Genomic DNA, 111,939 nt, shown 5'->3' on the forward strand with positions numbered 1-111,939 from the left:
CCCTGATCCACCTGGGCGATGGCGGACCTGTGTTCTACCGCCAGCGTCGCTCCGGCCTGATGGGCAAAGCCATTGAGGTGATCAAGCTGCGCTCGATGGTGCGACAGGCGGAACTGGGCGGGGCCAGGTGGTCGGAGCCCAATGATCAACGCATCACCCCGGTGGGAGTGTGGCTGCGGCGCACCCGCCTCGATGAACTGCCCCAGCTGCTGAACGTGCTGCGCGGCGAGATGAGCCTGATCGGCCCACGGCCGGAGCGGCCGGAGCTGGAAGGGGAGCTGGAGCAGCGCATCCCCCACTACCGGCTGCGGCACTGGATCCGCCCGGGCCTGAGCGGCTGGGCCCAGGTGAACATGCCCTACAGCTCCAGCGTGGAAGATGCGCAGCTGAAGCTCAGCTACGACCTCTACTACCTGCGCAACGGCAGCATCTGGCTGGATCTGCTGATCCTCGCCAAAACGATCAAAACCGTGCTGAAGGCCTCCGGGCGTTGACCAGCTGATCGCAGCAGGGCTCAGTGATGACCCACCAGTTTCTGACGCAACTGCTTGATGCGATCGCGCAGGTTGGCCGCTTCTTCGAAGTCGAGGTTCTTGGCGGCCGTTTTCATCTTTTCCTCCAGCTGGGTGATCAGCTCCGGAAGCGCTTCGAGCGGGGCTTCGTTGTGAACAGCCAGCTCCACGGCCTGCTCCAGCTGATCGTCGTTGAGGCGGCGGGACACCTCCAGGTAGGCCAGGATCGAGTTGCCGGCCCGCTTGCCGGCGGGGGTGGGGGTGATGCCGTGCTCTTCGTTGTAGGCATGCTGGATGGCACGCCGCCGCTCGGTTTCGGAAATAGCCTTCGCCATCGAATCCGTGAGGTTGTCGCCATAGAGCAACGCCACCCCACTCACATGGCGGGCGGCGCGGCCGATCGTCTGGATCAAGGAGCGTTCTGCCCGCAGGAAGCCTTCCTTATCGGCATCGAGAATCGCCACCAGCGACACTTCCGGTAGATCGAGCCCTTCGCGCAGCAGGTTCACGCCCACCAGAGCATCGAACGCGCCATTGCGCAGATCCTGGATGATCTCGATGCGTTCGATCGAGTGGATCTCGGAGTGGAGATAGCGCACCCGCACCCCATTCTCAGCCAGGTAATCGGTGAGATCCTCCGCCATGCGCTTGGTTAGGGTGGTGATCAGGCTGCGCTCCGAGCGCTCCGCCCGCACCCGGATTTCAGCCAGCAGATCATCCACCTGCCCCTCGGTGGGGCGCACCTCCACGATCGGATCCAGCACGCCGGTGGGGCGAATCACCTGCTGGGCGATGTGGCCCTCGCTCTGCTGCATCTCCCATTGCCCCGGAGTGGCGGACACGAAGATGGTCTGGCGGGCCTTTTCCCAGAACTCCTCCGCCTTGAGCGGGCGGTTGTCAGCGGCGCTGGGCAGGCGAAAGCCGTGGTCGATCAACACCTGCTTGCGTGCCTGGTCGCCGTTGTACATGGCATGCAGCTGGGAGCAGGTGACGTGGCTTTCATCCACCACCAGCAGCCAGTCGTCGGGGAAGTAATCGATCAGGCATTCGGGCGGAGTGCCGGCCTGGCGGCCCGCGAGGTGGCGGGCGTAGTTCTCCACACCGTTGCAGTAGCCCACTTCCTTGAGCATTTCCAGGTCGTAGGTGGTGCGCTGCTCGAGGCGCTGGGCCTCCAGCAGCTTGCCCTGCGCATGCAGCACCTCGAGACGATCGCGTAGCTCCGTGCGGATCGCGTCGATCGCCACTTCGAGCCGATCTTTGGGGGTCACGAAGTGTTTGGCGGGGTAGATGTTCACCGCCTCCAGGCTCTGCAATATCTCACCGGTGGTGGGGTCCACGTAGCGGATCGCCTCCACCTCATCCCCGAACAGCTCAATGCGCACGAGCCTGTCTTCATAGGCGGGGCCGATCTCCAGCACATCGCCCTTCACCCGGAAGCGGCCGCGGCCCGCCTCCAGGTCATTGCGGGAATACTGGTTGTTCACCAGCTCCCGCAGCGAGCCGCGCAGATTGAGCGTCTCCCCCACCTGGAACTTCACCGCCGCCTTGAGGTATTCCGAGGGGATACCAAGGCCATAGATGCAGCTGATCGAGGCCACCACGATCACATCGCGGCGCTCGAACAGCGAACGGGTGGCGGAGTGCCGCAGCATGTCGATCTCTTCGTTGATCGAGGCCGTCTTGGCGATGTAGGTATCAGAAACAGGGACGTAGGCTTCGGGCTGGTAGTAGTCGTAATAGGAGATGAAATACTCAACGGCGTTCTCTGGAAAGAACTCGCGCAGTTCGTTGCACAGCTGCGCCGCCAATGTCTTGTTATGGGCCAGCACCAGGGCGGGTCTGCCGGTGCGGGCGATCACATTCGCGATCGAGAAGGTCTTGCCCGTTCCGGTGGCGCCCAGCAGGGTCTGAAAGCGCTGCCCCTGCTCCACGCCGCGGGTGAGGGTCTCGATGGCGGTCGGTTGATCCCCCTTGGGTTCATAAGGGGCTGTGAGCTGATAACGGGGCATGCCGCTCGGATGCCAGGCCAGGCCTGCCGGTAGCACCTGATCCTAAGGAAGCCGCAAGGGGTGAAGCGGCGGAGAGCCGCCCACAGCCCGCCAGTTTTCAGCTGAGGCCGGCCCCGGCCAGCAGACCTGCACGGGTGAAGCTCACATTGAGGCCCAGCAGGCCGAGAATCAAGGTGCTGAGGATGCTGTAGGCCAGGGCGCCGAAGATCGCGCTCACCGCTCCACCGCGCAGCCGGAAGCCCTGGATCAGCCACGCCGCCAAGGCGAACAGGATGATCGTGATCAGCCAGTTGAACAGGAAGGTCACCGGGGCAATCAATCCACCCAGGCTGGTGACCGCCCAGGGGAGAGCGAGCAGCAGTTTCAGCGGCCACACCAGCAGGGTGCCCAGCAGGCCGATCACCACAGCAGAGAGCATGGCCGTCCCGAAGCTGGACATCTCCACCCCCAGAGGGAGAGCCGCCACGATCAGCAGGATGCCGGCGCGGATGGGCCACTGCAGCAGCCAGACAAAGGCTCCCATGCGTCAAAGATGCGGACACTGAACCCTATCCACCTCACCAGGGGGTGGATAGGGCGCTGGGCACATTCCTTCATGGCCCAGGAGACAGGCGAAGCAACCGCGGCGGCACCCAGCTTTGGCCAAGCAGCCAATCGGATCAATGAACGGCTGCCGGAACGCCGTTGAGCGCCTCGCGCAGGCTGCGCACCACCGCAACCATCGCCAGGTCGTCGTGGAGGCGGTTGATGGCCGAGCCCACGCCCACGCCGCTGGCGCCGGCGGCGATCGCCAGCGGCAGGCTGACGGCCGAGAGGCCGGAGGCGCACAGCACCGGCAGGGGGACGGCGCGGCTGATCGTGTGGGCCGCCGCCAGGGTGGGTGCCGCCTTCTCGATCAGGCCGAGGATGCCGGCGCTGTGGGGGAGGGCACTGGTGCCGCCTTCGGTCTGGATGATGTCAGCGCCTTCGGCGGCCAGGGCCACTGCCAGCTGCTCCTGCTGGTCCAGCGGCAGGATGTGCGGCACGGTGACAGACAGCACCACGTCGGGAAGTAACTGCCGGGTGCGGCGGGTGAGGGCGATCACCTCCTCGGCACCGAAGCGGCGGCCCAGCGGATAGAAGGCATCGAAATTGCCGATCTCCACCATGGCGGCGCCGGCGGCGACCACCGCGGGGAACAGCTCGGGGTCGACCGCCGAAGCGCAGATCGGGAGACCGGAGGCCGCCGTCGCCAGCCGGACCAGCTCGGGGTCACAGGCCACGTCGATCAGGTCGGCGCCGCCAGCGCCCGCCGCCCGGCTCACCGCCGCCACCGAGGCCGTGTCGCGATTGGTGAGGCCCGCGATCACCTTCAGCATCCGCCGCGAGGCCAGCGAAGCTTGCAGAGCAGCGGGCAGACTGGCAAGACGGGACATCGGCGGGGGCAGCGGATGACTGGCATTGTCCCACCCGCCATGCACGGGGAGCCGCCAGCTGCCGCCTCTCCGTGGAGCCCTCTTCACCTGCGCCTGCACCGCACCCTGCTGCTGCAGCCCGAGCTGCTGCCACCGGGGGAGCGGCTGCTGCTGGCGGTTTCCGGCGGGCAGGATTCGATGGCGATGACCGGGCTGCTGCTCGACCTGCGCCGCCTGCACCACTGGCAACTCCATCTCTGGCACGGCGATCACGGCTGGCGCCCCGAAGCCAGCAGCCAGGCCCGGGAGCTTGCCGCCTGGGCCAGGCAGCAGCAGTTGCCGCTGGAGCTGGCCACCCCTGACCGAGCGCTGGCCTCGGAAGCGGAGGCACGGGAATGGCGTTACCACTGCCTGCAGCACCAGGCGCTGCGGCTGGGTTGCCGCCGGGTGGCCACGGGCCACACCGCCAGCGACCGCGCCGAAACCATGCTTCTGCACCTGGCCCGCGGCACCCATCTGCGGGGCCTGGCGAGCCTGAGACGCCTGCGTCCCAGCAGCGGCACTGTTCAGATCGCCCGGCCGCTGCTGGGGCTGATGCGTCAAGAAACGGAGCGGTTCTGCGCAGACCGTGGCCTGCCCGTGTGGCCCGACTCCAGCAACACGGATCCTCGCTTCAGCCGCAACCGCATCCGCCATCAGGTGCTGCCGGTGCTGGAGGAGCTGCATCCCGGGGCCAGCCGGCGCATGAACGCCCTGGCCGAACGGCTGGAGCACGGCCAGGCGCTGCAGAGCGAGCTGCTGGCCCTCAGCATCGCAGCGCTCAGCGAGCCGGACAGCCCCCGCACGCTCAGGCGTGCCGCCCTTGCCGGTCTGTCGGCGGCCACTCAGCGGGCGGTGCTGCACCACTGGATCGAGCGGGAAACGGGCTCCGGGCCGCTGAGCTCCCAGCTGGAGCGTCTGAGGCAGCGGTTGCCGCCGGAGCGCGGGGCTGGCAGCCTGGATCTTGCCGAGGGCTGGCGGCTGGTGTGGGGGCGCGCAACGCTCACACTGGAGCGGTCAGTCAGCCGCACCGATCCAGCATCGGCTTCGACCCTCCACGCCACCCCCCACTGATGTCCGAAGTGTTCGATCAGGCCAGCTTCGATCGCAACTACGGCGTGGTGGAGCTGGCCTACAGCCAGGGTCGCTACGACGAAGCCCTGTCCGGCGCCGAAGCGTTGATGAAGGAAGTGGAAGGCACGGGGAACCGTCCTCAGGTGCTCCGCCTCAAGCTGCTGCTCGGCCACATCAATTTCTATGGGCTGCAGCAGCCGCTGCGCGCCGGGCAGCTGTACCACAACGTGCTCGACAACGCCCTCGACCCCATCTACCGCGACCTGGCGGCGCAGGGGGTGGAGCTCACCGAGAAGGCGTTGCAACAACAGGCCAGTGAGTCCGAGCCGGGGCATGTTCCTGATCGACCGACCAAGCCAAAGATCGGCGGCAACGCCGCCATGCCCTGGCTGAGCGGGAACGGGGACGACGAGGAGGCGGAGCTGCTCGACCTCGAGGCAAGCGCGTACAGCTCGCTGCCGTTCATGCCCACGACCCCGAAGGGCGGCTCTGCCCAGGGTGCGGCCTCCGGCAGCAGCAGACTGGCGATCGAGACGGTGTTGCCGGTCCCGCCCCCCATCGAAACCGTGAACGTGCGGGTGGTGGAAGACACCACGCCGGCAACCCGCTGGACCGCCGATGCGGGGCTCACGTCCCTGCCTCCGCTGGAAATCAGCCCCGAAGACGAAGCGGAGCTGATGAAAGGACTGCTGCGGGTGGTGCTGGACTGAGGCCCAGCACCACCCGTCAGCGGCGTCAGCCCGCGGCGGTGGAACGGCGGCGGCGCACCCGGTTGGCGGGCATTTCAGGTTCCTCACGGCGCTCAGCCTGAGGCTCCTCCTTGACAACGGCGGCCGCTGGTACGGCCACGGCAAGTTGACGAGCTGGCGTGGCGGCAGCCGTCGGGGCCGTGCGCACCGCACCATCCCGCACCACCTCGCGGCTCTGGTGCCGCACCGTGCGGGGAGCCGGCCGGGTGTCGGGCTCGGCATCGGCGCGGCCCTTGTAGGCGGGCGTGCCACCAGGAGCAGGCTGGACCAGACAGATGATCAGCGGCTCCACCTGCAGCTCGCGGCGCAGCCGGCGCTGCAGCCCCACTTCGATCTCGCGCTGCACGCCCACCCAATCCACATCGGGTGCCTTGCCGCCGCTGTTGCGGGAGAGCTGATTCCAGCGGTTCTCCAGCACCCAGGTGATCTCACGCTCGGCCCAGACCGAGAGCTTGCGGGCATCGGCTGTGGTGACCACGCCGCGCAGGTTCACCCGCGGCGGGGCCGCCATCACGCCATCGGTGCTGATCACGGTGAGCAGGGTGATCACCCCGTCTTCAGCGAGTTGCTGGCGCTCCTTGAGCACGCGAGCGTCGACGATGCCGTTGCGGGAGGCATCGAGCAGCTCAATGCCGGCCTTCACCGGTTCCCCTTTGTGGATGCGGTCGGGGGTGAGTTCCACCACATCGCCGTTGTCGATGATGAGGATGTTGTCGGCGGGGACCCCCATCGACTGGGCCGTCCTGGAGTGGCATACGAGCATGCGGTGCTCACCGTGCACGGGCACGAAGAACTTCGGCCGGGTAAGCGCCAGCATCAACTTGTGATCCTCCTGGCAACCGTGTCCGGACACGTGGATGCCCTCGCCTTTGCCGTACACAACCTTCGCCCCCATCATCATCAGCCGGTCGATGGTGTTCACCACTGAGATGGTGTTGCCGGGGATCGGGCTGGCCGAGAAGATGATCGTGTCGGTGGATTTCACCTGCACCTGCGGGTGCTCACCACGGGAGATGCGGCTCAGGGCAGCGAGGGGTTCACCCTGGCTGCCGGTCATCAGCAGCAGGGTTTCACGGTCGGGCAGATCACGGATCTGCTTGATCGGTACGAACAGCTCATCGGGGCAGCGGATATAGCCCAGCTCGCGCGCCTTGGCGATCACGTTGAGCATGGAGCGGCCCAGCAGGCCCACCTTGCGGCCGTGCTTCATGGCCAGCTCCAGAATCATCGACACCCGATGCACCGAGCTGGCGAAGGTGGTGACGATCACCCGCCCTTCGGCATTGGCGAAGTGTCGATCCAGATTCGGGAACACAGCCCGCTCGGGCGGGGTGAAGCCGGGAATCTCGGCATTGGTGGAGTCGCTGAACAGGCAGAGCACGCCCTGCTCGCCGTAATGGGCCATGCGCTGGATGTCGAAGTATTCGCCATCCACCGGGGTGTGGTCGAACTTGAAATCGCCGGTGAACACCACCACGCCCACGGGGGTTGTGATCGCAAGGCTGAAGCTGTCAGCGATCGAGTGGGTGTTGCGGATGAACTCCACCTTGAAATGCTGCCCCACCTTCACCACATCGCGGGGGCTCACGGTTTGGATGACGGTGCGATCGGTGACCGCTGCCTCCTCCATTTTCCCCTGCAGCATGGACATCGCCAGCCGCGGCCCGTAGATCACGGGGATGTTGAAGTTCTTGAGGTGATGCGGAATGCCACCGATGTGATCTTCGTGACCGTGGGTCACGATCATGCCGCGGATGCGCTTCTGGTTTTCGCGCAGATAGCTGGTGTCGGGCAGCACCACGTTCACGCCGTGCATGCCGTCGCTGGGGAAGGCCAGGCCGGCATCCACCAGCATCAGGTCATCGCCGTACTCGAACACGCAGGTGTTCTTGCCGATCTCGTGCAGGCCGCCGAGGGGAATGACTCGGAGACAGGGTTGTTTGCCGTTGGTGCTTGAGGTCATCAGGGGTGTCTCCGGATCAGATCCGGAACGAAGGGGAATGGAGGTGTGGAGCAGATGTTGTGGTCTGGTGCGGTGAAGCTGAAGCAGGAGTTCCGGGCGAGGCCATGCCGGAGGGGAGCCTTGGCGTCACGTGGGACGCAGGGCGGCCAGGGCCGTGGTCAATCGTTCACGCACATCGCTGTCGGCAGAAACAAGAGGAAGTCGGGGGGCGCCCACGGGCCAGCCTTCGAGCTGCAGGGCGGCCTTGACCGGGATCGGATTGGTACTGGAGAACAGCGCCCGGCACAGCGGCATCATCTGCTCGTGCAGCGCCTGGGCGGTGGCATGGTCGCCGGCATGGAAGGCGGTGATCATCTGCCGGATCCGGGGGCCCACCAGATGGCTGGCCACGCTCACCACACCCACAGCCCCGAGCGCCAGCATCGGCAGGGTGAGGGCATCGTCGCCGCTGTAGATCGCCAGGGCTGATCCGCAGCGGACCCGCAGCTGGGTGACTTCGTCGGTGCTGCCACTGGCGGCCTTGTAGCTCACCACGTTGGGCAGATCCATCAGCCGCTCGGTGGTCTCCGGGGCCAGGCTGCAGGAAGTGCGGCCGGGGATGTTGTAGAGCATGATCGGCAGCTCCGGCACGGCGCTGGCGACGGCCCGGAAGTGGGCCTCGAGCCCCTCCTGGGGCGGTTTGTTGTAGTAAGGCACCACCACCAGGGCACCGTCGGCACCGAGCGCGGCCGCCTGGGAGATCGCCTCCACGGCCTCGGCCGTGCAGTTGCTGCCGGTGCCGGCGAGCACCTTGGCGCCGGGTCCCACCGCCTCCTTCACAGCCTGGAACAGCTGATGCTGCTCATCCCAGCTGAGCGTGGGGGATTCGCCGGTGGTGCCGCACACCACCAGACCGTCGGAGCCATGGGCGACCAGGTGCACCGCCAGGCGGGCAGCCAGATCGAGATCAAGGGAGCCATCGGCCGCGAACGGCGTGACCATGGCGGTGAGCACCCGGCCGAAAGGCGCGGCAACCAGTGTCAACCGGCACCTCCTGCAAGGGACTGCGCGCGGGATGGTGTTGCCGCGGAGGGCTCGGTCCTGCCACCTGGGGGCTGGCGGGACGGGTCGAACAGCAGCTCGGCGATCTGGATGGCGTTGAGCGCGGCCCCCTTGCGGATCTGATCGCCACAGAGCCAGAGCTCCAGCGCATGTGGATCGCTGATGTCCTGGCGCAACCGACCGATCGCCACAGGATCCCTGCCGGTCACATCGGTGGGCATGGGGAAACGGTTGGCATCGAAATCCTCGATCAGCTCCACACCGGGTGCCGCCGCCAGCAGGGCACGGGCCTCCTCGGGGGGGAAGGGCTCTTCGAACTCGATGTTCACCGCCTCCGAATGGGCCCTGAGCACGGGCACGCGCACGCAGGTGGCGGTGAGGCGCAGCTGCGGCAGCTGCATGATCTTGCGGGTTTCATTGACCATCTTCAGCTCCTCCTCGCAGTAACCGTTGCCCTGCAGCGGCGAGTTGTGCAGGAAGAGGTTGAAGGCGAGCGAGTGGGGCAGCACCGTGCTCACGGGCTGGCCACCATCGAGCACGGTGCGGCTGAGCGCGCGCAGCTCCTCCATCGCCCGGGCTCCCGCGCCGCTGGCCGATTGGTAGGTGCTCACCACGACACGCCGGATCGGACGCCGGGCCTGAAGAGGAGCCAGGGCCAGGGTGAGCAGGATCGTGGTGCAGTTGGGGTTGGCCACGATGCCCCGGTGGGCGAACGCCGCCGCCGGATTCACTTCGGGCACCACCAGCGGCACATCCTCATCCAGGCGGAACGCGCTGGAGTTGTCGATCACCACGGCGCCGGCCGCCACCGCCACTGGCGCCCACTGCCGGGAGATGGAGCCGCCCGCAGAGGCCAGGACCAGGTCCACCCCTTCGAAGGCGTCCGGGGCGACCGGCTGGACGGTGAGCGACTCGCCCCGCCAGGTGAGGCTGCGGCCAGCGGAACGGGGGGAGGCCAGCAGGCGCAGCTCGGCCACCGGGAACTGGCGTTCCTCCAGCAGCTCAAGCAGTTCACAGCCCACCGCACCGGTGGCGCCGAGTACGGCGACGGTGAGCGGCTGGCGGTTCAGAAAGGAGGCGGATGGTGCGGTGGACAACGTGGCGGGGGAGAACGGAGCAGCAGACGAAAATGGATTCAGACGGGGTGGAGCCGAAACGGATCAGGAGGCAGCGGCCGGGCCTTGCAACGAGCGCTTGGAAAGAGAACGGAGTGGGCCGACCGACGAAGCGAGGGAAATGAAGACAGACGAAAAGGGAACGGTGAGGGGAGCGGGGGGTGTGAAAACTCTGTGCAGCAAGCGCGGCGATTCAGACGGGGTGGAAACGGCCTGGACTCGGGCTTTACGAGAAGAGCGTTTCCAGCCGGCGTCGAACCGGATGGGGATATGGATCTGTTTGTCGTCCCGATCACCTTACCCGGACCCCATCGCTTTGGCGAACAAGGATGGGCCTGCCTGGGGCGGCCTCTGCACGGTCCATAGGGGGGGGAGAGGCGAGTTTCTAGTATCGGGAGCTGCCCTGCCCTGCCGGTCCAGCCGGTTCGTCCATGAGCTCTGCTTTGAAGGTCAAGACCAGCCCCCTCCCCGGCAGCCGGTTGGCCCTGGAAGTGGAGATCCCTGGCGGCCGTTCCCAGGCCAGCTACGAAGCGGCGTTCAACAAGCTGAGCCGCAGCGTGCGCCTGCCGGGGTTCCGGCCCGGCAAGGTGCCGCGGCCAGTGCTGCTGCAGCAGATCGGTCCGCTGCGGATCCGCGCCACCGCCCTCGAAGACCTGGTCGACAGCGTCTGGCGCGATGCGCTCGCTCAGGAAAAGATCGAGGCGCTCAGCAGCCCTGAACTGAGCGAAGGCTTCGAGGCGCTGCTGGAGCGCTTCAACCCCGGTGATGCCCTGGTGCTCACCCTGGAACTTGATGTGCAGCCCACCCCCAGCCTGAAGGCCACCACCGGCCTGACGGCCGAAGCGGAAGCGGTCAGTTTCGACCCGGCCCGCATCGATGAACTGATCGAGCAATCCCGCCGCCAGCGGGCCACCCTGGTGCCGGTGGAAGGCCGGCCCGCCGCCAACGGCGATGTGGCGGTGGTGAGCTTCAGCGGCAGCTACGCCGACACCGGTGAGCCGATCGTGGGCGGTACCGCCGAAGCCCTGGAGGTGGAGCTCGACGATGGCCGCATGATTCCCGGATTCGTGGAAGGCATCCTCGGCATGACCATCGGCGAGGAGCGCCAGGTCAGCTGCCAGTTCCCCGACGACTACCCCCAGGAAGACGCGCGCGGCCGGGCCGCCAGCTTCGCGATCACGCTCAGCGACCTCAAGACCCGCGAACTGCCCGCCCTCGACGACGCCTTCGCCCAGGAAGCCAGTGACAAGGCCACCGTGGCCGAGATGCGGGCCGACCTGGAGACCAGGCTGCGCGATGACGCCGAACGGCGCGCCCGCAACGGCCGCCAGGAAGCCCTGCTCAATGCACTGGTGGAGCAGCTGGAGGTGGAGCTGCCCGAAAGTCTGATCCAGCAGGAAGTGCGCTCCTTGATCGAGCAGACGGCCAGCCAGATCGCTCAGCAGGGCATGGACGTCAAGAAGCTGTTCACCCAGGAGCTGGTGCGCAGCCTGATGGACACCTCCCGTCCTGAGGCGGTGCAGCGGCTGAAGCGCACCTTCGCCCTGCAGGCTCTGGCCGAGGCCGAAGCGATCGCGGTGGAGCCGGCCGTCATTGACGCCAAGGTGAAGGAGGTGAGCAAGGGCTTCAGCGACACCAGCAAGATCGACCCCGAGCGGCTGCGGCTGGCCGTGGCCGACGATCTGCTGCGCGAGAAGCTGCTGGAGTGGCTGGAGGCGAACAGCACCGTCACCGAGAAGGCGCCGGAGCCGGCCTCACAAGCCAGCGAGGGAGCTGACAAAGCCGCCACCGAACCTCCTGCCGCAGCGGGCTGAAGCGCAGCGGCCATAGATTGACTCCATCTCCCCTTGCATCCCCACGGCCGCGTGATCGACGCCTTCCGCCCCCATCCGATCCAGAACCGCTGGCAGGGTCAACCACCCATGGCCCTCAGCGGCGCGGGGCCCCAGGCCGCTCCGGGGGTGCTCCCCACGGTGGTGGAGCAATCCGGCAGGGGCGAGCGGGCGTTTGACATCTACTCGCGTCTGCTGCGCGAGCGGATCATCTTCCTCGGCACCGGCATCGACGACGCCGTGGCCGATTCGCTGGTGGCCCAGTTGCTCTTCCTGGAGGCGGAAGATCCCGACAAGGACATCCAGATCTACGTCAACTCGCCCGGCGGTTCGGTCACCGCAGGTCTGGCCATCTACGACACCATGCAGCAGGTGGCCCCCGATGTGGTCACCATCTGCTACGGACTGGCCGCGAGCATGGGGGCCTTCCTGCTCTCCGGTGGCACCAAGGGCAAGCGCATGGCGCTGCCAAGCGCCCGGATCATGATTCACCAACCGTTGGGCGGAGCCCAGGGCCAGGCGGTCGACATCGAAATCCAGGCGAAGGAGATCCTTTTCCTCAAAGACACCCTGAACGGACTGATGGCCGAACACACCGGCCAGCCCTTGGCAAAGATTGCCGAAGACACCGACCGCGACTACTTTTTGTCTCCACACGAAGCCGTGACCTACGGGCTGATCGACCGTGTCGTCACTGACACCATGCCGGCCTGAGCCGCGCCAGTGCGGCCTCCTTCGTCTGACCCCGTCATTCCGGCCCCATCTGGAGTTCCGGCCTCCAGCGTTCCTCCTCCGCTCCCGGATCCCACGCGATGGCAAAGTTCGACGCCCATCTGAAGTGCTCGTTCTGCGGAAAATCGCAGGAACAGGTGCGGAAGCTGATCGCCGGACCAGGCGTTTACATCTGCGACGAATGCATCGATCTCTGCAACGAGATTCTCGATGAAGAGCTGGTGGACACGGCCGGAAGCCCCCGCACCCACCACGACAGCGGCCGCAAGCCTGCGCCCAGGAAGGGCACCAAACCGGCCCCCACCCTTGCCACCGTCCCCAAGCCGCGGGAGATCAAGGCCTACCTCGACCGGCAGGTGGTGGGGCAGGACGAAGCCAAGAAAGTGCTGTCGGTGGCGGTCTACAACCACTACAAGCGCCTCGCCTGGCAGGGCGATGGGCAGGGCGAAACCGACCATCTCGCCACCCGGCTGCACAAATCCAACATCCTGCTGATCGGCCCCACCGGCTCCGGCAAGACCCTCCTGGCCCAGACGCTCGCCGAGCTGCTTGATGTGCCCTTCGCGGTGGCCGACGCCACCACGCTCACCGAAGCCGGCTACGTGGGCGAAGACGTGGAGAACATCCTGCTGCGGCTGCTGCAGAAGGCCGACCTGGATGTGGAGCAGGCCCAGCGAGGCATCATCTATATCGACGAGATCGACAAGATCGCCCGCAAGAGCGAGAACCCCTCGATCACGCGGGACGTCTCGGGCGAAGGGGTGCAGCAGGCCCTGCTCAAGATGCTGGAGGGAACGGTGGCCAACGTTCCGCCGCAGGGCGGCCGCAAGCACCCCTACCAAGACTGCATCCAGATCGACACCAGCCAGATCCTGTTCGTCTGCGGCGGCGCCTTCACCGGCCTCGAGGATGTGGTGCAGCGGCGGCTGGGTCGCAATTCGATCGGCTTTCTGCCCAGCGACGGCCGCGGCCGCAGCCGCGTCCAGAAGGAGCATCAGGCGGCCCACGTGCTGCGCCACCTCGAACCCGACGACCTGGTGCGCTACGGCCTGATCCCCGAATTCATCGGCCGGCTGCCGGTGAGCGCCGTGCTCGAACCGCTCGACATCCGCTCCCTCGAAGCCATCCTCACCGAGCCGCGCGACGCGCTGGTTAAGCAGTTCCAGACCCTGATGAGCATGGACAACGTGCGGCTGGAGTTCGAGGCCGGCGCCATCGAGGCGATCGCCCAGGAGGCCCACCGCCGCCGCACCGGCGCCCGGGCGCTGCGGGGCATCGTCGAGGAACTGATGCTCGATGTGATGTACGACATCCCCTCCAACGACGCGATCACCACCTTCACGATCACCCGTGAGCTGGTGGAGCAGCGCTCGCGCGCCAAGATTCTTCCCTACCCCGGCCTGGTCGACAAACAGGAATCCGCTTGAGGCACAGCCGCCATGGCAACGGCTGACCATCTGCAGGTGCCGCGCCAGCACGGCCTGTTCGACCACCACGGCATCGATCTGGGCGACGGTACGGTGGCCCACTACCTGGAGGGCCGCCAGATCCTGCGCAGCCCGCTCGCCGACTTCTCCCGTGGCGAAGCGGTCAGCGTGGTGAGCTACCCGGAAGGGGAGGTGTCGCCGGTGGGCGTGACCCTGCGGCGCGCCATGGGCCGCTTGGGCGAGCAGCGCTACAACCTGGTGTTCAACAACTGCGAGCATTTCGCCAGCTGGTGCAAGACCGGGCGGCACCGCAGCTCCCAGGTGGAGGGATGGCTGGGCACCGGCAGTCTCGGCGCCCTGGCCCTGGGTCAGTTCATCCCCGCCGCCCTGCTGGTGGCCGTGCGCCTGCTGCTGCGCCAGGGTCTGACCATCGACGGCACCCAGCTGGAGCGCGGCCGCGAGCTGGCCCGCCGCAGCCTGGAGCAGCTCGATGCCCTGCGGCTGAAGCTGCAGCAGCGGCTGGAGCTGGAGCTGGAGCAGGCCGAAGCCCGCTGGAATGGCGGCAGCAGCGACCAGTTCGACCGCCTCCGGCTGCAGGCCCAGAACCTGGCCGATCAGCTGGAAGCGGTGGAGGAACTGGAAGGCCGGCTGGAGCGTCTGCTGGGCACCGGGAGCCCCCAGTAACCTCGCTGATCAGGCCGTCGGGGACCCCGCCATGACCCAGGCCAGCGCCTACCAGCCGCTCCATCACAAGTACCGTCCCCAGCGCTTCGACCAGCTGGTGGGGCAGCAGGCGATCGTGGCCACCCTCAGCAACGCCCTGCGGCAGGGGCGGATCGCTCCCGCCTATCTGTTCAGCGGTCCACGCGGCACCGGCAAGACCTCCAGCGCGCGGATCCTGGCCCGCTCGCTCAACTGCATCGCCGCCGACGGCCCCACCCCCGAACCCTGCGGCGTCTGCGAGCTGTGCCGTTCAATCACGGCGGGCAATGCCCTTGATGTGATCGAGATCGATGCGGCCTCCAACACCGGGGTCGACAACATCCGGGAACTGATCGAACGCTCGCGCTTCGCGCCGGTGCAGGCCCGCTGGAAGGTCTACGTGATCGACGAGTGCCACATGCTCTCGACCGCCGCCTTCAATGCGCTGCTCAAGACCCTGGAGGAGCCACCGCCGCGGGTGGTGTTCGTGCTGGCCACCACCGATCCGCAGCGGGTGCTGCCCACAATCCTGTCCCGTTGCCAGCGCTTCGATTTCCGCCGCATTCCGCTGGAAGCGATCGAAACCCACTTGGGCGAGATCGCCCGGCTCGAAGCGATCAGCATCACGCCCGAGGCCCTGCATGTGGTGGCCCAGCGGGCCCAGGGCGGCCTGCGCGATGCCGAAAGCCTGCTCGACCAGCTCAGCCTCCTGCCTGCCCCGGTGGAGGCTGGAGCCGTCTGGGAGCTGCTCGGGGCGGTGCCAGAACAGGAGTTGCTCTCCCTGGCCGCGGCTCTCGCCGGCGCTCAGCCATTGGCCGTGGTGGAAACCTGCCGCGAGCTGCTGGAGCGGGGCCGCGACCCGGGGGCGGTGCTGCAGGGGTTGGCCTCGTTGTTGCGCGACCTCACGGTGGCCGCAGCCGCGCCCGGGCGCCTGGAGTTGAGCAGCCTTTCCCCCCAGTTCCGGCCCCAGCTGCCGGAGCTGGCGGCCCGCATCTCCACCCCCCGGCTGCTGAGCTGGCAGGCCGGCCTCAAGGGCAGCGAACAGCAGCTGCGCCAGAGCGTGCAGCCACGCCTGTGGCTGGAGGTGCTGCTGCTGGGCCTGCTGGCCGAAGCGTCGACGGGCAGCGCCGCCGCGCCGGTTTCTGTTTCGCCGGGAGCTGCTGCGCCCGCCCAGGCCCCAGCCGTTCCCAGCGCGCCAGCTGCGCATGCGCATGGCCCTGCAGCCGCGCATGCCCCGGTCCCTGCAGCCGCAGGGCCCGGCGTGCCGGGGCCCGGGGCCCCGCTGCCCACAGCCCCTAGGCCCGCAGCCCAGGTTCCTCCAGCCCCGGTGCCCTCCAGCCCAGGGGGCGGCAGCGACCTCACCGAGCTGTGGCAACAGATCCTGGCCAGCCTGGAGCTTCCCTCCACCCGCATGCTCCTGTCCCAGCAGGCGGCACTGGTGCGCCTCGACGGCCAGCGGGCGGTGGTGCGGGTCAGCGGCAACTGGGTGGCGATGGTGCAGAGCCGTCTGCCGCTGCTGGAGAAGGCCCTGCAAAGTGCGCTGGGCTCCGCCCGCCAGCTCGTGCTGGAGAGCGCCGACGCCCCAGGTCCACCGCGTGCCACCGCTAACGCTTCAGGGGCACCCGCTGGGGCCGTGCCGGGCGGAGGGGCGCCAACGCCAGCACCAGCGGCACCGGGACTGGGCCATGGACCGGACCAGGCACAGCGACCGGAAGCCGCCACGGCGATGCCGTTGCGAACGGTCTCCCCGCCAGCTGCTGTGCCACCGCCTGTACCGGGGCTGCAGCCGGCTCAGGCGCCCTCCGCCGCCGGTTCAGGGCCTGGGGCTGCCACTGCCATGGCTGTCGTTGCTGCAACTGGCCTTCCAGCACCCGCGGTGGCCGCAGGCCTCACCACGGCCACACCTCCCGGTCCACCTGTACCTCCCGTGCCGCTCGACGACAAGGCGCGGCGCCTGGCGGACTTCTTCAACGGCGAGGTGGTTGCGTTCGACGGGCCGGTGCCAGGGCAGCAGGAAGGGGCGAACCCGCCCTAGGAGACCTGGGTGGTGAGGTCAGCCTCACCGGTGAGATCGTCCGTGTCCTCGTGGCTTGCCTCGCCGGATGCCTCCCCCACGTGAAGCGTCTTGGCCCAGACGAGACGTTTCGGCAGCAGGGCCATGCGCAGCGCCACCCAGGGAATCACCACGAACCAGTGAGCCAGATAGGCGATGCCCAGGGCGGCGGTGAAGGGATTGATGTTGGGCAGGGGTGGGCCTTCGCTGCTGCGCCGGCAACCCGCCACGATCGCCGCCCCGGAGAGGCCGAAGGCCACGATCGACAGCGGCCAGATCGATGGCAGCGTGCGGGTGGCCAGGGCTGTGAGCAGATCGGCGATCGACACCACCGGCAGGGCGTACTGGAGCAGAAAGAACGCCGCCAGATCGAGCTTGCGGGAAGGGGCCAGCGGACCTGCCACGAGGCTGGGCCAGTAGTCGAAGAAGCGTTGCAGGCCCCCCTCGGCCCACCGCTGCCGCTGCCGCCAGAGAGCAGGCAGGGTGCGCACCGCCTCCTCCTCCACCGGCGGATCCCAGAGCACGCCAATGCCGCAATCGCCCAGCAGCAGGCGGAAGCTCAGGTCGAGATCGTCAGTGACGGTGGCTTCGTTGAAGCCGCCACAGGCTTCCAGGGCATCACGCCGCAGCAACTGGCCATTGCCACGCAGTTCGGGAACGCCGCCGGAGGCCAGCCGTCCCTGCTGGATCACGGTGTCGAGGGCCATCTCCATCGCCTGGGCCTGGGTGAGCAGGTTGCGATCGGCTTCCACGACCGCCTTGCGCAGCTGCACCGCCGCCCAGCGGCCCGCTTCTGCATAGGGAATCAGCCGCTGCAGCAGATCACGCGGCATGCCGGCATCGGCATCCAGCACCAGCATCCAGCGGCCGCGCAGCTGGGGCAGCACGGCATTGAGCGCCCCCGACTTGCCGCCACCGGCATCGCGCGGACGGCGCAGCACCGTGAGCAGGGAGTGGCGGCTGCCGATCTCCTCCAGCAGCGTGGCTGTGCGGTCTTCGCTGCCGTCGTCCACCACCCAGAGACGCAGCTGGCCTTCGGGGTAGCTCAGCTGCGCCACCCGCTCCACCAGGCGCCCGATCACCGCCTCCTCGTCCCGCGCCGCCACCACCACATCAACGTCGGGCCAGTGGTCCAAGGCCTCGGGGAGGGCCACCGGCGGCTGGGGTTTCCAGAGCCGAAACAGCACGGTGCGGATCACATAGGCGCCCAGCAGCAAGGTGAGGCTGATCGCCGGCAGCAGGTTGCGGGGCGGCTCCACCCAGTGGGGCGCCGCGCCGGCACAACCGCACAGGAGCACAAACAGCGCCGCTTTGCCACGCCGAGGACGAGAGGCGGTCTTCGCAGCGGTCAGGCCTGGCATGAATGAACGCTCTCCGTGATGCCACGCCGCACGCGACAGGGTCCCGGTCGTGGCAGGGCTCGAACTGGGCCGAACTCTAAAGGCCCTGACCGAGCACCTCCAGCGGCTGGAGCTGGGTCCCCGGGTAGTACCGACTCAGCAGCTGTGGCAGGGTCCAGCCACGACCGGCCAGATCGATCGCACCCGCCTGAGAGAGGCCGGCGCCATGGCCGAAGCCGCCGCCGTTGAAGCGCCAGCGGCCAGCTCCCTCCGCTCTCAGCTCAAACAGGGTGCTGGGCAGCTGCCGGAAGGTGCGGCGGATGGCATCGCGGCGCAGCACCTGGCGACCTTCGCTCCCCTCGATGGCCAGCGCCATCACGCGGCCGCTCGGCCCCCGCTCCAGCACGCTGAGCTTCAAGGGGGTGCCCACCGGCAACCGGGCCGTGGTGAGGGCCTGCTGCACCTGAGCGGTCGTCAGCAGGCGCTGCCAGCGGAAGCGCGGGTGGTAGGCGCCATAGGCGGAACCGCCGTTGGCCAGCAGCGCCGGCAGCGACGACGCCGCCAGGGGCACGGCAAACCGCGCGTTGAAAGCGGGTGGGCCATCCGGCGCCGCCTGCAGATAGGGCAGCGGCGAGCCGCTCCACACCTCCTCAAAGCCGGCGGCCATTCCCCCGTTGGTGGCGTGATAGACGGCATGGATGGGCTCTCCCTGCCAGGTGAGCACCTGGCCCCGGGTGGCCTGGATCGCAGACCGGACCGCCGCCCCCGCCTGCCGCGGATCGGCGTAGACCTGGCACTGGGTGTCAGCGCAGAGGTGGTAGCCATCGGTGGCATAGCGGTGCTTGTTGCGCAGCGACCAGGTGCGGGCCAGCACCGCCTGGGCGGCAAGGGCGGCCGGCGGCGATCCGGCGCCGATCTCATGGGGCACCACTCCCAGCAGGTAGCGCTCCAGCGGCACCTCCTCGATCAGAGTCCAACCGCCGTAGGCGTTGCTCGCCAGGCGGAACGGCCCCTGGAACACACCGCCCTCCCAGCGCAGCCCTCCCGGCGCCGTGATCCGCAGCGGACCTTTCAATGCCGCACCGGCAGCTCCCGGCTCCCCGGACGTCAGCACCAGCCGCTGGCTGAACCGCTGCTCCACCTGGCGTGCCTGCAGGCCGGCCGGAGCCTGGGTGGCGACAGGCGCCCATACCTCCCATTCGGCGGGATGGGCGATCACCGGAGTCACGCCGAGCTCCCGCCAGGCCGTCGCCGCCTGTTCCGCACTCTCGAAGCTGGCGAACGGGCCCAGCACGGTGCGGGCGAGCTGGAACGGCTCCGCCAGGGGCTCCTCCTGCCAGCGCAGGCGAACGCTGGACCCCGAGAGCCGCTGGCCGTCGGCGTCGGTGACCACCAGCTCACCCGCCGCCGCCTGGAGCACCAGTGGAGCGGCCTTGGCCACCCCGCCAGGAGCAGGGCCCAGGCGTGGGCCGAGCGACACCCACAACACAGGCTGGGCGGGCTGCACCGGCGGCGGCGCACTGGTGGGCCAGTGCAGGGGCAGAGGGGCCGGGAGGGGGTCGAGAGCGGGGACAGCACGGCAGCCGGGTGCCGCCAGCAGGGTGAGCGCCAGCCCGAGGGCCACCGGTGCCAGGGCAGACCCGGGCTGCAGGGAGAGGGGGGCGGAAGGACGCAACAGCTGGCGGAGCATGGGCAAAGCGGACGGGGGGAGTTGGCAGCCGGCACTACCAAGTCGTAGTTTGGTTGTTTGTGAAGTCGCGCAGGACATGCCGAAGCTCAAGACCCGCAAAGCTGCCGCGAAGCGGTTCAAGCTGACCGGCAGCGGAAAATTCATGCGCCGGCATGCGTTCCGCAACCACCTGCTCGATCACAAGAGCCCCAAGCGCAAGCGTTTTCTGGGCACGATGGCGGTGGTCGACGAACGCGACGCCGACAACGTCAGCCGCATGCTTCCTTACGCCGGCTGACCTCTCGCCAGGTCGCCCACTCCTTTTCCTTTCCATTTCGCCCTGAGAACTCACCATGGCCCGCGTCAAGAGGGGCAACGTCGCCCGTAAACGCCGTAACAAGATCCTCCGCCTGGCCCGTGGCTTCCAGGGCAGCAACGGCAGCCTGTTCCGCACCGCCAACCAGCGGGTGATGAAGGCGCTGTGCAACGCCTACCGCGACCGTCGCCGCCGGAAGCGCGATTTCCGCCGTCTCTGGATCGCCCGCATCAACGCCGCCGCCCGCATGAACGGGCTGAGCTACAGCCGGCTGATGGGCGGCATGAAAAAAGCCGACATGCTGCTGAACCGCAAGATGCTGGCCCAGCTCGCCGTGGCTGATCCCGCCAGTTTCACCAGCGTGGTTTCGGCCGCTACGCGCTGATCACCACCGCACTGCGGGGAGGCCCGATGGACATTCTCCTGCCTCAGGCCTATCTGATCGGCCTGATCCTTCTGCTCGGCGGTGCAGCCGTGGTCATCGCCCTGCAGGTGATGCGGGTCCGCCGCGATGAAGCGGCGCTGGCCCGGCTTGAGGGGCAAGCCAAGGGAGGGGACGGCAAGGACCCTGCCGTTCTCTACGAACTCGGCTCTGTGCAGCTGCGCAAGCGCCTCTACGCCCAGGCGGTGGACACCCTTCGCCTGGCCCAGAAGAAGAGTGGCGGTGAGCCCCCCGAGGCGCAGGCGCTGATTCAGAACGCGCTTGGCTTTTCCCTGGCGGCCCAGAGCAACTACGCCAGTGCGATCCGCCACTACAAGGCAGCTCTTCAGGCCAAACCCGATTACCCGGTAGCACTCAACAACCTGGGCTACGCCTTCGAGCGACAGGGCAAACCGGATGAGGCGCGGGACACCTATGCCAAGGCCCTGAGCCTCGATCCCACCAACAAAACAACCCTCAAGCGCCTGAAGCTGCTCGATCGTCGCTTTCCAGCTGAACTGAAAGCCCCGGCGACCAGCGGCCAGGGGATGGCTGCGGGCACTGGCGAGCCAGGCTCATCATCAGCTGGGTCCAGCAGCACAGGCAGCAAATCGTCCCCAAAACCCTCGCCCACCAACACACCGGTCTGACCACAGGGCGTCAGGCTCCAGGCTGATCCGCTGAAAGCGACAGCGGGAACCGAACACATGGCCTGGAGAGGGCCAGCCGCCCCTGAGGTTCGCTGCCTCAGGGGAGCTCGCTTGTCGTCACCACAGCCCGCGGACCGGCGCCACCTGGCCGGCTGGCCGGGAAGCGGGTGGGCTGAAACTCACGGGATCAAGCACCAGCCGACCGCCGGGATTGGTGAGCCGCGGTGCATTCCAGCCCATCAGCGAGAAGCCCTGCAGGCCGAGAAAATCACCGCCTGGTTCGAGGCCCAAGGTGAGGGTGTCGATCAGGGGGATGAGCTCCAACTGATCAGACTTGGCATTGAGGTTGCCCTGCACCGGCGAGGAGGTGCCGCCCACCGTGAGCGTGCCGCGCAGATCGATCATCTGACCCATGGCCGTCACGGTGTCGAGACGCAGCTCCACAGGGGTGGGGACGCCGCCGCCAAAGGCCTGGTAACTGCCGCGCCACTGCCGCGGCAACTGGGCGGCAAGCAGCACGGCCCGGCCTACCGGATCGAAGGTTTCCACCGGACCGGTCTCACTGAAGGAGGTGTCCAGCGGCGAGGCGGGCGGCAGGGTGAACGGGACAAAACTGCCCACCGGCACCGCACTGGCGGCGAGCAGCAGGGGGAGAACCGGTGTCATGGAACCAAGCGGGCTTGCGCGAAGGTTAGGAGGCGTGCGCTGTAACTTCTCCCCATGGTGCAGATTCCGGCTTCGGATCCGTCCGCCCTCGCCGACGACACGCTGGTGATCGGCGGTCGCCGCTTCCGCAGCCGCCTGATGACCGGCACGGGCAAATACCCCTCGCTAGCGGCGATGCAGGCCAGCCTGGCGGCCAGCCGCTGCGACATCGTCACCGTGGCGGTGCGGCGGGTGCAGGCGGCGGCGGCAGGCCATCAGGGCCTGATTGAGGCGATCGACTGGAGCACGATCTGGATGCTGCCCAACACCGCCGGCTGCGCCACCGCAGATGAGGCCGTGCGGGTGGCGCGGCTGGGCCGCGAGCTGGCCAAGCTCGCCGGCCAGGAAGACAACACCTTCGTGAAGCTGGAGGTGATCCCCGACGGCCGCCATCTGCTGCCCGATCCATTCGGCACCCTCGAGGCGGCCGAGCGGCTCGTGAAGGAGGGTTTCACCGTGTTGCCCTATATCAACGCCGATCCGCTGCTCGCCCGTCGACTCGAGGAGGTGGGCTGCGCCACCGTGATGCCGCTGGGCTCTCCGATCGGCTCCGGCCAGGGCATTCGCAACGCCGCCAACATCGCCTTGATCATCGAGTCGGCGGGGGTGCCGGTGGTGGTGGATGCGGGGTTGGGCGTGCCCAGCGAAGCGGCCCAGGCCATGGAGATGGGGGCTGACGCCCTGCTGATCAACAGCGCCATCGCCATGGCAGGCGATCCACCGGCCATGGCCTGGGCGATGGCTCAGGCCACGGAGGCGGGCCGGTGCGCCTGGAAGGCCGGGCGCCTGCCGCAGCGACAGGACGCCCAGGCCAGCTCACCCCAGTGGGGACGGGTTGGCAACACCGAGGCTCCGCGCCTGTGACATTCCCTTTCGGCCTCGATGCCGGCGCCGAAGGACATCGTTAAGGTTCGTTTTCTGAATCGGGCCACCCCACCATGTCGGTCACCAAGGAGGACGGGGGCAGGCTCAACGCCTTTGCCAGAGAACCGCGGATGCAGGTGGTCGAAGCCGGCGGTGAACGCAGCCGCAGCACCACCGTCCTGCTGATCGCAGGTGGGCTGCTGGTGCTGGCCATGGTGGGCGTGGCGGTCGGCATCAGCTGACGCCACTGCTGCACGAGGGGGGCGGAATGCCTGTAGTAGCTTGCCCCAAGAGAGCAATCGCTCGTTCAGCAGGAGTTCAGACGTGAAGGTTCTCGTTCTCGGCGGCGACGGCTTCTGCGGCTGGCCCTGCGCTGTGAACCTGGCCGACGCCGGTCACGACGTCGTGATCGTCGACAACCTGAGCCGCCGCAAGATCGACATCGACCTTGGGGTTGAATCGCTCACTCCGATCGCCACGATCAACGACCGCCTGCGTGCCTGGGAGGAAACCGGAGGCAGGCCCATCCGTTTCGTGGCACTCGACATCGCCCAGCACTACGACCTGCTGCTGGGGCTGCTGCGCAGTGAGCGCCCCAGTGCCGTGGTGCACTTCGCCGAACAACGGGCCGCCCCTTATTCGATGAAGTCGAGCGCCACCAAGCGCTACACGGTCGATAACAACGTGAATGGCACGCACAATCTTCTTTGTGCAATTGTTGAAAGCGGTCTCGACATTCATATCGTTCACCTCGGAACCATGGGGGTGTACGGCTATGGATCCCACCGTGGCGCCACCATCCCCGAGGGCTATCTCACGGTGGAAGTTCCCCAGCCCGATGGCACCCGCTTCCAGGAGAAAATCCTTCACCCCACCGATCCAGGCAGCGTTTACCACATGACGAAGACGCTGGATCAGCTGTTGTTCTTCTACTACAACAAGAACGACGGCATCCGCGTCACCGACCTGCACCAAGGCATCGTCTGGGGCACCAACACCGACCTCACTGACAGGGATCCGCGCCTGGTCAACCGTTTCGACTACGACGGTGATTACGGCACCGTGCTCAATCGCTTCCTGATGCAGGCGGCGATCGGCTATCCGCTCACGGTGCATGGCACCGGTGGCCAGACCCGCGCCTTCATCCATATCCGCGATTCGGTGAAATGCGTGGAGCTGGCGATCGACAATCCCCCCGCCTCAGGGGAGAAGGTGCGCATCTACAACCAGATGACCGAAAGCCACAAGGTCAAGGATCTGGCCGAAAAGGTGGCGGCCGTCACCGGGGCCAAGCTCAACCACCTCCCCAACCCCCGCAAGGAGGCCATCGAAAACGACCTGATCGTCGACAACCGCTGCCTGATCGAGCTGGGGCTCAAGCCCACCACCCTCGACGACGGCCTACTGGGCGAAGTTGTGGATGTGGCACGCCGCTGGGCCGATCGCTGCGATCGCTCCCGCATTCCCTGCGTGTCCACATGGACCCACAGCCAGGCGGCCGCGCTCCAACCGGTGGTTTGAACGGACCGTCCGCAGGCACGCCGTCCACGTGAAGATCGCACTGTTCACCGAAACCTTCCTTCCCAAGGTCGACGGCATCGTCACGCGGCTCACCAAAACGGTGACCCACCTGGTGGATGCGGGCGACGAGGTGCTGCTGTTCTGCCCCGAAGGAGCCCCGGACACCTTCATGGGCGCACGGGTGATCGGCGTGCCGGCCCTGCCCCTGCCGCTCTACCCCGAGCTCAAGCTGGCGCTGCCGCGGCCCTTGGTGGCCGAGGCGCTTGACGCCTTCAAACCCGACCTGGTGCACGTGGTGAACCCGGCGGTGCTCGGCCTGGGCGGGATCTGGCTGGCGCGTACCCGGGGCGTGCCCCTGGTGGCCAGCTATCACACCCACCTGCCCAAGTACCTTGAGCACTACGGCATGGGCATGTTCGAACCGCTGCTGTGGGAGCTGCTAAAGGCGGCCCACAACCAGGCGGCCCTCAACCTCTGCACCTCCACGGCGATGGTGGAGGAACTCAGCCAGCACGGCATCCAGCACACCGCCTTGTGGCAGCGGGGAGTCGACACCGATCTGTTCCGACCGGAATGGCGCAATCAGACCATGCGCAGCAAACTCACCGGCGTGCACGGCGACAGCGACAGCCTGCTTCTCTACGTGGGCAGGCTCTCGGCGGAGAAGCAGATCGAGCGAATCCGGCCGGTGCTTGATGCCCTGCCCCAGGCCAGGCTGGCGCTGGTGGGTGATGGCCCACACCGCCAGCAGCTTGAGAAGGTGTTCGCCGGCAGCGCCACCACGTTCGTGGGCTACCTGGGCGGCGAGGATCTGGCCAGCGCCTATGCCAGCGCCGATGCCTTCCTGTTCCCCTCCTCCACCGAAACGCTTGGGCTGGTGCTGCTGGAGGCGATGGCGGCCGGTTGCCCGGTGGTGGGCGCCAACCGCGGCGGCATCCCCGACATCGTCACCGACGGAGTGAACGGCTGCCTCTACGATCCCGACAGCCCGGCCAGCCTCACCGCCGCCACCGAAAGGCTGCTGGCCAGCACCGAACGGCGCCAGGCCCTGCGGCTGGCGGCACGAGCAGAAGCAGAGCGCTGGGGCTGGGCGGGCGCCACCCAGCAACTGCGGCGCTTCTACAGCGAGGTGGTGCGCCCCCCTCTGCAACTGGTGGCCTGAAGCCCCCCGTAGCAGCTTGAAGCCATCCGATGTCACCTGCGGGCGGCTTCAGTTGCGCAGCTGGGGCAGGGTGTCACGGAACCAGGTGGTGAGCAGGGCCTTCACCATCGGTGCGGCAACGGTGCCGCCGTAGCCGCCACTGTTCTCGCCGAAGGCAATGATCACCAGGTTGGGCTTGCCCGCCGGCGCATAGCCGCCGAACCAGGCATGGTCTGGCCGGGGGGGATCCTCGGCGGTGCCTGTCTTGCCAGCCACGGCGGGCAGCGAAGGGTCGTTCAGCAGGGTGGCCGTGCCGCTGGTGACCGCATCGCGCAGGCCCTCCCGCAACACTTTCAAGGTGCTGGGTTTGAGGCCGATCCAACGGCGCTCCACCGGCCGCTCCGCCAGGTGGGGCGTCACCAGCCAGCCGCCGTTGGCGATTGCCGCATACAGACGGGCCATCTGCAGCGGCGTCACGGTGACGGCCCCCTGGCCGATCGAGGAGGTGATCGTGTCCACCGAGGTCCACGGCTCATCGAGCACCTGGCGCTTCCAGGCGGGATCGCCCAGCAAGCCGGGGCTCTCCTCCCCCTTGAGTTCGACACCGGTGAGACTGCCGTAGCCCAGGCGGCGGGCCGCTCTGAACAGTTCATCGGGGCCGGTCTTGAGGCCCAGCCGGTAGAAGAAGCTGTTGCTGCTCACCGCCATGGCCAGGCGGAAACCGATGCTGCCGAAGCTGCCGTGATCCGCGTAGCACTGGCCGTCGTAGCAGAAGGAGCCTGAGGTGAGGATGGTGGAGGCGGGATTGAACAAGCCCGATTCCAGCCCCGCGATCGCGGTGATCACCTTGAAGGTGCTGGCGGGCGGGAACCCGCGCAGCGCCCGGTTGAGCATGGGGGCTTCCGGGCGGTTGAGCTCGTTCCACTGCGCTGTGGTGGGGCCCTCCGAGAAGATGTTGGGATCGAAGTTCGGGCGGCTGGCCATGGCCCGGATCGCGCCGGTCTGGGGATCCATCGCCACGATCGCCCCCTTGCTCACCCCGCTGAGGGCCTTCTCGGCCGCCTTCTGCAGCTCCAGATCGAGGGTGAGGCGCAGATCGTTGCCGGCCCGCGACGGCTTGTCGCCCAGCACCCGCTGCACCTGCCCATCGGCGTTCACTTCCAGCTGCTGTCCCCCCCACTCGCCGCGCAGGTGGTTCTCGTAGACGCGCTCCAGGCCGGTGCGACCGATACGGTCCTGCAGGCGGTAGCCCGTTTCAGACAGCTCCTTGTATTCCTCCTCCGTGATGCTGCTCGTGTAGCCGAGCACGTGGGCGCCGAGCCGTCCGTGCGGGTAGGCGCGCAGCACGTCGACATCCACATCAGCCCCTTTGAGCGACTCGGCCTGCTCGCGAAAACGCAACACCTGCTCGGTGCTGAGGGGGCCCGCCAGTTCAATGCGGAAGCCGTCCACGGCTCTGCCGTCCTTGCGTTTGGCATCAAGCTGCGCCGGGTCGAGCGCCAGCAGCGCAGCCAACTGCACCCGCAGCGACGGCCAGGCTGCGTCATCGACAAGCCGGGGCTGGATGTAGAGGTTGTAGGTGAGGCGGCTGCTGGCCAGCACCTGGCCGTTGCGATCAAGCAGACGGCCGCGCATCGGATGGCGCGGCAGCAGGCGAATGCGGTTCTGATCCGCCAGCAGCTTGTTCTCTGCCCCCTGCGCGAGCTGCAGCCACACGAGCCGGGCGCCCATCGCCCCCAGCACCAGCACGATCAGCCCGAGCAGCCAGGCCGGCTGGTGCCGCATGCCCGCGTGGCGGGCCTGTCCATGCAGATGCCCAGCGGCCATGGGCGTCAGGCCTCCAGGCGGTGCTGGAGCAGCGCCAGGCGCTCGGAGATCCGGGCCAGGGTGGTCTGCAGCGCCTCCCGCTCCCGCTGCGGGTCTGCGGCCTCTGTGAATCCGGTGGCGGCCGGATCGCCCGCCTGCGGCGACCAGGGCGGTGGCGGGGCCACATCGTGCACCTCCACCTTCATCACGGGATTGCCCAGACCGGGCTGGATCTGATCAAGGCTCTGGCGCACGGCCCGCGCCGCTGGATCGCCTTCCTGCTTCAGCTGGGCGAGCGGGTCGGGCGAAGCGGTGAACGCTTCCACCACCTCGCGCGGGCCCCCCTTGCGCGCCCGCTCGACCACCGCCATACCTACCGGCAATACCTCCTGCATCAGCGCGAGCCGAAGGGAATCGAGAGGATCAGCCATGCCGAAGCAACCGAGGCAGCACCACCCGCGCAGGCGAGCGGCTTTGCCCCCAGTTTGACGCCCTCCGGAGGTGGCAGGGACTCAGGGCAGCCGCTGCACGCCGGGATCGACGATCATCTGGCGGCAGAACTCGCGCGAGCCCACCATCCAACCGGCCCCCACTGCCAGCACCAGCACCGCGGTGAACGGCAGCACGGCCTGTCGGGTGACGTCCAGCCCTGCCCACTCTCCCCAGCTGCGCAGCAGCCGCTCCCGATCGAAGCGGCGGCGCTCCTGCCGCTCCAACGTCTGCCGGCGGCGCAATGACTTCTCCACCCAGCGCTCGAAGGAGCGTTTCTTGGTCACGGCCATCTTGCGCTCCACCTCCAGCAGGTGGCCGGCGCTGAGCTCGGGGTTGAAGGTGCTGATCAGTTCCAGGGTCTTGAGGAACATCTCCACGGCGCCATCCTTGATCTGCGCCTCCTGCTCGGGGATCTCCTCCCACAGCACCTCGGGGTAGAAGCGGCCCCGGTTGGCGAGAATCTGCTCCTCCTGCAGCTGACCGGGTTCGCGCAACCAGCGGTCGGTGTTGGCATCGAAGCGCCGCCAATACAGAAAGGGATTGAGGTAGATCACCTTTCCGGCCAGCTGGATGCTGTCCTGCTGGAGGCGGCGCTGCAGCTGCGGGTCCTGCTCGAGGGCGACAGTCAAGAGAGGAAGGCCGGGCCCCGATGGTATCGAAGCTGTCCCGGGCGGGCCAGACCAGACCCAGACCAGACAAAAGAACGCCGCCGGAGGCGCCTTCAGCCGGCTGTCACTCCCACTCGATCGTGCCGGGAGGCTTGCTGGTGATGTCGTACACCACCCGGTTCACGCCCCGCACCTCATTGACGATGCGGTTGGAGATCTTCTCCAGCAGGTCGTAGGGCAAGCGCGACCAATCGGCCGTCATGCCGTCTTCGCTGGACACGCAACGGAGCACGATCGGATAGGCGTAGGTGCGCTTGTCGCCCATCACACCAACGCTGCGCACCGGCAGCAGCACCGCAAACGCCTGCCAGATGTCGTGGTAGAGCCCTGCATCCCGCACCTCCTCGCGCACCACCAGATCGGCATCGCGCAGGATGTTGAGGTTCTCGGCCGTGACCTCGCCCAGGATGCGGATCGCCAGGCCAGGCCCCGGGAAGGGATGGCGGCGCACGATCTCTTCGGGCAGGCCGAGGCTGCGGCCCACCTTGCGCACCTCATCTTTGAACAGACGCCGAAGAGGCTCCACCAGCTTGAACTGCAGATCCTTGGGTAGGCCACCCACGTTGTGGTGGCTCTTGATTTTCACAGCCACCCGTTCGCCGGTCTTGGGATCCACGCCGGTGCCGGCCGATTCGATCACATCGGGATAGAGGGTGCCCTGGGCGAGGTAATCGAAGGGGCCGAGTCGCTTGCTCTCCTCCTCAAACACACGGATGAACTCGGCACCAATGATTTTGCGCTTCTCTTCCGGATCGGTGATGCCCTTGAGCTTGGCGATGAAACGATCACGGGCATTGATATATTCCACGCGAATATGAAACTGGCGATCGAAGAACTCCATCAGGAATTCAGGCTCCCCTTTGCGCATGAAGCCCTGGTCGATGAACATGCAGGTGAGCTGGTCCCCGATCGCCCTGTGCAGCAGAAAGGCGAGGCTGGAGGAATCCACGCCACCGGAGAGGGCGAGCAGTACCCGTTTGCTGCCGACACGGGCCTGAACATCGGCCACGGCTTCTTCAATGAAGGCGCTGGTGGTCCAATCTGGCTCGCAGCCGCAGATGTGATAAACGAAGTTCCGGATCATCACCATGCCACCGGTGGAGTGCACCACTTCGGGATGGAACTGCACGCCATAAAGATGGCGCCGATGATCCGCCACTGCCGCTTCCGGCGTGTTCCTGGTATGGGCCAGCCGCGCGAATCCAGGCGGCAGAGTCTCCACCGAATCGCCATGGCTCATCCACATCGTGGAGCCGTTTTCCACGTTGGTGAGCAGATCGGTGGGATCGTCCACCTGAAGCGGTGCCTTGCCGTATTCTCCGCGCCCCGCCGCCACCACGTTGCCGCCCAGCTGCTGCACCATCAGCTGCATGCCGTAGCAGACCCCGAGCACCGGAATGCCCAGATCCCAGAGGCCCGGATCGCACACAGGCGCCCCTTCGGCATACACCGAGCTGGGGCCACCGCTGAGGATGATGCCTTTGGGGGCCAGCTCGCGCAGCTCATCGGCGCTGGTGGCGTAGCCCATCACAAGGGAATACACCTCGGTTTCCCGCACACGGCGCGCGATCAGCTCCGAATACTGGGATCCGAAATCGAGGATCACGATCGCCGGGTGGCGCTGGCTCTCCGGCTGTTCCAGCGACTGTGAAGCTTGAGACATACGACCGGAACGCTTCTTGATCGGCGGCTGGCCGGATGCGTTGCCCCCGGAGCAAGGCCCCGCATGGGCCGCCAGGCCTGAGGGACTCACCCTAGAGGGTGCCGGAATGCCTCCAGCAACTCCTGGCCTTGAGGTCCGCACACACGCAGCTGGCGCCGGCGGTCGAACAGCGCGGCCCCCACGCACATGGGGAAACTGCCGTAGCGGGCCAGATAGGCCATGCTGCGTTGCTCAATGGCCGCGGCGATGCGCCGCTCCAGCCGCTGGGCCAGGGCAGGGTCCACCGCCACCAGTTCGCTCAGCGCTGCCTCCACGGTGGCGGCACCATGCAGGCGGCCGAGGGCCTCACCGCTGAGACCTTCAAGGGCCGCCAGGGCGGTCAGCACCTCGGCGCGGCCATCGGCGAGATGGTGATGGGTGTGGAAGATCCCACCGGCCAGCTTGATCAACTTGCCGTGGTAGCCGAACAGCAGCAGGCGGCGCACTCCCGCTTCCGCCGCCGCCACCAGCACTGGCCCCAGCCAGTTGCCGGCCTTGAGCAGCAGCCCGGCGGGGAGCCCCAGGCTGGGCGCCAGATCGAGGCCGTTTTCGCCGATCACAAGCACGAGATCACCGTTGAAGCCGGCCGTGGCGGTGCGCGCCGCCAGGGCCGCCAGGCAGGCCTGCAGTTGATCGGGAGCGGCGCTGTGCTGCACCTCCGCCTGGGTGCCGATCAGCGCCAGTCCGTCGACCACGCCGAAGGCCGCGTTGCTGGTGCGCAGCGCCAGGGCCCGGCCCTCAGGAAGCACGAGCCGCAGGCACACCGCCCGGCCGGCACCGACCAAGGGCCGCAGGTTCGTCTCCAGCAGGGCACGGGCATAGGCGGAGGCACACAGGTCGCCCGTCGCGCCATGCACCCCCACCCCTTCGCCGGCCTCCAGCACGAAGCACGAGCCGCCGGCCGGCGGCGGCTGGATCCAGCAGGCCACCACCCACACCGCCAGGCCACGGGTGAGATCCAGGCCGGCGCCGGGGTCGCAGCGACTGATGCCGAGAGCTCGGCCTGGCCCGATCGGAGCCGCCGCTTCCACCGGCACCGGCCGCAGCCCGGGCGGCTCGAGCAACTCCAGTGTCTGCAGGCCCTCGAAGGCAGCCGCAGGGCCAGCTTCCGCCCGTTGGAGCGCCTGCACGGCGGCACACGCCGCCGCCGTCACCCACACCGGCAGGGTGTAGCCGGGTGAAGCGTTCACCATCCGTTTTTTAAGGTGGTTGATTGTGCCGCTGCGCCCCCGCGTTTCCACTCCCCATGCAGGACAAGCTCACCCTGATGATTCCCGGTCCCACGCCGGTGCCGGAGACCGTCCTGCTGGCGATGAGCCGCCACCCGATCGGCCATCGCAGCGCCGATTTCCAGGCGATCGTGAAGCGCACCACCGCGCAGCTCAAGTGGCTGCATCAGACCAGCAGCGATGTGCTGGTGCTCGCCGGCAGCGGCACGGCGGCGATGGAGGCGGGGATCATCAACATCCTCAGCCGCGGCGACAAGGTGATCTGCGGCGACAACGGCAAGTTCGGTGAGCGCTGGGTCAAGGTGGCGAAGGCCTACGGGCTGGATGTGCAGGTGATCAAGGCCGAATGGGGCCAGCCTCTGGATCCGGACGCCTTCCGTGTGGCGCTGGAGGCGGATACAGACAAAGCGATCCGTGCGGTGATCCTCACCCACTCGGAAACCTCGACGGGCGTGATCAACGACCTGGAAACGATCGCCCGGCACGTGCATGCCCACGGCCAGGCCTTGATTGTGGCCGACTGTGTCACCAGCCTGGGGGCCTGCAACGTGCCCATGGACGCCTGGGGCCTCGACGTGGTGGGCTCGGGCTCCCAGAAGGGCTACATGATGCCGCCCGGTCTGGGCTTCGTGGGCATGAGCGAGCGGGCCTGGCAGGCACAGCAGCGCTCCGACCTGCCCAAGTTCTATCTGAACCTCGGCGCCTATCGAAAAGCGGCCGCCCAGGACAGCAATCCGTTCACCCCTCCGGTGAACCTCTACTTCGCGCTCGAGGCCGCCCTCGACATGATGCAGAGCGAAGGCCTGGAAGCGATCTTCACCCGGCATGAACGCCACCGGCGCGCGGTGAGCGCGGCCATGAAGGCGATCGGCCTGCCGCTGTACGCGGCGGAGGGCCATGGCAGCCCCTCGATCACCGCCGTGGCACCCAGCGGCATCGACGCGGAAGTGCTGCGCAAGAAAGTGAAGGCCCGCTACGACATCCTGCTGGCCGGCGGCCAGGACCACCTGAAGGGCTCGGTGTTCCGCATCGGCCACCTCGGCTTCGTCTGCGACCGGGATGTGCTCACGGCGGTGGCGGCGATCGAAGCCACCCTGCAGGAGATGGGCATGGCCACAGCCACCGTGGGAGCCGGCATGGCAGCCGCTGCCACCGAGCTGGCCCGCTGAGGCGCAGCGTGCGGGGCGGCCTTCCAGGAGGCCGCCTTCCGGCACCTTGCTACATTGCAGGAATGCGGGTGTAATTCAGTGGTAGAATGTCAGCTTCCCAAGCTGAACGTCGCCGGTTCGAATCCGGTCACCCGCTTGAAAGATTTTCAATTTGAATTGATTTTAGCTTTTTTAGCACTTAACTGCTGAAGCTGCTTCAGCTCCAAGCATATCGCCCAATGATGGGGCATTGAAGTGAAGCGTGTGCAGCGAATGAATCGCACCCCTGGCTGATCGGAAGCCACCCAACCGCCTGGCAGCACTTGGATTGAGGCTCTCAAGCACTCTCCGCCTTCCCCCTAACGACCTGCAGGGTGCCCGTCTGCGGATCAGGACTGGTTCCTCACATCTGCCGGTCCTATCCAGCATCGCCGGAACCCTTGTGGCATTTGCCGGATCTGATAACGCTGCGCAGGGGCGGTGCGGCATTGACCCTTGCGCGGCAGACCGTGAGGCCGTCACACCAGGCAGGCAGCGCCAGGGCGTTGGCTCAACACCTGCCTGGGGAAGGCCAGGCCGGATGAGGCCGTGATCGGCAGGGTGCCCGCTGACCCAGGCGGGGGTGCAGGCTCAGGCGCGGGGTTTGATCAGTTGCAACACCTGGGGGCCAAGGCCACCCACACGACGCTCGCAGTCGAGGAGCAGCAGAATGCAGCGCGCAGATTCAGCCAGATCACCCTCTTGCGCTGCCGCTTTGGCAGCAGACTCATGGCGGCTGATCTCTTGAAGGAGGGCAGAACGCTGCTCATGCGAAACTGCTTTCACCGCCATGCTTTTAGCGACGACTGTCAAAACCGGAGATCATGAATAGCGCAAGTGTATGGGGTTTCGAGCAGAGCTGCCTGAGTTCTTGCCGCAGCGAAAAGTAACAGCTTTGCCGACCGCCATACGGCTGGGCCTGCCGCCAAACGCTCATGTTCCAGGCTCTTCTCCCTCGTCGACAAGATCGGCAATCTGCGATCTCAGGGCTTCCACGCGAGACTGATCACCCCGGCTCACCGCCACAGCAAGGGCGAATTCAAGCTTTTCGCGTTGGTGACCCCGCTCCACATAAGCGGAAGGGGGTGTGCAGGAAGGGAACGTGCGGGAGGCGGAGGTTCCGGTGGCGTTCAGCCCAGCCGACCCGAGGGGCCGTGGCAGGGGGCAAGCGGGATAGGTGAAAGCCATGTTCGCTTTCTTTTCATTCTGCCACCCCTGGCCAGTGCATCGAGAGAAGGTGAGCTATGCGGCGTCCCGGTAGCTCTGCGGCTCGGGTGCCGATGACAGGAACACTTCGGCCACCGGCTCCGCCTGGGGACCTGGCTCATCAAGCAGCTGCCGGCAGTCCTGAAGCAGCGCTTCCACGTGGTCGAGGGCATCGAGCTGAGCCTGGTCCGGCGACTCAGGCCGCTGGATCGCCGTTTCAAGGGCGCCAAGCCGCTGTTCCAGCTTCACCAGCCGATGGGAAAGGGCGGCCACCGTCTGGGCAAGATCCTCGGCGGTTCGCGTGATCCGGAAAGACACCGATTCGGTCGTCATCGCAGGCAAAGTCGGTAACGCCGATGACAACACACATCCCCGGCGGGCTCAAGTCGTCTTTCAGACTGAGGGATCCCACCAGCGGATCTTCTTCATGGCTGCACCAGCGACTTTGGTGCTCTATCTGCTGTGCGGGACGGCCGGGGGCCTACTGGCTCTGCGTACCGGAATTCCTGCTGCCCCTTTGGCCGGCGCGCTGCTTGGAGCGGCCGTGGCGAGCATGAGCGGGCGCCTCGAAGTGGCCCAATGGCCCACCGGAACCCGCACCCTTCTGGAGATCGGCATCGGCACGGTGATCGGCACTGGGCTCACGAGTGCCGCGCTGGCGGAGCTGCGTGTGTTGTGGCGGCCGGCGATCCTGATCACCGTGGCCCTGGTGGCCACCGGCCTGGTGGTGGGGTTGTGGTCGAGCCGTTTGCTGGGCGTGGATCCGGTCATCACCCTGCTGGGCGCAGCACCGGGGGGCATCAGCGGCATGAGCCTGGTGGGAGCGCAGTTCGGTGTAGGGGCGGCCGTGGCGGCCCTGCATGCCGTGCGGTTGATCACTGTGCTGCTGGTGCTGCCTGTGATCGTGCGCCTGGTGCTCGGCAGCACGGGCGGTTCGTCATCGGGCTGAGCCCGGCCCTGGCCATAACCGCCACAGAGGCCCCTCGACAGCCGAAGCACGGCCGATACGTTGGGCCCAGCAGCCTCGGGCCCGCCTCCACCCTTCCATGCAGCACCCCACTGTTCGCCGCGCCACTGTTCACCAAGACACTGTTCGCCAAGACATTGTTCGGGCCGGCACTCTGCAAGCCAGCGCCACCGAGTCCGGCCTTGCTCCAGCCGGTGCTCTGCGAGCCAGCTCCTTTCGCCGCATCCGCACCGCCCTCACAGCAGGTCTGTTCACGCTGGCTGGTTCCCTGCTGACGGCCGGGGCGATCCCACCGCCCGCCTTGAGCCAGGCCACCACAGCGCTGCCTGCCGATCAAGGCAGCAAGGGCGCGCAGGTGTACTGCTTCATGCGCAAGGCGGGCAACAACCACGAGGTGAGCTGGACGGCGGCCTATGCCCTGATCCGGCGGCAATCCGCGAGCCTGTTCAAGACATCTCCGCAGCACGGCGCCGTGATGATCACCGAGGCGGTGGTCAACAACCCGGACGCCTTCCCCGATTGCGGCCAGTACCTGGGGGCGCTGTTCGGCAGCGAGAACCCTGCCCCTGCGGCTCCTGCCGTCACCTCCAGCGGGCCGGTGCCGATCCAGGGGGGCATGACCCGCGAGGAGCGCTACAACAATTGAAGGTGTTGCACTGCACTTGAGCAGGAACCGGCTGCAGGGGATCCGCCTGCTCACCACGGTCGCCCTGGCCGGCTTGGGGTTGATCGGCTGTGCGGCGGCGCCGCCGCCGGAGCTGGGCGACGCGCCAGCCAACGACGACTGCCTGCGTGAGGTGAAACTGGCGGAATTGCCGGCGGCGCTGCAGCGCTGTGACGCATCGGTGCAGGCCTTCCCCACCGATCCCCGCCCCTTGAGCGAGCGCTCCGTGCTGCACAGCCTGGGGGGCGATCATGAGGCCGCCTGCCGGGACATCGAACGGGCCGCCCAGCTGCTGCGGCAACAGGGCAACCAAGCGGAGGACTCCCAGCTGGCCATCGACATCCGCATCCGGCTGGAGGGCTGCCAGGAGAAGGCACCGCTGCCTGGCACCTGATCAGGGCGGTGCTGACCCGCCCCACGCTGACCAATCACGGTCGTTGGGCACGGCTCGCGGGGCACGGGTCAGCCATCACTGGAAACCGAGGACTGCGCCATGATCACCAGCGCTCGATCAGCTGCCGCACCATCGCCGGCAGCGCCTGGCGCCGCAGAGCCGTCTGACGGCCTTCCAGCAGCAGCGTGATGCGCTCGGCCTTGCTGGCGATGATCCCGTCCACGAGCTGATCGGCCACGCCCAGCTGCAGCCAATGGCTGGTGAGCGGTCCGGCCATGCCGATGCGGTGGCAGCGGTCCTCCGCCTGCTCCGCGTCCCCCGGCGTCCAGGGGCGCTCCAACAGCACCACATGGGCGGCCCTGTGCAGCGTGAAGCCCAAGCCACCAGCCCCGAAAGTGGCCACCAGGCAGGGCGTCGCCCCGGCCTGGAAGCGATCCACCTGTGCCTGGCGCTCCAACGCCTTGAGCCGACCCGTGAGCAGCGCCCCACCCAGGCGGGCCTGCAGCTGTTCGGCACTGGCCACGAAGGCGGTGAACAGCACCACGGCCTCCCCCTGGCGCAGAAGGGCCTCCACCAGCTGGATGGCGGCAGGCAGCTTGTGCTGGGCACCGATCCGGCGCAGGGCGGTGAGCATGGCGAGGGGCTCGGCATCGCGGCGCACCTCACCCCTGGCGGCCCGGCAGCGATAGTCGTCCAGCCTGGCGGCCAGTTCCTGCTCGAACGCCATCGCCTGGGACTCCCCGAGCGCCACCGGGAGCATGCGGCGGCACTTTGGAGGCAGATCGCGGCAATCCTGCTTGCGGCGGTGGAGCACGAGCGGCCTTGTCAGCCGCTGGAGTTCATCGAGCCGCTCGGCTCCGACCGCCTGCCACTGGCGCCGTCCACCCCGTTCGCTCCAGTGCCCCTGACAGAACCGCTCCTCGTAGGCGTGCCGGTCTTGGGCGAGGGGATGGCCGATTGCCGCCAGCAGCGGAAACAGCTGAACCGGTCGGCCGTTCTTCATCGGGGTGCCGGTGAGCAACCAGATCGCCCGCAGCCGCGGATGTCTGGCCAGCCGCAGCAGGGCCTGGGTGCGCGCCGCCTGGATGTTCTGAGCGAAATGGGCCTCATCCACGATCAACACCGTGGCGGCCGGCGGCAACGAGCGCGGCAGGGCCGCCCAGCTGATCAGCTCCAGATCAAGGGCGAGGGAGAGGCCCTCCTGCCGCCAGTGGGGATGGAGGGCGGTTGGAGCCACCACGGCGATGCGGCAATCCGCCGCCCGGACCATGGCCCGGGCCGCCACCAACGCCGTGAGCGTCTTGCCCAGGCCCATGGCGTGGGCCAGCAGGGCACCGCGACGAGCCAGCAGCCAACGCGCCGCCAGCCGCTGATGGGCGAACAGACGGCGCCCATCGGCCAGAGGCTGATCCAGGGCGGCCTGGGCCACGAGAGTGCGGTGAGGCGGCAGGGGCGGCAGGGGCTGCTCCAGCCATTCCATCCACTGCGCCAGCTCCGGATCGATCCGGAAGCGCTGGCCAAGCAGCTGGCGCAAGGCCAGCGAGGCCTCGAGCGGAAAGGCCCAGCAACCACGCCGCGCCTGCCACTGGCCCCGGGGCCGCACGGCGCGCAACTGGGCCTGAGTGACGGGATCAAAGGGGGAGACCACCTCGATCTGTCCCGATGGGCCGAGACGCAGCAGACAGGTGGCGGCGGAAACCGTGCGGGGTCCGAGGGAGCGGCTGACCGAGGGAGAGCTGCTGACGGCGGGAGAGCGGCTGGCGACGGGGGCGCTGCAAGCGGGCCGAAGACAAATTTAGTCGAATCGGGGCGACGGGCAACCGTTGGCGCTGAAGGCCGAAAAAAGCAATCCTCGACACATTGACATCTCTTGAGGTGGGGGCAAACTCTCCGCAACTGAGCCATCAGGATGCACGCGAGAGATGCGGTGTTCCTTGAAGATCTCTGCCCCAAACTTCGCGTCAGGCGCTGGCGTCAATCTCTCCACAAACACACTGACAATCGTTGTATTTACTGCGGCAATCGCTCCGAATCCATTGATCATCTGATGCCCCGCTGCCGTGGTGGCCTGAGCGTGACAGCGAACTGCGTGCCGGCCTGCCTGGCCTGCAACGGCCACAAAAGCGATGCCGATCCCTTCGATTGGTACCGGCGTCAGCGCTTCTACGACCCGCGGCGGGCCATGGCGATCCGTGCCTGGATGGATGGGGATCTACGCCTGGCGGTGCGGCTGCTCCAGTGGGCCAACCCGGAGCCCAGCTCCAGCCCTCCGCTCCATGCCGGAGCCACTCCAGCGGGGACGGACTGGGCCTTTCAGGCGGCCTGAGCGCGCCTCGCCGGTTCACCAGACCCGGCAGGCCACCGGGCCGTTGTGGCGGACGCAGATCCCCTCTTCCCGCTCCGGGGCTTCCGGGGCGAGCACGGAGACGACCAGCACCAGGCTGAGGGCGAGCACGGCCGGAGCCCAGGCCAGAGCGGTGTTCCAGGTGGCCGTGCGGGCAGAGGGAAGCGCGGCGCGGCGCTGACTCCGGGCCACGAAGGGGCCGGCGGGCACCCTGCGGGAGCTAGAGAGAGAGGAGGCGGTCATCAACGAAAGCCATGAATGTGATACAGGTGTACTCATGACGGTCGGTGATGTCAATGGCCGGCCGGCCAGCGTGCTGGTGCTGGGCGGTGGCTACAGCGGACTGCGGTTCGCCCAGGCCCTCACCGAACACGCGCTGCCGGTAGCGGTCACCTCCCGCCGCCAGCCGGCCCAGCCGGAGGCGCTCACCCCCTGGGGATCCGCTGGCAGCGCGCTGCCGCTGCGCTGGCTGAGTTTTGACCCCGACAACGGCGCGTTGCCCGATGCCGAGGCGCTCGACGGCATCACCCATGTGCTGGTGACGATCCCGCCCGACGGGCAGGGAAAGGATCCGGTGCTCGAACATCTGGCCCCGCTGCTGGCCCAGCTGCCGCTGCAGTGGATCGGCTACCTCTCCACCACCGGCGTCTACGGCGACCATGGCGGTCGCTGGGTGGACGAGACCACTCCTCCCGCGCCAGGGGCGTCGCGCAGTCGCGCCCGGCTGGCCTGTGAGCAGGCGTGGGATTGCAGTGGCCTGCCGGTGCAGATCTTTCGCCTGCCGGCGATCTACGGGCCCGGTCGCTGCCCCTTCCAGAACCTGCTGCAGGGCACCAGCAGGCTCGTGCACAAGCCGGGCCAGGTGTTCAGCCGCGTCCATGTCGATGACATCGTGGGAGCGCTGATCCACTGCATCGGCCTGCCGCCCCAGCGGCGCCCGCGGATCGTCAACCTCTCCGACGACCGCCCCTGCCCCTCAACGGAAAGCCTGGGCTACGCCGCCCATCTGCTCGACTGCAAACTGCCGACCGTGGAGCGGTTTGAGGACATCTGCGGTGGCATGAGCCCGATGGCACTCAGCTTCTGGGTGGAAAATCGCCGCGCCAGCAACCATCGGCTCTGCCATGACCTGGGCTACACCCTGCGCTACCCCAGCTACCGCGAGGGTTTTCGCGAGGCCCTCGCCGAAGAGCGCCGGACGGCCGCGCGCGGCAACGGCGATCAGGCCGCATGAGCCCACGTCTCCGGCCGACTCCGCCGGGCCCGTTCAGCGGCGGGTGAACACCCGTTCGATGCTTTGGCTGTCGGCGGGGGAGGCGTCAGCGCCGGGCTCGGGGCAGACTCCGGCCGCATCCGGTTGAAGGCTCTTGAGGGTGGGGAGCTTCGTGTCCTGCATGAAGCGGCAGCCATCCACGGTGACCCAGCCCCGCTCCAGACCGACGGCTGTTCCGACCACCGCCAATCCGATCAGAAACCACCGAAACATGTCGTCACTCTCCCATCAGCGCGAGACTAAGCCCGCTGCCATTGCCGTCTCCCTCGGTGACCCGGCTGGCATCGGCGCGGAAGTGGCTCTCAAGGCTCTGGCCCTGCTCGGCGATCGGCAAGCGGAGGTGGTGCTGGTGGGTTGCCGCCGCTGGCTGGAAGACACCCACCGGCGCCTGGAGCCGCTGAGCAGCGTTCCCCTGGCCGACCCCGGCGGCCTGGAGGTGCTGGACCTGCCGCTGGAGGTAGCGCCACAGCCCGGCCAGGGTTCAGCGGCCAGTGGTGCCGCCAGCTTCGCCTGGCTCACCGCCGCCACAGCGCTGGTGACGAGCGGCCGCTGCCGCGCCATCACCACAGCGCCGATCGCGAAGCACGCCTGGCATGCAGCGGGCCATCACTACCCCGGCCAGACCGAACGGCTGGCGGAACTGGCCGGCGGCGTGGAGGCCTCGATGCTGTTCACAGCCCGCTCCCCCCTGACCGCCTGGCGTCTGAACACGCTGCTGGCCACCACGCACATCCCGCTGGCGGCCATGCCGCGCTGTCTCGATGGGGCGCTGGTGGAGCGCAAGCTCGACGTTCTGCTGGCTTTCTGCCAGCGGTTCAAGCCCTATCCGCGGCTGTCAGTGGCGGGCCTGAACCCCCATGCCGGCGAAGCAGGCCAGCTCGGGAAGGAGGAGGTCGAGTGGCTGGTGCCGGCACTGGACCGCTGGCGGCGACGCCATCCGGACGTGGAGCTGGTGGGGCCGGTGCCGCCCGACACCTGCTGGCTGGGTGCCGCCGCCGCCTGGCGTGGTGACGGTGAGGGATCGGACGGCTATCTGGCTCTGTATCACGATCAGGGCCTGATTCCGGTGAAGCTGCTCGCCTTCGATGCGGCCGTGAATGTGACCCTGGGGCTGCCCTTCCTACGCACCTCCCCCGATCACGGCACCGCCTTCGACATCGCCGGACTTGGCATCGCCCGCGCCGACAGCATGGTGGCGGCGCTCACCGCCGCCTGGGACCTGGGCTGATCGGCAGCCGCGCGGGTACGGAGCGGGGCTGCTGGACACCAGCGCGGATCAGCCGGGCTTGACGCGCATCAGCACCTGGCCGAACTCCACCGGGGTGCCGTTCTCCACCAGGATTTCCACCACCTGGCCGGTCATTTCCGCCTCCAGCTCATTCATCAGCTTCATCGCTTCGAGGATGCAGACGGTCTGGCCGACCGAAATGACACTGCCGAGCTCCACGAAGGGGGGATCTCCCGGTGAAGCCGCCCGGTAGAAGGTGCCCACCATCGGTGCGGTGACCTCCACCAGATCGGCCCGCACGGCAGCGGCTGCCGGCGGGGCGCTGGAGGGCTGGGGGGCGACTGGGGCTGGCGCAGCCTGTGCGGGGGCTGCCATCGCCACCGGGGCGTAGGCGGCAGGCGCAGGAACGGGGTTGGGGGCCGGCAGGTTGCGGCGCACCTCAAGACGAAAATCCTCCCCCTCCAGCTTCAACTCCTGGATGTCGCTGCCTTCAAGGAAGGTGAGCAGGGCGTGGAGCTGGTTGTTGTCGAGTTGCATGGCGCTTCAGGACTCCCGACCCAGGTAGCTGTCGGTGCGGGTATCAATCTTGATCTTTTCACCGATCGAGATGAACAGCGGCACCATCACCTGGGCGCCCGTTTCCACGATCGCCGGCTTGGTGCCGCCGGTAGCGGTGTCACCCTTGACGCCGGGGTCGGTCTGGGTGACTTCCAGCACCACGGAGTTGGGCAGCTCCACCTCAAGTGGGGACCCATTCCACGACACCACATTGACCTCCATGCCCTCCTTGAGGTACTTGCGCCCATCGCCGATCTGGTTGGCGGTAAGGCGGGTTTCCTCGTAGCTGCCCATGTCCATAAACACGTAGTCGTCGCCTTCCATGTAGGTGTGCTGAAGGGTGGACTTCTCCAGCAGGGCCTGGGGAACGGTTTCGCCGGCGCGGAAGGTTTTCTCCACCACGCTGCCGCTCTGCACACCTTTGAGCTTGGTGCGCACGAACGCGGAACCCTTACCGGGCTTTACATGCAGAAACTCGACGACCCTCCAGACCTGACCATCCAGCTCGATCGTGGTGCCTGTACGAAAGTCGTTGCTGGAGATCATTCCGAGGGAACGGGTCAGCGGGATTGTACGGCTGCCCTTCGGCCCCTCCCCGCCGTGCGGCTGCAGCGACAGCGCCGGATGGAACGGGACCGGCCGGCTGTGCCAAAGTCCGGAAAACGGCAGACGGACAGATGCGGAGGACCCGGGTCGGTGGTTTGTGGGCCCTGCTCCTGGCCGTGGTGCTTTGCGCAGCGACGGGGCTGACGGCGCCCCGACCTGTCGCTGCAGCCCTACCCCCAGGCAATGCCGTCACCGATCCCGCTGCCCTGCTGCGGGATGCGCTGCCGATCGAAGCCACCGATCTGCAGGATCTCCAGCACCGGCTCGAAAGCACCAGCGACGACCTGCGCGCCAAGCGCTGGAGCGCCCTGACCAATGTGGTGCGCCGCTCCCAGTCGCTGCTGGGTACCCGTCGTGTGGGTCTGCTCGACAGCTTCGACCCGGCGGACCGCGACAAGGCGGAAGCCCTGCTCGAACAGTTGCAAGGATCCCTCCAGGACATGGCGACAGCAGCTGAGCGCCAGGACCGGGAGGCCTTCCTGGATGCCCGCCGCGAGGCACTCAGCCGGATCGGCGCCGCCGAGGCCGAGCTGGTGGGTCCGTTCCCATTCACCATTCCTGCCGCCTTCGACGACCTGCCGCGGCTGCTGGGCCGGGCCACCGTGAGACTCACCACCACCAAGGGCGATCTCACTGCCGTGGTGGATGGCTACAACGCGCCGATCACTGCGGGGGCCTTCGTGGATCTTGTGCAGCGGGGCTTCTATGACGCTCTGCCCTTCATCCGGGCCGAAGACTTCTATGTGCTCCAGACCGGCGATCCCGCCGGTCCCGCCGACGGCTTCGTGGATCCCAGGACACAGCACAACCGCCCGGTGCCCCTGGAGATCAAGGTACCCGGCGAAGCGGCCCCCTTCTACAACCAGACCTTCGAGGACCTGGGCCTGTTCAAGGCCACCCCGACCCTGCCCTTCGCCACCAAGGGCACCCTGGGCTGGGCCCATTCCGATGAAGCCCTCGACGACGGCTCCTCCCAGTTCTTCCTCTTCCTGTTCGAAGCCGAGCTGACCCCCGCTGGGCTGAACCTGATCGATGGGCGCTATGCCGCCTTCGGCTACGTCACCGACGGCTTTGATGTGCTCGAAGAACTCACCGCCGATGACGGCATCGTCAAGGCCACGGTGCTGGAGGGGGCCGAGAACCTGCGGCCCCATGCCTGAGCCACCGGCCGCCTGCGGCGAGGGCTCCACGCCCACGCTCGGCGATCTGGGCGAATGGCGACTGCTCGAGCGTCTGCGGGCCTTCGCGCCGCCGGGCCAGTTCGATGACGATGCCGCCCTGATCGAGGAGCGCGCTGGCGGGGTGCTGGTGGTCAATACCGATGTGCTGGTGGAGGGGGTGCACTTCAACGACGCCACCATGGGCCCTGGCGATCTGGGCTGGCGTGCCGCCGCCGCCAACCTGTCGGATCTGGCCGCCATGGGCTGCCGTGAGGTGGTGGGGCTCACCGTGGGCCTGGTGGCCCCACCCCGCACCCCCTGGGCCTGGGTGGAAGGGGTGTACGGCGGCCTGACCGCGGCGCTGGCCACCACCGGCGCGCCGCTGCTCGGGGGCGACTGCAGCAGCGGCAGCGAGCGCCTGCTGGCGGTGACGGCCCTGGGCCGGCTGGGCCCGCAGGGGCCGATCCGGCGGCAGGACGGCCGTGCCGGTGACGTGCTGGTGTGCAGTGGTCTCCACGGGCTCAGCCGCCTGGGCCTGGCGCTGCTGCTGGAGCAGCCGCTGCACGGGCTCATCACCGGCAGCATCGCCGCCACCGACCTGCCTGAAGACCTGCGGCAGCGGGCGATCGCAGCACACCGGCGCCCTCAGGCGCGTCTTGATGTGGTGGCGGCTCTGGAGCAAAGCCAGCCCCCCGGGGATCCCTGGCGGGTGGGCGGCACCGATAGCAGCGATGGGCTTGCGGCGGCACTCACTGCCATCGCCCGCACCAGCGGCTGCGATGCGCTGCTGGATCGCTCAGCCCTGCCGATCGATCCGGCCATGGCGCCGTTGCGGGAGGCCACCGACTGGTGCCTCGGCGGCGGAGAAGATTTCGAGCTGGTGCTGGCCCTGCCGGAGCGGTGGGCCCAGCGCCTGCAGGGCTGCCTGCCGGGGGTGCACTGCCTCGGCCGGCTGGTGGCCGGCACAGGACGGCTGCTCTGGCAGGGAACAGAGGAGCCACTGCAGGGCCCAGCCGGGTTCCGGCACTTCGGCTGAAGCGTGCCGGAGCACGTGGCCGGGCAAACCAGCGTGGCGGCGGCCCCACAAAAAAGGGGCTCCCTGCGAACCCCCCCTCAGGAGAGGCCGTGCAGGAAGACCCGATTCAGTTGGCAATACGGCCCGATTCGGAAGAAGGGCGATCCGGGCGAATGAGGAACGGGAGGATCAGACCCAGTTGCGGGCCACCACTTCGGCCAGATCAACAACGCGTTGGCTGTAGCCCCACTCGTTGTCGTACCAGGAGATCACCTTCACCATGTTGTCGCCCATCACCAGGGTGAGGTCAGCGTCCACGATCGTGGATTCATCAGTGCCGGCATGGTCAGAGGACACCAGCGGCAGATCGGAATACTTGATGATTCCCTTCATGCCGTTCCGTGACGATTCCTCAAGCACCGCATTCACTTCTTCGCGGGTTGTTCCGCGGCTCACCTCCAGCACCAGGTCGACCACCGACACGTTCGGGGTGGGCACCCGCAGGGCGATGCCGTTGAGCTTTCCTTTCATCGGGGGATACACCAGAGCCACAGCCTTGGCAGCGCCAGTGGAGGTAGGAACGATGTTGATGGCAGCAGCGCGGGCCCGGCGCAGATCACGGTGGCTGGCATCGAGGATGCGCTGGTCACCGGTGTAGCTGTGGGTGGTGGTCATCGTGCCTTTGACGATGCCGAAGGCCTGATCGAGCACCTTGACGATCGGAGCCATGCAGTTGGTGGTGCAACTGGCATTGCTGATGATGTCGAAGCCGTCATGGGTGTATTGATCGGCGTTCACACCCACCACGAAGGTGCCGATGCCATCACCTTTCCCGGGAGCGGTGATCAGCACTTTGCGGGCACCGGCCTGAATGTGCTTTCCTGCCCCTTCCTTGTCGATGAACACGCCGGTGGCTTCGATCACCAGATCCACACCCCATTCCTTCCAAGGAAGGTTCAGGGGGTTGCGGTCGGAGAAGCACTTGATGGTGCGTCCATTGACGATCAGGGCGTCATCGGTGTGGCTCACCTTGGCGTCCCGGATCTTGCCGAGCATGGAGTCGTACTGAAGCAGGTGTGCGTTAGTGCGCGGATCGGAGGTGTCGTTGAGGCCGACAATTTCGATGCCGGTGTTCTCGCCGCGGCTCAGCCAGCAACGCATGAAGTTGCGACCAATCCGGCCAAATCCATTGATCGCAACACGCAAAGCCATGGCAACAGCGGGCAAACCCGCTAACAAGGGAGGTTTTGGCTGCCGATCATACAGAAATGGCGCCCCTGCCCCCACGGGAGCCATGCCGGGTGCCACAAGGTGTCTCAGCAGGGACAAGCGGGGATCCTGCCGCTTAAGTTTCGGTTCATCCTGGAGACGCCGTTGGGACTGCTGGTCGATCGCGGGCAGCCTTTGCACTTCATCGGTGTCGGCGGGATCGGCATGTCCGCCCTGGCTGAGATCCTGGTGGAGCGGGGCTTTTCCGTCAGCGGCTCCGACCCCCGCGACAACAGCGTGCTGCAGGCCCTGCGCCGCCGGGGTGTGCGGGTGTTTCAGGAGCAGAGCGCCGCCACCATCGAGGCGATCCGCACCACAGCCGCGGCCGATCCGCAGATCGTGGTGAGCTCCGCCGTTCCCCAGAGCAATCCCGAGCTGGTCGAAGCCCGCCGCGTGGGTCTGTCAGTGGTGCACCGCTCCGATGTGCTGGCGGCCCTGATCAACAGCCAGGACGCGATCGCGATCGCCGGCAGCCACGGCAAGACCACCACCAGCACCATGGTCGCCACCCTGCTGGCCGCCACCGCGAACGACCCCACGGCCGTGATCGGCGGCATCGTTCCAGGCTTCGGCAGCAACGCCCGGGTGGGCAACGGCAGGCTGCTGGTGGCGGAAGCCGACGAATCCGACGGTTCGCTCGTCAAGTTTCGGCCCAGCCTGGGGGTGATCACCAACCTCGAACTCGACCACACCGACCACTACGCCGACCTGGAGGCCCTGATCGGCACCCTGCAGCAATTCGCCTCCGGCTGCGGCCGGCTGCTGACCAACCGGGACTGCCCGGTGCTGCACCAGCATTTCCAGCCCAGCGCCTGCTGGTCGATCGAGAGCGCGGACGGAGCCGACTTCGCCTCCATCGCTGTGGCGGAAGAGGGGGACGGCACCCTGGCCGCGTTCTACGAGCAGGGCACAGAGGTGGGGCAGTTCCGGCTGCCGCTGCCCGGGCGTCACAACCTCAGCAACGCCACCGGCGCCCTGGCCGCCTGCCGGCTGGAAGGGGTGCCGTTCGAAGCGCTCAGCCAGGCCATTCCCTCCCTGAGCGCTCCCGGCCGCCGCTTCGATTTCCGCGGCAGCTGGCAGGGGCGTCTGGTGGTCGACGACTACGCCCACCATCCCAGCGAAGTGAATGCCACCCTGACCATGGCGCGGCTGATGGTGAGCACCGGCCGCAGCCCGCTGCCGGCGGTGCCGCGGCGGGTGGTGGCGGTGTTCCAGCCCCATCGCTACAGCCGCACGGCGGAATTCGGCGAAGCGTTTGCCCAGGCCCTCGGCCAGGCCGATGCTGTGCTGCTGGCGCCCTTGTATGCCGCCGGCGAAGCGCCACTCCCTGGGGTGTCGAGCGGATCGCTGGCGGAGCGCATCGCCGCGCTGCACCCTGCCCTTGAGGTGCGTGTGGCAGCCGACATGCAGCACCTTGCCCAGGACGTGGCGACGCTGAGCCAGGACGGTGATCTGGTGCTGGCGATGGGGGCCGGGGACGTCAACGGGCTGTGGGACCGGCTCAAGGCCCTGCCCGGCGCCGCTGTCGTCACACCCCTGGCTGCCTGAGGGATGGCGGGCGGCGAACCACCGGCCAACCTGAGCGCCCAGCTGCCGCTCGCCGCTCACACCACCTGGAAGGTGGGCGGCCCCGCCGAATGGTTCGGGGAACCCTCCAGTGAGGAAGAACTGCAGGCCATGGCCCGCTGGGCCTGGGAGCGCGGTCTGCCCTGGCGCCTCATCGGCGCGGGCTCCAATCTGCTGATCAGCGACAGCGGCCTGGCGGGCCTGACCCTCTGCTCACGCCGCCTCCAGGGCAGCCAGCTGGACGCCAGCACGGGCCTGGTGGAAGCCAGAGCGGGAGAGCCGATTCCCACCCTGGCGCGCCGGGCGGCCCGGGCGGGCCTGAGCGGGCTGGAATGGGCCGTGGGCATCCCGGGCACCGTGGGGGGTGCTGTGGCGATGAACGCCGGTGCACAGGGAGGCTGCACGGCAGAAGTGCTGCGCGACATCACCGTGGTGGCGCCGGATCCGGGCAGCGTTCCCTTCATCCTGCCGGCGTCGAGCCTGGAGTTCGCCTACCGCCACAGCCGCCTGCAGGAGGAGCCGCTGCTGGTGCTCTCGGCCCGGTTCCAGCTGAGCGCCGGCCATGATCCGCGTGCGATCGACCGGCGCACCAGCGCCAATCTGCAGAGCCGCACCGGAACGCAGCCTTACCACCTGCCCAGCTGCGGAAGCGTGTTCCGCAACCCGGAACCGCTCAAGGCGGGCCGGCTGATCGAGGAACTCGGCCTCAAGGGATGCACGGTGGGCGGCGCCATGGTGTCGCCCATGCACGCCAACTTCATCGTCAACACGGGGGAGGCCACCGCCGCTCAGATCAACCGCCTGATCGAACGGGTGCAGGAGCGGGTGCGTCAGGCCCATGGCCTGGAGCTCCACCCGGAAGTGAAGCGCCTGGGCAGCTTCGATCCGGCAACGATGTCCGATTGAACAGGGTGTCGGCGGGAGGAAAGCCGTTCCAGAGGTGCTGCTGAACGACCGTGGCGGCCCACGTACGCTGTGGCCCCACGACATCGTCCCCATGGCAGGCTTCGGTCTTCCCAACTTCGGCCAGCTCACCGAAGCGTTCCGCAAGGCGCAGCAGATCCAGCAGGACGCCCAGAAACTGCAGGACGAACTGGATGCCATGGAGTTGGAGGGCACCAGTGAGGACGGCCGCGCCAGCGTGTGGCTCTCGGGCAATCAACAGCCCCTGCGGGTCAGGCTGGCTCCCGAACTTGTGGCCTGCGGCGCCGAAGCCACCGAAGCCGCCGCCCTCGAAGCGCTGCGGGCCGCCTACGAAAAATCCACCGCGACCATGAAGGAGCGGATGGAAGAGCTCACCGGTGGGCTCAATCTGACGGGGATGGGGGGCTGAGCCCTTCCTGCTGGCTCTGCCGCAGCCGGCGGCGAGAAGGCTGGCGCTGCCGGCGATCCAGCCGCACCTCGGTCCGCTGTGCCTGAACATCCGGCTCCTGCGTACGGCGCGCTGGCCCTGAGCCACCGGCCGCCAACAACTCCTCCAGGGCCTGCAGGTAGTGGGGGTAACGGTCCCAGTCAGTGCCGACGCAGCAACCGGGATCGCCGCGGTGCAAGCAGTTGCGGTACCGGCACGCACCCAAGCGCAGCGCCTCTCGCATTTCAGGAAACAACGCGGCCAGCCGGGTGGGATCGAGCGGCAGATCCGGCCGGTTGAATCCCGGCGTATCGGCGAGCAGGGCCTCGGATCCCAGCGCGAACAGCTCCACGTGCCGCGTTGTATGGCGGCCACGCTGCAACCGCCCGGACACTGCAGCCACCCGCAGCTGAAGCGCTGGAATCAGGGCGTTCAGCAGGCTGCTCTTGCCCACGCCGGAAGGGCCGCACAGCACGGTGATACCCGGTTTCACCAGCCGCTGCCTCAACAGCTCGAGCCCCTCACCTGTGGCCACGCTCAGGCCGATCGGGTCATACCCCCAGCCCTTCAGGCGAACCAGCCACGCCTCCAGGACGGGGCGGGGCACCAGGTCAACCTTGCTGAGCACAAGCTCCACCTGCAGGTCGGTGGCCTCTGCCGCCAGGAGAAAGCGGGTGATCTGGACGGGATCCGGCTCGGGCTGCGCCAGCGCCACCACCACCAGCAACCGGCTGCAGTTGGCCACGGCGGGCCGCTCCAGCCGGCTGCCGCGAGGAAACAGGCGGCTCACCGCAGCGCGACCGGCGGCCCAGTCGATTCCATCGAGGCTCACCTGATCGCCGACATGGACCTGCTGGCCGCTCTTGCCCAGCCGGGTGCGCCGCACGCACAGCAGTTCGAGCTGATGGTCAGGGCCGGCCCGATCGAGCCAAACCCTGCAGAAATTGGCCTGCAGAGCCACGACCCGGCCGGTGACCGGCTCCTGCTCCACGCTCAGGCCCCGTCGCGGCAGATCAGCAGACGCGCCCCGGCGCCATCGGTGGGCTTCATGCGCAGCACCTCATGCCCCTCTTCGCGGATGCCCTCGCTCACCAGTAACTCAGGGGCGCCTGCGTCAAGATCGACCTGAAGCCAGGCACCGGGCGGCAGCTTTTCAAGCGCCAGCCTCGTGCGCACGAAATTGACGGGGCAAGGTGTGCCGCGCAGGTCAAGGCACTGGGCCGGCGCGGGAGCAGTGGAGGCATCAGCGGGCTTCATGGTGATGGGCAGGCGGCGGCCCTCACCCGAACAGTCCCCCGAAAAGACCGCTCTTGTGCGGGTGTTCCTTGCCGGAATGGTGACCGGCGAGCTGATCGAGCAACTCCCGCTCGTGGCTGGAGAGCTTGGTGGGAATATGCACCTTCACGGTGACGTGATGGTTCCCCCTGGCCACGGGATTCCCCAGCCGCGGCACCCCTTTGTTGTTGAGCGTGAGCGTGGCACCGGGCTGGGTGCCAGCAGGAATCTCCAGGGTTTCCGGACCATCAACGGTGTCGACTTCGATCTTGTCGCCGAGGATCGCCTGGAGATAGCTGATCGTGACATCCGATTGGATGTGGATGCCTTCACGGCGCAGGTGGTCGTGGGCCTGAACGAACAGGTAGACGTAAAGGTCACCGGCCGGACCGCCCCGCTGGCCCGCGTTGCCCTCGCCCGTCACCCGTAGCCGGGTGCCTGAATCGACGCCGGCTGGAATGGTGATGCGCAGCTTCTTCCGCACCTGCTGCACCCCCTGGCCGCCGCAATCGCCGCAGGGATCGGCGATCACCTGGCCGGTGCCTTCGCAGGTGGGGCATGGCGCCACCTGCGTGAAACTGCCGAATGGGGTGCGGGTGGCACGGCGCACCTGGCCGGATCCGGAGCAGGTGCCGCAGGTGGTGGGCCCGCTGCCCCGCTTGGCGCCGCTGCCCTCGCAGGTGGCGCAGGTTTCCAGGTGGCGGATCTGGACATCGCGCTCCTGCCCGAACACGGCCTCGCTGAAACCGATCGTGAGATCAAGGCGCAGGTCATCGCCTTGGCGCGGGCCACGGCGGCGTGGGCCACTGGCACCGCCGGCCCCTCCGAAACCGCTGAAGAAGGTCTCGAACAGGTCGGCGAAGCCGCCCATATCCGTCATGTCGGGGCCGCCGCTGGCGCCGGACACACCCGCTTCACCAAACTGGTCGTAGCGAGCGCGGGTCTGGGGGTCGCTCAGAACCTCATAGGCGCGCCCGATCTCCTTGAAGCGCTCCTCGGCGCCGGGATCCTTGTTGATGTCCGGGTGGAACTGCCTCGCCAGCCGGCGGTAGGAACGTTTGAGGGTGTCGGCGTCGGCATCACGGCTGACACCCAGAAGGTCGTAGTAATCGGCCATCAACTCGGATCCGCGCCGGCCATGGGTTCAGTGTCCCCGTGCGGGGCGTTGGCGGCGTTGGGCCCACCGGCAGGACCGGGGCCCATCGACACCTTCACGAGAGCATGACGGATCACCCGGCCTTCCAGCTGGTAACCGCGCTGCAGTTCGGCGATCACCACGTCCTCCATCACCTCGTCGCTGGGCTCCCGCAGCACGGCTTCGTGCAGGTTGGGGTCGAACGGCTCTCCCTCCACGCGCATCGGCGAGACGCCCAGATTCTTGAACACATCGACCAGCTGTTTGTAGAGCCCCTGGTAGCTGCGATGCACGTCCTGGGCTTCGGGGTTCTGGGGGTCCAGCTGCTGGCGCGCCCGGTCGAAATTGTCGACCACCGGCAGGATCTCCGCGAGCGTGGAGCAGGTGATCTTCAGGCGCAGCTCGTCCTGATCGCGGCTCTGGCGCTTGCGGAAGTTATCGAAGTCGGCGGCGATGCGCATGTATTGGCTGCGCACGCCCTCGTGCTCGGCCTGGAGGCTGCTGAGCGTCGCCTCCAGTTCCTGAATCCGCTGCTCGGGACCACCGGCCTCCGAACCGATGGCATCGGCCTGGGGGGAGGCGTCGGCCGAGGCCGCGGAGGCTTCGAGCTGCGTGATCAATTCATTCGCCTCGCTGGCAAGACCCTCGACATTGGCCTCCGTGGAGGCCGCTTGAGGTGCCTCCGCAGGGGCCTCAGAATCCTGGGAGAAGGAAGAGGCTTCGCCACTCATGCCGGCTGGATCGCAGATCTGACACCAACATGTTGGAGGGTGACGCGTGCCTCCCACAAGCGGCGGAAGCCCGCACCTCGGCATCCGTCACTCACCAGGTGCGCCATGATCGCGGCAAACAAGCAGCCCTTCAGCGTGGATCTGGTCTAGAAAGGGGCCTTGGGTGCGGGAAATCTCAGCCCCACATAGGCATTTCCCCCTAGAGCCGCTTCCTGCCATGACCCTTTCGGCAACCCGTCCGGTGCCGGATGCCATCACCCCCACCCAGCAGCGCTTGGAGGTGGAGTTGTTGCTTGGGGAACGTGTGCTCCGTCCGCAGGAGCTGGAGCAGGCGGATCCAAAAGCGTTTGAGGCCTGCCCTTCGATCGGCAGTGAGAGGTGGCGCGGCTTGGCGAGCTTGCCGATTCGGCGCATCGGGAACCGGCTCGTGTTGGCCGTGCCCACCTTCTGGGGATCGGACCAGCGTCACGAGCTGATGGAGACGATCGCTGGCGACGGATTGGAACCCGATTTGCGTCTTGCTCTAAAGGGCGAAATCGAGGTTGTGCTCAAGGCGAGGCTTGAGGAGCTAGATGCTGCTGTCGCTCGTGATGGTGACGGCTCAGGTGATTCCTTGCCGAACCCCGAAGAGACGCAGCAGGAGGCCCGTGTGGAGCGGGTCTCTTTGCTGGAGAACTTGAGCCTCGAACGGCAGCTCGACGAAGCGCCAGCCGAAGACGATGCCTATATGAATCTTGATGAGGGCATTGCCGCCTCGAGTGCTTCGCCGGTGGTGAGTCTTGTGAATCGGATTCTGATCAAGGCGATCGACAGTGACTCCAGCGATGTGCACGTTGAACCTCAGGAAGAGGGCCTGCAGATCCGCTTCCGCCAGGACGGCGTGCTGCAACCTCTGGAACTCCTGCCAAGAAGCCTCATCCCTGCCATCACCTCACGGCTGAAGATCATGGCCGATCTGGACATCTCCGAACGGAGGATGCCGCAGGACGGCCGCATTCGACGGGTTTATAACGGGCGGACAATTGAACTGAGAGTAAGCACCCTGCCCAGCCGCTGGGGTGAAAAGGTGGTGATGCGGCTGCTGGACAGCTCCGCCACAAAGCTTGGTCTTGACAAGCTGATCAGCTCTCCAGCCATCCTCAATCTGGTGCGCACGCTGGGGTCACGCCCCTTCGGGATGATCCTGGTGACCGGACCAACCGGATCCGGCAAATCCACCACGCTTTACTCCCTGCTGTCGGAGCGTAACGTCCCGGGCATCAACATCTCCACAGTTGAAGACCCGATTGAGTACATGCTCAAGGGCATCACCCAGACCCAGGTGAACCGCGACAAGGGCTACGACTTCAGCAATGCCCTGCGGGCCTTCATGCGGCAGGACCCCGACGTTCTGCTGGTAGGTGAAACCCGCGACGGAGAAACGGCCAAGACTGCGATTGAGGCCGCCTTGACCGGACACCTCGTGCTCACCACCCTCCATTGCAACGATGCCCCCAGTGCGATCGCCCGCCTCAACGAAATGGGCGTGGAGCCCTTTCTGATCAGTGCCTCCCTGTTGGGAATCGTGTCGCAGCGTTTGCTGCGGCACGTTTGCACGAAGTGCCGGGTGGGCTATCACCCCGGCCCTGAAGAGCTCGGCCACTTTGGCCTCCTATCCAGCCCTGATACAAAGGTCACTTTCTACAAAGCCTTTCGGCCTGAACCTGATGCCACCCACGTCTGCAGCACCTGCCAGGGAAGGGGCTACAAAGGCCGCATCGGCGTTTACGAGGTGCTCCAGTTCAACGAAACCATCGCTTCAGCTGTGGCACAGGGGGCGAGCACCGATGTGATCCGCAAGCTGGCCCTGGAAGCCGGGATGAAAACCCTGCTCGGCTACGGCCTGGATCTGGTGCGGGAGGGGCAGACCACACTGGAGGAGGTGGAGCGCATGCTGCTCACCGACACGGAGCTTGAATCGGAACGCCGTGCCAGAGCCCTCACCACCTTGAGCTGCAGCGGCTGCGGGGCCGGGCTCAAGGATGAATGGCTGGAATGCCCCTACTGCCTGACAGAGAGGGCCTGACCCTTGATGCTCTCCCTCAAGCCGTGCAGAATTGCGCAACGTCACGAAGCTTGCTCAACGCCGCGAAGCCCATGGAACTCGTGATTGAAGATTTCATGCGCGAGCTGGTGGAAGCACGCGGCAGTGACTTGCACCTGGCCGCCGGACAACGTCCCTATGGACGGTTCAACGGCGAACTGCGACCGATGCATGAAGAAATTCTCACGGAAGAAACGTGCAACCGGCTGATCTTCTCGATCCTGAACAATGCCCAGAGGAAACATCTGGAGCAAACCTGGGAACTTGATTGCTCCTATGCGCTACGAGGTCTGGCCCGTTTTCGTGTGAATGTCTACAGCCAACGTGGCACCTACGCGGCCTGCCTACGAGCACTCAGCAGCAAGATACCCACCCCTGAGGACCTCCGCCTGCCCGAGGTGGTTGTGGACATTACGGACAGGCCCTCAGGGCTCGTGCTTGTGACGGGACCTACCGGATCCGGCAAAAGCACCACCCTGGCCAGCCTCCTGGATCACATCAATCGCACCAAGGCCTTGCATGTGATCACGATTGAAGATCCAATTGAGTTTACCTATCGAAACAATCTCAGCCTGGTGCATCAGCGCCAGCTGAACGACGACACCAAGAGCTTCAGCAACGCCCTACGTGCCGCTCTGCGAGAAGACCCTGATGTGATTCTGGTTGGTGAGATGCGCGACCTGGAAACGATCCAGCTGGCGATCACGGCCGCAGAAACCGGCCATCTGGTTTTTGCCACCCTGCATACGAGCTCCGCCGCTCAAACAGTCGATCGGATGGTGGATGTGTTTCCCGCCAACCAGCAGACTCAGGTCCGCGCGCAGCTCAGCGGCAGTCTTGCTGCCATCTTTGCTCAGACTCTGTGCAAGCGATTGAATCCTGACCAGCACTCCTGGGGCCGAGTGATGGCGCAAGAAATCATGATCAACACCCCAGCCATCGCCAATCTGATTCGGGAGGGAAAAACGGCGCAGGTTTACTCCCAGATTCAGACCGGGGCTCAACTGAGCATGCAGACCATGGAAAAAGCACTCAGCGAGCTTGTCATGCACGGAGAGATCAGCCTAGAAGAAGCCCGCTCAAAATCCGTCAAACCAGAGGAGCTCAACCGCCTGCTCAGCACCCTTTCCTAATCGTTCCCGAATGGCCTCGTTTCTCGCCACTTACACCACCAGCCGAGGGAACACCAAGGAGCTTCGCGTCAGCGCAGTGGATCTGGCAACCGCACGGCGTGACCTGAGGAAGCGCGGCATCCTCCCGACCACCCTCCAGGCTGTGGGCAGCTCCAGCCCATCTCCGCTCGCAAAGGCAAAGACTCGATCAACACCAACAGTCCAGTTCATCGCCACCTATAGCGGTAGAGATGGCAAGCCCAAGAAACTAAAACTGGCCGCAGTCGATATGACAGCAGCGCGCAGTGAGTTGAGGCGTCGCGGGATCACAGCAACCAAGCTTGTCCAGGATTTCGCAAGAGCGGCTAGCCAGGGAGGCGAGAAACAGCAGGACGGCAGCTTGCTGAACAAGGAAATCAACCTAGGGCCGCTGTTTGAACAGTCACCCGGAGTCAAGGACAAGGCCCTGTTCGCTAGCAAGCTCGCGGCCTTGGTGGATTCCGGCGTTCCGATTGTGCGCAGCCTGACTCTGCTCGCTGCTCAGCAGAAGAATCCAATCTTCAAGCGCGCTCTACAGGCCATCAGTGTCGAAGTCAGTCAGGGTGAAACCCTGGGCAGCTCCATGCGCAAATGGCCAAAGGTGTTCGATCGTTTGAGCATTGCCTTGATCGAAGCGGGTGAGGTCGGGGGTGTGCTTGATGAATCACTGAAGCGATTGTCACTCTTGCTTGAGCAGACCTCCAGACTCCAGAACCAGGTGAAGGGGGCCCTGGGATACCCAGTTGCGGTGCTGGTGATCGCTATAGCTGTTTTTCTGGGGATGACTATCTTCTTAATCCCAACATTTGCGGGCATCTTCGATCAGCTGGGTGCCGATTTACCGCCATTCACCCAATTCATGGTGGACCTCAGCGCTTTACTGCGCTCGCCTTTCTCGATTTACTTGACGGGAATCATCATTCTTGCTGTCATCCTTTTTAGCAAATACTACACAACTCCGCTAGGTAGACGGCAAGTAGATGCAGCCATTCTGAAGATTCCCCTGTTTGGTGATCTCATCCAAAAAACGTCAACGGCGCAATTTTGCCGCACCTTCAGCTCCCTCAGCCGTGCCGGAGTTCCCATCCTCCAGTCACTTGAAATCGTGCGCGACACCGTGGGGAACAGCATTCTCTCTGACGCTATTGACAATTGCCGCGGGGAGCTTCAGAACGGCGTCCTGCTGAGTACCGCCCTCTCCCGCAAGCGCGTCTTCCCCGAAATGGCGTTGAGCATGCTGGTGGTCGGAGAAGAAACTGGTGAGATGGATTCCATGCTCGCCAAAGTAGCTGACTTCTATGAAGATGAGGTTTCAGCTGCCGTCAAAGCGCTCACCTCACTACTAGAGCCCGCCATGATCGTGCTCGTTGGCATCATCGTGGCTTCGATTCTGCTGGCCATGTATCTGCCAATGTTCTCCATTTTTGAAAAGATCAGATAGATCATTACAAGAGGAATATCAGTCATTTGCCATAGGAGTGGGCAAGCTGATTGCAGGCTCTCTCAATGTTTCTCATTCAGAAGAAGCGGCCCTAGCCAGGAACGCTGGATGATCAACGCCTAGTTCGCAGCTGTCGCAAGCTTCGCCTGCTGGGCGATCGCCTGTCCCGCCAGCCAACCGGATGTCCAGCAGTGCTGGAAGTTGAAACCGCCGGTCACCCCATCCACATCCAGCAGTTCGCCGGCAAGGAACAGGCCTGGCTGCTTACGGCTCTCCATCGTGGCCAGGTTCACCTCGCCCAGGGCCACTCCGCCTGCGGTGACGAACTCTTCACCGAACGGGCCCCGGCCACTGACCGCATACCGACTGGCCCGCAGCCCCTCCAGCAGCCGGCGCTGGTCGGCCTTGCCGAAATCGGCCCAGCGCTTCTGCCCGTCCACCCCATGCCGCTCAAGCAGATGCAGCCACAGGCGCCGGCTCAACTCCGGCCAGGGTCTGCAGGCCGCCAGCTGCCGGCGGGGCTGGTCCCGGCGGCAGGCCGCCAGCAGCGCCTCCACATCCGCGGCGGAGCGGCCTCCGCACCAGTTCACCGTCAAGCGGGCCTGATAGCGATGGTCCTTGAGGGCACGGGCCGCAAAGGCGGTGAGGCGCAGTGTGGCAGGGCCGCTGAGCCCCCAGTGGGTGAGCAGCACGATGCCGCTCTGGCGAAAGCGTTCCCCTCCCGGCACGTCCAGCTCCAGTTCCACCGGATCCATCACCACGCCACTGAGCGCCGCCAGGGGATTGGCCTCCAGCGCGAGGGTGAACAGCGAGGGCACCGGGGGCACCAATTGATGGCCAAGCCCGGCGGCCAGCTGGCGTCCGCTGGGGTGGCCGCCGGTGGCCAGCAGCAACCTCTGGCAGCGCAAGGGCTGCTCGCGGTGGCGCACCTGCAGGGCGAAGCCGCCCGCCGCTGAGGCCTCAGCCCCCCGCAGCGCGGCGCCACGCCAGACCGTGACACCGGCCGCCGCCGCCGCCGTTTCCAAGGTTCTGACCACGGAGCTGGAGCGGTTACTGCGGGGAAACAGCCGCCCATCGGGCTCCTCCACCAGCTCAAGGCCATGGTCTGCGAACCAGCGCAGCGTGTCACCGGTGGCGAAGCGGCTGAAGGGCCCCAGCAGCGCCCGCGCCCCGCGGGGGTAGTGACCCACCAGGGCGCGCGGATCCCAGCAGGCATGGGTGACATTGCAGCGGCCGCCGCCGCTGATCAGCACCTTGCCGAGGGGTTGATCGGTGGCCTCCAGCAGCAGCACCCCCGCCAGTCCGGCCTCCGCGGCCGTGATTGCGGCCATGTAGCCGGCCGGGCCACCACCGGCCACCACCAGGGGGCACTCAGAAGGCAGCATGGGGAGATGGCAGAGGGTGAGTTGCAGGTGGGGCGGAAGCTGCCCGCGCACCGGTTCAGTGTGGCGCCGATGATGGACTGCACCGACCGGCACTTCCGGGTGCTGATGCGGCAGATCACCCGCCGCAGCCTGCTCTACACCGAGATGGTGGTGGCCCAGGCGCTCCACCATGGCCGGCGGGAACGGCTGCTGGACTTCGACCCCAGCGAAAAGCCGCTGGCCCTGCAGGTGGGCGGGGATGACCCCACGCTGCTGGCGGAGGCCGCCGGCCTGGCCGCCGCCTGGGGCTACGACGAGATCAATCTGAATGTGGGCTGCCCCAGCGAGAAGGTGCAGAAAGGCCGCTTCGGGGCCTGTCTGATGGCGGACCCTGAGCAGGTGGCCCGTTGTGTGGAGGCGATGGCCGCGGCCAGCCCCTTGCCCGTCACGGTGAAGCACCGGATCGGCATCGATGAGCGCGACAGCTACGCGGAGCTGCTGGCCTTTGTGGAGCAGCTGGCCGGGGCCGGCGCCGCCCGGTTTTCCGTGCATGCCCGCAAGGCCTGGCTGACGGGGCTCGACCCCAAGCAGAACCGCACCGTGCCGCCCCTGCGCTACGACCGGGTGCACCAGCTCAAGCAGGAACGGCCCGACCTGACGATCGAGCTCAATGGAGGGCTGCAGGATCTGGAGGCATGCCGGCCCCACCTCCAGCACCTCGACGGCGTGATGGTGGGGCGGGCGGCCTATGAGCATCCGCTGCGCTGGACCAGGGTCGACGCGGACCTGTTTAGCGACGGCACAGCGCCGATCGCCACGTCCTCAAGCGTGGTGCGCGGTCTGGTTCCCTACGCAGAGCGGTGGTGCACCGGCGGTGGCCGCCTGTGGCCGATCGCCCGGCACCTGGTGCACCTGGTGGAGGGCGTTCCAGGGGCCAGACACTGGCGCCGGCGGCTGGGGGAAGCCGCCGGCCGGGCCACTGCCGGGGCCGAGGTGCTGGAGCAGGCCTGCCGTGAACTGGAGGATCAGGGGCTCTGAGGGCTCCTGTCTCCCCGACGGTCCGGCGTGAGGCGTTGCAGTTCCAGGGGCTGAGGCTCCAGGCGCTGCGCTATCGCGCGCTGGGGTTCAGGCAGGGCACGGGCGCTTATTGAAAGCGGCTGCGATCTTCCCAGCCACGGCTGCCACGCTCTGAAGCGCCACGGTCGGAGCTGCCGCGGTCGGAGGAACCCCGGTCAGAGCCGCCCCGATCGCCGTAGCCCCCCCCTCCATAGCCGCCACCGCCATATCCACCACCACCACCGCCACCGGCATAGCCGCCGCTGCGACGCGGCCCGCCGCTGCCGCGGGGCTCGGCCTTGTTGATGCGCAACGGGCGGCCCATGAGCTCCACGTTCTGCAGGCCGTCGATGGCCTTGCTTTCCGTGGCCTCATCGGCCATCTCCACAAAGGCAAAGCCGCGTTTACGTCCTGTGTCCCGCTCGAGGGGGAGAGAACAGCTCACGACTTCGCCGAAAGGCGCAAACAATTCAGCCACATCTTCCTGCTCAGCGCGGAAGGGGAGGTTGCCGACGAAAATGCTCACTGACCGTAGAAACCGATTGGACCGAGAACAGGGGCCTTGATGGCATCAACCTCGACGGCCTCGGAAAGAACCCATCGGAGGTGACAGCCCAACCCTAGGACCGCCATTCTCTGCTTCAAGGGTTTTCCGCTGGAATCGGATCGAGCCGCTGGCGCATCAGGGCGAGTTGTTCACGCACCCGATCGAAGCCCGTGCCCCCTTCGCTGCGACGTGCGCGCACCACCTGCCGCGGCTCGATCGCGGCATACACATCCGCCTCAAAGGCGGGATGCAACGCCTGCCAGCGCTCCAGCGGCAGCTCTCGCAGCAGCAGACCTTCCGCAAGGCAGCGCTTCACCAACCCGCCCACCAGCTGGTAAGCCTCGCGGAAGGGAACATCGCGAGCCACCAGATAGTCGGCCACATCGGTGGCGTTGGAAAAATCAGCGGCCACTGCCTGCTCCAGGCGCTCCGGACGAAACCGGATGCCTTCCTCCAGCAGGATCGCCATCGCCTCGAGGCAGTCTTCGGTGGTGCGCACCACATCGAAGAGCGCTTCCTTGTCTTCCTGAAAGTCTTTGTTGTAGGCCAGGGGCAATCCTTTGATCATCGTGAGCAGGGCCTGAAGATGGCCGAACACGCGGCCCGCCTTGCCCCGCACCAGTTCCGGTACATCCGGATTCTTCTTCTGAGGCATGAGGCTGCTGCCGGTGGCACAGCGGTCGGTGAGGGCCACGAAGCCGAATTCCTCGCTGGCCCAGAGAATCACCTCCTCCGCCAGGCGGCTGAGGTGGGCCAGGATCAGGCTGGCTGCCGCACTGAATTCCACGGCGAAGTCGCGGTCGCTGACGGCATCGAGGCTGTTGGCATAGATCGCCTCAAAGCCCAGCTCTGCGGCCGTCTGGCGGCGATCGATCGGCACGGGGGTACCCGCCAGGGCCGCCGCCCCCAGCGGGCAGATGTTCACCCGACGCCGCACATCTCCCAGGCGTTGCCGGTCACGCGCCGCCATCTCCACGTAGGCGAGCAGATGGTGAGCGAGGGAGAGCGGCTGGGCCCGCTGCAGGTGGGTGTAGCCGGGGATGAGCGTGTCAACGTGCTGCTCTGCCTGGGCCAGCAGCGCATGCTGGAACCGCAGCAGAGCCCGATCGAGCCCGTCGATCTTCTGCCGCAACCAGAGCCGCAGATCGGTGCCCACTTGATCGTTGCGGCTGCGGCCGGTGTGCAGCTTCTTGCCGAGCGGACCGATCAGGGCGATCAGCCGGCGCTCGACGGCGAAGTGGACATCCTCTGCCTCCAGGCCGGGATTGAAGCCGCCCGCGGCCGCTTCCGCCCGCACCAGTTCCAACCCCTCGATCAGCCGCTCTGCCTCCGCCGTGGTGATCACGCCGCAGCGGCCGAGCATGCGGGCATGGGCCACCGAACCGTCCAGATCCTGCGGCAGCAGCGCGATATCAAAGCCGATCGAGGCGTTGAAGCGCTCGATCGACGGGTGCAGGCCCTCCTCGAAACGGTCGCTCCAGCTGCCGTCGGCACCGCCGGACACCCCCCGACCGCGCGCTGAAGGGGAAGACTCTGTGGCCATGTCCGCCGAGGCTTGTCGTCAGGCAAAGCTTTGCACCCGGCGGCCGGGGGCTTCAGCCCGGCAGTGCCGGCAGCATCACCTCATCGCGCACCTTCAGCACCACCATCGAGGCGTCGTCCTGGAGCTGACGATCGGAGCCCACAAAACGATCCAGACGGGTGAACAGCTGATCGAGAATCCCCTGCGCTCCCAACCCGGAGCGGCAGGAGCGATCGAAGGCCCGCATCAGCCGGGTTTCGTCGAAACGTTCATTGCCGACTCCCGCCGCCTCGGTAACGCCATCGGTGTAATACAGGAGCACGTCGCCCGGCTCCAGCACCAGGCGCTCGCAGCCGTATTCGGCCTCGGGCTGCAGGCCGATCAGCAGGCCAGGGGCATCGAGGCGTTCGAGCGTGTGGCCCTGGCGGCGCCAGATCAGCGGCGGGTTGTGCGCCGCATTGGCGTAGCGCAGCACGTGGGTGCGGGGGTCGTAGTCGGAATAGAAGAGCGTCACGAACCGGTGCGAATGGGCCAGGTCTTCCTGCGCCAGCTGGTTGAGATCCCGCAGGATCCGGTCCGGCGCGTGGCCGCTCAGCACCTCCGACCGCAGCATGCCCCTCAGCAGGGTCATCAGCAGGCCGGCCGGGATCCCCTTGCCCATCACATCGCCCATCACCAGCGCCCAGCGCTCGGTTTCACGGCGCCGTCCCACCAGCTCGGGGCGGGTAGGGATGAAGTCGTAGTAGTCGCCGCCGACGCGGAAGGCCGGCCGGCAGCGGGCTGCCAGGTCCACCCCTTCGATCACGGGGCACTGATCGGGCAGCAGCTGGGACTGGATCTCGGCGCCGGTGCTGAGCTGGCGATCAAGGCGCTCATGCAGGCGCATGTCCTCCTGCAGCACCTCGTTTTCAATCGCGACGCCGGTGAGATCGGCCACCAGCTGCACATGGCGCCGGTGCACATCGCTCCAGCTGGGCCCATCGCCCTGAGTGGAGCCGAACACATAAAGCCGGCCGCGCTGATGGTTGCGGGCCACCACCGAAGTGCCGAACATCGGCACCTGGCCCAGCAGGCGGCGCATCTCCAGATCCAGCTGGGCCACCACCGCGTCATCGCCGGCGCCGGCGGCCAGATCCTGATCGCTGAGCCCGGCCAGATGGCTCACCAGATGCCGGCAGCGCTCCGGTGGCGAGGCATGCAGTTGCTCGCGCCAGAGGCGGCCATCGGAGTGAAACACCACCAACAGGCTGCCCTCCGCCTCCACCAGCCGGGAGCAGACCAGGGGCACCAGCTCCAGAAAGCGGTTGAAATTGGTAAAACTGCGCAGGGCAAAAGCCAGCGACGCCAGCAGCTCCTGGTTGCGCCGCTGCTCCCGGCTGAGGCTGTCGAGCAGCTGCCTCAGCGAAGCGGATGCCGACAGGGTGCCATGGGCCCGCGGAGGGGGCGGAGGCACACGGGAGGGCGGCGTACTGCTCACGGGAGCGGCCGGGGGAACGAAGAGTAGCAGTGGTGCGCGTTAATCGCTGAGCGCTCGTGATGCGTCTAACCGGGTGGCTGGCATCACCGGTTGAACCGCAGAGAAGCCGCCCCCGAGCGGAGGGGCAGTCACCGCCACCTCCGGCTCAGACAGCCAGCAGCGCCTCGACGAACTCGAAGCTGTTGAACGGCCTGAGGTCGCGGATGCCCTCGCCCGCACCCACGAAGCGGATCGGCAAGCCGGCCTCGGAGGCCACCGCCAGGGCCACGCCCCCGCGGGAACTGCCGTCGAGCTTGGTGAGCACCACGCCGGTGAGGCCGGCGGCGCTGGCGAAGGCCATGGCCTGCCGCAGGCCGTTCTGGCCCTGGCTGGCATCGAGCACCAGCAGCGATTCCACGCTGGCCTGGGGCGCCAGGCGATCGACGATGCGGCGCACCTTGCTGAGTTCCTCCATGAGGTTGTGCTTGGTCTGCAGGCGACCGGCGGTGTCGACCAGCACCAGTTCGGTGCCCTTGGCACTGGCGGCACCGATGGCATCGAAGACCACGGCTGCCGGATCGGCGTTGGCGCTCGGGTTGGCGATCACTGGAACCCCGCTGCGTTCCCCCCACACCGTGACCTGCTGCACGGCAGCGGCCCGGAAGGTGTCGGCCGCGGCGATCAGGCAGCTGTAGCCACTGCGCACCGCCAGGTTGGCCAGCTTGCCGAGGGTGGTGGTCTTGCCGACGCCGTTGACTCCCACCAGCAGCCACACGTTCAGGCGATCGCGCTGCGGGGCCAGCAACGCCGTGCCGCTGGCCTGGATCGGTGCCTCCAGCACCCCCCGCAGCTGTTCCTTGAGAAAGCGCAGCCCCTCGCCCGGATCCACCACCTCCTGGTTGAGACGCTGCCGCAGGGCCTCGAGCACCTGATCGGTGGCCTTCACCCCCACATCGGCACGCAGCAGCAGGGTTTCGAGCTGCTCAAGCACCTCCGGGGTGAGCGGATCATCCCCGAGGGTTTCCAGCATCTGGCTGACAAAGCCCTGGCGGGTCTTCTCCAGACCGCGCCGCAGCCGGCCCAGCCAGTCGATCTCCTCGAGCGACACCTGATCGGCGCGCACGCCCTGGGCCGCCAGCACCTCCACCGACCAGGTGAAGGCTTCATCGAACGCTCCCAGCTGGGGAGCGGCGGTGTCGGCAGCCGGGGCAGCAGCAGCGCTGGCAACCCTGGCGCCGGTGGAGTCGGCGGTGGCACTCTCCGGCTCCGGCCGTTCCAGCAACTCCTGCTGGCGCTCGCGGCGCTGGGCCGCAGCCTGCTCAAGCAGCGACAGTGCGGGCGCCGGTTGTGGCGGCGCGGCAGCGGCTGCGGGCGGGGCCGGGGCCGGGAGCCTGGCCTCAGGTTGAGGCTCAGGGGGCACCGCTTCAGGAGCGGGCGCGGGTTCCTCCTGCGCAGGCGGGGCAGCGGAGGGTAGAGCCCCAGACCCTTGCTCGGCCGCAACCGCCTGCAGCTCGGCGGGGGGCTCCTTTTGCCTGGCCGCATCCTGCTGGGCCTTCAGCCGGGCATAGGCCTCGCGCGCCCAGGCAAGAGCGTCCTGATCGACGGCGGGTGCTGCAGGGGCGCCGGTTTGGGCCGGGGCAGAAGGGGCAGGGGCTGGAGCAGCAGAAGCGGAGCCAGCCTCAGCAACTTCAGATGCTGAGGCGCTGCTCTCCTGGCTGGCGGATGACCCGCGCTCGGAAGGCTCAGGGGTGGAGGAATCTGAGGTGGAGGGATCACCGGCGGGTCGTTCGTCCTGAGCGGGAGCGGCCGTCGTCGGTGCAGCAGATTCAGCTTCAGCCGCAGACGGGGCAGGAGCCGCCACGGGCTGGGGGGCGGATTGGCGCCGGAACCAGTCGAAAACCATGCCTGCCTCAGGGGGCCGCGGTGGTGAACCGCCGCAGAACGCCGTTGATCATCCGCCGTCCCTGCTCGTCGCTGTAGCGGTTGGCCAGATCGACGGCCTCATTGCAGGCCACGGCCGCCGGCGTGCCGAAGGTGTCGAGGTCGACGGCGGCCAGTCGCAGGATGTCGCGGTCGATGCGCGGCAGGCGCTTCAGCCGCCAGCCCTCCATCACCTCATCGAGGCGGCGATCGAGGTCTTCGCGGTGATCGAGCACAGCCCGCGCCCGCTCCACCGCGCCGCGGCGCACATCTTCCTGGTCGGCCAGCATCAGCAGGCGCGGCAGTTCAAGGCCCGCTGACAGGCGGTTGATCGCCTGCTCGGCGTGAGCCAGACCGCGCTGCAGGTGACCGCGCACGCGCACCACCTGATCGGCGGCATCGACCAGTTCGCTGTCGAGCAGTTGCTGCTGCGCCTGCTCCAGGTCGAGCGCGGCATTGTCGAGGGCTTCCCGCACGCACTGGCTGAGGCTGGCGAGGGCCTGGTGCAACAGCCCTTCAAGCGAAAGGTCGGCGGCGGGAACGCGATCGCTCACCTGGCCCAGCATCAACAAAGCCAGTTCTCTGGAAACGGAGCGACTCTGCATCGGATCGTCAGAAGGGGTGAACCCCCTCAGGCCTTGGTGGAGGAGGGGGCGGTGAACACAGGGGCCCGCAGTTGGGCCAGCAGGCTGGAGAAGCTGCGGTTGCCCTGACCACCGCGCTCATCATCGGGGCTGACGATCCCCGCCGAAATGATCGTGCGGAAGGCATCTTCCACCGAGAGGTCGAGGTCGCGGACGGATTGCTCGGGCACCACGGCATACCAACCGGTGGTGGGGTTGGGCGCCGTGGGGATGAACACGCTCAGCATCGGTTGATCGGACGTGCTCTGCATGGCGGCTCCGAGTACACCGGTGACGAAACCGACGGCGAAAAGGCCCTTACTGGGGTACTCGACCAGCACCACCCGGCGAAAGCGGGTGGAGTTGCTGCGGAACACGGTTTCCAGCAGCTGCTTGAGCGTTTTGTAGACCGAACCCGCCAAGGGGATGCGCTGCAGGGTGCCTTCGCCGAAATCGAGCAACCAGCGGCCCACGATGTTGCGGGCCATCAGGCCGATCAGCAGGATGCCGAGCAACGGCACCAACAGACCCACGCCGAGATTGATCAACTCCTGCAGGAGCGGACTCAGCGTATTGAAGGGATTGAATTGCTTCGGGATCGTGGTGAGAAAGGCGAGCACGAAGCGGCTCACCGTGGTGGCCAGCCAGATCGTGGTGGCGAGTGGAATCACCACCAGCAGACCGGCGATCAGGTCGTTCTTGAGGTCCTGGCGAAGACGGTTCCCCAGGGGTTCATCAGTGCGGGGATTCGATTGCACCAAGAGCGGGCCGGAACGACCGGACATCAAAAAGCAGACTTCAACCTAGCCAGCCACCAGGGACGCCGTTAAGCGGCGGCCCATCTCGCCACAGAACTTCCGAGGCTCAGAGCACCGCGGCGAGTGCCACCAACGTGAACGCCACGGCCAGCACCACCGCTGAAGCGGTGCCGTTGAAACGGCGCTGGTTGAGGGCCAGCACGCTGGAGCGTTCCTCCTGCTTCAGCTGGTCCTGCATCTGCTGCAACTGGCGGTCGATGAAGCCGCGCGCCGCCTGCTGCTTCTGCTCAGGCGTGGCCTGGGGCGGCACCTGGCCCGCCTGCTCGGCCTGACGCACCAGTTGCTCAATCACCTGGGGATTGGTGCTCTGCTGCTTGGCCATCTCCAGCTGGCCACGCTTGGTGGCCAGGCTCTGCTCAGTCTGGGCGGTGATCGAGCCATCGGCGCTCACCGTGACCGGCACTGCCACAGCCAGGCCGATCGCCAGCACCGCTGCCACGACGGTGACCACCCAGCGCAGGGGTGTGCGGCCCTCGTGGGACACATCAAGGCGGCAGCCCAGCAGGATCAGCAGCAGACCCACCAGCGCCATCGGTGCCTGGCTGATCAGCCGTTCCACCAGCAGCTGCTGGAAGGTGGGATCCTCCCAGCTGCCGATCAGGATCACGGAGGTGAGCTGCAGGGCCAGCAGCACCACCAGGGTGAGACCGAGCCAGCGCAGCAGCACGCCGAAACGTCCGGAAGAGGCGGAGATCACAGCAGAATGACGGTGATGCGCAACTGTACGGGTGGGATCTAAGCCCGACCAGGAACGCCTGTCTCCCGCAGCCCTGGCGGCAGCCCTCAAACAGCAGGCCCAACTGCTGGGATTCGCCCCCGTGGGGCTGGGCGTCGCCGAGCCGGATGAACGGATGCAGCTGCGCACGGCGGCCCTGCAGCGCTGGCTGGCCGCAGGCCACCACGCCTCGATGAACTGGATGGCCGATCCGCGCCGGGCGGAAATCCAGCGGCTGCTGCCTGGGGTTCGCAGCCTGCTGGCGGTGGGGCTCAACTACAACGTGGCCGCGATCCGCACCCCCGGCCGGCCGGCGATCGCCCGCTACGGCTGGGGTCGCGACTACCACCGGGTGATCGACAGCCGCCTGCGCCAGCTGGGCCGCTGGCTGGAGCAACAGGCTCCGGAGGTGCGCTGGCGGGCCTGTGTCGACAGCGCTCCCCTGCTGGACAAGGCCTGGGCCGAGCAGGCCGGCCTGGGTTGGATCGGCAAACACGCCAACCTGATCCACCCCCGCCGGGGCTCCTGGTTCCTGATCGGCCATCTGCTCAGCACGCTGGAGCTGCCTGCGGATGCTCCGGCCGAGCCACTATGCGGGCGCTGCAGCCGTTGCATCGACGCCTGCCCCACCGGCGCCATCACCGAGCCGTTCGTGGTGGACGCGCGGCGCTGCATCGCCTTCCACACGATCGAAAGCCGCGAGCCGCAGCTGCCGCCGGCGATCAGCGCCGCCATGGCTCCCTGGGTGGCCGGCTGCGACATCTGCCAGGACGTCTGCCCCTGGAACGACCAGGACCTGCCCGTGTCCAGCGATCCCGACCTGCAGCCGCGCGCCTGGATGCTCAACCTGCAGCCGGAGGAGGCGCTGCAGTGGAGTGACGACGACTGGGATGAGCGGCTGCGGGCCTCGGCCCTGCGCCGCATCAAGCCGTGGATGTGGCGGCGCAACCTGCGGGCGATGCTGAGGCTGGGCACGCCCGGCCCTGCCAGCTGACAGTGCCCGCCTGAAAAAGAGAGGCCATTCGCCTGCAGAAGTCAAGAACCGCCGCTCTAGGGTGAGTTCTGGAATGGAACGCCCGGCATGGCCCCGCGCTGGTTGGCGAGTCTTACGGCAGCACCGTTCACGTTTTCCGTTCTGGCAGGGTCGGTGCCGCCGGCCTTCGCGCTGGTCCCTTACGCCTATGTGCCGCAGACCGCGGAGTTGGAAGCGGCAGGGCTGGGCATCGCCCAGGCGGCCAGCCGCCTGCTGCGCCTGGGCCAAGCGGAGGATGCGGCCCGTCTGGCGGCCCTCACCGTGCAGCTGCTGCCTGGCGATCCGCGCGGTTGGGTGCTGCTGGCGGAAGCCCAGCTGCGCAGCAACCAGAGCAAGCAGGCATCGGCTTCGTTGGCGCGGGCCAAGCAGCTCGATCCACGCAACCCCGGCATCTGGTTCGCCGAAGGCTCCCTGGCCCTGCGCGATGGTCAGCCGCAGCAGGCGGTGGGGCTGCTGGAGCAGGGCCTGCGCCTGGATGGGCGCAACGCTGGCGCCCACTTCGATCTCGGCAACGCCCAGCTGCTGCTCAACAACCCCCAGGGGGCCCTGCTGGCCTTTGAGCGTGCCTCCGGGCTGCGCAAGGGCTTCTGGGAGGCGATCAACAACCAGGGGCTGGTGCTCTATGAGCTGGGCCGCCGCGGCGAGGCGATCGAACGCTGGCGCCAGGCCCTGCAGATCAACGCCAAGGCGGCGGAACCGATGCTGGCGCTGGCAGCCGGCCTCTCCGCCGCCCCGGACGGACAGAGCGAAGCGCGGAGGCTCGCCAGCGAGGCCCTGGCGATCGAACCCAACTACGTGCTTGACGCCTATCAGAAAGAACAACTCTGGGGGCCCCGCCTGCGTGCCAGCACCAAGACCCTGCTCAGCCATCCCGACCTGAAGGCCGCTGTGGACAGGGCCAATGCCAATGCCTCAGGCACCATGGAGACGGAAGAAGAACCCTCCACCTGAGCAGCCACCAGCAGCTGGGCCCGCCAGGCAGCATCTGTAGGCTGAGCCCCTTCCGCCCCCAGACCCCCGAACCGGATGGCAGAGGAGCGCGTCCAACCGATCTCCCTGCATCAGGAGATGCAGCGGTCGTACCTCGAATACGCGATGAGCGTGATCGTGGGCCGGGCCCTGCCGGATGTGCGCGATGGCCTCAAGCCCGTGCAGCGGCGCATCCTGTTCGCCATGCACGAGCTGGGTCTCACCCCGGACCGGCCCTACCGAAAATGCGCCCGGGTGGTGGGTGATGTGCTTGGTAAGTACCACCCGCATGGCGACCAGGCCGTGTACGACGCGCTGGTACGCCTCGTGCAGACCTTCGCCAGCCGCCATCCGCTGCTCGATGGCCACGGCAACTTCGGCTCGGTCGACGACGACCCGCCAGCGGCGATGCGCTACACGGAAACGCGCCTGGCACCGATCGCCAATCAGGGGTTGCTCGATGAAATCGGCAACGACACGGTTGATTTCGCCCCCAACTTCGATTCCTCCCAGCAGGAACCGACCGTGCTGCCCGCGCAGCTGCCCTTCCTGCTGCTGAACGGCTGCTCGGGCATCGCCGTGGGCATGGCCACCAGCATTCCGCCCCACAACCTGGGCGAAGTGGTGGACGCCCTGATCGCCCTGATCCGCAAGCCCGATCTCAGCGACGACAAACTGCTCGAACTGGTCCCCGGCCCCGACTTTCCGACCGGCGGCGAAGTGCTCACCGGCAGCGGCGTGCGCGACACCTACCTGAACGGCCGCGGCAGCATCCCGATGCGGGGGGTGGCCCACATCGAGGAGGTGCAGCCCGGCAAGGGGCGCCACCGCCGCGGCGCCGTGGTGATCACCGAACTCCCCTACCAGCTGAGCAAGGCGGGCTGGATCGAGAAGCTGGCGGAGCAGGTCAACGACGGCAAGATCGGTGGCATCGCCGACATCCGCGACGAGAGCGACCGCGATGGCATGCGGGTGGTGGTGGAGGTGCGCCGCGACGGGGAGCCCGCCAAGGTGCTGGCCGAACTGCAACGCCGCACGGCCCTGCAGAGCAATTTCGGGGCGATCATGCTGGCGCTCGTCCACGGCCAGCCGCTGCAGCTGAGCCTGCGGCAGATCCTTAACCATTTCCTGGAGTACCGGGAACACACCCTGATCCGGCGCACCAACCACGCCCTGCGCCGCACCGAAGACCGGCTGGAGGTGGTGGAGGGTCTGATCCGGGCGCTCGATGCCCTGCAGGAGGTGATTGCCCGGATCCAGGCGGCCAAGGATGCCGCCACGGCCAAGGCGAGCCTGCAGGTCCACTTTGATCTGAGCGAACGGCAGGCCGAGGCGGTGCTGGCCATGCCGCTGCGGCGCCTCACCAGCCTGGAGCAGGACGGCCTGCGGCAGGAGGCCGCTGAGCTGGCACAGGAACGGGAGCGGCTGCGGCACCTGCTCGACGACCGCCAGGCCCTGCTCGACGCCATGGTGACTGAGCTGAAAAGCCTGAAGAAGCGCTATGCCACGCCCCGGCGCACGCGTCTGGTGGCCGGCGGCGATGCCCTGGTGGCACAGCGTGCCGCTGCCACCCGACCCACCACCGAGCTGCAGCGGCAGCAGGCGCTCGACGCCCTGCCCGGCGATGGTCGCCTGCTGATCCAGGCCGATGGCCAGGTGCGGATCGTGGGCCCCCAGCTGCTCGGCCGCCTGCATCTGGAGGAGGCCGCCCCGCTGGGTGAGCACCCGTCCCCGGCGCGGCTGATCCTGGCGGTGAGCGATAAACCGGCCGTGCTGGCCTTCAGCGCCGGTGGGCGGGTGGCCCTGCTGCGCTGGGAGTATGCCGGACAGCAGCAGGGGGGCCTGGAGAAGTTCCTGCCCGAGAGCCTGCTCGATGACCCGATCATTCAGGTATTGCCACTCCCGGCACAACCCGAGGGCAGCCTGGGCCTGCTGAGCAGCGACGGCCGTTTCAAGCGGCTGCCGATCGACGCGTTTCTCGAGCTGTCCGGCCGTGCCGCCACCGTGCTCAAGCTGAAGGACGGCGTGGTACTGCGCCGTGTGGTGCCCTGCAGCGACGACCAGGACCTGGTGGTGGGCAGCAGCTCCGGGCGCCTGCTGCGCCTGCAGCTGACCGACGCCGACGTGCCGTTGATGGGGCGGGCGGCCCAGGGCCCCCTGCTGCTGCGGCTGCTGCCCGGCGAGACGATTGCCGGTGCCTGCGCCCCCCGCTCGGATCAGGACGTGGTGCTGGCCAGCCGCCTGGGACGGATCAAGCGCCTGCGGCTGGAGAGTCTGAGGCGGTGCCAGCGGGGCGAGCTGGGCCAGATCGGCCTGCGCTTCCTCGATCGCAGCGACGCCCTGGTGGACCTGCAGGTGTGCGGAACGTCCACCCTGGGGGTTGTGCTGAGCCCGACCCGCAGCTTCCGCCTCGATCCAGCCACGCTTTCGGCCCAGAACCCCGACGAACCCGGCGAACTGCCGCAGCCACTGGCGGCCGGCGACAGCGTGCAGGCCCTGGTACCACTGATCAACTGATTTCCGAGGGCTGAGCTGACCTGCTGATCCTCAGGGCCCCGGCAGCAAGGCTCAGGGCTTGGTGGCCGCCAGGCCTGAGGGCTCCAGCATCAGCTTGCTGGAGCGGACGGCGTCGTCCATGGGAATCGGGTAGTTGCCATCGAAGCAGGCGGTGCAGAAATGGGAGGAATGGTCGTGGGCGGCCTCCAGCATTCCCTCCTGGCTGAGATAGGCGAGCGAATCGACGCCGAGGTGGGCAGTGATCTCTTCAAGGGTGAGCCGGGCAGCGATCAGCTGCTCCTGGTTGTCGGTGTCGATGCCGTAGAAGCAGGGATGGGTGACCGGCGGCGAACTGATGCGCATGTGCACTTCGGTGGCGCCCGCATCCCGCAGCGCCATCACCAGCTTGCGGCTGGTGGTGCCGCGCACGATTGAGTCGTCGATCACGATCACCCGCTTGCCGGAGAGCACATCCGGCAGGGGATTGAGCTTGACGCGGATGCCCGCCTCCCGCATCGCCTGGGTGGGCTGGATGAAGGTGCGGCCCACATAGCGGTTCTTGATCAGCCCATCGGCGAAGGGGATGCCACTGCCCTTGGAGAAACCGATGGCAGCAGGGATGCCGGAATCGGGCACGCCGATCACAATGTCCGCCTCCACGGCGGATTCGCGCGCCAGCATCTCACCGATGCGATGGCGGTAGCTATACAGGGATTCGCCGAAGAAGCGGCTGTCGGGCCGGGCGAAGTAGATCATCTCGAAGACGCACAGCTTCGCCGGCTCCTCGATCCAGCGCACCCGCTCGGGCACCGGCTCGCCCGCCCGGAAGTGAATCAGTTCGCCTGGGCCCACATCGCCGTCGTAGGAGGCGCCGATGATGTCGAGGCCGCAGGTTTCGCTGCTGAGCACCCATTGCCCCTGGTGCTTGTCGCCCATGTGGCCGAACACCAGCGGGCGCACCCCATAGCCATCGCGCAGGGCGAACAGACCGTCCGGGGTGCCGATCGCCAGGCTGAAGGCGCCGCGGCAGCGGCCGGCGGCCTGACGGATCGCGGCGCTCCAGCCCAGACCTCCATCCACGGCCTCCTGAAGCGCGAAGGCGATCAGCTCCGAATCGGTGGTGGAGGTGAATTCACCGGCGAGATGGTCGAGGGCCTCGCGCAACTCGTTGGCGTTGACCAGATTGCCGTTGTGCGCCAGGCCGAAGGGCCCGAGGCGGGTCATCAGCACCACCGGCTGGGCGTTGCAGACCCGGCTGCTGCCGGTGGTGGAATAGCGGTTGTGGCCGATCGCCAGGTCGCCTGGCATGCGCTCCAGCACGTCCTGATCGAACACCTGGCTGACCAGGCCCATGTCTTTGTGGAGCCGGATCTTGGCGCCGTTGAACACGGCGATCCCAGCCGACTCCTGCCCCCGGTGCTGCAGCGCGTAGAGGCCGAAGTAGGTGAGGTTCGCCACCGGCTGGCCGGTGGCATAGACGGCGAACACGCCGCAGGCCTCCTCCATGCGATCGGGACGCTCTGCCTCCGCTGCTGCAGCGGGTTCAGCAGCCACGGCAGGAGCGGTCATGGCTTGTGCGTGTTTGGACCCGTCACCCAGCGCAGGCGAGCTGGCGCCATGGGGGCCGGATGGTGACGGGGAGGGGTGCTGCCTGGGGTGCGCGCGAACCACAGGCCTGACCACTGACCGACTGCGTTGACAGTCTGCCTCAGGCCCCGCCGGCCAAGCGGCGGGGAATCCCCTGCTCGTAAGCCAGCCCCAACACATCGAGCGGCTGCGCCAGCAACGTCGTGCCGCCCCGCTCGATGCTCAGCAGCGCCTCAGCCTGCACCTGGCCCAACCGCTGGCAGGCTGGCGGCGAGCCGGCGGCACCGCTCAGCGGCGCCTGCTCCACCAACGCCTGCCAGGCCTGGGCCTGGGCAGGCGGCACGCTCACCAGCACCCTGGCGCCGCCCTCGGCGAACAGCAGCCGGTCGGCCCGGGCCGTGCCCGCCGGCAACTCCAGCTGCGCGCCCAGACCCGAGGCGAGACAGCATTCGGCCGCCGCCACCGCCAGGCCGCCGTCGCTGAGATCGTGGGCGGCAGTCACCACCCCCTGGGCGATCGCCTGCCGCAACAGAGCCTGCACCGCCAGCTCCAGCGCCAGGTCAGTGCGCGGCGGCCGGCCGGTGCTGAGCCCGTGGATCCACTCCAGGTAGCCGCTGGCCGCCAGCCCGAACCGCTCGTCGGCGTCATCGTCGCCCGCCAGCGGCACACCGAGCAGCCAGATGGCATCACCGGCCGCGCGCCAGGCCTGGCCGGTGACACGGGCAAGATCGGGCACCAGACCCACCATCCCCACCACGGGGGTGGGATGGATCGGCTGCAGGCGCCCGTCGGGCAGGCGGGTCTCGTTGTAGAGGGAGACGTTGCCGCCGGTGACCGGTGTACCGAGCGCGGCGCAGGCCTCCGACAGGCCGCGGCAGGCCATCGCCAGCTGCCAGTAGCCGGTGGGGTGGTCGGGGGAAGGGAAATTGAGGTTGTCGGTCACGGCCAACGGCTCGGCCCCCACGCAGCTGAGGTTGCGGGCCGCTTCGGCCACCGCCGCCATCGCGCCCCGCTGCGGATCGAGGGCCACCCAGCGGTTGGGGCAATCCACCACCGCCGCCACGCCGCGCTGGGCCGGCAGCAACGAGCCAGGCCCCTGCTGAGGCCGGAGCCGCACCACGGCCGCGTCGGCGCCGCCGGGGGGCATCACGGTATTGCCCTGCACCTGGTGGTCGTACTGGCGGTACACCCAGCGCTTGCTCGCGATCGTGGGCGTGTCGAGCAGGGCCAGCAGCACCTGGTTCCAGCTGAGCGGTGACTGGCCCGCCGGGGTAATCCCGGCGGTGTCGGCGGGCGGCAGCTGGGCCTCGCTCCACTGCCAGTGGGCCTGGATCTCGGCGGGCGGGGCAGCGAGCAGCTCGTGGTGGTTGATCGGGGTGTCGTCGGCCAGGGCATTGGCCGGCACTTCGGCGGCCACCGCGCCGTGCTGCAGCACCCGTACCACGTTCTCGGCCACCACGCGGCCCACCACCGCGGCCTGCAGGCCCCAGCGGCGGAAGCGCTCCATCAGCGGCTGCTCGCGGCCCTGACGCACCACGAACAACATGCGCTCCTGCGATTCCGACAGCAGGAACTCGTAGGCAGTCATGCCGTCTTCGCGGGCCGGCACGCGGTCGAGATCGAGCTCCACACCCACGCCCCCCTTGGCAGCCATCTCCGAGCAGCTGCAGGTGAGGCCGGCGGCGCCCATGTCCTGGGCGGCCACCACATCGCCGCTCTGGAAGGCTTCCAGGCAGGCCTCGATCAGCCCCTTCTCCAGGAAGGGATCCCCCACCTGCACGGCCGGGCGGTCATCGAGGGAGGCTTCGGTGAGCTCGGCGGAGGCAAAACTGGCCCCGCCCATGCCATCCCGGCCGGTGGTGCTACCCACGTAGACCACCGGATTGCCCACGCCCGCCGCACCCGAACGCACAATCTCCTCGGTTTCCATCAGCCCCAGGGCCATGGCGTTGACCAGCGGGTTGCCGCTGTAGCTGGGATCGAAGGCCACCTCCCCTCCCACCGTCGGCACACCGACGCAGTTGCCGTAATGGGCGATGCCGGCCACCACGCCTTCCATCAGCCCCACATTGCGGGGATCCTCCAGCGGACCGAAGCGCAGGGCATTGAGCAGCGCGATCGGGCGCGCGCCCATGGTGAAGATGTCGCGCAGGATGCCGCCCACACCGGTGGCCGCGCCCTGGAAGGGCTCCACGGCCGAAGGGTGGTTATGGCTTTCGATCTTGAAGGCCAGATGCTGACCCTCGCCCAGGTCGACGACGCCGGCGTTCTCACCGGGCCCCACCAGGATGCGCGGCCCGGTGGTGGGGAACTGGCCGAGCAGGGGGCGGGAGTTGCGGTAACAGCAGTGCTCCGACCACATCACCCCGAACATGCCCAGCTCGGCGCGGTTCGGTGCCCGGCCCAGCCGCCGCACGATCTCGTCGTAGTCCGCCTGGCTGAGGCCCTCCTTGCGCAGAGCTTCGGCAAGCGGAAAGGAGGGGGAGGACACCAGGCGGCCGCAGGCAGGAAAGCGCAGTCTGGCCGAGCGAGCGCCCACGGCCGCCGGGGGATCGGCAGGTTCAGACCCAGGGATCCGTGTCGCTGTCGTAGCGGCTGCCCCGCCGGGACGGTCCCTCGCTGACAGGCTGGGTCCGACGGTAGCGGTCCGTGTCCGGTTCGAGCTCCGGATCGTCCTCAGGCGAGTCCCAGGCCCTGGGCCCGTAGTCGCGATCCTCCAGACGATCGTCGTCGTCCCAGTCGTCCAGCGGGTCGCCGTCCGGTTGACGGCGGCCGGAATCGGCGTCCTGCCAGGGCGGACCGTCCCGCTGCGGCTCCTGCCAGGGGGGTTCCTCCAGCCAGCCTTCCAGCCGTTCCTCGAAGCGTCCGCCCACCTCCTGGAACTGATCCCTGATCCGGGTGGTCTCCTGACCCACCTGATCCCGCCAGCGGCGTGAGCGGCGCAGAAACTCCTGCCGCACACTGGCCTTGGCCAGCGGCAGGTCGTCGAGGCCGCCGAGGCCGGTGAGCACCTGGCCGGGCTGCTGATCGACGATCCGATCGGGAGTGAGGCGCCAGCGGCTGGTGCCCGGCAGACGCGGATCGCTGCGCGACACCAGGTAGTGCAGGATGCGCCCACTGCGCAGCTCCACGGCCGCATCCGCCACCGTGCCCAGCACGGAACCCCCAGCGCCGGTCAAGGCGGCATCGAACAGCGTGGGCAGGCGTTCGAGCGTGGCCGGATCGGTGACGGCCGGTTCGCCCAGCACCAATGCCTCCAGTTCACCGAGGCCGCGCAGCTGGTCGAGGCGCCAGACCAGCCGGCGGGTGCCGAAGGCGGAGGGTTTGCTGGCCCAGCCGAGCAGGCGGTGCACCGGCGGGTGCATCCAGCCCATCAGTCCGGGGCCGTGGTCGAGGCCCTGATCGCAGCGCACCCGCAGGCGCAGCAGGTCGGAGAGCAGCAGCTGAGCGGGAAGGCTCACGGCATCAGCTGCGGATCTGCACGGGCATCACCAGGTAGGTGAAGCTCGGATCCTCCAGCGGCGCCAGCACGGCGGGCGTGGTGGGGGCATTGCAGCGCAGCTCGACCCGGTCGGCGGTCATCGCTTTGAGGCCATCGAGCACGTAGCGCACATTGAAAGCGATCTCGATCGCGTCCCCTTTCACCAGCGCCGGCAAGGATTCCGAGCCGCTGCCCACATCCTGGGCGTCGGCACTGATGCGCAGGATGTCGGCGGATGGGTCGCTGCTCAGCTTCACCACGTTGTTGTGCTGATCGGCCACCACGGCCACCCGCTCCAGGGCGTTGACGAAGGCGCGGCGGTCGAGCTCGAGCGTGCGGCTGAAGGAGGCGGGAATCAGCTGGCCGTAGTTGGGATAGGTGCCGTCGAGGCTGCGGCTGGTGAGCACCTGATCCGCCCAGACGAACACCACCTGCCCGCGTTCGCTGAACAGGCTCACCGGCTCCTGCGACTGGCGGGAGGACAGCAGGCGCTCCAGTTCGCGCAGGGAGCGGGCCGGCACCGTGACCGCAAAGCTCGGCGCCTCTTCCGCATCCGTTGCGCCGTTACCGGGGCCCGCACCGGCAGCAGCGGCCGCCGCATTGTCGAGACGCAGCACCGAGAGGCGGTGGCCGTCGGTGGCGGCGCATTCGAGACCGTCGTGCTCCAGGCCGAGATGCACGCCGGTGAGCAACTGCTTGGCCTCATCCGGGCTGCTGGCGAACAGGGTGGCGCGCAGGCCCTTGATCAGCGCGTCCGCTTCCAGCCGGATCGGAGCGCCGGTCTGCACCAGTGGGAGGTCGGGAAAATCCTCCGCCGACAGCCCGCGCATCTGGTAGCTGCCGGAGAAGCTGGTGAGCTCCACCTGCTCCTGGCCTTCGGGGCACTCCAGGGTGATCGGACTGTCGGCGGAGAGCCGGGAAACGATCTCGCCGAACAGGCGGGACGGCAGCGTGATCGCGCCGCTGGTTTCCACCGCCGCAGGCAGGCTCGTCTGGATGCCGAGATTGAGATCGAAGCCGGTAAGGCTCAACCGGCCGGTGCCGGCATCGGCGGTGAGCAGCACGTTGGCCAGCACCGGATGGGTCGGCCGGGCCGCCACTGCGCGGCTGACCAACTGAAGGCTGGCGCTCAGTTCCGCCTGGGAGCAGACCAGCTTCATCGTTTCGAGACTCCGGGTGGGATGCCCTTTTCGGGCCCCACCACGCTTCCACAAGCCGGGGCGATCCGCAACGGCGGACGACCGTCAGCGCCCTTTTCCACGCCCGTTTTCCGCGATCCTTCTACGGAAGTTCTCTCTTTCAGAAAAAGGAGAAAAACAGCCGTAGTCGTAGGGGGTGTGGAAATCGGGGAGAAACTCAGAAAGCTAGTTGCAGCAGGGGATCTGGCTCAACAGGCATGGGGAGAACCGCTGACGGAAACCGCACGTTTTCCCCTTTTCCACGATTTCCCTGCCTGAGGAAAACCGACGCTCTGTTCGGGGCCCAGATTCAGCCGCACTTTTCCACCGCTGGCCCCCCGTTTTTCCCTGGGACGGTCTGTTCACCGGCCGACATCAAAACGCCACGCTTCCGGCCGCTTCAGGGCTCTCCAGCGGCGCTGTCCGTGCCCGAACGCCAAAAGCCCCCGTCCACGAAAGGCCGTGGGCGGGGGCTCCTGGTTGTTCAGGTGGACTTAAGCCCTGGTCTCAGAAGCCCATCACCTTGGCGACCACGTCCACCTCCGGCGCCAGGCCGGCATGGAAGGCGCCGTCGCTGTGATCGATCGCGGTGCCGGGATCCTTCAAGCCGTTGCCGGTGAGCACACAGACCACCGTGGCCCCTGCCGGCACCTCCGCTGCCCGCTGCAGCAGGCCGGCCACCGAAGCGGCGCTGGCGGGTTCGCAGAACACCCCTTCCTCCCGGCCCAGCAGCTTGTAGGCCTCCAGGATCTCCTGATCGGTGACCGCATGGAAGGCCCCGTTGCTCTGCTCACGCACCGCCAGGGCCTTCTCGCGGTTGGCCGGGTTGCCGATGCGGATCGCCGTGGCGATGGTGTCCGGTTGCTCCACCGTGTGGCCCAGCACCAGGGGGGCGGAGCCGCTGGCCTGGAAGCCCATCATCCGGGGCAGCCGCTGGCTGTGCCCGGCCTGCCGGTACTCCTGGAAGCCCATCCAGTAGGCGCTGATGTTGCCGGCATTGCCCATCGGGATGCACAGCCAGTCGGGGGCATCGCCAAGCGCATCGACCACCTCGAAGGCGGCCGTCTTCTGGCCCTGCAGCCGGAAGGGGTTGAGGGAATTGACCAGGGTGACGGGGTAGCTGTCGGCCACCTCGCGCACGATCGCCAGCGCCCGGTCGAAGTTGCCCTTCACCGCCAGCACCTCGGCGCCGTACATCAGCGCCTGGGCCAGCTTTCCCTGGGCCACGTAGCCATCGGGGATGAGCACGAAGGCGCGCATGCCACCGCGCTTGGCATAGGCCGCGGCCGCGGCGGAGGTGTTGCCGGTGCTCGCGCAGATCACCGCTTCAGCGCCGGCTTCGCGCGCCTTGCTCACCGCCATCGTCATCCCCCGGTCCTTGAAGCTGCCGGTGGGGTTGAGGCCGTCGTACTTGAGGAACACCTTCACGCCGCGGCCCACGCGCGCCGCAATCGCCGGGGCGGGGATCAGCGGGGTGGCGCCTTCGCGCAGCGTGATCACCGGCGTGCGGTCGCTGACCGGCAGCCAGGGGCGGTAGGCCTCGATCAGCCCCGGCCAGTCCTGCAGCGTGGGCTTCGCGCCCAGGCGCCTGAGGGCAGAGAGCAGCGGCACGGGCGCGACGGAGCAGGCTGTGGCGAATCTACGCGGCGGTTAAGAAGCGCCGAGAGGGCTTCACGCCCTGAGAGCTGGCCTTGGGGCCTGGAGCGATTCAGGACCCCTTGGCATCGGGTGCGCTGGCGGGCGTTTGGCCGGGTGCGCTGGCTGGAGGGCTGGTGGACGGTGCCGGGGGGCCGGAGGGCCGTTCATTGCCCTCCCGCAGGCCGTCAAGCGGGGATTCGGAGAAGAACCGCACCAGATCGGTGATCGAATTGGTTTTGCCCACCAGGCTGAGCAGGGCCGGGATGTTGATCGCCAGCTCGTTGGCGGGGTAAGCCCTCAGAAAGCCGGTGGGGGTGAGGGTGCCGTTGCCGTTGCTGATGCCGATGATCAGGGCGGAGCGGAGCGCCGGAACGCCGGTGCCCGGTGCCCGCAACGGCGCGAAGATGCCCGCCAGACGCTGCAGGATCGCCTCGCCGATGCGGGTGGACAGCAGGCGGCTGGTGAGCACCAGCGGCAGAGTGATCTTCTGGTTCAGCAGCCGTGCCACATCTTCCGGGTTCTGGCGGCCGATCTTGAGCACGTCGGCCAGCAGGCCGCGGGCCTGGCCGGTGGCGGCCAGATGGTCGAGATCAGCGACCGGGATCGAGCGCCGGAAGGCGCCGCTGACGAAAACCAGTTGCTCGGCCGCCTGAAGACTCGGAGCGGCCGTGCTCAGCGAGAGCCCGAGCAGGACCCCCAGGACGTTGGGGCGGATGCGCAACTGAAACTCCCTGGCTGGACGCTGATCCTAGAAGCTGCCGACCGGTGCCATTCCAGCGGCTCGACGGGTTTCCGGCGCCACCAGCACGTCGCGCAGCAGGCGCACCACCCCCCGCTCCGCCAACCCCTGGGCCAGCTGCAGCCCCATGCGGCGCAGGTCGGGTTCCGCCAGCAACCGTGGCAGCCGGCGCAGCAGCAGACGGGGTTCGAAGCCCGGCACATCGCGCAGCACCACCAGGAGTTGCTGCACGGGTTCAAGATCCAGCAACTGGGCGTCGATCACACTCATCCGCTCCATGCCCCGCAGGCCCGGTGGCTGCAGCCGTTTCGGCAGCCGCCGCCCCATCGCCTGCACGGCCCGCCAGCCAAGCGCATCGAGCCGGTCGACCATCGCATCGACCAGCTGCTGGCGCAGCATGCCTCCCTTGGGCGAGAAGAGGAAATCGAGCACCTGATCCAGCAGACCCTCTACATCCAGCTGATCCTGGAGGGAGGCGCTGCTGATCAGATTTTCCAGCCGCTGCCAACGGAACTCCTCACCATCGAAGAGCATCTCGCGCAGGCTGCGGCGCAGATCCGGATCCGGATCCTCCATCAGCCGGCGGGCGAAGTAAGGGTAGGCCGCACCGAGAATCTTGAACTCCGGATCCACGCTCAGAGCAATGCCTTCGAGCGTGACCAGCGAGCGGATGATCAGGGCGTAGTAAGGCGGCACCTGAAAGGGGAAGCGGTACATCACCCCGGAGAGATCGTCGGTGACCGCCTTGAAATCCATCCGGCTCACTCCCATCTCCAGGGCCTGGCCGAACACCGATTCGAACGCCGGCACAATCGGCTCCAGATTCACCTCTTCGCCCAGAAAACCGAGCTGCACGAAATCGGTGGAGAGGGCTGAGAAGTTGCGGTTCACCAGGTGCACCACCGCCTGGATCAGCCCGGTGCGCGATTCGCGGCTCACCTCGCTCATCATGCCGAAATCCAGGTAAGCCAGGCGGCCATCCGGCAGGGCCAGCAGATTGCCGGGGTGGGGATCGGCGTGGAAAAAGCCGTGCTCCAGCAGTTGCTGCAGGCTGCAGTTCACGCCGATCTGCACCATGTGGTCGGGGTCGATGCCGAGCGAGCGCACCGCCTCCAGATTGGTGAGTTTCACCCCATCGATCCACTCCATCGTGAGCACGCGGCGGCTGGTGGCCTCGTGATAGATGGCCGGTACGGCGATGTTCGGGTTGTGCTGGTGGAGCCTGGCGAAGGTTTCGGCGTTCCTGGCTTCGTTGAGATAATCCATCTCCTCGAATACCCGCTTGCCCAGTTCATCGATCAGGGCCACCAGATCGCTGCGCACCAGGCCTACATTCCGGTTGATCCAGGAGGCGATGTTGCGCACGATGTAGAGATCGAGCGTGATCTGCTCGCGCAGACCAGGGCGCTGCACCTTCACCGCCACCGCCTGGCCGTCCTTGAGCGTGCCCCTATGCACCTGGCCGAGTGAAGCGGCGGAGATCGGCTCGCGATCGAGCTGGGCGTAGATCTCGGAGACGGGCGCACCCAGATCTTCTTCGATGCAGGCCATGGCCAGTGCACCGTCGAAGCCGGGCAATTGATCCTGCAGCTGGGCCAGCTCCTCCAGCAGCACCGGCGGCACGATGTCGGGCCGGGTGGAGAGGGCCTGGCCGGCCTTGATGAAGGCGGGACCGAGCGCCACCAGCAGCTGGGCGCATTCGCGCGCCCGCTCCCGGGCCCGGTCGGGGTTGCTGAGCAGACCGGTGAAGCGATCGACGGCCACACCCACCAGGAACAGACTGATGGGCATCAGGGTCTGCCAGAGCCGCAGCAGCAGACGCCGGGGGTGACCGGCGTAGAGGCGGGTGATCGCCGCCGGGTCGTAGCTGAGCAGGCCGGCGGCTTCGATGAAGTCGCTGAGCTCCGCAGGGGTGCTCACATGGTCGGAGCGAACCATCACGGGGCAGATCGATCAACCCCTTCTAAACGAATCTCAGCGTCGCTACGGTCGGGCAGACGGCTGAGGCACCGGGTGCTCACGGGACTGCGCCTCGAGAACATCGCGCTGGTGGAGAGCCTGGAGCTGGAGTTCTCCACGGGCTTCACCGTGCTCACCGGTGAAACCGGTGCCGGCAAGTCATTGCTGCTCGATGCCCTCGATGCCCTGCTGGGCGGCGGCTCCGGCGTGCGCCTGCTGCGCAAGGGCACCGAGCGGAGCCTGATCGAAGCCCAGTTCACCACCACCGCGCCTGTGCAGGCCTGGCTGCAGCAGCAGCAGCTGGATCAGCAGCTTGTCGGTGCCGAATCCGATGGCCTCGATCAGAACGGAGACGAACCTGCTGAACCACCGGTGGACCTGGTGCTCAGCCGCGAATGGCGCAGCAACGTCGAGCGTATCCAGAGCCGCAGTCGCATCAACGGCGTGGTGGTGAACCGCCAGCAGCTGCTGGAGCTGCGGCCCCTGCTGCTGGACCTCACCGTGCAGGGTCAGACCCAGGAACTGGCCCGTCCCGGCCAGCAGCGTCAGTGGCTGGACCGCTGCGGTGGTGACGCGCTGGCCACCTGTCTGGGGCCGGTGCGGCAGGCGGTGCGCAGCTGGCGCCAGGCTGCCGCTCGGCTGGAGCAGGCGCGGGCGGACCGCGACCGGCTGGAGCGGGAACGGCAGGAGGCCTGCCAGCAGCTTGAGGCCCTGGAGGCTGCCGCCCTCGACGACCCCAACGAACGCCTGCGGCTGCAGCAGGACCAGGACCGCCTCGCCCATGCGGTGCGGCTGCAGGAAGGGGTGATGCTGCTGCTGGGCCGGCTGGTGGAAGGGGCTGAAGAGGCCCCGGCAGCGCTCGATCATCTGGCCGCCTGCGAACAGGTGCTGCAACAGCTGGCCGGCTTCGACGCCAGCCTTGGGCCTCTGGTGGAGCGCTGTGGCGAAGCACTGCAGCACGTGCAGGACCTGGCCCGCGACCTGGAGCGCTATGGCGGTGCCCTCGACAGCGATCCCTCCAGCCTGGAAGCGGTGCAGGAGCGGCTGGCCCTGCTCAAGGGATTGGAGCGCCGCCACGGCCGCGATCTGGCGGGGCTGATCGAGCAACGCGACCAGCTACGCATGCGCCTCAGCGGTGGGGCTGCCGCCGCCCTCGAAGCTCTTGAGGCCGAGGAGCAGCAGGCCCGCCTGCTGCGGGATCAGGCCTGCAGCCAGCTCAGCGCCCAGCGGCAGCGGGCGGCGCGGCAGCTGGAGGAGCAGCTGACGGCCTCGCTGCGGCCGATGGGCCTGGCCGATGTGCGCTTTTCGGTGGCGATCGAGCCGACGCCCCCGGCGGAGGAGGGGGCCGATGCGGTCACCTTTCTGTTCTCCGCCAACCCTGGCCAGCCGCTGGCTCCCCTGCGGGAAGTGGCCTCCGGTGGCGAGATGAGCCGCTTCCTGCTGGCGCTGAAAACCTGCCTGGCGGCGGCGGATCCGGGCGTCACCCTGCTGTTCGATGAAATCGACAGCGGCGTGAGCGGCCGCGTGAGTGGCGCCATCGCCGCGCTGCTGCGCCAGCTGGCTGCCCAGCGCCAGGTGTTCTGTGTGACCCATCAGCCGCTGGTGGCCGCCGCTGCCGATCACCATTTCCAGGTGAGCAAGGCGGTGGAGGCGGGCCGCACCCTCACCCGGGTGCGCCCGCTGCGGGACACCCAGGCACGTCAGCAGGAGCTGGCGGAACTGGCAGGGGGCGACTTCGGTGAGGCCCATCGCTACGCGGCCGGGCTGCTGGAGCGAAGCTGAGCGGAGCGCCGTTTCCGTTGCCGTCGAGGGGCGGCACCCTGCCCATCAGGAGACACCCGTAGACTCAGACGCTCTAGACGAGGCCGGATGCCCCGCGCGAGCATCGTTTCTGGGCCCAAGGGCACATCGTCTGAGCCTGACGCCACGTCGACCACAGCCAGCACCACGGTCCCGGCCCTTGACAAGGAAGAGGCGGCGAAGCTGCGCTCCCTCAACGGCGGCGCCCTCGAGGACGTGATCCGTGTGCGTGGCGCCCGCCAGCACAACCTCAAGGACGTGGATCTCACCATCCCGCGCAACCGGCTGGTGGTGTTCACCGGTGTGAGCGGCAGCGGCAAGAGCTCGCTGGCCTTCGACACGATCTTCGCCGAAGGGCAGCGCCGCTACGTCGAGAGCCTTTCCGCCTACGCGCGCCAGTTCCTCGGTCAGGTGGACAAGCCCGATGTGGATGCGATCGAGGGGCTTTCCCCGGCGATCTCGATCGACCAGAAGTCCACCAGCCACAACCCTCGCTCCACCGTCGGCACGGTCACGGAGATTCAGGACTATCTCCGCCTGCTGTTCGGGCGCGCCGGCGAACCCCACTGCCCTCAGTGCGACCGCTCGATCCGGCCCGAGAGCATCGACGAGATGGTCGACCGGATCTCCTCCCTGCCGGAGGGCACCCGCTACCAGCTGCTGGCGCCTGTGGTGCGGGGCAAGAAGGGCACCCACACCAAGCTGCTCAGCGGCCTGGTGGCCGAAGGCTTCGCCCGTGTGCGTATCAACGGCGAGGTGCGCGAACTCTCCGACAACATCGAGCTCGACAAGAACCACGCTCACAACATCGAGGTGGTCGTCGACCGACTGGTGGCGCGTGAGGGCATCAACGAACGGCTCACCGACTCCCTGCGCACCTGCCTCAAGCGCGGCGACGGCCTGGCGCTGGTGGAGGTGGTCCCCAAGACCGGCGAGCAGCTGCCGGAAGGGGTGGAGCGTGAGCGGCTCTATTCCGAGAACTTCGCCTGCCCCGTGCACGGCGCTGTGATCGAAGAGCTCTCCCCCCGGCTGTTCTCGTTCAACAGCCCCTACGGCGCCTGCCCCGATTGCCATGGCCTCGGCCATCTGCGCAAGTTCACCGAGGAACGGGTGGTGCCCGATCCCGCCCTGCCGGTGTATGCGGCGGTGGCGCCTTGGAGTGAAAAGGACAACAGCTACTACTTTTCCTTGCTGTTCAGCGTGGGGGAAGCCTTCGGTTTCGAGATCAAGCAGCCCTGGAACCAGCTCACCAAAGACCAGCAGCAACTGCTGCTGCACGGCAGCCCTGAGCCGATCGCCATCAAGACCGACAGCCGCTACACCAAGAGCCAGGGCTACCTGCGCCCGTTCGAAGGCATCCTGCCGATCCTGGAGCGGCAGCTGCGCGACGCCAGCGGCGAGGCGATCCGCCAGAAGCTGGAGAAGTATCTGGATCTGGTTCCCTGCGGCACCTGCCATGGCCTGCGGCTGCGTCCTGAGGCGCTGGCGGTGAAGGTGGGGCCGTATGCGATCACCGATCTCACCAATGTGAGCGTCGCCGACACGCTGCAGCGGATCGAGTCATTGATGGGGGTCGGGGAGGCGGAAGGGGCGGACCCCCTGCTCAATCCCCGCCAGATCCAGATCGGCGATCTGGTGCTGCGTGAGATCCGCATGCGCCTGCGCTTCCTGCTGGATGTGGGCCTCGATTACCTCAGCCTCGACCGCCCGGCCATGACCCTCTCCGGCGGAGAGGCCCAGCGCATCCGCCTCGCCACCCAGATCGGCGCCGGGCTCACCGGCGTGCTCTACGTGCTGGATGAACCCAGCATTGGCCTGCACCAGCGCGACAACGACCGCCTGCTCAACACCCTCTTCCGGCTCCGTGACCTGGGCAACACCTTGATCGTGGTGGAACACGACGAGGACACGATCCGCGCTGCCGACCACCTGGTGGACATCGGCCCGGGCGCGGGCGTGCACGGCGGCCGCATCGTGGCCGAGGGCACGCTCGAGAACCTGCTGGCGGAGGAGGACTCACTCACGGGGGCCTACCTGAGTGGGCGGCGCTCGATTCCGACCCCGCCCGAGCGGCGCACCAGCAGCAGCCGCAAGCTCTCGCTGCTCAATTGCTCTCGCAACAACCTGCAGGGGCTCGATGTCGACATTCCGCTCGGCCGCCTGGTGGCGATCACCGGGGTGAGCGGCAGCGGCAAGAGCACCTTGATCAACGAACTGCTCCACCCGGCGCTCGAGCACAAGCTGGGCCTGAAGGTGCCGTTCCCGTCCGGTCTCGATGAATTGCGAGGCATTCAGTCGATCGACAAGGTGATCGTGATCGATCAGAGCCCGATCGGCCGCACGCCCCGTTCCAACCCCGCCACCTACACGGGTGCCTTCGATCCGATCCGCCAGGTGTTCGCCGCCACGGTGGAGGCCAAGGCCCGCGGCTATCAGGTGGGCCAGTTCAGCTTCAACGTGAAAGGCGGGCGCTGCGAGGCCTGCAGTGGCCAGGGCGTGAATGTGATCGAGATGAATTTCCTGCCCGATGTGTATGTGCAGTGCGATGTCTGCAAGGGGGCGCGTTACAACCGTGAAACGCTTCAGGTGACCTACAAAGGCCACACGATCGCCGACGTTCTGCAGATGACGGTGGAACAGGCAGCCGACGTGTTCAGCGCCATTCCCCAGGCGGCCGACCGGCTGCGCACCCTGGTGGATGTGGGGCTGGGCTACATCAAGCTGGGCCAACCCGCTCCCACCCTCTCCGGCGGTGAAGCCCAACGGGTGAAGCTGGCCACCGAACTCTCCAAGCGGGCCACCGGCAAAACCCTCTACCTGATCGATGAACCGACCACCGGCCTGAGCTTCTACGACGTCCACAAGCTGATGGATGTGATGCAGCGGCTGGTGGACAAGGGCAACTCGATCGTGGTGATCGAGCACAACCTCGATGTGATCCGTTGTGCCGACTGGCTGGTCGATCTGGGCCCCGAAGGCGGCAACAAGGGCGGGCAGATCGTGGTGGCCGGCACGCCGGAGCAGGTGGCGGAGCATCCCACCAGCCACACGGGTCGCTACCTCCAGCAGGTGCTGGCTCAGCATCCACCGGAGGCCCTTTCGGCCTGAAGCCATCACCACCAACCGAGCAACGGCCAGCGGGAGGGGATCATGGAGGCATCACCGCTCCAACGTCGTGGCCCAGCGTCGATTCAAGCCGGCGGCAACCGCCCTGCTGACCGTTGCCGGGCTGGTGGGGGGCCTCGCCCTGGCGCCTTCCCGCGCCCAGGCGCTGGAGCGGGTGCAGATGCGGCTGCCGCTGCTGGAAACCGACTTCACGGTGGAGCTCAGCGAGCTCAGCAGCCCTGCCAGCCTGTTGGCCGGCAACAGCGACCTGGCCGAGCTGGACCGGGCCACCGATGGAGCGGTGGGCCGCAAGTTCGTTGACCTCTTCAATGCCCCGCTGCCGCTGCAGGTGACGGCCGTGGTCGATACCTCCGCGACCTCGCCCCTGCTGAACCAGGCCCTGCTGCTGGTGTCAGCGCTCGGCGGCATCGACGGGCTGCCGGAGCCGTTCACCGGCGAAGACCTCTCCAGGGTGCTCGACCAGGCGGCGGCCAAGGGTCCGCTCACCATGCTCACCGTGCTGCGGGCCCTGCCCGGGAAAACGGCCACGCTCGATCTGAGCCGCGCTCTGTTCGCCGTGCAGCGGCTGGCGCGGCAGCAGCAGCCGGCCGATATCCTGCTGGCCGCGCAGCCGGCGGCGGCGGAAGATCCGGCCCTGCGCTCAGCGGGTCCACTGGCCACGCAACGCGCTGAGCTGACGATCCCCGTGGCCTACCGGCCCCAGCCGTTGTCCGTGGTGGTGGTCCGCCCGACCACAGGCGCCAACAACCGCCTGGTGGTGATCTCCCACGGTCTGTGGGACAGCCCGGAAAGCTTTGAGGGCTGGGGGCGCCATCTCGCCAGCCATGGCTACACCGTGCTCCTGCCCCGCCACCCCGGCAGCGACCGGCAGCAGCAGAGCGCCATGCTCTCCGGCAAGGTGCCGCCTCCGGGCCCGGAGGAGCTGCGGATGCGGCCCCTGGATGTGAGCGCCGTGATCGATGCCGTCGCCGCCGGTGGCCTGGGCCTGCCGCCCGGCATCCGCACCGACTCCGTGGTGGCCATGGGCCAGTCGTGGGGCGCCACAACCGTGCTGCAGCTGGCCGGTGCCAGGCCCAGCGACACCCGCCTGACCGAGTTCTGCAACGACCCCTTCGATCCCTCCAGAAATCTCAGCTGGATCCTGCAGTGCAGCTTCCTCACCTCCGCCAACACCGCCGCGCTGGCGGATCCCCGCATCAAGGCGGTGGTCGCGGTCAGTCCGCCCATGTCGCTGCTGTTCGCCTCCGGTGCGGCCCAGTCCATCTCCAGCCGCGTGCTGCTGGTGAGCGGCAGCCGTGACTGGGTCGTGCCCGCCGGGCCTGAGGCGATCACGCCCATGTCCCTGGAGGCGCGCAATGCCGGCGGTGGGCACAGCCTCGTGCTGGCCAAAGGCGGCGATCACTTCAATCTCGGTTCCACCTACGAGGTGGGTGGTGGGGTGCTGCGCGGCTTGCTCCTGGCCTGGACCAACGCTGCCTATGCGGCCGGGCCTGCGGTCGCCCCGCGCTCGGGTGCCCCGCAACTGCTGCCAGCCAATGGTTGGGGCGACACCACCATTCCCCTGGTGGACGTGACCGGCGCCCTGCGTGAGCGCACCCCCTGAGGCTGAACTGGAGCGGGCCGGCAGCCGGTCTGCTCAGAAAGCCGGCGGTTCTTCGCTGTCGCTGCTGGCCGGATGGTCGGTGTTGGCGTCCGGCATCCAGTAACTCAGGTCGTCCTGCCAGAAGAGCCGCCCCGGCAGGCGGTTGGTGCTGAGCTTGGTGGAGCCCATGGTGGAGAGCAGGGCGCCCAGCTCCATCGGCGTGAGATCGGTTTTTACGTTCTCGCCGGCCAGCTTGATCAGCGCCGGATACTGGGCCACCGTGCCGGGCTGGGCCAGCTTGCGGAACACTTCCCGCAGCACCATCTGCTGACGCTCCATGCGGCCGAGATCGCCCAGTTCATCGTTGCGGTAGCGCAGGAAGCCTTCAAGGGCTTCACCCTTGAGCAGCTGCACGCCCGGGTAGAGGTCGATGTAAAGGTCCTGGCGGCTGTCGGTGTAATACATGCGCTTGGGCACATCCACCTCCACACCGCCCAGGGCATCGGCCAGCTTCTGCACGGCATCGAGGTTGACCAGCACGTAGCGGTCCACCGGAGTGCCCAGCAAGCTGGTGAGCTGTGCCTTCACTTCCTCCACACCACCCATGGCATAGAGGGCATTGGCCTTCAGCACGCCGTGCTGGTCGGATTCGATGAAGGTGTCCCGCGGCACCTGGGTCAGCCGGGTGATGCCGTCCTGCACCTCCACGGTGAACATCACATCGGTATTGGCGGCCACGTGATCGGTGCCCAGCACCACGATGCGGTGCTGGTCGAGGCCGAGGGGCGCCACCAGGCTGCTGACCGAGGGGGCCGCTCTCATCAGCCCGGCCATCAAGGAGCCCAGCAGCTGGGGAAGGGGCCCGGTGACGAGCAGGCTCAGGCCCACTCCACAGGCCAGACCCAGCAGCGCAGAGGGGCGATGCAGACGGCGACGGGGGCTCTTGCCACCATTGCCCCGGCGCTGTGCACCTTCCGCCGGCGCGCCATCCTGAAGGCCAGCGGCAGGGTCAGCCGTCGACCCAAGGTCTTGCACCCGGGCCGTGACGGAGAGAGGGCTACGACGCGACTGGGCCTTGGGCATTGAGGTTTCCGATGGCCGCACCATAAAACCCATTCCCCTGGCTGGCCAGGTCAGGGACCTGCCACCACCTCCACCCGGGCGGCGGCGCGATCGGCCCGCTCCCGTGCTTCAGCCAGATCGGTGCCGCGCGCCAGGGCCACACCCATGCGCCGGTGGGGCCGTGCTTCCGGCTTGCCGAACAGCAGCACGGTGGTGTCGGGTTCGGCCAGGGCTGCCGCCACGCCGGTGTAGGCCACGCTGCTGAGCTGCTCGCCGGCCAGGATCACCCGGCTGGCGGCGGGACCAGTGGATTGGATGGCGGGGATCGGCAGCCCCAGCACGGCGCGCAGGTGCAGCTCGAACTCGCTGAGGTTCTGGCCGGCCAGCGTCACCAGGCCCGTGTCGTGCGGCCGGGGCGAGAGTTCCGAGAACACCACCGCACCGGGGTCTGTGGAGCCGGCAGCACCGGTGAGGAAGAACTCCACGCCGAACAGTCCAGCTCCGCCCAGGTGATCGGTGACCTTCAAGGCCATGGCCTGGGCTGCCTCCAGCTGAGCCGGTGCGAGGCAGGCGGGCTGCCAGCTGCATTGGTAGTCGCCCCGTTCCTGCACGTGGCCGATCGGCGGGCAGAACAGCGTGGGGCCGTTCCACTGCCGCACTGTGAGCAGGGTGATCTCCTGCTCGAACTGCAGGAACTCCTCCACGATCACCCGCGCGCCGGCCCCGCGCGCGCCCGCCAGCGCCGCATCCCAGGCCGCCGCGATGCCTTCGGGGCCTCGTACCACGCTCTGCCCCTTGCCCGAGGAGCTCATCACCGGCTTCACCACCACGGGCCAACCGAGCGGCGCGGCGGCGGCGGCCAGTTCCTCGGCGCTGCTGGCATAGGCGAAGCGGGCGGTGCGCAGGCCCAGGGTGCCGGCGGCCAGATCCCGGATGCGATCACGGTTCATGGTCACGGCTGTGGCCTGTGCCGTGGGAATCACGGTGACGCCTTCCGCCTCCAGTTCAGCCAGGGCATCCACGGCCAGGGCCTCGATCTCCGGGATCACCAGATCCGGCCGGTGGCGCCGCACCACGGCCAGCAGCGCCGCCGCATCGGTCATCGGGATCACCTCCGCCGCATCGGCCACCTGCATGGCGGGCGCACCGGCATAGCGGTCGACGGCGATCACGCGGCAACCGAGGCGCTGGGCGGCGATGGCCACTTCTTTGCCCAGCTCGCCGCTGCCCAGCAGCATCAGGGTGCGAGGGAAGGTGGGCGCCGTCATCACGGGGGGGCAGGTGCCCTTGATCCTGCTCCCCCGCTTGGCCCTGCTAGAAGAGCAGCGTGTCGGCCCCGCCTGCCTTGATCGCTTCGCCCGCCGTTCTGGCCTTCGCGTCCACCGGTGACGGCGTCGATGGGCTGCCGTTCGGATGGACCATCGACGGCCTGCAGAATGGTGTGCTGATCTATCTCGGCCTCTCTTCGCTGGCGTTCGTGATCGTGTGGCTGGTGGGCTTCCTGCGTCGCTCCTGAGCGCCGCGACCTCCCCGCCGCGACCCACCGCTTCAGCCAGCAGGCCCCCAACAGAACGCCCCGATCAAAACGCCGCCATCAGCCCGGCCCGGTCAGGAATCGGCGATCAGGTCGAGCTGGCGCACCGGCGGCTCCTCGCTCACGAAGCCATAGGCCTCGAACACCTGTGCATCCGCGTGGGTGATGTGCTGGCCGTCGCTGTGGCGCTCCAGTTGGAAGCCCTCCTGCGCCATGCGCCGCATCAGTCCGGCGGCCTCCTCAAAGCGGGCTGCCATCGCCTCGAGGCTGGCGCAATCGGCCGTCAGGCCCGTTTCCTTCCAGGTGAAGTAAGCCAAGGCGACGCTCGCAGTGCGGGAAATGGACGCGGGGGTGGGAGCCACCCTCTCGATTCTGCTCAGCTCCGCCCTGCGCCGCAGCGCTCGAGGCTCAGGGCAGCAGCAGGAGGCCGAGCAGCACCAAGGCCACGCTCGCGAGCCAGAACCCCACCACGACCCGCTGTTCCGGGTTGCCCGCCAGCTCGAAATGGTGGTGCAGCGGCGCCATGCGGAACAGCCGCCGGCCCTGCCCATCGGGCCCCTTGGTGGCTTTGAACACCCACACCTGCAGGATCACCGACAGGGACTCGGCCACGAACACCCCGCCCATCACCAGCAGGGGCCAGAGGCTGTCGGTGAGCAGGGCCACCGCCGTGAGCGCCGCCCCCATCGCCAGCGAGCCGGTGTCGCCCATGAACACCCGGGCGGGGTGGCGGTTGTGGCCCAGGAAGCCCAGCCAGGCGCCCGCCATCGCCGCGCAGAAGCCGGCCATGGCGGGGTCGCCGCTGTGGCCACGCAGCATCAGCTCCAGGGCGAGGCCGGTGAACACCACGGCGCCGCAGCCTGCCGCCAGGCCGTCGAGGCCATCGGTGAGGTTGGTGGCGTTGCTTTCGGCCAGGAACACGAACAGACCCAGCGGCAGCAGCAGCAGGCCCAGCGGCAGCACCCAGCCGAACGGCAGGCCCACATCGCCGCCGAACCAGCCACGCCAGCTGCCCCAGGCCAGGAACAGCAGCGCCGCCAGCGCCTGCAGCACCAGCTTCCCCTTCGGGGTCAGGCCGGTGTTGGTGCGGCGGGTGAGGCTGCGCCAGTCGTCGAAGCCGCCGATCGCCAGGAAGGCGAGGGTGATGGCGGCCACCGCCAGCAGGCGCTCATCGGTCGGAGCAATCAGCCCGCCCACGATCACCCCCACCGGCACCACCAGCAGACCGCCCATCGTGGGGGTGCCGGCCTTGCTGAGGTGGCCCTGGGGCCCGTCTTCCCGGATCACCTGGCCCACTTTCAGGGCCCGCAGCCGCGGCACCCCCCACACACACAGCGTCCAGCTCACCAGCGCCGCCAGCAGCAGCGGCAGCGTGAGCTGGGACACCCGGAACCAGAGATCGCAGCCCAAGGCCGCCGCCACGAGCAGCAGGGTGAGGGCGCTGGCGGGAGAACGCAGCCGGCCGGGAGCGGTGAGCGGGGAGGTGGAGGCCAAGGATCAGGGGCGATGGCGGCCGTTCAGGCCCGTTCCTCGTAACCGGACGGATGGGAGGGGAAGGGTCAGTCTTCCCAGCTTTCGTCGCTCGCTTCGTCGGCGGGGCTGTAATCCTCTTTCTCGCCCATCAGGGCGGAAAGCTCCTCCTCTTCCACCGTGCTCACGTCAGGAGCGGCGGTTTCCTCATCCACCACCAGCCGGCCGCTGGTTTCCAGCCAGCTCAGCAGGTCCGGTTCGTCCCGCAGGGGGAGCACCGGTGCCGGCTCTTCCCGCCCGTAGCGGGTGAGGGAGGGATTGACGCTGTCGAGGGTGCTCATGAATGCAGATCAGCGGGGATGTTCAGGCTGGGAAAGCCAACGCTGCGCCCGGTTCGCCGATCCACCACCATAGATCAGGCCTCTGCCCCGTTTTCTTGTCGGCATCCAAGGCGGTCGGGATTCTGCGGGTATGGGCCGTTGCCCTGCTGCTCAGTGGCCTGCTGGTGGCCGCCGGCCGCCGCTGGCCGGTGGCGCTGACGCCCACGCCGGCGATCGTCTGGGCTCTGCTGCTGTTGCCCCCGCTGCTGATGGGGTTCTGGATCGCCCGCCGCTGGGGGAGAATCCAGCAACCGGATCCGAGCGAGGCACTGAGCGAATGACACAGGAGGAACGGACGTCCCGGGCGAAACGGGTGGTGCTCGCCTACTCCGGCGGGGTGGATACGAGCGTCTGCATTCCTTATCTGCTGAACGAATTCGGCGTGGAGGAGGTGATCACCTTCGCGGCCGATCTCGGCCAGGGTGATGAGCTTGAGCCGATCCGCCGCAAGGCGCTCGACTCCGGCGCCAGCCAGTCGATCGTGGGTGATCTGATCGAGCCGTTCATCACCGACTTCGCCTTTCCCGCCATCCGCGCCAACGCCCTCTACGAAGGCCGCTATCCCCTCTCCACCGCCCTGGCCCGCCCGCTGATCGCCCGTCGCCTGGTGGAGGTGGCCCGTGAGGTGGGCGCCGATGCCGTGGCCCATGGCTGCACTGGCAAGGGCAACGACCAGGTGCGTTTCGACGTGGCGATCGGGGCCCTGGCGCCCGAGCTCAAGGTGCTCGCTCCGGCGCGCGAGTGGGGCATGAGCCGCGAAGAAACGATCGCCTATGGGGAGCGTTGCGGCATCCCGGTGTCGGTGAGCAAGGCCTCACCTTTTTCGATCGACTTGAACCTGCTGGGCCGCAGCATCGAGGCCGGCCCGCTGGAGGATCCCTGGGTTGAGCCCCCCGAAGAGATTTACGCCATGACCTGCTCGGTGAGCGCAGCGCCGGAGCAGCCCGAGGTGGTGGAGATCAGCTTCGAGCAGGGCAATCCGGTGGCGATCAACGGCGAACGGCTTGATCCGGTGGCGCTGGTGCGCCGCGCCAACGCCCTTGCCGGCAGCCATGGCTTCGGCCGTCTCGACATGATCGAGAACCGGGTGGTGGGGATCAAGTCGCGGGAGATCTATGAAACCCCCGGCCTGCTGCTGCTGATCAAGGCCCACCAGGAACTCGAAAGCCTCACCCTGGCCGCCGATGTGCTGCGCTACAAGCGCCAGATCGAAACCAGCTGGTCTGATCTTGTGTACCAGGGCCTCTGGTTCGGCCCGCTCAAGGAGGCGCTCGACGGCTTCCTCGACCGCACCCAGCTGACCGTCAGCGGCACGGTGCGGATCCGGCTCCACAAGGGGAATGCCACCGTGATCGGCCGCTCCTCCAGCGAAAGCCTCTACATGCCCGACATGGCCACCTACGGTGCCGACGATCGCTTCGATCACCGGGCGGCTGAGGGGTTCATCTACATGTGGGGCCTGCCCACGCGCCTGTGGGCCGCCGCGAGGCGGCGTTAGTTCAGGGGCTGGGAGTCGCGATGGCCGGAGACGTGGTGGGGGTTGCTTCGGCGTCAGGCCCGGAGCCACGGCCGCTGGCTCCAGGCTGGATGGTGACCCAGGCGACGTCACTGATGCGCCCCAGCAGGCGGGCTGGGCCATCAGCGCGTCGAATCGTGAGCAGGTCGGGACGGCCGGCGAACACCTGCAGCCCCTCACTGAGTGCAAATCGCTTCTCCCCTTTCAGCAAGCCCGCGAATAGGTAGGTGCCGGCGCCGTTGCGCACCTCCACCCAGTTGTCCTCGTTGCTGCGCAGGGCCACTTCGTTGGGCCCGACAGCGTCGGGAGTGGGGGTGGCGGCACTGGTGCCATTGCCGCTCTTGGCCTGCCCTTGCGCTTCCGCCACTGACGCAGTGGTGTTCACCGAGGGAGCGGAAGCGGGGGATTGCCGCAGTTGATGCCATCCGAGGGTGCCTCCGAGCGAGAGCAGGCCCACCGCTCCGGCGATCAGCAGCAGTTGGTGCCGGGTTTGCGGCAGACGGGGTGCGGCGCTCAGGGAGCTCTTCAACCAGTGCAGCGGCTGCAGCGGCGTGCGCGGCTGGGTGGGCCGCTCCCTGGACGGTGGTGTGGGTGGTGGTGGCGGACCCGGTGCGGCGGCAGGCGCGGGAGCGGGCATCAAGATGCGTTGCTGGGGGTTGAGGCCAGGCAGCGCGTGCTGGAGCGTTTGCCGCAACGACTGGTTCTCCTCCGTCAGCAACCTCTGGCGCTCCAGGATCGGCTCGCAGCGTTCCTTGAACTTGCGCTCGAAGATCTCAGGCAACTCGGAAACCAGAGATTCCAGTTCCGCTTGGTGACGGCGCGCCTGCTCCAGCTCCTGCTGGGTACGGCTCAGACGCAGGTGGGCCGACTGGAGCTGCATCTGGCTGGACTGCAACTCAAGCCGCGTGGCTTGAAGATCAACCTCAAGGGTTGCCGGATCACTGCCGTTGGCCTGAGGGGCAGTCGGGTCGTCAGACCCGAACCGGTCGGAGGGGACGTGTTCGGGCAACGTCCAGAACGGGGGACAAGATGGGACTCAGGCTATCCGGGACCGCCGCGACTGCAGCAGTCGTTGCGACCCCGGTGTTGTGTCCCCGGATCTGGAGCAGCCGGTGAAGGCCCAGGGTCAGGAGGCGACAGCGATGGCAGCCTCGGCTTCGGCGGGCGCCGCTGCGCCACCGGCGCGGGGGGCTGGCATCGGGCCGTCCTGCTTGACGGTGAGGTAACGGATCACGTCTTCGCTGAGACGCATCGCCCGCTCCAGCAGGGCCACCTGCTGGCCATCGCCGTTGTGGTTGAGCTGCACGTAGATGCCTTCGCGATGCTTGGCGATCGTGTAGGCCAGACGCCGCTTGCCGCGCATCTGGGTGTCGAGCACTTCGGCACCGGCTTCGGTGACGATGTCACGGTATTTGTTGACATGCGTCTCCACCTCTTCCTCCGGGATGTCCGGACGAAGGATGTACATCGTTTCGTAGTAAGGCTTCTGCGACATGGCGGGAGTGAAAGCTCCGTGACGGGCTCGGATGAGGCCGGCAGCCTGTTGGCGACCAGCGACGGACTCACCACCCTACCCGCCGGGCTGTCCGGGGCTTCAGCGGCGCCTCAGTAGAGCTGGATGCGCACCGCCTCGGACACGGTGGGGATCTCGGGTTCCTTGCCGCGGACGCACTGGATCACGGAGAACAGCACCAGCAGCAGCGTGCCGAGGAAGACCGTGTTGCTGAGGGTGCGCACGGCGAAGCTGCCCGCCAGGGGGCTCAGCAGGATCAGGAAGGTGAGCGAGACCAGGATCAGCACGATGTCGATCAGGATCGCCTGCAGCACGTTGAAGCGGATGAAGTAGGGAACCCGCGGGTTGCGCACCACCGCTAGAAACAGCACCAGGAAGATCACGAACCCGCCGAAGGGAACGAGTTGCTGGAGGGTGGCCAGCGGCAGCGCCGGAACGGCCAGCCACTGCAGCAGTGGAAAGAGGCCGAACAGGTCCCTGCCGAAGGGAAGGGCGTCGCTCCAGGGCAGCAGGTAGGCCAGAACGGCCAGAAAACGTTGCCAGATGGGGATGTCCATCAGCCGGGGCCGGGTCCGCCCACGGTAGGTGCCGCCAGCCACGCTGTGGCCGCTTCGCGCATGGCGTCGACGGGCACCGGCAGCGCCTGGCCGGCCGCCTGGAGCCAGAGCTGCAGGGCGGCAGCCCCCTGCTGCACGAGCATCTCCAGGCCGTCCTGGGTGTGGCAGCCCCGGGCGGCGGCGTCCTGCAGCAGCGGGGTGGGGCGAGGCGTGTAGATGAGGTCGTAGACGAGTGTGCCGGGGCGCAGTGCCTCCAGCTCGGCTGCCGTCAGGGGGGAACGGGTGGCGGCCATGGCTGCCGAAGCACTGGCGGGCGCGCCCATGCCCACCGGCGTGCTGTTCACCACCAGATCCGCCTCGTTGAGGCGTTGCGCCAGGCTGGGGCCAGCAGCGGCGGCGTTGCCGTCCCCACGGCCAGCGGGTGCGCTCCAGAGCCAGCTGTCCAGGGCCGGCGCCCAGTCACCGCAGCTCGCCTGGAAGGCCGCCAGGCGGCCGTGGTCGCGGGCGGCCACGGTGATGCGCCCCAGACCCAGCTCGGTGAGACCGGCCACCACGGCGCGGGCACTGCCGCCGCAACCCAGCAATACGGCGCGCCGCCCGCTCCAGCCGCCGGCCCCGCCGCCCGCCGCCGCCTGTCGCAGGGGTGCCAGAAAGCCGTCCACATCGGTGTTCGTGCCCAGCCAGCCGCCCGCCTCGCGGCGCACCAGGGTGTTGACGGCCCCGACCCGGCGGGCCAGGGGGCTGAGTTCCGCCGCCAGGGCGGCCACGGCCTGCTTGTGGGGCAGGGTGACGTTGAGGCCGCGGCAGTCGACGGCTTCCAGGCCGCGTACCACCGTGGCCAGGTCGGCGGCAGCCACCGGCAGGGCCAGATAGATCCAGTCGAGGCCGAGTGCCCGCAGGGCGGCGTTGTGCATCACCGGCGAGAGCGAATGGCGCACCGGATCGCCGAGCACGCCCAGCAGGGCGGTCTGGCCGGTGATGGTGTGGGTCATGGGGGGGGGCTTGCGGCGGTGCCACCAGCGGCAGCGGAGGCCTCCGGGGCCTCTGCGGCATCATCGGTGGCCCAGCGGCGGCGCCATGGGAAGCACCATCAGCTGCGCCCTCCCCACGGGCCCGGCTGCACCACAGAAGAGCCAGTGGTACGGCTGCAGTTCGGAAACCACCCCTCGCCTCGCCAGGCCCCTGTTGCTGAGGATGCAGCGGTAAGAACACGATCCGATCAGAGGAGGTGGGACACCATGGGCAAGGTTGTTGGGATTGATCTGGGCACGACGAACAGCTGCGTGGCGGTCATGGAGGGCGGCAAGCCCACGGTGATTGCCAACGCCGAAGGCTTCCGCACCACGCCTTCGGTGGTGGCGTACACGAAGAACCAGGACCAGCTGGTGGGGCAGATCGCCAAGCGCCAGGCGGTGATGAACCCTGAAAACACCTTCTATTCGGTCAAGCGCTTCATCGGCCGCCGGGTCGAGGAAGTGAACGAAGAATCGAAGGAAGTGAGCTATGGCGTCGAAAAGGTGGGCGCCAATGTGAAGGTCAAGTGCCCGGTGCTGAACAAGCAGTTCGCCCCGGAGGAAGTGTCGGCCCAGGTGCTGCGCAAGCTGGCGGAAGACGCCGGCAAGTACCTCGGTGAAACCGTCACCCAGGCGGTGATCACGGTGCCCGCCTACTTCAACGACTCCCAGCGCCAGGCCACCAAGGACGCCGGCAAGATCGCCGGCCTCGAAGTGCTGCGCATCATCAACGAGCCCACCGCGGCGGCCCTGGCCTATGGCCTGGATCGCAAGAGCAACGAGCGCATCCTGGTGTTCGACCTCGGCGGCGGCACCTTCGACGTGTCCGTGCTCGAAGTGGGCGATGGCGTGTTCGAGGTGCTCTCCACCAGTGGCGACACCCACCTGGGTGGCGACGACTTCGACAAGGTGATCGTCGACTTCCTGGCGGATTCCTTCAAGGCCAACGAAGGCATCGACCTGCGCCAGGACAAGCAGGCCCTGCAGCGCCTCACCGAAGCGGCCGAGAAGGCCAAGATCGAGCTCTCCAGCGCCACCCAGAGCGAGATCAATCTGCCGTTCATCACAGCCACGCCGGAAGGCCCCAAGCACCTGGATGTCACCCTCACCCGGGCGAAGTTCGAGGAGCTGGCCAGCAAGCTGATCGATCGCTGCCGGGTGCCGGTGGAGCAGGCCCTCAAGGACGCCAAACTCGCCAGCAGCGAGCTGGATGAGGTGGTGATGGTGGGGGGGTCCACCCGCATCCCCGCGGTGCTGGAACTGGTCAAGCGGGTCACCGGCAAGGACCCCAACCAGACGGTGAACCCCGACGAAGTGGTGGCCGTGGGCGCCGCCATTCAGGGCGGTGTGCTGGCCGGTGAGGTGAAGGACATCCTTCTGCTCGACGTCACCCCGCTGTCGCTGGGTGTGGAAACCCTGGGCGGCGTGATGACCAAGATGATCACCCGCAACACCACCATCCCCACCAAGAAGTCGGAGGTGTATTCCACCGCGGTGGATGGCCAGACCAACGTGGAGATCCACGTGCTGCAGGGTGAGCGCGAGCTCGCGTCTGACAACAAGAGCCTGGGAACCTTCCGTCTCGACGGCATTCCTCCGGCCCCCCGCGGCGTGCCCCAGATCGAAGTCACCTTCGACATCGACGCCAACGGCATCCTCAGCGTGACCGCCAAGGACAAGGGCAGCGGCAAGGAGCAGAGCATCTCCATCACCGGCGCCTCCACCCTCAGCGACAACGAGGTGGAGAAGATGGTGAAGGACGCCGAGCTGAATGCCACGGCCGACAAGGAGAAGCGCGAGCGCATCGACCTGAAGAACCAGGCCGAAACCCTCGTGTATCAGGCCGAGAAGCAGCTCGGCGAACTGGGCGACAAGGTGGCCGCCGACGCCAAGGACAAGGTGGAAGCCAAGCGGGTGCAGCTCAAGGAAGCGGTCGAGAAGGAAGACTTCACCGCCATGAAGAGCCTGCTCGAAGAGCTGCAACAGGAGCTCTATGCCCTGGGCGCCTCTGTGTATCAGCAGGCCGGTGCCGCTGAAGCGGCGGCGGCCAACGGAGCGGCCGGCAATGGTGCCTCTGCCTCCGGTGCTGCCGCCGACGACGTGATCGACGCCGAGTTCACTGAGAGCAAGTGAGCGGTGGGCGGGCCTTCGGGCCTGCCACCGGCCCTCACGTCTCAGCAGAAAAGCCCTCCGCAGGGAGGGCTTTTTTTGCTCTTCAGGGGCAGGAATCCGGGTATGGCAGGTAGCCGGGCTGGGAAGCCGTTGGCGCAGGCCGGGGCCTGAAGCCGGCTGTGGACGGTGTGCCGGGGATTACTTGCCGATGCTGTCGACAGCGGCTTTGGCCTTGGTGATCACCTCAGCCGGCAGGCTCACGTAGCCCAGCGTGGGGGCCTTGCTCTGGAACTCTTCCGACAAGGTGGTGTTGAAGACCTTCTTGAGCATCTCGGCCTTCTCGTCGTTGCCGGTTTTGTAGAGCAGGATCCAGGTGAAGGTGACGATCGGGTAGCCGGCCGAGGGGTTGGGATCGCTGCCGATCAGGTCGGGCCCGAGATCGATGGCGGCCAGCGCCTTGCTGGCGTTTTCGCTGTCGGGCTTGGCGAAGTCGCTGCTCTTGTTCTGAACGGCGGCCGCCTGCAGATCGCCCTTCACAAAGGAGGTTTCCACGTAGCCGATGCTGCCGCGGTTCTGGCCCAGGTTGGCGGCCACGCCCTCGTTGCCCTTGGCGCCGACGCCCACCGGCCAGGCCACCGCTTTGCCGGCTCCGGGGCCGCTCTTCCAGGCCTCGCTGAAGGCCGCCAGGCTGTTGGTGAAGTTGTAGGTGGTGCCGGAGCCGTCCGAGCGATACACCACGTTGATCTGCTGATCAGCGCAGCCCAGCTCCTTGAAGTTCTTGATCTTGCCGAGGAACACTTCCGCCACCTGGGACTGGGTGAGCTTGAGCTCGCAGCCGGGCAGGTTGTAGGCCACGGCGATGGCGCCGGCCGTCATCGGCACCTGCACGGTGCCGCGGCTCACCTTGGCGAGGTCCTCAGCGTCCATCGGCGCATCGCTGGCGCCGAAATCCACGGTGCCGGCGATGAACTGGCGCACTCCGGCGCCGGAGCCCACCGACTGGTAGTTCACCTTCAAGCCGGTGGAGGCCAGCTGCTGGAACCAGCTCTGATAGATGGAGGAGGGAAAGGAGGCGCCGGCGCCGTTGAGGGTGCCGGTGAGCTGGCCGCCCCCGCCGCCCCCGCTACCGCCACCGCAGGCCGTGAGCGCCATCGCCGCGCCCAGGCCGAGCGGCAGCGCCAGACGGGCGAACGGACGGCGGTGCAATCGGGTGGGGGAGGCCATGGGACGACGGGCGAGCGGAATGCTTCCCCCGGAAGCTATCCAAGGGCACGGCTGCCAACGTTAACGACAGGTAAGGCTCCTGTTCCCGGTAGCGATCACGTCAGCAGCCCAGGCGGCACTGGCTGGCGCCAGCAGCACGCCATTGCGGTAGTGACCGGACAGCAGCAGCAGCCCCGGCTCCAGCTGCTCGAGCAACGGTGCCGGCCGCCCGGCCGGCCGCGCCCGCAGACCCTGCCAGTGGCGCTGCACGCGCGCTTGCGCCAGCCACTCCGGTGCTGCGCCTTCCAGCTGGCGCAGGGCGCTCCAGCGGGCTGGATCGGCGCTCAGGCCGGGCTCCAGGGTGGCGCCCAGCCATAGCCGCCGCTGCGGGCGTGGCACCAGGTTGATGCCCCGCCACACCACGCTCGCCGGCCAGGCAGCGGCGAGCTCAGGGCCGATCTCCAGCTCGGCGGCCTGGCCCAGCACCGGCTCCAGCGGCCGCTCATGGCCGAGCGGCGCCAGCAGCGCCGGGCTGGCCAGGCCGGCGGCGACCAACACCCAGGGGGCCTCCAGCCCGCCGCCACCCCGCAGCGACACCTGCCAGCGGTCGTTGCGGCGCTCCAGGGCCTCCACCCGATCCGCCCGCAGCTCCAGGCCGCGCGTCTGTCCGTCGTGACGGAAGGCGGCCATGGCGGCAAGGGGATCGAGCTGCCCGTCGCGGGGGGAGAACAGCCCCGCCAGGGCACCGTGCGGCAGGGCGGGGCGAAGGGCTTCCAGCGCCGGCTGCCGCCACAGCTCCATCGCCAGGCCCAGGGCCTGGCGGCTCAGGGCAAGGGCTTCGAGGCGCGCCAGCTCCTGAGCGTCGGCGGCCAGCAATAGCAGGCCCGGCCGGTGGGGCACCGGCTGACCGGCCAGGTCCAGCTCGGCGCGCCACTGCTCCCACAGCCGCAACGATTGCTGCCGCAGCCGCCAGGCCCGGCCGCTGCTGCGGTGGAACACCTCCCCCATCAGCACTCCGAGCGCGGCGCTGCTGCCGCTGCCTTCGGGCTGGGGGCCGTGGGGGGCTGGATCCACCAACACCACCGCATGGCCGAGGCGTTGGAGCCACCAGGCAGCAGCCAGGCCGATGATGCCGGCGCCGATCACCACCACCCGGGACGCGGGCGTGGAGGGTGGCGGGAGATGGGGCGGAGGAGCCGTCAGAGGGGCTGTTGGCTCAGCCGAGCGGATCGGCGGGGATCACGTCGCTGTAGGCGCCGAAACCGCTGGCCACCCTGATGTAGCCCTTGCGCAGCCGCTCGCCGTCCTGGAGTTTGGCGGCTTCATCGAGTTCGGCCAGGGCGGCCTTCAGCTGGTTGGCGAGCTTGGTGGCGGCTGGACGATCGGCGGGAAGAAGCCGCTGGTTGATGTAGAGCATCTCGCGACCCACTTCCTGCATCGGACCGTGGATCAGGTTGCGGGTGAACACCCAGTTGCGTTCGTTGATCAGCTCCGCCAGTTCCGGCAGCCGGTCTTTGGCGGCCTGGAAGCCTGCGGCCTGGCGCTGGATCACGGCCATGTCCGCCGGGCTGATTGAGGGAGGCTTGCGGGCCTGATTCCCATCGCAGGCGGCCAGCCCCAGGCAGAGCACCACGGAAAGGCTGAGCACGGCGAAGCGCTTCAGGGCGGAACGAAGCGCGAAAACCAGCTGAGCGACCATGACGACGGGAACAGGCGAGCGGACTTTACGTCCGTTCATGCAGCGCTGTGGCTCTGATCAACACCACCCGCCCAGGTTGTGGGACCGGCCCTCCAGGGCGGGCGGCACAATGACCCTGGCAATCCTGGCGGTGATGACCCTTCCAACGGCGATCCTTCAGGTGATCTGCCCCGACCGTCCTGGGCTGGTGAGCACCCTTTCGGGCTGGGTGGCTGCCAATGGCGGCAACATCCGCCATGCCGATCACCACACCGATGCCGGTGCCGGCCTGTTCCTCAGCCGTCTGGAGTGGGAGGTGGAGGGCTTCGGCCTGCCGCGGGAGGCGATCGGCCCGGCCGCGCTTGCTCTTGCCGAGCGGCTGGGGGGGGAAGGCACGCTGCGCTTCTCCGACGGCCACCCGCGCGTGGCGATCTTCGTGGGGCGGCAGGACCATTGCCTGGTGGATCTGCTCTGGCGCACGCGGGCCGGAGAGCTGCCGATGCAGGTGCCGCTGGTGGTGTCCAACCATCCGGATCTTGAGCTGCTTGCCGCCGATTTCGGTGCCCGCTTCGTGCATCTGCCGATCAGCGCCGGCAGCCGCGAGCAGGTGGAGCAAGCCCAGCGGCAACTGCTGAGCGAGCTGGACATCGACCTGGTGGTGCTGGCCAAGTACATGCAGGTGCTGAGCCCAGCCTTCCTGCTGGGGGCGCCGCCGGTGATCAACATCCACCATTCGTTTCTGCCCGCTTTTCAGGGGGCCCAGCCCTACCACCGCGCCTGGGAGCGGGGGGTCAAGTTGATCGGAGCCACCGCCCACTACGTGACCGAGGAGCTCGATGGCGGCCCGATCATCGAGCAGGCCACGATCACCGTCAGTCACCGCGACGACGTGGACGATCTGATCCGTAAAGGCCGCGACACTGAACGGCTGGCGCTGGCCCGGGCGTTACGCCTGCACCTGCGTGGCCAGGTGATGGTCTACCGCGGCCGCACAGCGGTGTTCTCCTGATCATGCGGGAGCCGATCCGCCGCCTCGACAGCTGCCGTCCCGAGACGGCGCCACCCCTGGGTTGGCGTTGCTTCCAGCTTGGGGTCTTCGTGCTGCCCAGTAGCGCCCTGATCGCTGGCCTGCTGCTGCTGGTCGCGCTTGTGGCCGCCAGCCGCCGCGGACGGTTCCTCCAGGACAAGGTCAACCGGGTGCTGCTGGTGGTGGCTGCCTTGATGGTGATCGGTTGCTTCCGCGCCACCAGCGGCTGGCTTGCCTGGGTGGGGATGGGAAATTGGCTGCCCTTCTTCTGGGCGTTCTGGGGCTTTCAGCCGTATGTGGCCAGCGCCGCTGCCCGCCGCCGCGTGGGGCTCTGGCTGCTGGCCGGCACGGTGCCGGTGATCGTTACGGGCCTGGGCCAGCTGTGGTGGGGCTGGTCCGGGCCGTTCCAGATCCTGGGTGGAGCGATCATCTGGCACATCGGCGAGGGGGGCACGCCTGACGGGCGTTTTTCCGGCCTGTTCGACTACGCCAACATCGCCGGTGCCTGGCTGGCGCTGGCCTGGCCCTTCGCGCTGGCGGCACTGCTGCAGGCAGGCCAGAGCTGGCAGCGGCGCGCTGCGGCGCTCGGTCTGGCGGCCCTTTTCGCTACGTCCCTCTATCTCACCGATTCACGCAATGCCTGGGGGGCCCTGGTGCTGGCGGCCCCAATCGTGGCCGGGCCGATCAGCTGGCCATGGCTGCTGCCGCTTTTGCTGCTGCTGCTGCTGCCCGTCATCCTGGCCAGCCTGCCTGGCGTGCCGGCGTTGCTGCAGGCCCCCGCCCGCGCGTTGGTGCCTGAGGCGATCTGGGCCCGCCTGAATGACGTCAAGTTCGCCGGTGAGCGAAATCTGGCGAGCACCCGGCTCAGCCAGTGGGGCGTGGCTCTGATGCTGATCGCCGAGCGGCCTTGGCTGGGCTGGGGCGCGGCGGCCTTCAGCGTGATCTACCCGCTGCGTACGGGCCAGTGGCATGGCCACCCCCACAACGTGGTGATTGACCTGGCGGTCAGCCACGGCCTGCCGGCTGCCGTGGGCGTGGTGGCGATCGTGCTGTGGCTTCTGATCCGTGCGGCGCGGCTTGGGATTGCCAGGGAGCCGGTGTTCGAGCGGGCCTGGTGGGCGGCAACCCTGGTGCTGGTGGTCCTTCACGCCACCGACATTCCGATGTACGACAGCCGCATCAATATCGCCGGGTGGATACTCCTGGCGGGGTTGCGGACAGTCGAACGGCATCATCCCGACCCTCAGACGTTGACCAAGGACTGATCACCTCAGCGCCATGCCCGATCCGGGCCCGATCAGGTTGAGGCCGATCGTCAGATGAAGGTCTGGTCAGATGAAGGTCGTCCAGCTGTTGCCGGTTCCAAGGATGTAGGCGCCCGTCCCTGGTACGAGATTGACTCCTTCCAGTTTCCCGATCAGTTCATCGGCATTGCTGAAGCGGTTATCGCCGTTGCCCAGAAAGATCTCGGTGGATCCTCCCGAGAAGCGATAGAGGTACTGGGAATCGCTGCGCAGCTGCAGCTTGTCGTCGGCGGCATTGAAGTCTTTGATCAGGGCATAGTCCTCAGTGCCTTGGGAGAGGCGGGAGCCATCGTTGTAGAAGGTGCCGCGGCTGTCGGCCAGGAGAAAGGTGTCCCGGCCGCCGCCGCCGGTGAGGCTGTCAATCTGGTTGCGGCCCAAGGCTGCGGCCGAGGTGCCGCTGGAGGGAACTCCGGCGATCCGATCGTCGCCATTGCCGCCGGTGACGGTGTTGTTGCCAGTGGTGCCCCAGAGGATCTGGTTGGTTGGGGGCGGTGGCGCAGCGTCGTTGTCGGCAATGGTGACAGTGGCCGAGCCCGTGCCGATCGCGTAGGCGGAGCCGGGCGCAAGATTGAGGACCAGGGTTTCAGGCCCCTCCACCAGCGTGTCGTCCACTGGCGTGATGGTGAGGACGACGGACGTCTGGTTGCTGGCAAAGGTGATGGTGCTGCCCAGGCTGGGCGCGTAGTCGGCCGCGGTGGCCGTGCCGCCAAGGCTGAAGTTCACCGTCAGGGACTGGCCGAGGGTCCCGCCACTGCGGGTGAGGGTGAAAGAGCCGGGCGCTTGGCCTGCTTCCGCCGCTGCAGCACCGCTGGCTGCCACCGACACCATCGGCAGGGTTGGGTCCACCACCAGCGCGCCCAGCCGGTCGAGGGCGGCGGGGATGTTGAGCCGGCCGCCGGTCACGGTCTTGTTGGCCAGAGAGGCTGTGGGGGTCGCGGATTCGAGCAAGGCCCGCTTGATCTGGGCGGCGGTGGCGCTGGGAAACGCCGACTTGAGCAGCGCCGCCGCTCCTGCGACGTGGGGCGAGGCCATCGAGGTGCCGCTCTTGTTGCCGTAGCCCCCCCCGGGCACGGTGGAGAAGACGGAGGAACCAGCCGCCCCGAGATCCACCGACACCGATCCGAAGTTCGAGTATCTCGCCAGGGCGCCTGTGCTGGTGATGGCAGCCACGGCGATCACGTTGCTGCTGGAGTAATTGGAGGGGTAGCTGGGATTCAGGTCGTTGTCGTCGCCGATGCCGTCGAGGCCGCCGTTACCGGCTGCCGCGATGAACAGCAGATCCTGTTGGGTGGCCCGATCGATCGCGTTTTCGAGGGCCCGGGAATAGCCACCACCGCCCCATGAGTTATTGGTGCCCACAAACTGGCCTGTTTCCCCCCGTTGCCCCGCTTGGATCTTGGCGGTGGTGAAATAGTCGAGCGCCAACACGGCATCGCTGAGGCTGCCGCTGCCTGAGCGGGCGAGGAACTTCAGGGGCACCATCTGCACCTGCCAGTTCACGCCTGCCACGCCAAGAGCGTTGCCGCCCATGGCCCCGACGGTTCCAGCCACATGGGTGCCGTGGCTGTTGTCGTCGTAGGGGTCGTTGTCGTTGTTGGCGAAGTCCCAACCGATCAGGTCATCCCTGTAGCCATTGCTGTCGTTGTCGACCCCGTTTTCCCAGCCTGAGCGGCTGTCAAGCATGTCCCCGGCATCGATGTAGCCGTTGCCGTTCCAGTCGGTGAGCCCGGCGGCGGGATTGGAACGGTTGGTGGCGTTGTTGAGGTCGCGGAAACTGATCAGTTGGTCGCCATCGGTGTCGACCAGTGAGCTGAAAAAGCTCAGACCCTGGAGCTCGCCCTGGTTCAGCCAGATGTTGAGGTAGAGGTCGGGGTGGGTGTAATCGATGCCGGAGTCGACGATTCCCACAACCGTGGTGGTGGTCCCGGTGATGTCCCGCCCCCAGGCACCGACTGCGCCAGAGCCGAAGCCAGTGCTCTGCATGCCCCAGAGCGTGCTGAGGGAGGGATCGTTGCTGACCTGCTGGATGCCAACGCGCCCATCCTGTTCAGCGAACATGACTTCGTATCGCTGGCCGTAGCTCCGCAGCAGTCGCTCCCTGGCCTGGGCATCCGCGGGTGCCCGCACCACATCCAGCACCCCCTCCCCGGCCTGTTGCATGGGCAGGGTATGGATGGAGCGCAGGACTGTTCCCCCCAGCTCCCGGTGGATGGACGTGCGCCGGGTGGCGTCGATGTTGAGGCGCCACTGGACGAGCAGCTGTTGCACAGGGCCGTCGGGACCTTCGGCCTGTCCGCTCGGGGTCGTCGTGTCTGCCTCAAGATCCCAGGCCGGCCGTGGGATGGATGGGCTCAGATTGCTTTGGCCAGAGGGCGTTTGAGAGTGGCCCATCGCTCGAAATCCGGGGGATCAGCCCTTGGCTGGTTCAAGAGCTTCATCATGGTGCCGCTGCAGGAGGCTCTTTGGGAGCGGTCCCTCCAAATGTTCCCAAGGCAACAACTTTTCATGGGGCCAGCGCTGGTGGATCACCTCCTGCCAGGGCGGCGGTGACGGCAGCGCAGCGGGTGCGGCGGCCAGGGCGTCGCGATAGGCGGCCTTCCAGCCGCCCAGCTGCCCGTGACGGCCACGCACGGCGGCGATCACTGGCGCTAGGCGCCGATCGCTGCGGGAGAGCAACGCCTGGATCACGCTCCAGCCGTAGCTCTCGGGCCGCAGCTCGATGCCCTTGGGTTGAAGGCGGCGGGCCAGCCGCTTGAGCCGCTTCTCCGCTTCCGGCCGCACCCCTTCCCACTGGAAGGGGGTGTGGGCCTTGGGCACAAAGGTGCTGACCCCGAGGCTGAGGCGCAGCCCTGGTGTGGCCGCCTTGATGGCGAGCAGCAGATCGGCGGTGGCTTCGATGTCGGCGTCGTCTTCCGTGGGCAGGCCGGCCATGCCGTAGAGCTTCAGGCCAGTGAGCCCGCCTTCCTTGGCGTAGCGGGCGGCGGCGAAGATCTCCTCGGTGGCGAGCTTCTTGTTCACCACCAGGCGCATGCGTTCGCTGCCGCTTTCAATCGCGATCGTGAGCGACTTGCTGCCCCGCTTGGCCAGGATCCGCCCCAGCTGGGGGGTCACGGTGGCGGCCCGCACCGAGCTGACGCTCACGCGCGTGCCCTCGAAGCGATCGCCATCCAGCCAGGTGAGCAGATCGGCGAACTGCGGGTGCTGGGTGACGGAGGCCCCCAGCAGGCCCAGCCGCTGGGTGGCGGCCAGACCCTTCTCCACGGCGGGGATGAGGCCGTCGTCGAGGGAGGGGGTGCGGAAGGGCAGGGTGAGGTAGCTGGCCAGGCAGAAGCGGCACAGCTCCGGGCAGCTGCGCACCACTTCCACCATGTGGATGGAGGGCCAGGCCGCCTCCGGGGTGATCACGGTGGAGTGGCTGAGGGTGTTGCCGCGCCAGGTCTGCTTGGCGATGGTGGCCGGCAGGCCCGGCTCGGTCGGCTCCACCGCCAGCAGCTCTCCTGCTGTGCCGTAGCGAGGGGCGTACAGCGATGGCACGTAGATGCCGGGAATCTGGGCGAGTGTCCGCAGTCGCTCGGCCCGTGGCGCCTGGCGCCGGGCCTGGACGGCATCGATGAAGGCGGGCAGCAGCAGCTCGCCATCGCCCAGCAGCACTGCATCGAAGAAGGGCGCCAGCGGTTCGGGGTTGGCGGTGAGCACCGGACCGCCGCCGAACACGATCGGATCGCGCTCGCCCCGCTCCTGGCTCCAGAGCGGAATGCCCAGCTGCTCCAGCAGATCGAGCAGCACGGGGCCATCGAGCTCCCAGCTGAGCGACAGGCCGAACAGATCGAGCTGGCGGTGAGGCGGATCGCCCTGGTCGGTGAACAGGCGCCGCACATCCACATCGCTGCGGCTGGCCAGGCTGGCCCACACCACCTGGTAGCCCAGGCTGGTGATCCCCACTGAATAGGTGCTCGGAAAGGCCAGCACCGCCTTCAGCGCCCCCAGCTCCGGCACGGCGGGCTCAAACAGCAGGGTTTCCTGATTCAGGGGTGGAGGGAGGCGTTGGCCTTCATCTTGCAGGCGCGACCGGCAGGGCTGCCGTGGCCCACGGGGGAGGGAATGGACGGTTGCGGGAATCCTTGGGTTGTGCTCCTCTGGCCAGCGAATGACCGCCCCTCGCCATGCAGGCTTGATCCAGCCGCCCGGTGAACACCTATGAGCAGTGGCTGCGGCGCTTCCTGCGCTTCCACGGCCTGCGACACCCACGGGAAATGGGCAGCTCTGAGGTGAATGCCTTCCTCGCCCATCTGGCGGTGGAACGGAAAGTGAGTGCCTCCACCCAGAACCAGGCGCTGGCGGCACTGTTGTTTCTCTACCGGGAGCTGCTGAAGCAGGATCTGGATTTCCAGCGTCGCGAACTCACGGTTCGCAACGGCAAGGATCGCCGCAGCCTGCTGCCCAACCGTGTGGGCCAGCAGCTGCAAGACCACCTGGTGGCCGTGCGGCGGGTGCATCGCCAGGATCTCGCCGAGGGCTATGGCCGGGTGCCACTACCCCATGCTCTGGGGAGGAAGTATCCCAACGCTCCGGTGGAGTGGGGCTGGCAGTGGGTGTTTCCACAACACCACCGATGGTGCGATCCGGCCACGGGTGAGCAGGGCCGGCACCATCTCGATCCCAGCATGATTCAGAAGGCCGTGCGGCGAGCGGTGCTTGCTGCAGGGATCCACAAGCCGGCGTCACCCCACACCTTCCGCCATTCGTTTGCCACCCATCTCCTGGAGCGGGGCCAGGACATCCGCACGATCCAGGAATTGCTGGGGCATAAGGATGTGCAGACAACCATGATCTATACGCATGTGCTGAACCGCGGGCCCTTGGGAGTCAGCAGTCCGGCCGACCTTCTGTAACAAAGTGAACTGTTTTATGCGGGTCCGCCGAGAACCTGGGTCCCTTGGCTGGGAAAGCCTGGGATCATTGGTCTGGCCTGGGTTTGTGTCTCTTTGCCCTCAGTCCTTACCTCTCTTAGGCTTCACTGGGTAAGCACAGCGAGGCTTTCACTGGGTCCGCCCAATCAGCGTTAGCCGAATCCCTGGGAGCGGCGCCGGGCTGAGGAGAGGATCAGGATACGCCCTAGCATGGAATGTTGCTACAGTGGCGTCAATAGGGGGCTCAACATGAATTTCACTTTGGAGTGCGAACAAGAAGTAGACGGTCGTTGGATCGCCGAGGTACCGGAGCTATCCGGAGTCCTTGCATACGGAACTTCCTCTGCTGATGCAATGGCAAAAGCTGAAGTCCTAGCCCTTCGTGTTATCGCTGATCAGCTTGAGAATGGTGAAGCAGAGCCAGTCAGCATCCAGTTTTCAGTTCCACTCTCTGCATGAGTAATTGGCCGTCAGCCAAAGCCAAGAGAGTATTGGCAGCCTTGCAGGCTATTGGATGGAGAGTTAAGCGTCAGTCAGGATCGCACAAGACGCTTGAACATGCAGTCTATCCGGACTATGTCTTTGCATTCCATGATGGCGAGGAGATTGGCCCAAAGATGTTGTCTCGAATCGCCAAGCACACTGGTCTCGAACCTGTGGATCTGTGATGAAGGCTGGAAATCGGCTAACAATGCCATACACCTGAGCCGCCCCCGGATGATCTCTGTTCAACTTCCTGTTTCTCGGCGGTCAGGTGATGGCAAACGTTAGGCCACGCAATCGCCACCTATGCCAGCAATCAATGACCAAGGTGACGGATTTTCGCGGACCGTCCGCGAACTGAAACTGCTGCTTGGTCAGCTTGAATCACCGGACAAGCCGTTCCTCTGGTACACCCAACTCGGCTACCACGGGTACGGGATCAGTGTTCACCAATCACACCTCCAATACCTCAAGGACCTGAATGAATTTCTAGTTCCGGATCTACCCGTGTTTGACGAGGAAACAATAGAGCGCTGGCAACTAGTCAACGAACTGCTGGTAGAGGGACTTCCTCCAACCAGGGCAGGTAGATCGCGCATCTCAAGCGGCGCATCAATGCTCGGCTGTCTAGCAGCGTTCCCCACACTGGAAGAAGTGGCCAGAAAGATCTCAATGCGGTGGGATGAGGATGGCGTGCTCCAGCAAGCAGTCGTAAGCAGCGACAACCTTTCAACATGGAAGCCAGATGGAACATTCGAGCCAAAGACATACAAGGTGGGACATCGGATAGTTGTCCTTTCCCACAAGCTTCAACTCATGCACAAAGCTCTGGACCCGCGCCTGGCAAGTCTCCTTGATACCTTGGATCAAGCCTTTCGGCGGCCAATGATTCAAGGACTAGACCAACCCATGAGTCCGCTGTACGAAAGACTGCAATTCTTTCGCGATCACTGGCTCCATGGCCGACGTTTCCAGGGTTGGGAGGCTCTTTTGGTTAGCTTCTTACTGTCCCTAATCTACTTTGGCTCCGCGATTGCACGCGATGCAGACGCGTCAAACGGCGAGGCCTAACCATTCGCTCAACCGGACCCATTGCGGCATGCGGCTAAAGGCCCGCCATTTCATTCTGGGCCTTTAGCCACACGCCGCAACGGTCCGGTTAGCTCAAACGTTATGCGGCATACTGATGCCATGAATCAAGTTCAAGCTAGGCAAGCCGTTCTTGCCGATCTGCAGGTTCTCGCACCGCTGCTAGATGCCTATCGTGTCTTCTACGGAAGCGACAGCGATGTTGAGGCAGCGAGCCAATTCCTGTTAGAGCGTTTCAACAAGGGAGAATCAGTGCTCTTCATTGCGATTGCCGCGGACACTGCTGTTGGCTTTTGCCAGCTCTATCCATCCTTTTCCTCTGTTTCACTGGCAAGGACATTTATTCTCAATGATCTGTATGTGATGGAGAGTTATCGAAAGCAAGGCATTGCGACCATGCTTCTTAAGGCAGCTGTTGAGTTTGCCAAGGATCACGGAGCCTTAAGGCTGACCCTTTCAACTGCAATCACCAATCGCACGGCTCAAAGTCTCTATGAGCACGCTGGTTGGATTCGCGATCAGGACTTCTATGTTTACAGCCTCAAGTTATCCGCATAACATCCTGCTGCACCTGACCGCCTTTACAGAGGCTCTCTCAAACTTGGAGCTCTCTGCGGCAGGTGAGCAGGGCGTTGGGCTGACTAACACCGGCAAACCACAGAGTCAGAGCTGATACACAGTCGTTCTATTAAAATCTACAGGGAAGAAGTATTCTCATTTCCATACCATTCCAGCGCATAATCATAAAGGCTGTCAAGAACCTCAGAAAGTTGTTTCCCGCGCTCAGTCAATCTATATGCGACTCTAGGAACCGTGCTTTGCTCAACTTGACGGTCGATAAGCTGAATGGATTCCAGCAAGCGTAATCTATCTGCAAGGACCTTTGTAGATATTCCATCAACCTTCCGCTTCAGTTCACCAAAGTGCAATTCGCCATGGGAGCTTAGGATCCACAAGATGTAGATTGACCACTGTGCCGAAATATGGCCAATTAATAATTCAAGCGGGCAGCTCATCTGTTTGACCATTGGACGGAGGAGGTAGTTACCAAGTGGAAACCGATTGACTTTTGCGTCGGATAGCGCGAGGTTTGCGCTGTCCTGAGCAGGTCCAACGCTAGTCCATGGGAACGCTACTGCACATTGACTCAAGTCCTCGCGGCGAATATTCCAGCTCGCGACTACTTGCCAGCACTTTCATGACAGCATGGAAGGAGAGCCATCCAGGCGAAAGTGTTATCTATCGCGACCTGAGGAATACGTGTATACCTCATATCACAGAAGAATGGATTGCCGCAGACTTTGCTCCAAGGGATGCATTGACAGCGGAGGCGCGTCAAGTGCTCGCCCTGTCCGACATATTGGTAGACGAGTTCCTTGCTGCAGACAGATGTTTATACAGCGTTCCGATGTATAATTTCGGAATCTCATCCAGCTTTAAAGCCTACATCGACAATCTTGTTCGCTTTGGCCGAACATTTGCGTCTGATCACGGATGCTACCAAGGGCTTGCAAAAGAGAAAAAGGTTTTATTTATCACTGCTCGCGGCGTTGAGTATGACTCAAGCTCGCCCTATCACGGATGGGATACACAAGAGCCTGGGCTAAGGTATGCATTCCAGTTCATGGGAGTTTCTGACATCAGCTTTATTCATGCATGTGGCCTTGACTTGGGAGAGGAGTCTCGGCGCAGCAGTATTGAGAAGGCCA

104 protein-coding genes, 1 tRNA gene and 1 pseudogene (2 of these 106 running past the window's edge) are annotated in these 111,939 nt (G+C 67.1%); 50 read left to right on the plus strand and 56 right to left on the minus strand.

Annotated features, from left to right (window positions below; translation table 11 throughout):
• Window positions 1–494 carry the final stretch of an exopolysaccharide biosynthesis polyprenyl glycosylphosphotransferase gene (locus tag ACWJI3_RS04585; RefSeq protein ID WP_480203030.1) on the plus strand. It extends 853 nt beyond the left edge of the window, so only the last 494 of its 1,347 coding nucleotides appear in the window; its start codon lies beyond the left edge, outside the window; its stop codon occupies window positions 492–494.
• A gap of 20 nt (window positions 495–514) precedes the next feature.
• On the opposite strand, the gene uvrB is transcribed toward ACWJI3_RS04585, so the two are convergent.
• The 3 genes from uvrB to ACWJI3_RS04600 all read right to left on the minus strand — a co-directional run bounded on the left by uvrB (window position 515) and on the right by ACWJI3_RS04600 (window position 3,936).
• A complete protein-coding gene (gene uvrB, locus ACWJI3_RS04590; protein WP_094511508.1) occupies window positions 515–2,521 on the minus strand; it encodes an excinuclease ABC subunit UvrB in 2,007 nt (668 codons plus the stop codon).
• 97 nt (window positions 2,522–2,618) lie between these two features.
• Window positions 2,619–3,044 carry a phage holin family protein gene (locus ACWJI3_RS04595; RefSeq protein WP_094511136.1) on the minus strand — a complete coding sequence of 142 codons (426 nt, stop codon included), beginning with the start codon at window positions 3,042–3,044 and terminating at the stop codon, window positions 2,619–2,621.
• 136 nt (window positions 3,045–3,180) lie between these two features.
• Window positions 3,181–3,936, minus strand: coding sequence for a DUF561 domain-containing protein (locus tag ACWJI3_RS04600; protein ID WP_094511137.1), 756 nt, complete (start codon window positions 3,934–3,936; stop codon window positions 3,181–3,183).
• A gap of 15 nt (window positions 3,937–3,951) precedes the next feature.
• Here ACWJI3_RS04600 and tilS point away from each other — a divergent pair, with 15 nt between their 5' ends.
• On the plus strand, window positions 3,952–5,028 hold the full coding sequence (gene tilS / locus ACWJI3_RS04605) for a tRNA lysidine(34) synthetase TilS (protein WP_480203031.1): 1,077 nt from the start codon (window positions 3,952–3,954) through the stop codon (window positions 5,026–5,028).
• A complete protein-coding gene (locus ACWJI3_RS04610) occupies window positions 5,028–5,738 on the plus strand; it encodes a hypothetical protein (protein WP_480203032.1) in 711 nt (236 codons plus the stop codon). The genes tilS and ACWJI3_RS04610 overlap by 1 nt, the downstream gene beginning before the upstream one ends.
• A 25-nt stretch (window positions 5,739–5,763) precedes the next feature.
• Here ACWJI3_RS04610 and ACWJI3_RS04615 read toward each other — a convergent pair whose 3' ends face one another.
• The 3 genes from ACWJI3_RS04615 to ACWJI3_RS04625 all read right to left on the minus strand — a co-directional run bounded on the left by ACWJI3_RS04615 (window position 5,764) and on the right by ACWJI3_RS04625 (window position 9,878).
• The gene (locus ACWJI3_RS04615; protein WP_255100502.1) at window positions 5,764–7,740 is read right to left on the minus strand and encodes a ribonuclease J; all 1,977 of its coding nucleotides are present in this window, start codon (window positions 7,738–7,740) and stop codon (window positions 5,764–5,766) included.
• A gap of 126 nt (window positions 7,741–7,866) precedes the next feature.
• Complete coding sequence (gene dapA / locus ACWJI3_RS04620; protein ID WP_094511141.1) at window positions 7,867–8,763, minus strand: 4-hydroxy-tetrahydrodipicolinate synthase; 897 nt, start codon at window positions 8,761–8,763, stop codon at window positions 7,867–7,869.
• Complete coding sequence (locus tag ACWJI3_RS04625) at window positions 8,760–9,878, minus strand: aspartate-semialdehyde dehydrogenase (RefSeq protein ID WP_480203033.1); 1,119 nt, start codon at window positions 9,876–9,878, stop codon at window positions 8,760–8,762. The genes dapA and ACWJI3_RS04625 overlap by 4 nt, the downstream gene beginning before the upstream one ends.
• 449 nt (window positions 9,879–10,327) lie before the next feature.
• Here ACWJI3_RS04625 and tig point away from each other — a divergent pair, with 449 nt between their 5' ends.
• The 5 genes from tig (at window position 10,328) to ACWJI3_RS04650 (ending at window position 16,624) form a co-directional block, all read left to right on the plus strand.
• Complete coding sequence (gene tig, locus ACWJI3_RS04630) at window positions 10,328–11,710, plus strand: trigger factor (RefSeq protein WP_480203034.1); 1,383 nt, start codon at window positions 10,328–10,330, stop codon at window positions 11,708–11,710.
• Window positions 11,711–11,761: 51 nt separating this feature from the next.
• Window positions 11,762–12,442 (plus strand): ATP-dependent Clp endopeptidase proteolytic subunit ClpP, encoded by a 681-nt coding sequence (gene clpP / locus ACWJI3_RS04635; RefSeq protein WP_094511511.1) that lies wholly within the window; start codon window positions 11,762–11,764, stop codon window positions 12,440–12,442.
• 98 nt (window positions 12,443–12,540) lie between these two features.
• The gene (gene clpX / locus ACWJI3_RS04640) at window positions 12,541–13,887 is read left to right on the plus strand and encodes an ATP-dependent protease ATP-binding subunit ClpX (protein WP_480203035.1); all 1,347 of its coding nucleotides are present in this window, start codon (window positions 12,541–12,543) and stop codon (window positions 13,885–13,887) included.
• A 12-nt stretch (window positions 13,888–13,899) separates the two neighbouring features.
• Window positions 13,900–14,571 carry a lecithin retinol acyltransferase family protein gene (locus ACWJI3_RS04645; RefSeq protein ID WP_094511145.1) on the plus strand — a complete coding sequence of 224 codons (672 nt, stop codon included), beginning with the start codon at window positions 13,900–13,902 and terminating at the stop codon, window positions 14,569–14,571.
• Window positions 14,572–14,602: 31 nt separating this feature from the next.
• Window positions 14,603–16,624, plus strand: a complete 2,022-nt coding sequence (locus ACWJI3_RS04650; protein ID WP_480203036.1) for a DNA polymerase III subunit gamma/tau — start codon at window positions 14,603–14,605, stop codon at window positions 16,622–16,624.
• Here ACWJI3_RS04650 and ACWJI3_RS04655 read toward each other — a convergent pair.
• Together ACWJI3_RS04655 and ACWJI3_RS04660 are read right to left on the minus strand one after the other, a co-directional pair.
• On the minus strand, window positions 16,621–17,994 hold the full coding sequence (locus ACWJI3_RS04655) for a glycosyltransferase family 2 protein (protein ID WP_480203360.1): 1,374 nt from the start codon (window positions 17,992–17,994) through the stop codon (window positions 16,621–16,623). The genes ACWJI3_RS04650 and ACWJI3_RS04655 overlap by 4 nt on opposite strands.
• Window positions 17,995–18,079: 85 nt before the next feature.
• Window positions 18,080–19,657, minus strand: coding sequence for a SpoIID/LytB domain-containing protein (locus ACWJI3_RS04660; RefSeq protein WP_480203037.1), 1,578 nt, complete (start codon window positions 19,655–19,657; stop codon window positions 18,080–18,082).
• A 91-nt stretch (window positions 19,658–19,748) separates the two neighbouring features.
• On the opposite strand from ACWJI3_RS04660, the gene rpmI reads away from it, so the two are divergent.
• From rpmI to ACWJI3_RS04675, 3 genes are read left to right on the plus strand one after another with little or no spacing between them, the layout of a single operon-like run.
• Window positions 19,749–19,949, plus strand: coding sequence for a 50S ribosomal protein L35 (rpmI, locus tag ACWJI3_RS04665; protein WP_094511149.1), 201 nt, complete (start codon window positions 19,749–19,751; stop codon window positions 19,947–19,949).
• Window positions 19,950–20,004: 55 nt separating this feature from the next.
• Window positions 20,005–20,352 (plus strand): 50S ribosomal protein L20, encoded by a 348-nt coding sequence (gene rplT, locus ACWJI3_RS04670; RefSeq protein WP_094511150.1) that lies wholly within the window; start codon window positions 20,005–20,007, stop codon window positions 20,350–20,352.
• A 26-nt stretch (window positions 20,353–20,378) separates the two neighbouring features.
• Complete coding sequence (locus tag ACWJI3_RS04675) at window positions 20,379–21,038, plus strand: tetratricopeptide repeat protein (protein WP_094511151.1); 660 nt, start codon at window positions 20,379–20,381, stop codon at window positions 21,036–21,038.
• 117 nt (window positions 21,039–21,155) lie between these two features.
• Here ACWJI3_RS04675 and ACWJI3_RS04680 read toward each other — a convergent pair whose 3' ends face one another.
• Complete coding sequence (locus ACWJI3_RS04680) at window positions 21,156–21,704, minus strand: hypothetical protein (RefSeq protein WP_255100496.1); 549 nt, start codon at window positions 21,702–21,704, stop codon at window positions 21,156–21,158.
• Window positions 21,705–21,758: 54 nt separating this feature from the next.
• Between ACWJI3_RS04680 and ACWJI3_RS04685 the strand changes: the two genes are divergently transcribed.
• From ACWJI3_RS04685 to ACWJI3_RS04700, 4 genes are all read left to right on the plus strand, one after another.
• Window positions 21,759–22,607, plus strand: coding sequence for a thiazole synthase (locus ACWJI3_RS04685; protein ID WP_094511153.1), 849 nt, complete (start codon window positions 21,759–21,761; stop codon window positions 22,605–22,607).
• A 74-nt stretch (window positions 22,608–22,681) separates the two neighbouring features.
• The gene (gene psb34, locus ACWJI3_RS04690) at window positions 22,682–22,849 is read left to right on the plus strand and encodes a photosystem II assembly protein Psb34 (RefSeq protein WP_094511154.1); all 168 of its coding nucleotides are present in this window, start codon (window positions 22,682–22,684) and stop codon (window positions 22,847–22,849) included.
• An 82-nt stretch (window positions 22,850–22,931) separates the two neighbouring features.
• Entirely contained in the window at window positions 22,932–24,128 is a 1,197-nt protein-coding gene (locus tag ACWJI3_RS04695) for an NAD-dependent epimerase/dehydratase family protein (RefSeq protein ID WP_094511155.1), read from the plus strand.
• A 28-nt stretch (window positions 24,129–24,156) separates the two neighbouring features.
• The gene (locus ACWJI3_RS04700; protein WP_094511156.1) at window positions 24,157–25,290 is read left to right on the plus strand and encodes a glycosyltransferase family 4 protein; all 1,134 of its coding nucleotides are present in this window, start codon (window positions 24,157–24,159) and stop codon (window positions 25,288–25,290) included.
• Between the two features lie 48 nt (window positions 25,291–25,338).
• On the opposite strand, the gene mrdA is transcribed toward ACWJI3_RS04700, so the two are convergent.
• The 5 genes from mrdA to cbiD all read right to left on the minus strand — a co-directional run bounded on the left by mrdA (window position 25,339) and on the right by cbiD (window position 31,130).
• The gene (mrdA, locus tag ACWJI3_RS04705; protein WP_094511157.1) at window positions 25,339–27,096 is read right to left on the minus strand and encodes a penicillin-binding protein 2; all 1,758 of its coding nucleotides are present in this window, start codon (window positions 27,094–27,096) and stop codon (window positions 25,339–25,341) included.
• 5 nt (window positions 27,097–27,101) lie between these two features.
• Window positions 27,102–27,506 carry a hypothetical protein gene (locus tag ACWJI3_RS04710; protein ID WP_480203038.1) on the minus strand — a complete coding sequence of 135 codons (405 nt, stop codon included), beginning with the start codon at window positions 27,504–27,506 and terminating at the stop codon, window positions 27,102–27,104.
• An 81-nt stretch (window positions 27,507–27,587) separates the two neighbouring features.
• Complete coding sequence (locus ACWJI3_RS04715) at window positions 27,588–28,196, minus strand: hypothetical protein (protein ID WP_255100494.1); 609 nt, start codon at window positions 28,194–28,196, stop codon at window positions 27,588–27,590.
• A 103-nt stretch (window positions 28,197–28,299) separates the two neighbouring features.
• The gene (gene guaA / locus ACWJI3_RS04720; RefSeq protein ID WP_480203361.1) at window positions 28,300–29,877 is read right to left on the minus strand and encodes a glutamine-hydrolyzing GMP synthase; all 1,578 of its coding nucleotides are present in this window, start codon (window positions 29,875–29,877) and stop codon (window positions 28,300–28,302) included.
• A gap of 107 nt (window positions 29,878–29,984) precedes the next feature.
• Window positions 29,985–31,130, minus strand: a complete 1,146-nt coding sequence (gene cbiD, locus ACWJI3_RS04725) for a cobalt-precorrin-5B (C(1))-methyltransferase CbiD (RefSeq protein WP_480203039.1) — start codon at window positions 31,128–31,130, stop codon at window positions 29,985–29,987.
• A gap of 53 nt (window positions 31,131–31,183) precedes the next feature.
• On the opposite strand from cbiD, the gene ACWJI3_RS04730 reads away from it, so the two are divergent.
• Both ACWJI3_RS04730 and ACWJI3_RS04735 read left to right on the plus strand, forming a co-directional pair.
• A complete protein-coding gene (locus ACWJI3_RS04730) occupies window positions 31,184–32,335 on the plus strand; it encodes a pyridoxal-phosphate-dependent aminotransferase family protein (RefSeq protein ID WP_094511162.1) in 1,152 nt (383 codons plus the stop codon).
• Between the two features lie 64 nt (window positions 32,336–32,399).
• Window positions 32,400–32,471 (plus strand) — tRNA-Gly (locus ACWJI3_RS04735).
• A 473-nt stretch (window positions 32,472–32,944) separates the two neighbouring features.
• On the opposite strand, the gene ACWJI3_RS04740 is transcribed toward ACWJI3_RS04735, so the two are convergent.
• Window positions 32,945–33,166, minus strand: a complete 222-nt coding sequence (locus ACWJI3_RS04740; RefSeq protein WP_233132859.1) for a hypothetical protein — start codon at window positions 33,164–33,166, stop codon at window positions 32,945–32,947.
• A 429-nt stretch (window positions 33,167–33,595) separates the two neighbouring features.
• Complete coding sequence (locus ACWJI3_RS04745; protein ID WP_094511165.1) at window positions 33,596–33,892, minus strand: hypothetical protein; 297 nt, start codon at window positions 33,890–33,892, stop codon at window positions 33,596–33,598.
• An 85-nt stretch (window positions 33,893–33,977) separates the two neighbouring features.
• Here ACWJI3_RS04745 and ACWJI3_RS04750 point away from each other — a divergent pair, with 85 nt between their 5' ends.
• The 3 genes from ACWJI3_RS04750 (at window position 33,978) to ACWJI3_RS04760 (ending at window position 35,584) form a co-directional block, all read left to right on the plus strand.
• Window positions 33,978–34,508, plus strand: a complete 531-nt coding sequence (locus tag ACWJI3_RS04750; RefSeq protein ID WP_255100712.1) for an AbrB family transcriptional regulator — start codon at window positions 33,978–33,980, stop codon at window positions 34,506–34,508.
• Between the two features lie 97 nt (window positions 34,509–34,605).
• Complete coding sequence (locus tag ACWJI3_RS04755; protein ID WP_480203040.1) at window positions 34,606–35,172, plus strand: DUF6554 family protein; 567 nt, start codon at window positions 34,606–34,608, stop codon at window positions 35,170–35,172.
• A 16-nt stretch (window positions 35,173–35,188) separates the two neighbouring features.
• A complete protein-coding gene (locus tag ACWJI3_RS04760; protein ID WP_480203041.1) occupies window positions 35,189–35,584 on the plus strand; it encodes a hypothetical protein in 396 nt (131 codons plus the stop codon).
• A 103-nt stretch (window positions 35,585–35,687) separates the two neighbouring features.
• Here the strand turns inward: ACWJI3_RS04760 and ACWJI3_RS04765 are convergent, their stop codons facing one another.
• Window positions 35,688–37,232 (minus strand): SNF2-related protein, encoded by a 1,545-nt coding sequence (locus ACWJI3_RS04765; protein ID WP_480203042.1) that lies wholly within the window; start codon window positions 37,230–37,232, stop codon window positions 35,688–35,690.
• A gap of 261 nt (window positions 37,233–37,493) precedes the next feature.
• Here ACWJI3_RS04765 and ACWJI3_RS04770 point away from each other — a divergent pair, with 261 nt between their 5' ends.
• Window positions 37,494–37,910, plus strand: coding sequence for an HNH endonuclease (locus ACWJI3_RS04770; RefSeq protein ID WP_094511169.1), 417 nt, complete (start codon window positions 37,494–37,496; stop codon window positions 37,908–37,910).
• Window positions 37,911–37,925: 15 nt separating this feature from the next.
• On the opposite strand, the gene ACWJI3_RS04775 is transcribed toward ACWJI3_RS04770, so the two are convergent.
• A complete protein-coding gene (locus ACWJI3_RS04775) occupies window positions 37,926–38,171 on the minus strand; it encodes a serine protease inhibitor (RefSeq protein WP_480203043.1) in 246 nt (81 codons plus the stop codon).
• A 34-nt stretch (window positions 38,172–38,205) separates the two neighbouring features.
• Here ACWJI3_RS04775 and ACWJI3_RS04780 point away from each other — a divergent pair, with 34 nt between their 5' ends.
• Entirely contained in the window at window positions 38,206–39,162 is a 957-nt protein-coding gene (locus ACWJI3_RS04780; protein ID WP_255141019.1) for a Rossmann-fold NAD(P)-binding domain-containing protein, read from the plus strand.
• A 33-nt stretch (window positions 39,163–39,195) separates the two neighbouring features.
• Here ACWJI3_RS04780 and ACWJI3_RS04785 read toward each other — a convergent pair whose 3' ends face one another.
• A complete protein-coding gene (locus tag ACWJI3_RS04785; RefSeq protein WP_094511172.1) occupies window positions 39,196–39,414 on the minus strand; it encodes a hypothetical protein in 219 nt (72 codons plus the stop codon).
• On the opposite strand from ACWJI3_RS04785, the gene pdxA reads away from it, so the two are divergent.
• Complete coding sequence (gene pdxA, locus ACWJI3_RS04790; protein WP_094511173.1) at window positions 39,413–40,429, plus strand: 4-hydroxythreonine-4-phosphate dehydrogenase PdxA; 1,017 nt, start codon at window positions 39,413–39,415, stop codon at window positions 40,427–40,429. The genes ACWJI3_RS04785 and pdxA overlap by 2 nt on opposite strands.
• 48 nt (window positions 40,430–40,477) lie before the next feature.
• On the opposite strand, the gene accB is transcribed toward pdxA, so the two are convergent.
• Both accB and efp read right to left on the minus strand, forming a co-directional pair.
• The gene (accB, locus tag ACWJI3_RS04795) at window positions 40,478–40,966 is read right to left on the minus strand and encodes an acetyl-CoA carboxylase biotin carboxyl carrier protein (protein WP_255100484.1); all 489 of its coding nucleotides are present in this window, start codon (window positions 40,964–40,966) and stop codon (window positions 40,478–40,480) included.
• A gap of 6 nt (window positions 40,967–40,972) precedes the next feature.
• Window positions 40,973–41,533 (minus strand): elongation factor P, encoded by a 561-nt coding sequence (gene efp, locus ACWJI3_RS04800; RefSeq protein ID WP_094511175.1) that lies wholly within the window; start codon window positions 41,531–41,533, stop codon window positions 40,973–40,975.
• Window positions 41,534–41,664: 131 nt separating this feature from the next.
• On the opposite strand from efp, the gene ACWJI3_RS04805 reads away from it, so the two are divergent.
• Both ACWJI3_RS04805 and thiL read left to right on the plus strand, forming a co-directional pair.
• Entirely contained in the window at window positions 41,665–42,753 is a 1,089-nt protein-coding gene (locus ACWJI3_RS04805; RefSeq protein WP_094511176.1) for a peptidylprolyl isomerase, read from the plus strand.
• Complete coding sequence (gene thiL / locus ACWJI3_RS04810) at window positions 42,746–43,789, plus strand: thiamine-phosphate kinase (protein WP_480203044.1); 1,044 nt, start codon at window positions 42,746–42,748, stop codon at window positions 43,787–43,789. Before ACWJI3_RS04805 ends, thiL begins: the two co-directional genes overlap by 8 nt.
• 168 nt (window positions 43,790–43,957) lie before the next feature.
• Here the strand turns inward: thiL and ACWJI3_RS04815 are convergent, their stop codons facing one another.
• Entirely contained in the window at window positions 43,958–44,980 is a 1,023-nt protein-coding gene (locus ACWJI3_RS04815; protein WP_094511178.1) for a type I glyceraldehyde-3-phosphate dehydrogenase, read from the minus strand.
• Window positions 44,981–45,142: 162 nt separating this feature from the next.
• On the opposite strand from ACWJI3_RS04815, the gene murC reads away from it, so the two are divergent.
• From murC to ACWJI3_RS04830, 3 genes are all read left to right on the plus strand, one after another.
• On the plus strand, window positions 45,143–46,585 hold the full coding sequence (gene murC / locus ACWJI3_RS04820) for a UDP-N-acetylmuramate--L-alanine ligase (RefSeq protein WP_255100480.1): 1,443 nt from the start codon (window positions 45,143–45,145) through the stop codon (window positions 46,583–46,585).
• 3 nt (window positions 46,586–46,588) lie between these two features.
• On the plus strand, window positions 46,589–47,509 hold the full coding sequence (gene murB, locus ACWJI3_RS04825; RefSeq protein WP_480203045.1) for a UDP-N-acetylmuramate dehydrogenase: 921 nt from the start codon (window positions 46,589–46,591) through the stop codon (window positions 47,507–47,509).
• 91 nt (window positions 47,510–47,600) lie between these two features.
• Entirely contained in the window at window positions 47,601–47,936 is a 336-nt protein-coding gene (locus ACWJI3_RS04830; protein WP_094511181.1) for a YbaB/EbfC family nucleoid-associated protein, read from the plus strand.
• Here the strand turns inward: ACWJI3_RS04830 and rsgA are convergent.
• From rsgA to grpE, 4 genes are read right to left on the minus strand one after another with little or no spacing between them, the layout of a single operon-like run.
• Window positions 47,911–48,945, minus strand: coding sequence for a ribosome small subunit-dependent GTPase A (rsgA, locus tag ACWJI3_RS04835; protein ID WP_480203046.1), 1,035 nt, complete (start codon window positions 48,943–48,945; stop codon window positions 47,911–47,913). The two genes, ACWJI3_RS04830 and rsgA, sit on opposite strands and share 26 nt — an antisense overlap.
• A gap of 2 nt (window positions 48,946–48,947) precedes the next feature.
• Window positions 48,948–49,211, minus strand: coding sequence for a sulfurtransferase TusA family protein (locus ACWJI3_RS04840; RefSeq protein WP_255100476.1), 264 nt, complete (start codon window positions 49,209–49,211; stop codon window positions 48,948–48,950).
• A 22-nt stretch (window positions 49,212–49,233) separates the two neighbouring features.
• The gene (gene dnaJ / locus ACWJI3_RS04845; RefSeq protein ID WP_094511184.1) at window positions 49,234–50,346 is read right to left on the minus strand and encodes a molecular chaperone DnaJ; all 1,113 of its coding nucleotides are present in this window, start codon (window positions 50,344–50,346) and stop codon (window positions 49,234–49,236) included.
• Entirely contained in the window at window positions 50,346–51,095 is a 750-nt protein-coding gene (gene grpE / locus ACWJI3_RS04850; RefSeq protein WP_480203047.1) for a nucleotide exchange factor GrpE, read from the minus strand. Before grpE ends, dnaJ begins: the two co-directional genes overlap by 1 nt.
• A 217-nt stretch (window positions 51,096–51,312) precedes the next feature.
• Between grpE and ACWJI3_RS04855 the strand changes: the two genes are divergently transcribed.
• From ACWJI3_RS04855 to ACWJI3_RS04865, 3 genes are all read left to right on the plus strand, one after another.
• Window positions 51,313–53,160 carry a GspE/PulE family protein gene (locus ACWJI3_RS04855; RefSeq protein WP_480203048.1) on the plus strand — a complete coding sequence of 616 codons (1,848 nt, stop codon included), beginning with the start codon at window positions 51,313–51,315 and terminating at the stop codon, window positions 53,158–53,160.
• 71 nt (window positions 53,161–53,231) lie between these two features.
• Window positions 53,232–54,311: a type IV pilus twitching motility protein PilT gene (locus tag ACWJI3_RS04860; protein WP_094511187.1), complete on the plus strand. Its 1,080-nt coding sequence runs from the start codon at window positions 53,232–53,234 to the stop codon at window positions 54,309–54,311.
• A 10-nt stretch (window positions 54,312–54,321) separates the two neighbouring features.
• Entirely contained in the window at window positions 54,322–55,770 is a 1,449-nt protein-coding gene (locus ACWJI3_RS04865; RefSeq protein WP_094511188.1) for a type II secretion system F family protein, read from the plus strand.
• A gap of 119 nt (window positions 55,771–55,889) precedes the next feature.
• Here ACWJI3_RS04865 and ACWJI3_RS04870 read toward each other — a convergent pair whose 3' ends face one another.
• Window positions 55,890–57,155 carry a BaiN/RdsA family NAD(P)/FAD-dependent oxidoreductase gene (locus tag ACWJI3_RS04870; protein ID WP_255100474.1) on the minus strand — a complete coding sequence of 422 codons (1,266 nt, stop codon included), beginning with the start codon at window positions 57,153–57,155 and terminating at the stop codon, window positions 55,890–55,892.
• Window positions 57,156–57,224: 69 nt separating this feature from the next.
• Here ACWJI3_RS04870 and dusA point away from each other — a divergent pair, with 69 nt between their 5' ends.
• Window positions 57,225–58,172: a tRNA dihydrouridine(20/20a) synthase DusA gene (gene dusA, locus ACWJI3_RS04875; RefSeq protein ID WP_480203362.1), complete on the plus strand. Its 948-nt coding sequence runs from the start codon at window positions 57,225–57,227 to the stop codon at window positions 58,170–58,172.
• Window positions 58,173–58,290: 118 nt separating this feature from the next.
• Here the strand turns inward: dusA and ACWJI3_RS04880 are convergent.
• The 7 genes and pseudogenes from ACWJI3_RS04880 to ACWJI3_RS04910 all read right to left on the minus strand — a co-directional run.
• Window positions 58,291–58,716: pseudogene (locus ACWJI3_RS04880) on the minus strand (RNA recognition motif domain-containing protein); the annotation flags it as partial.
• 115 nt (window positions 58,717–58,831) lie between these two features.
• Complete coding sequence (gene argH, locus ACWJI3_RS04885) at window positions 58,832–60,280, minus strand: argininosuccinate lyase (RefSeq protein ID WP_255141029.1); 1,449 nt, start codon at window positions 60,278–60,280, stop codon at window positions 58,832–58,834.
• A 52-nt stretch (window positions 60,281–60,332) separates the two neighbouring features.
• Window positions 60,333–61,712: a PP2C family protein-serine/threonine phosphatase gene (locus ACWJI3_RS04890; protein WP_480203049.1), complete on the minus strand. Its 1,380-nt coding sequence runs from the start codon at window positions 61,710–61,712 to the stop codon at window positions 60,333–60,335.
• Window positions 61,713–61,881: 169 nt separating this feature from the next.
• Window positions 61,882–63,618 carry a signal recognition particle-docking protein FtsY gene (gene ftsY, locus ACWJI3_RS04895; protein ID WP_480203050.1) on the minus strand — a complete coding sequence of 579 codons (1,737 nt, stop codon included), beginning with the start codon at window positions 63,616–63,618 and terminating at the stop codon, window positions 61,882–61,884.
• Between the two features lie 7 nt (window positions 63,619–63,625).
• Window positions 63,626–64,240 carry a transcription antitermination factor NusB gene (gene nusB, locus ACWJI3_RS04900; protein WP_094511194.1) on the minus strand — a complete coding sequence of 205 codons (615 nt, stop codon included), beginning with the start codon at window positions 64,238–64,240 and terminating at the stop codon, window positions 63,626–63,628.
• Window positions 64,241–64,266: 26 nt separating this feature from the next.
• Window positions 64,267–65,043, minus strand: a complete 777-nt coding sequence (locus tag ACWJI3_RS04905) for a DUF502 domain-containing protein (RefSeq protein ID WP_233132862.1) — start codon at window positions 65,041–65,043, stop codon at window positions 64,267–64,269.
• Window positions 65,044–65,122: 79 nt separating this feature from the next.
• The gene (locus ACWJI3_RS04910; protein WP_255141031.1) at window positions 65,123–65,773 is read right to left on the minus strand and encodes an HpsJ family protein; all 651 of its coding nucleotides are present in this window, start codon (window positions 65,771–65,773) and stop codon (window positions 65,123–65,125) included.
• Between the two features lie 31 nt (window positions 65,774–65,804).
• Between ACWJI3_RS04910 and queG the strand changes: the two genes are divergently transcribed.
• From queG to ACWJI3_RS04925, 3 genes are all read left to right on the plus strand, one after another.
• Window positions 65,805–66,785, plus strand: a complete 981-nt coding sequence (gene queG, locus ACWJI3_RS04915; protein WP_480203051.1) for a tRNA epoxyqueuosine(34) reductase QueG — start codon at window positions 65,805–65,807, stop codon at window positions 66,783–66,785.
• Between the two features lie 87 nt (window positions 66,786–66,872).
• The gene (locus tag ACWJI3_RS04920; protein WP_094511196.1) at window positions 66,873–67,775 is read left to right on the plus strand and encodes a tetratricopeptide repeat protein; all 903 of its coding nucleotides are present in this window, start codon (window positions 66,873–66,875) and stop codon (window positions 67,773–67,775) included.
• A 75-nt stretch (window positions 67,776–67,850) separates the two neighbouring features.
• Window positions 67,851–70,310, plus strand: a complete 2,460-nt coding sequence (locus ACWJI3_RS04925; protein ID WP_259728999.1) for a DNA gyrase/topoisomerase IV subunit A — start codon at window positions 67,851–67,853, stop codon at window positions 70,308–70,310.
• A 51-nt stretch (window positions 70,311–70,361) separates the two neighbouring features.
• Here the strand turns inward: ACWJI3_RS04925 and purF are convergent, their stop codons facing one another.
• The 7 genes from purF to ACWJI3_RS04960 form a co-directional block, all read right to left on the minus strand.
• A complete protein-coding gene (gene purF / locus ACWJI3_RS04930) occupies window positions 70,362–71,858 on the minus strand; it encodes an amidophosphoribosyltransferase (protein ID WP_480203052.1) in 1,497 nt (498 codons plus the stop codon).
• A 139-nt stretch (window positions 71,859–71,997) separates the two neighbouring features.
• Window positions 71,998–74,367 (minus strand): phosphoribosylformylglycinamidine synthase subunit PurL, encoded by a 2,370-nt coding sequence (gene purL, locus ACWJI3_RS04935; RefSeq protein WP_480203053.1) that lies wholly within the window; start codon window positions 74,365–74,367, stop codon window positions 71,998–72,000.
• Between the two features lie 70 nt (window positions 74,368–74,437).
• Window positions 74,438–75,337 carry an RNA methyltransferase gene (locus ACWJI3_RS04940; RefSeq protein WP_480203054.1) on the minus strand — a complete coding sequence of 300 codons (900 nt, stop codon included), beginning with the start codon at window positions 75,335–75,337 and terminating at the stop codon, window positions 74,438–74,440.
• Between the two features lie 4 nt (window positions 75,338–75,341).
• Window positions 75,342–76,517, minus strand: coding sequence for a DNA polymerase III subunit beta (dnaN, locus tag ACWJI3_RS04945; RefSeq protein ID WP_094511200.1), 1,176 nt, complete (start codon window positions 76,515–76,517; stop codon window positions 75,342–75,344).
• Window positions 76,518–77,042: 525 nt separating this feature from the next.
• A complete protein-coding gene (thrC, locus tag ACWJI3_RS04950; protein ID WP_255100710.1) occupies window positions 77,043–78,101 on the minus strand; it encodes a threonine synthase in 1,059 nt (352 codons plus the stop codon).
• A gap of 142 nt (window positions 78,102–78,243) precedes the next feature.
• Complete coding sequence (locus ACWJI3_RS04955) at window positions 78,244–78,894, minus strand: alpha/beta hydrolase (RefSeq protein ID WP_480203055.1); 651 nt, start codon at window positions 78,892–78,894, stop codon at window positions 78,244–78,246.
• 27 nt (window positions 78,895–78,921) lie between these two features.
• Window positions 78,922–80,850, minus strand: a complete 1,929-nt coding sequence (locus ACWJI3_RS04960) for an ABC1 kinase family protein (RefSeq protein ID WP_480203056.1) — start codon at window positions 80,848–80,850, stop codon at window positions 78,922–78,924.
• 75 nt (window positions 80,851–80,925) lie between these two features.
• Between ACWJI3_RS04960 and recN the strand changes: the two genes are divergently transcribed.
• From recN to ACWJI3_RS04975, 3 genes are all read left to right on the plus strand, one after another.
• Entirely contained in the window at window positions 80,926–82,653 is a 1,728-nt protein-coding gene (gene recN, locus ACWJI3_RS04965; protein WP_480203057.1) for a DNA repair protein RecN, read from the plus strand.
• Between the two features lie 87 nt (window positions 82,654–82,740).
• Window positions 82,741–85,779, plus strand: a complete 3,039-nt coding sequence (gene uvrA, locus ACWJI3_RS04970) for an excinuclease ABC subunit UvrA (RefSeq protein ID WP_233132864.1) — start codon at window positions 82,741–82,743, stop codon at window positions 85,777–85,779.
• A gap of 67 nt (window positions 85,780–85,846) precedes the next feature.
• Complete coding sequence (locus ACWJI3_RS04975) at window positions 85,847–87,400, plus strand: alpha/beta hydrolase family protein (RefSeq protein ID WP_480203058.1); 1,554 nt, start codon at window positions 85,847–85,849, stop codon at window positions 87,398–87,400.
• Window positions 87,401–87,433: 33 nt separating this feature from the next.
• On the opposite strand, the gene ACWJI3_RS04980 is transcribed toward ACWJI3_RS04975, so the two are convergent.
• Both ACWJI3_RS04980 and purT read right to left on the minus strand, forming a co-directional pair.
• The gene (locus tag ACWJI3_RS04980) at window positions 87,434–88,462 is read right to left on the minus strand and encodes an LCP family protein (protein WP_480203059.1); all 1,029 of its coding nucleotides are present in this window, start codon (window positions 88,460–88,462) and stop codon (window positions 87,434–87,436) included.
• 50 nt (window positions 88,463–88,512) lie between these two features.
• Window positions 88,513–89,709 (minus strand): formate-dependent phosphoribosylglycinamide formyltransferase, encoded by a 1,197-nt coding sequence (gene purT, locus ACWJI3_RS04985; RefSeq protein WP_480203060.1) that lies wholly within the window; start codon window positions 89,707–89,709, stop codon window positions 88,513–88,515.
• 59 nt (window positions 89,710–89,768) lie between these two features.
• Between purT and ACWJI3_RS04990 the strand changes: the two genes are divergently transcribed.
• Entirely contained in the window at window positions 89,769–89,957 is a 189-nt protein-coding gene (locus ACWJI3_RS04990; RefSeq protein ID WP_480203061.1) for a cytochrome B6, read from the plus strand.
• A 92-nt stretch (window positions 89,958–90,049) separates the two neighbouring features.
• Here ACWJI3_RS04990 and ACWJI3_RS04995 read toward each other — a convergent pair whose 3' ends face one another.
• The 3 genes from ACWJI3_RS04995 to ACWJI3_RS05005 all read right to left on the minus strand — a co-directional run bounded on the left by ACWJI3_RS04995 (window position 90,050) and on the right by ACWJI3_RS05005 (window position 91,786).
• Window positions 90,050–90,292: a hypothetical protein gene (locus tag ACWJI3_RS04995; RefSeq protein WP_094511206.1), complete on the minus strand. Its 243-nt coding sequence runs from the start codon at window positions 90,290–90,292 to the stop codon at window positions 90,050–90,052.
• A gap of 91 nt (window positions 90,293–90,383) precedes the next feature.
• Window positions 90,384–91,469, minus strand: coding sequence for a phospho-N-acetylmuramoyl-pentapeptide-transferase (mraY, locus tag ACWJI3_RS05000; protein ID WP_480203062.1), 1,086 nt, complete (start codon window positions 91,467–91,469; stop codon window positions 90,384–90,386).
• 65 nt (window positions 91,470–91,534) lie between these two features.
• The gene (locus ACWJI3_RS05005; RefSeq protein WP_094511208.1) at window positions 91,535–91,786 is read right to left on the minus strand and encodes a DUF3134 domain-containing protein; all 252 of its coding nucleotides are present in this window, start codon (window positions 91,784–91,786) and stop codon (window positions 91,535–91,537) included.
• 95 nt (window positions 91,787–91,881) lie between these two features.
• Here ACWJI3_RS05005 and ACWJI3_RS05010 point away from each other — a divergent pair, with 95 nt between their 5' ends.
• Together ACWJI3_RS05010 and ACWJI3_RS05015 are read left to right on the plus strand one after the other, a co-directional pair.
• Window positions 91,882–92,106 (plus strand): hypothetical protein, encoded by a 225-nt coding sequence (locus ACWJI3_RS05010; RefSeq protein WP_144036949.1) that lies wholly within the window; start codon window positions 91,882–91,884, stop codon window positions 92,104–92,106.
• Window positions 92,103–93,323 (plus strand): argininosuccinate synthase, encoded by a 1,221-nt coding sequence (locus ACWJI3_RS05015; protein ID WP_480203063.1) that lies wholly within the window; start codon window positions 92,103–92,105, stop codon window positions 93,321–93,323. The genes ACWJI3_RS05010 and ACWJI3_RS05015 overlap by 4 nt, the downstream gene beginning before the upstream one ends.
• Before the next feature lies 1 nt (window position 93,324).
• On the opposite strand, the gene ACWJI3_RS05020 is transcribed toward ACWJI3_RS05015, so the two are convergent.
• The 4 genes from ACWJI3_RS05020 to ACWJI3_RS05035 form a co-directional block, all read right to left on the minus strand.
• Entirely contained in the window at window positions 93,325–94,221 is an 897-nt protein-coding gene (locus tag ACWJI3_RS05020; protein ID WP_480203064.1) for a RodZ domain-containing protein, read from the minus strand.
• A gap of 246 nt (window positions 94,222–94,467) precedes the next feature.
• Window positions 94,468–94,836 (minus strand): 30S ribosomal protein S6, encoded by a 369-nt coding sequence (gene rpsF, locus ACWJI3_RS05025; RefSeq protein WP_094511212.1) that lies wholly within the window; start codon window positions 94,834–94,836, stop codon window positions 94,468–94,470.
• A 110-nt stretch (window positions 94,837–94,946) separates the two neighbouring features.
• Window positions 94,947–95,411, minus strand: a complete 465-nt coding sequence (locus ACWJI3_RS05030; protein WP_480203065.1) for a Tic20 family protein — start codon at window positions 95,409–95,411, stop codon at window positions 94,947–94,949.
• On the minus strand, window positions 95,411–96,403 hold the full coding sequence (locus ACWJI3_RS05035; protein ID WP_480203066.1) for a shikimate dehydrogenase: 993 nt from the start codon (window positions 96,401–96,403) through the stop codon (window positions 95,411–95,413). The genes ACWJI3_RS05030 and ACWJI3_RS05035 overlap by 1 nt, the downstream gene beginning before the upstream one ends.
• Before the next feature lie 246 nt (window positions 96,404–96,649).
• Between ACWJI3_RS05035 and dnaK the strand changes: the two genes are divergently transcribed.
• Entirely contained in the window at window positions 96,650–98,557 is a 1,908-nt protein-coding gene (gene dnaK, locus ACWJI3_RS05040) for a molecular chaperone DnaK (RefSeq protein WP_094511214.1), read from the plus strand.
• Window positions 98,558–98,734: 177 nt separating this feature from the next.
• Here dnaK and pstS read toward each other — a convergent pair whose 3' ends face one another.
• The 3 genes from pstS to psbQ all read right to left on the minus strand — a co-directional run bounded on the left by pstS (window position 98,735) and on the right by psbQ (window position 101,438).
• The gene (gene pstS, locus ACWJI3_RS05045; protein ID WP_480203067.1) at window positions 98,735–99,760 is read right to left on the minus strand and encodes a phosphate ABC transporter substrate-binding protein PstS; all 1,026 of its coding nucleotides are present in this window, start codon (window positions 99,758–99,760) and stop codon (window positions 98,735–98,737) included.
• 60 nt (window positions 99,761–99,820) lie between these two features.
• Entirely contained in the window at window positions 99,821–100,888 is a 1,068-nt protein-coding gene (locus tag ACWJI3_RS05050) for an NAD(P)/FAD-dependent oxidoreductase (RefSeq protein ID WP_480203068.1), read from the minus strand.
• 67 nt (window positions 100,889–100,955) lie between these two features.
• Complete coding sequence (gene psbQ, locus ACWJI3_RS05055) at window positions 100,956–101,438, minus strand: photosystem II protein PsbQ (RefSeq protein ID WP_480203069.1); 483 nt, start codon at window positions 101,436–101,438, stop codon at window positions 100,956–100,958.
• 133 nt (window positions 101,439–101,571) lie between these two features.
• On the opposite strand from psbQ, the gene purU reads away from it, so the two are divergent.
• Both purU and ACWJI3_RS05065 read left to right on the plus strand, forming a co-directional pair.
• Complete coding sequence (gene purU, locus ACWJI3_RS05060) at window positions 101,572–102,426, plus strand: formyltetrahydrofolate deformylase (protein WP_094511547.1); 855 nt, start codon at window positions 101,572–101,574, stop codon at window positions 102,424–102,426.
• 2 nt (window positions 102,427–102,428) lie between these two features.
• Window positions 102,429–103,709, plus strand: coding sequence for an O-antigen ligase family protein (locus ACWJI3_RS05065; RefSeq protein ID WP_480203070.1), 1,281 nt, complete (start codon window positions 102,429–102,431; stop codon window positions 103,707–103,709).
• Window positions 103,710–103,775: 66 nt separating this feature from the next.
• Here ACWJI3_RS05065 and ACWJI3_RS05070 read toward each other — a convergent pair whose 3' ends face one another.
• The gene (locus ACWJI3_RS05070) at window positions 103,776–106,016 is read right to left on the minus strand and encodes a S8 family serine peptidase (protein ID WP_480203071.1); all 2,241 of its coding nucleotides are present in this window, start codon (window positions 106,014–106,016) and stop codon (window positions 103,776–103,778) included.
• Window positions 106,017–106,157: 141 nt separating this feature from the next.
• Window positions 106,158–107,717 carry a B12-binding domain-containing radical SAM protein gene (locus tag ACWJI3_RS05075; RefSeq protein ID WP_480203363.1) on the minus strand — a complete coding sequence of 520 codons (1,560 nt, stop codon included), beginning with the start codon at window positions 107,715–107,717 and terminating at the stop codon, window positions 106,158–106,160.
• A 218-nt stretch (window positions 107,718–107,935) separates the two neighbouring features.
• Between ACWJI3_RS05075 and ACWJI3_RS05080 the strand changes: the two genes are divergently transcribed.
• From ACWJI3_RS05080 to ACWJI3_RS05100, 5 genes are all read left to right on the plus strand, one after another.
• Window positions 107,936–108,640, plus strand: a complete 705-nt coding sequence (locus ACWJI3_RS05080) for a tyrosine-type recombinase/integrase (protein ID WP_480203072.1) — start codon at window positions 107,936–107,938, stop codon at window positions 108,638–108,640.
• 267 nt (window positions 108,641–108,907) lie between these two features.
• Window positions 108,908–109,117 (plus strand): type II toxin-antitoxin system HicB family antitoxin, encoded by a 210-nt coding sequence (locus ACWJI3_RS05085; protein WP_480203073.1) that lies wholly within the window; start codon window positions 108,908–108,910, stop codon window positions 109,115–109,117.
• Window positions 109,114–109,326, plus strand: coding sequence for a type II toxin-antitoxin system HicA family toxin (locus tag ACWJI3_RS05090; protein ID WP_480203074.1), 213 nt, complete (start codon window positions 109,114–109,116; stop codon window positions 109,324–109,326). Before ACWJI3_RS05085 ends, ACWJI3_RS05090 begins: the two co-directional genes overlap by 4 nt.
• Before the next feature lie 121 nt (window positions 109,327–109,447).
• Complete coding sequence (locus ACWJI3_RS05095) at window positions 109,448–110,212, plus strand: hypothetical protein (RefSeq protein WP_480203075.1); 765 nt, start codon at window positions 109,448–109,450, stop codon at window positions 110,210–110,212.
• A gap of 120 nt (window positions 110,213–110,332) precedes the next feature.
• The gene (locus ACWJI3_RS05100; RefSeq protein ID WP_255141678.1) at window positions 110,333–110,788 is read left to right on the plus strand and encodes a GNAT family N-acetyltransferase; all 456 of its coding nucleotides are present in this window, start codon (window positions 110,333–110,335) and stop codon (window positions 110,786–110,788) included.
• A 137-nt stretch (window positions 110,789–110,925) separates the two neighbouring features.
• On the opposite strand, the gene ACWJI3_RS05105 is transcribed toward ACWJI3_RS05100, so the two are convergent.
• Complete coding sequence (locus ACWJI3_RS05105; protein ID WP_480203076.1) at window positions 110,926–111,246, minus strand: winged helix-turn-helix transcriptional regulator; 321 nt, start codon at window positions 111,244–111,246, stop codon at window positions 110,926–110,928.
• A 107-nt stretch (window positions 111,247–111,353) separates the two neighbouring features.
• Between ACWJI3_RS05105 and ACWJI3_RS05110 the strand changes: the two genes are divergently transcribed.
• A protein-coding gene (locus ACWJI3_RS05110; RefSeq protein WP_480203077.1) for an FMN-dependent NADH-azoreductase crosses the window boundary here: on the plus strand, window positions 111,354–111,939 show its 5' portion. 35 nt of this gene lie beyond the right edge of the window; only the first 586 of its 621 coding nucleotides appear in the window; its start codon is at window positions 111,354–111,356; the stop codon falls past the right edge of the window.

The organism is Marcopretia estuarina LEGE 06307, assembly GCF_056633115.1.

What these genes read in the sequence shown, in the direction of transcription:
- uvrB (WP_094511508.1), bottom strand. Translation starts at nt 2,521, where the DNA reads ATGCCCCGTTATCAGCTCACAGCCCCTTATGAACCCAAGGGGGATCAA.
- ACWJI3_RS04595 (WP_094511136.1), bottom strand. Translation starts at nt 3,044, where the DNA reads ATGGGAGCCTTTGTCTGGCTGCTGCAGTGGCCCATCCGCGCCGGCATC.
- ACWJI3_RS04600 (WP_094511137.1), bottom strand. Translation starts at nt 3,936, where the DNA reads ATGTCCCGTCTTGCCAGTCTGCCCGCTGCTCTGCAAGCTTCGCTGGCC.
- tilS (WP_480203031.1), top strand. Translation starts at nt 3,952, where the DNA reads ATGACTGGCATTGTCCCACCCGCCATGCACGGGGAGCCGCCAGCTGCC.
- ACWJI3_RS04610 (WP_480203032.1), top strand. Translation starts at nt 5,028, where the DNA reads ATGTCCGAAGTGTTCGATCAGGCCAGCTTCGATCGCAACTACGGCGTG.
- ACWJI3_RS04615 (WP_255100502.1), bottom strand. Translation starts at nt 7,740, where the DNA reads ATGACCTCAAGCACCAACGGCAAACAACCCTGTCTCCGAGTCATTCCC.
- tig (WP_480203034.1), top strand. Translation starts at nt 10,328, where the DNA reads ATGAGCTCTGCTTTGAAGGTCAAGACCAGCCCCCTCCCCGGCAGCCGG.
- clpX (WP_480203035.1), top strand. Translation starts at nt 12,541, where the DNA reads ATGGCAAAGTTCGACGCCCATCTGAAGTGCTCGTTCTGCGGAAAATCG.
- ACWJI3_RS04645 (WP_094511145.1), top strand. Translation starts at nt 13,900, where the DNA reads ATGGCAACGGCTGACCATCTGCAGGTGCCGCGCCAGCACGGCCTGTTC.
- ACWJI3_RS04650 (WP_480203036.1), top strand. Translation starts at nt 14,603, where the DNA reads ATGACCCAGGCCAGCGCCTACCAGCCGCTCCATCACAAGTACCGTCCC.
- rpmI (WP_094511149.1), top strand. Translation starts at nt 19,749, where the DNA reads ATGCCGAAGCTCAAGACCCGCAAAGCTGCCGCGAAGCGGTTCAAGCTG.
- rplT (WP_094511150.1), top strand. Translation starts at nt 20,005, where the DNA reads ATGGCCCGCGTCAAGAGGGGCAACGTCGCCCGTAAACGCCGTAACAAG.
- ACWJI3_RS04675 (WP_094511151.1), top strand. Translation starts at nt 20,379, where the DNA reads ATGGACATTCTCCTGCCTCAGGCCTATCTGATCGGCCTGATCCTTCTG.
- ACWJI3_RS04680 (WP_255100496.1), bottom strand. Translation starts at nt 21,704, where the DNA reads ATGACACCGGTTCTCCCCCTGCTGCTCGCCGCCAGTGCGGTGCCGGTG.
- ACWJI3_RS04685 (WP_094511153.1), top strand. Translation starts at nt 21,759, where the DNA reads ATGGTGCAGATTCCGGCTTCGGATCCGTCCGCCCTCGCCGACGACACG.
- psb34 (WP_094511154.1), top strand. Translation starts at nt 22,682, where the DNA reads ATGTCGGTCACCAAGGAGGACGGGGGCAGGCTCAACGCCTTTGCCAGA.
- mrdA (WP_094511157.1), bottom strand. Translation starts at nt 27,096, where the DNA reads ATGGCCGCTGGGCATCTGCATGGACAGGCCCGCCACGCGGGCATGCGG.
- ACWJI3_RS04710 (WP_480203038.1), bottom strand. Translation starts at nt 27,506, where the DNA reads ATGGCTGATCCTCTCGATTCCCTTCGGCTCGCGCTGATGCAGGAGGTA.
- cbiD (WP_480203039.1), bottom strand. Translation starts at nt 31,130, where the DNA reads ATGGTGAACGCTTCACCCGGCTACACCCTGCCGGTGTGGGTGACGGCG.
- ACWJI3_RS04730 (WP_094511162.1), top strand. Translation starts at nt 31,184, where the DNA reads ATGCAGGACAAGCTCACCCTGATGATTCCCGGTCCCACGCCGGTGCCG.
- ACWJI3_RS04745 (WP_094511165.1), bottom strand. Translation starts at nt 33,892, where the DNA reads ATGACGACCGAATCGGTGTCTTTCCGGATCACGCGAACCGCCGAGGAT.
- ACWJI3_RS04755 (WP_480203040.1), top strand. Translation starts at nt 34,606, where the DNA reads ATGCAGCACCCCACTGTTCGCCGCGCCACTGTTCACCAAGACACTGTT.
- ACWJI3_RS04770 (WP_094511169.1), top strand. Translation starts at nt 37,494, where the DNA reads ATGCACGCGAGAGATGCGGTGTTCCTTGAAGATCTCTGCCCCAAACTT.
- ACWJI3_RS04775 (WP_480203043.1), bottom strand. Translation starts at nt 38,171, where the DNA reads ATGACCGCCTCCTCTCTCTCTAGCTCCCGCAGGGTGCCCGCCGGCCCC.
- ACWJI3_RS04780 (WP_255141019.1), top strand. Translation starts at nt 38,206, where the DNA reads ATGACGGTCGGTGATGTCAATGGCCGGCCGGCCAGCGTGCTGGTGCTG.
- pdxA (WP_094511173.1), top strand. Translation starts at nt 39,413, where the DNA reads ATGTCGTCACTCTCCCATCAGCGCGAGACTAAGCCCGCTGCCATTGCC.
- ACWJI3_RS04785 (WP_094511172.1), bottom strand. Translation starts at nt 39,414, where the DNA reads ATGTTTCGGTGGTTTCTGATCGGATTGGCGGTGGTCGGAACAGCCGTC.
- accB (WP_255100484.1), bottom strand. Translation starts at nt 40,966, where the DNA reads ATGCAACTCGACAACAACCAGCTCCACGCCCTGCTCACCTTCCTTGAA.
- efp (WP_094511175.1), bottom strand. Translation starts at nt 41,533, where the DNA reads ATGATCTCCAGCAACGACTTTCGTACAGGCACCACGATCGAGCTGGAT.
- ACWJI3_RS04805 (WP_094511176.1), top strand. Translation starts at nt 41,665, where the DNA reads ATGCGGAGGACCCGGGTCGGTGGTTTGTGGGCCCTGCTCCTGGCCGTG.
- thiL (WP_480203044.1), top strand. Translation starts at nt 42,746, where the DNA reads ATGCCTGAGCCACCGGCCGCCTGCGGCGAGGGCTCCACGCCCACGCTC.
- ACWJI3_RS04815 (WP_094511178.1), bottom strand. Translation starts at nt 44,980, where the DNA reads ATGGCTTTGCGTGTTGCGATCAATGGATTTGGCCGGATTGGTCGCAAC.
- murB (WP_480203045.1), top strand. Translation starts at nt 46,589, where the DNA reads ATGGCGGGCGGCGAACCACCGGCCAACCTGAGCGCCCAGCTGCCGCTC.
- ACWJI3_RS04830 (WP_094511181.1), top strand. Translation starts at nt 47,601, where the DNA reads ATGGCAGGCTTCGGTCTTCCCAACTTCGGCCAGCTCACCGAAGCGTTC.
- ACWJI3_RS04840 (WP_255100476.1), bottom strand. Translation starts at nt 49,211, where the DNA reads ATGAAGCCCGCTGATGCCTCCACTGCTCCCGCGCCGGCCCAGTGCCTT.
- dnaJ (WP_094511184.1), bottom strand. Translation starts at nt 50,346, where the DNA reads ATGGCCGATTACTACGACCTTCTGGGTGTCAGCCGTGATGCCGACGCC.
- grpE (WP_480203047.1), bottom strand. Translation starts at nt 51,095, where the DNA reads ATGAGTGGCGAAGCCTCTTCCTTCTCCCAGGATTCTGAGGCCCCTGCG.
- ACWJI3_RS04855 (WP_480203048.1), top strand. Translation starts at nt 51,313, where the DNA reads ATGACCCTTTCGGCAACCCGTCCGGTGCCGGATGCCATCACCCCCACC.
- ACWJI3_RS04860 (WP_094511187.1), top strand. Translation starts at nt 53,232, where the DNA reads ATGGAACTCGTGATTGAAGATTTCATGCGCGAGCTGGTGGAAGCACGC.
- ACWJI3_RS04865 (WP_094511188.1), top strand. Translation starts at nt 54,322, where the DNA reads ATGGCCTCGTTTCTCGCCACTTACACCACCAGCCGAGGGAACACCAAG.
- ACWJI3_RS04870 (WP_255100474.1), bottom strand. Translation starts at nt 57,155, where the DNA reads ATGCTGCCTTCTGAGTGCCCCCTGGTGGTGGCCGGTGGTGGCCCGGCC.
- dusA (WP_480203362.1), top strand. Translation starts at nt 57,225, where the DNA reads ATGATGGACTGCACCGACCGGCACTTCCGGGTGCTGATGCGGCAGATC.
- argH (WP_255141029.1), bottom strand. Translation starts at nt 60,280, where the DNA reads ATGGCCACAGAGTCTTCCCCTTCAGCGCGCGGTCGGGGGGTGTCCGGC.
- ftsY (WP_480203050.1), bottom strand. Translation starts at nt 63,618, where the DNA reads ATGGTTTTCGACTGGTTCCGGCGCCAATCCGCCCCCCAGCCCGTGGCG.
- nusB (WP_094511194.1), bottom strand. Translation starts at nt 64,240, where the DNA reads ATGCAGAGTCGCTCCGTTTCCAGAGAACTGGCTTTGTTGATGCTGGGC.
- ACWJI3_RS04905 (WP_233132862.1), bottom strand. Translation starts at nt 65,043, where the DNA reads ATGTCCGGTCGTTCCGGCCCGCTCTTGGTGCAATCGAATCCCCGCACT.
- ACWJI3_RS04920 (WP_094511196.1), top strand. Translation starts at nt 66,873, where the DNA reads ATGGCCCCGCGCTGGTTGGCGAGTCTTACGGCAGCACCGTTCACGTTT.
- ACWJI3_RS04925 (WP_259728999.1), top strand. Translation starts at nt 67,851, where the DNA reads ATGGCAGAGGAGCGCGTCCAACCGATCTCCCTGCATCAGGAGATGCAG.
- purF (WP_480203052.1), bottom strand. Translation starts at nt 71,858, where the DNA reads ATGACCGCTCCTGCCGTGGCTGCTGAACCCGCTGCAGCAGCGGAGGCA.
- dnaN (WP_094511200.1), bottom strand. Translation starts at nt 76,517, where the DNA reads ATGAAGCTGGTCTGCTCCCAGGCGGAACTGAGCGCCAGCCTTCAGTTG.
- ACWJI3_RS04960 (WP_480203056.1), bottom strand. Translation starts at nt 80,850, where the DNA reads ATGGTTCGCTCCGACCATGTGAGCACCCCTGCGGAGCTCAGCGACTTC.
- uvrA (WP_233132864.1), top strand. Translation starts at nt 82,741, where the DNA reads ATGCCCCGCGCGAGCATCGTTTCTGGGCCCAAGGGCACATCGTCTGAG.
- ACWJI3_RS04980 (WP_480203059.1), bottom strand. Translation starts at nt 88,462, where the DNA reads ATGCCCAAGGCCCAGTCGCGTCGTAGCCCTCTCTCCGTCACGGCCCGG.
- purT (WP_480203060.1), bottom strand. Translation starts at nt 89,709, where the DNA reads ATGACGGCGCCCACCTTCCCTCGCACCCTGATGCTGCTGGGCAGCGGC.
- ACWJI3_RS05005 (WP_094511208.1), bottom strand. Translation starts at nt 91,786, where the DNA reads ATGAGCACCCTCGACAGCGTCAATCCCTCCCTCACCCGCTACGGGCGG.
- ACWJI3_RS05015 (WP_480203063.1), top strand. Translation starts at nt 92,103, where the DNA reads ATGACACAGGAGGAACGGACGTCCCGGGCGAAACGGGTGGTGCTCGCC.
- ACWJI3_RS05020 (WP_480203064.1), bottom strand. Translation starts at nt 94,221, where the DNA reads ATGCAGCTCCAGTCGGCCCACCTGCGTCTGAGCCGTACCCAGCAGGAG.
- rpsF (WP_094511212.1), bottom strand. Translation starts at nt 94,836, where the DNA reads ATGTCGCAGAAGCCTTACTACGAAACGATGTACATCCTTCGTCCGGAC.
- ACWJI3_RS05030 (WP_480203065.1), bottom strand. Translation starts at nt 95,411, where the DNA reads ATGGACATCCCCATCTGGCAACGTTTTCTGGCCGTTCTGGCCTACCTG.
- ACWJI3_RS05035 (WP_480203066.1), bottom strand. Translation starts at nt 96,403, where the DNA reads ATGACCCACACCATCACCGGCCAGACCGCCCTGCTGGGCGTGCTCGGC.
- dnaK (WP_094511214.1), top strand. Translation starts at nt 96,650, where the DNA reads ATGGGCAAGGTTGTTGGGATTGATCTGGGCACGACGAACAGCTGCGTG.
- pstS (WP_480203067.1), bottom strand. Translation starts at nt 99,760, where the DNA reads ATGGCCTCCCCCACCCGATTGCACCGCCGTCCGTTCGCCCGTCTGGCG.
- psbQ (WP_480203069.1), bottom strand. Translation starts at nt 101,438, where the DNA reads ATGGTCGCTCAGCTGGTTTTCGCGCTTCGTTCCGCCCTGAAGCGCTTC.
- purU (WP_094511547.1), top strand. Translation starts at nt 101,572, where the DNA reads ATGACCCTTCCAACGGCGATCCTTCAGGTGATCTGCCCCGACCGTCCT.
- ACWJI3_RS05065 (WP_480203070.1), top strand. Translation starts at nt 102,429, where the DNA reads ATGCGGGAGCCGATCCGCCGCCTCGACAGCTGCCGTCCCGAGACGGCG.
- ACWJI3_RS05085 (WP_480203073.1), top strand. Translation starts at nt 108,908, where the DNA reads ATGAATTTCACTTTGGAGTGCGAACAAGAAGTAGACGGTCGTTGGATC.
- ACWJI3_RS05090 (WP_480203074.1), top strand. Translation starts at nt 109,114, where the DNA reads ATGAGTAATTGGCCGTCAGCCAAAGCCAAGAGAGTATTGGCAGCCTTG.
- ACWJI3_RS05095 (WP_480203075.1), top strand. Translation starts at nt 109,448, where the DNA reads ATGCCAGCAATCAATGACCAAGGTGACGGATTTTCGCGGACCGTCCGC.
- ACWJI3_RS05100 (WP_255141678.1), top strand. Translation starts at nt 110,333, where the DNA reads ATGAATCAAGTTCAAGCTAGGCAAGCCGTTCTTGCCGATCTGCAGGTT.
- ACWJI3_RS05105 (WP_480203076.1), bottom strand. Translation starts at nt 111,246, where the DNA reads ATGAGCTGCCCGCTTGAATTATTAATTGGCCATATTTCGGCACAGTGG.